The sequence below is a fragment of the Paenibacillus sp. Leaf72 genome, from assembly GCF_001422685.1.
Taxonomy (GTDB): domain Bacteria; phylum Bacillota; class Bacilli; order Paenibacillales; family Paenibacillaceae; genus Pristimantibacillus.
Map to the genome: position 1 here is coordinate 1,845,486 of NZ_LMLV01000001.1, position 115,343 is coordinate 1,960,828.

A 115,343-nucleotide genomic window follows, 5' to 3' on the forward strand; every position below is an offset into this window, starting at 1 on the left:
CCGGCTACTGCCTGTGCAGCAGCGAAACGGCGATGCTCTGTCTCAAAGTTTTCCAACGCCTGCAAGGCATGCTCTACATAATGGGATAATTCCTGATGTTCCTTCGGAAGTTGAGCTTTAAGCTCTTGAATGCGTGTTTTTAATGGCATTAGAATCACCTCAGCGTTAGTATTTACCTCTGTATAATTACTATAACCGATTTTTATGCTTCGGGCATCCCAAAATATGCTAAATCGGCAATGATGCGCCTATTCACGACGGATTGACCTGTACCATTACTTGCTTGCCGCTTACTTGAATGCCTGTCTGCGGCTTGCCTTGCTCTGTAAGATCAGCGAGCAGGCGCTCCAGCAGCGTCTTGCCAGCAGCCCCCTGCTTGCCTCCTTGAACGCGCACGACGAGCTGCACCGCATGGCCCGACTCCAGCAGCTTCACAGCCTGGCGCTGCTTAGTGTCGTAATCATGCTGCTCAATATCAATGCCGAGACGCAGCTCCTTTACCTTCGCTGGCTGGCCTTGTGCCTTCTCCTGCCGCTTGGCCTGGCTGGCCTCCTGCTTCGCTGTACCGCGCCCCATCAGCTTGCAGGGAGGCGGACTGCTCATAATGGACAGGCATACGAGATCTGCCTTGTGCTGCTTCGCCAGCGCGAGCGCCTCTGCGCGGGAAACAACACCGAGCGGCTCGCCGTTCAAGCCCGTCAGCTCCACCTCAGAAGCTTTGATTTTCTCATTCATCAGCATCGTAACAACCTTCTTTCTGCTGCTCTGTTCTATTCTCATTACCCAGCTAATCGCGCAGCTACTCTTGATGCTGCTGAATCAGGTCCATCTTCATCTGCCACGTTTTCTCGCTTAGATGAATCGGATAAAATTCCGGATTCAGCTTGCGCTTCACTTCCGGCAGGAAGCTGCTTAGCTGCTCCTGATGAAACTGCCGAACCTGCGAAAGGGACGGCAGCTCATAAACGAGACTGCCCTTGTCGAAAATACATTTCAGCAGCGGGACAGCTTCGTAGTTGTTCACGTATTTGTATATATACGGGTGCAGCGGATCAAATAGCTTAAGCCTGCTGCCGTCCGGCTTCTCTTCCTCGCCGCATAACGCAATATAATCAGCCCGCGCCAGTCCCGTATTCAGGTTGCGGATACGGAACACATCCTTGCGGCCCGGCGTCGTCACCTTCTCGGGATTCGCAGACAGCTTGATGACGGGCACGTAACGCCCGTCCTTCCAGCGTGCGGTCAGCTTGTACACGCCGCCCAGCGAAGGCTGGTCCGCAGCGGTAATCAGCTGCGTGCCCACGCCCCAGATATCAATGCGCGCCCCTTGCGCCTTGAGGTTAAAGATCAGCGTCTCATCGAGATCATTCGATGCGACGATCTTCACATGCGGCAGCCCCGCAGCATCCAGCTGCTTGCGCGCCTCCTTGGATAGAAGCGCAAGGTCGCCGCTGTCGAGGCGAATCGCGCTGAGCTGCTTGCCTTGGCTCTCCAGCCAGCGAGCCGTCTTAATTGCATTCGGCACGCCGCTTTCCAGCGTGTCGTACGTATCGACGAGCAGCGTCACTTGATCCGGCAGCGCCTCGGCATATTTCATGAAAGCCTCTTCCTCGGTATCATGTCCCTGCACCCAGGAGTGGGCATGTGTCCCTTTAGCCGGGATGCCGAACAGCATCCCCGCCCGCATATTGGACGAAGCGTGGAAGCCGGCAATATAAGCGGCACGCGCGCCCCACACGGCAGCATCCGCCTCCTGCGCCCGTCTTGTCCCAAACTCCAGCAGCGTATCGCCGTCCGCAACCTGCACAATACGCGACGCTTTCGTCGCAATCAGCGTCTGGTAATTCATGAAGTTCAGCAGCGCCGTCTCAATAAGCTGCGATTCAAATATGGTGCCCTCCACGCGAATGAGCGGCACACCCGCAAAGACGACCGTGCCTTCCTCCATCGCGTACATGCTGCCCTTGAAACGGAACTGCCGCAGCCGTTCGAGAAAAGCGGGCTCGTACTGCTCCTCCTGCTCAGCCAAATACGCAAGCTCCTCTTCCCCGAAGCATAGCTCTTCTATATATTTTACAATGCGTTCAAGTCCCGCAAATACAGCATATCCATTGCCAAAAGGCAGCTTGCGGAAATACGCCTCGAATACCGCTGGCGTATCTGCCGTTCCATTTTTCCAATGCGCATACATCATGTTGATTTGGTATTTATCCGTATGCAGCGTTAAATTTGCGCTATTCACAGACACAAGTCACTCCGTTCTAAATGATGTCTGACAGGGGCTGCGAAGAAGGAGTGTCCATGCCTGATGAACGGCGGCGCTTTCAAGGTGAAACGGCTGTCGTCATCCTTTGGCGGAGCAGCGCGTTACAGTCCGAGAAATATAGGGAAAGGAAGTGAAGATCATATCCAATCCTATATTTTAATTTAACGCGACCTTCCTTTTCTGTATAACAGCTTTACCATTGCCAGCAGAAGCAGGCACACCACAATTCCGATGCACGCTCCTGTAAAATCAACGACCACATCCATACGATTGCCCGTTCGGTTCAGGCTGGTTAATTGGTTTCGCTCATCGAGCGCTGCCAAGGTCACCGCCGCTAAAAGCGACAGCATCGCTGGCGCAAGCATACGTCCCTTCATGACGACGCGCAGCAGCATAAACCAGATTGCTCCTAGCATAGCATAAACGAACAGATGGGCGCTCTTGCGAAAAACAAATTCGACAAAATGATACGGATTCGTTTTGGCCTCAATCGTCTTGCCTAAATACGTGATCGACAAATCAGGCAACAGCCGGATCAGCTGCTCCTTCCCGATCCACGCTTGCAGCTTTGGCCTAATCGTCTGCTGGTCGAAGGACTGCGAGGAGAGATGAAAAACAAACAAAATCCAAGCTGCCAAAACAACAAGCCATATTCCTATTATATAACGATTGCTCCTAGTTTCCACCTTGATCAGCTCCTATCCCTTCATTCCGCTCTTTCGAAACAAAACGTTTCATGATTGATCCTAATTGTATCAAATTTTCTTTCCGACCTACAACTTGCGCACGCATAACCTGTTAAAAATAAACGAAAAGCCCCCGACTTTGGATCGGGGACCTTTCATCGACTGGCTATACATCGCTCGAAGCGACCTGCCCGCTTTAGAAGGAGCTTCTTATGGCATTCAGGGCATTACGCCAACGATTCAGCATAGGAAAGCACAGTCGCCAAATCCTTCTCAAATGCGGCGCGGTACTCCGCAATAACAGCTGTGCTGTGGCCGTTAGCCGTCAGCTTGGCTGCCGTATCCGCTAATATCGCTTCGAAATCGCTTTTGATCCGGGCAACCTCCGTCTGGGCCTGCAGCTTCAGCTGCTCCTTCGTTGCTTCATCTCGCGCTGCCACAAACGACATATACAAATTCGTCAGCGTCGAGGTCGCTTCGGTTTTGAGCGTATCAAGCTTGCCCTCTGCCTCGCTTGTAATAACCTCATACGCCACCTTCGGCGTATTGTCGACTGCTCCGCCGCCGCCTGTACCAGGCTGGCTGCTTCCTCCGGTGCCTGGCTGGCTGCCTTCCCCGGTACCTGGCTGCGTGCTGCCGGCTCCCGCCGAGCCTTCGCCGCTCCCTCCACTGCCGCCTGCTTCGGCCTGCTCCTGCTGATAAGCGGCCGTTTCGCCAGTTACAGCGCCTGTCTTGCTATCCCATTTAATTGCAGCGCCGGATGCTTCCGCCATAAAGCGGATCGGCACATAAATCGACCCTTTGTAATAAAAAGCGGACTGATTCGCAGGCAAAGCCTGCTCCTTTCCTTCAAACACGAAGGAAGCCTGCACCTCTGTCAGTCTAATTGATACTGGTGAAGCAGTCGCCGCAGCGGCAGCCTCATCATCCGCAATCGCGCCAGCAAGCTGCTTTTTCAATGCCGCCGCTTCTTCCGCCGTTGGTTCAGCTACCGTTACCGTCGCCGTCTCGCTATTCCATTTCACCGTCTTTTGAAGCGCATAAGAGACGAATCTAACTGGAACATAAGTCCGGCTCTTATATTCAAATACGTATTGACCGCTTGGCAACTCCAGCTTCTGTCCATCAAAGGCCAGGCTGACGGGAAGCGGCTGTGCAACAATCGCTTTATTGGAACTGGAATCGCCCTGCGCCGAGGCCGCATGAGGCAGCAGCATGCAAAGCATAAGGCCGAGAAGCATAACAGATTTAATTTTAAATGTTTTCATTGGGTAGTCGTTCACTCCATTCCTCGCCCGGCTCCCTTGCTCCCAGATGGCTTAGCCAGCAGCAAGCAAAATAGAAACCGTGCTTTTCCTAAAATCATCTCTTAAATGGGAAGCAGCAGCAAGGGACTCGGCTCTTATATTCAAAATCGGGTTTTGTCCACATTCAGTCCGCATTCAGCCCTCATTCGATTGGATTCGACATTATTCTCGCCACCTATTGCATTTGGCCCCCATTGTCCTAGCTCCTTTCAGCCCACTGCAAGGCATTGCGAAAAAAGGAAAGTCTCTTGCGGCAAATTTTGCGCATGGTACAATAACCTTATAATGTAAGAGACTGCGACGAAATAAAGTACCGCTAATTTCCTCGCAGCTCCTAATCCACATGAAAAGATAAGGCGGGATGTTGTATGTCATATTTATCGCTGAACAGCTGGAGCCTGCATAGACTGCTTGGCCCGCTTCATTGGACGTCCTGGGATGCCGAAACGCAAACCCACCAAACGACTGATCATGAGCAGCCCTTGGAGCTGACACTGCTGGAGCTGCCAGCTGTCGCAGCAGCCAAAGGCTATCAAGCCATCGAGGTATGCCATTTCCATTTCCCATCTACGGAAGCCGCTTATTTGCAGCAGCTAAGAGATTCTTTTTCGGCTGCATGTCTATCCTTTGACACACTGCTCGTCGATTATGGCGATCTCACTTCTCCCGAGGCGGCACGCCGAGAAGCTGACTATCAGCTCATGCAGCAATGGATCGACGTAGCGGCAGCTTGTGGGGCCAAGCAGGTCCGCATTATCGCCGGCGAAGCAGAGCCAACCGATCACGCGGCCATTCGCCAGTCTGCCGAAGCTTTAATTAAGCTGGTGGATTACGGCGCCGCGCGCGGGGTGAAGATCGTAACCGAAAACTTTAAATGGCTTACGAGTGTCGGCGACAGCTGTATGGAGCTGCTGGAACAGGCAGGGGATTCGCTTGATCTCATTACGGATTTCGGAAATTTCAGCGGACCAGCCAAATATGAGGATATTGGCCGCACAGCTGTGCACAGCGTATCCATTCATGTGAAAGCGATAAATAATGAGCATGGATATCCCGATCAGGACGAGCTTCGCCGCTGCCTTGATCAGGTACAAGCTTCCGGTTTTGATGGCGCATACGTGCTCGTCTATGATGGGCCGGGAGATATGTGGGAGGGGCTGGAGCGGGTGAAGGCTGTGGTTCAGCCTTATATCGCTTAGTTATTCATAAGAAAGACAGCTAGCGAATAGGCTAACGGCTACCCACTAAGTGGTCTGACGCATTAAATAAATTAGCAATGACGTATTTGTATCATACATAGCGTTGCTGCTCGCATAAGGAAGAAGCCTTTCTCTACCGTTATCCATACGGGAGGGAAAGGCTTCTTCTTGCTTGCATGCAACTTACATGTTATATCCAATACACCCATGGTGAGCCGGAGACTTCAATCGTTTATGAGCCGGAGGGCTTCATTTTGCGCCACAGCGTCGAGCGGTTAATGCCCAGACGCTTGGCAGCAGCAGATTGGTTCATATCCTCCTGCTCCAGCACTGTGCGAATAATATCATATTCAATCTCATCAAGCGTCTTGCTCAAATCAAGCCCGCCTGCTTCAGAAGAATGCTCGGAGCTTTCATGGCCCCCGGCACCTAAGCCGGAGCCCGCCTGCTTCAGCAGCTCCACTCGCTCCGCTTCCACATATTCGCCGTCGGAGCTTCTGACAAATTGATCAATGACGTTGCGCAGCTCGAACAAATTGCCGCGCCACTCATGTGTGCGCAGCGCCTCCATTACTTCCGGGCGCAGGCCGACAATTTGCTTGCCATAACGCTCGTTGTACATAATGAGGAACGTGCGGATGTATTCGTCCAGATCATCCAGCCGCTCCCGCAGCGGAGGCATGCTGACAATTCGCCCGGCAAACGTATCATAGAGCTTGACGTCTAGCGCATTGCTGCTTTTCAGCTCCAGTGGACTGCGGTCAAACGATAATATGATTTTGCCCGGCGCTGCGGCCAGCACAGGCGCCAGCTCGCGCTGATCAGCCAGCGACAGCTGGTCAACACCGCGGATATAAATAATAAGCTCCTCATTGTCCGTTGACAGCAGCTTCCTTAACGCAGCGAGCGCTGCTGCATCATAACGCTTTGTGACGGACAGTTCAATCATTTCACTGCCGCTCTGCGGCATGGAGCTCCAGCGCTTAATCGCAAACAACCGCTTGCCTGCTCCCGTCTCGCCAAACACAGCAAGCGGGTAAGCACGCTCGGAAGGCGACTGCCCGGCAAATTCATGATCGGTCATTACGAGCGGCGGGAAGGCATTATCTTGCTTGCTTGTGTACATCATCGTTATGCCAGAGCCTGGCTGCTCTACAGGGCGAACCTTCAAATAAAACATGCCGCCACCAGCATCATCATTCATTTTGCCGCCAGATACGGCGACCTGGCGCTGCCCATCCAGCTGCACGAGCAGCTCCAAAGCAACGCCCTTGTCCAAATCAGCCATATAACGGCTGAATACGGGATAATCGGCGTACAGCCCGGTTTGATTTTCAGGCAAGTGGAACCACGCATTAAAAGCTTCATTAGAAAATTGGATAATGCCCTTGTCATTCACAATGGCATAGCCAGTATCCATCGTGTCCAGCAGCCGCTCGAAAGCGAGCTTCTTCTGCTTGTAGCTTTCCGACACTTTATAAATTTGCTTCGCCTGAGCGAACGCTTCAAGCACCGACTCGCGCCCAGACGTAATGAGCACGCCCTGCATGCCATGTTCATTGGCTTTGCGCACCGTAATGTTATCGCCTACTATGACTTTGACGCCCTCAGCCTTCGCAAGCCGCAGCGCCTCGTCCACCTCGCTCTCCTGTTGAACCGAGGCATAAGGAATATCAACCTCCATTAAACCGGATACCGAAATAAAGCCCTCTATAATATTAGGAAAGCCGATCATTTTGATCTTGGCCTGATAGCCCTTCACAACCATTAAAATCCGCATAATATCAAAGCCGGACACCTGAATGTCAATGACGGGCAAATACGAATGCTTGCGCAGCAGGCGAGCCGTTCCGCCCCGGCTAATAATGACATCGTAACCGTCCAGATGGATGCGGTTCATAAGCGGCAGCACCTCGGATAAATCGCCCTGTAGCACCTTGATTTCGAATTCCTTCAGCTCTTCCCGCAAGCTTGTTGTCAGCTCCACGAGCCCCGGGTAAGGGGCAACTACTACTATTTTTATTTTCATCCTCATCATCACCGTTGCAGTTTAATACACTCATTATAGCTAAACGCGATCCGAATGAACAGTATTGTGCCCGGCAGGGTGCGGCGTGCTGCCACCCCCTCCTCCTTGCAGCAGGTGCAGCGTGCGGACGAATACATCGCCCGAGCCGAAGCCGCCCGCCTTCGTTACCCCATACACTTCTTTTGCTCCTGAAAATAACCCAATCGGCACGCCCGTCTCCACTTCGCCCTGCAGGCGGAACTTCTCCATACCGGCGAAGCGGCAAAACTGCTTCGCCGTATCGCCTCCCGTCAAGATGAGGCGATTCAAGCCATACGCCTCAACCAGCTGTGCGGCCGTACGGCCAAGCGCTTCCGCAATCCTGTCGCTGACTTCCGTCTGTCCCATGCCCAGCTTGCTTCCAGCTTCCATTGCAAGCTTGATCTCTTCTTGTTCGCCGGAGGAATAGAGCACGACTGGCCTCCCCTGCTGCAAGGCAAGTGCCGCCGCAGCGTATACGCGCTTTAGCTCGGCGTTGCAAGCCGCATCAGGTGCAACCATGACATGCGCCGCCAGCCGAATACCAGCAACCTGCGGCTCAGCAAGCAGCAAGGCGAGCTGCTGGCGCGTCTTAAAATTGACGCTCCCGATAACAGCAAGCACTGGGGCATCACTCGTCGCCAGCTCAAGCACCGCTTCATGAACGGTACCGCCAGCTGTTGTCAGGCACCCTGCCAATCCAGCCGAACCTGCCCATATGATGCGATATTCAAGCCCCTCAAACAGCGATACGATCCCGCGCAGCTCCTGCTCGCTTTGCGCATCAAATACGAGATAACGGCATCCTTCAGCAGCCAGTTCAGCAAGCCTTTGCTTCAAATGCGCGTGACCAAGCGCCATATCTGCGCTCGAAATCTGAGCCACTGCACGCTCGGATTGCCTGCGAATAAGCTCAGGAATGCCGGAGATGGTAATCGGCGTCTTCGGATCAAGCGCAAATTCCGTCTCATGCAGCAATTGTCCATTTAAATATAAGGAACCGTCCCTCACCGTACGGTTATATTCCGGATAGGCAGGCGTACAGACGATAAAATTTGGCTGAAGCACGTCCTGCAGCGCATCGAATTCTGCACCAAAGTTGCCTCTGAGCGTCGAGTCCACCTTTTTGAAAATCACATCAAATGGCTTCGTCTTCACATATTCAGCCGCCGTCCGCACGCGATCATAAGCCTCTTGAGCACCAAGCGAGCGGCTGTCCGTATCTATAATCACAACGTCGTCATCGAGGGCTGCGGCTGTGTTTTCATCAAAATTAAGCAGAACCGAAGCTTTGAGACCGCTTCTTGCGAACTGAACGCCCGAGTCGTTAGCGCCTGTAAAATCATCTGCGATTATTGCAATTTTCAAGTCATCACCCCGCGTCCAAGATCAGCCTTTGACCGAACCAAGCAGCATTCCTTTCGTGAAAAACCTTTGCGTAAACGGATAGATAAGCAAAATCGGCACAACCGCAAGAAAAATCGAGGCCGCTTGCAGGTTTTGCGGCAGCAGCTGCACGCCGTTTACCGTAATATTTTCAAGCGAAGTACCGCCCTTGCTGGAATTAATAATCATATTGTAGAGAATGACCGTAATCGGCTGCATGCTGCGGTCCTGCAAATAAATCATCGGAATGAGGAACTGATTCCAAATGTAGACGGCATTAAATACACTGATCGTTGCAATAATCGGCTTGCTGAGCGGGAAAAACACCCGCCACATGATTTGCCAATCGTTCGCGCCATCGATAACGGCCGCCTCCTCCAGCTCATAGGGCAGCTCGTCGAGGAAGGATTTTGTAATAATGAGCAGAAAGGTGTTGACCGCCATCGGCAAAATCATGACCAGCCAGGAATTGACCAGCCCCAGCCCGTTATAGACGATATAGTTCGGAATGATTCCCGCCTCGAACACCCAAGTGAATAGAAACAGGAGCATAATCGTGTAGCGCCCAACCAGCCTTTTGCGCGACAGCGGGTAGGCCGTCATGAACGTCACCAGCACCGCCACAAAGCCGCCAACGACCGTATAAAATAAAGAATTCAGCAGCCCTGCCGTTACCCCAAGCCGTTCATTGCCGAGTATATATTTGTAAGCTTCGAGATTGATGCCCTTCGGCAGCAAATATACCGAGCCTGCCACGACCGCTTTGCCGTCGCTTAAGGATGTGGCCATTATGAGCACGAACGGATAGACGCACAGCAAGGCGACAAGGACAAGCAAAGTGTTGTTGATCAGATCAAACCAGCTAAACTTCTTCATCTTGCCGCCTCCTAGAACAACCGGGACTCGGAATATTTTTTCGATACTTTATTCGCCATCATCACGAGCACGAAAGCAATGACAGACTGCATCAGGCCAACAGCCGCGCCAAAGCTGTAATTCGGGAAGCCGTCGCTTGCGAACGCTTGGCGATACACGTAGCTTTGAATGACATCCGCCGTATCGTAAATGCTCGGATTGTACATAAGCAAAATTTTATCCAGATCGACGGTCAATATTTGGCCGATAGCCAAAATGAACATGACGACAATCGTGCTGGAAATCGACGGCAGCGTCACATGAATAATTTTCTTAAATCGGTTCGCGCCATCAATGTCCGCTGCTTCATACAGATGCGGGTCGATGCTCGTCATCGCCGCCATATAAATAATGGCGCTGTAGCCGAATAGCTGCCATACGTTAAGCATGACGTACAGCGGGCGGAACCAGCCGGGATCAGCCATGAAGAATACGCTTTCAAAACCTGCGAAATTCAGCATTTGGTTCACCAGTCCACCCTGCGGCGACAGCACTTTATACAAAATCGAAACGATAACCGCTGACGAAATAAAATAGGGGAAGAAGCTGAGCGTTTGCACGAAACGCTTCACCGCCGACAGCCGCACCTCGTTAACGAACAAGGCGAAAATAATCGGAATCGGAAACACAAACAGCAAATTGAAAAAAGCGAGCAGCAATGTATTTCTGACCAGCTTCCAGAAATAAGGGTCGCTCATGAACTTGCTGAAATGCTCGAGGCCAATCCATTTGCTGCCCATTATGCCTTTGAAAATGCTGTAATCCTGAAACGCTATGACCAGCCCGAACAGCGGCAGCAGCTTGAATAGAATTAAATGAACCAGACCCGGCAGCAAAATCAAATATAAAATTTTGGCGTCCCACATCCGCTTAAGCAGTCCGCTGTTTTTGGATGTTGCCCGTTTTACGATTGAGCTCATCTCAGCCCACCTCTGGATTCAAATTGAAGGGCAGCCCCTCTCTTCCCCTACGCCGGAGCGAAAGGAGCCGCCTAAAGCTTATTTAGACATAGCGTCGTATGCGGCCTGGTCGATTTCGGTCAGCTTGTTGTAGCCTGCCTGCTCCATTTCGCCGAGGAAAGCATCCCACTCCGTCAGGCTGCGCTGGCCGCTGATGAATTTCACAAGCGCCGCATTAAGCGCCTGCTTCACATTCGCGAGAAGCACCGTTCTTTCTTTCAATTGATCCGTTGAATATTTCAGCGAGCTGAATTCCTTGGATGTATATTTATCGAAAAACGTTGTTGCAAAAGACTTCGTCAAATCATCCATCCACTGGTAATACGCTTCATTGTTGACAGGTACCGGGAACGTCAGGCGATCCTGAAGGAAGTTCCATACCGGCGTGCCAATCGGCTTATTGCCCTGCTCCTCGAATTTGACGGTAAATGTCTTCTTGCCGCCTTCCTCCTTATACGACTTGCCTTCTACACCGTAGTCCATCAGCGTTCTGCCCTCATCCGAGAACATGTAATCCATAAATTTGATAATGCCTTCCGCTTTGTCCTCCGCCTTCTCATTAATGACGAAAACCCGGTCCATTCTGTATTTCTCCTCAGTTGGGGGCAGCATCGTCTGATTGCCGTCAGCGTCTTTGAACGGTTCCATTACTTTAATGCTGTATTTCGGATCATTTTCCGGTCCGCCGTTGTTCATGAACCACGATGGACGTGTGAAGAAGTCGCTGCTGATTGCGCCTTGGCCCGTCAGCATTTTCGTCTGCCACGATTCCTCGGTCGCAGTGCCTGCTACCCATTCTGGATCAATGAGCTTATCTTGGTACATTTGCGCATACCACTCGATGAGCGATTTAAAGCCCGGTGAATAAATATCCGATCCTTTGCCATTCTCATAAATGCCTTGCACTTTGCCATCGACGATTTTGTCATTAGCCGCAAAAGCTTCCTGAAACTTCAAAAAGCCGTCTCGCCCTGTGAATGGGTAAAAATTGGCTGTGTCCTTGTACGCTTCCTTCAGCTTTTTCAGTACATCTGTAAACTCCTGAACCGTCGTCGGGTTCGCCGTAATGCCCGCCTTCTCAAACATATCCGCCCGGTAAAAGGTTACATTCGATATCGTCGGATATTCCTGCGCCAAGCCAAAAATTTCGCCATCCTTCGTCGTCATCAGCTTGGCATAATCCGGATTCGCATCCAGATAAGCTTTAATATTGGGCGCGAATTTATCAATATAAGGCTTTAGATCAATGAACAGCCCTTGTCCGCCATATACCTCAGATTGTGCCAGCGAGACGATGCCGGAATCCGGGAACTGGCCGGAGCCGATTTTGAGCTCCAAATTTTTCTTGTAAGCATCATCATCTTCACCGCCATTCACCAGTTCAACCTTCGTATTCGTCTTTTCCTCAAGCACAGGGTACCAATTCAAATCCTGTAGCCAATTCGTATATTTTCCCGCCATCATATAGGAAAAGGTTGTCGTCCCTCCGGCCGATCCCTCATTTGTACCCGTTGAAGCTGACGGAGCCGCCTTATTTCCTCCATTGGAGCAAGCGGTCAATGCAAGAAGCAGTACCATCGACATCGTTGTAACGGATTTCCAATTCCATTTGTTGTTCATTTGAGCATTCTCCCCCAATTGTCATTTGGCTTGCATAAGTAAGCACTAACAATTTGAACATCTCCGCTTCATTGAATGTTGCTTATTACAACACATTCCGGTAAATTGATTGACCTCCTGTGAAATGTAATCGCTTTCTTGTATCTAAATTATCGCAAAATAGAGCAAATTGCAATCATTTTTTCTAAACTCCCGCTTCTGGCGAAGTTTACCTTTTGGCATTTGCAACAATTAGTAGTGATTTCCTTTCCTTTAGTTGAAGCATCATCGCTTCAGATGCCTCATTTTATAATGAAATTAGAGCATTGACTTTAAAAAATAAAGGCTGTAGCATGAAATTAAAGCGCTTACATATTGAGTCTGCATAGATTCTCCATTGTTTCGTTTCATTTAGCAACAGTAATGCCAATATCTATATGCGGCATATCGAAACGGGCGATCATTATTGCGGGGAACTGAACACCCAATACAACCGGCGTTATGAATACCCGTCTCTCATTCAATCAAAGGACGGAATGATCCATGCCTGCTTTGCATACGGGAACCGAACGCATATTAAATATGTCAGCTTCTCCGAGGACTGGGTACGGGGCGCTCACAAAAATAAATGGCCATGGGACAACTTCCCGATGGAATAGAGCCCTTTTTTGCATGGTAGACATATGGAATGGTAATAGCGTAAAGAAGCCCACTCCTCAAGGTGGGCTTTTTTCGCGTGTGAACGCATTGTAGTGCTGTCACAGGATTATAGAGCTTTCATATACCAGGCATCGCAGGCAAAATGCTCGGTTCCCGCCAAAGGCTGCTCCAATTGCACAAAGCCATGCTTTTTATAAAATTTATTGGCCGCGGCCATGCTCGCAAGCGTCTCTAAATAACATTGCTCATAATGAAGCTGGGCAAAGGCCAAGCAAACGTCCAGCAGCCGAAGAGCAGCACCTGTGCCTCGCGCCTCCGGCAGAGCATACATTTTTTGCAGCTCGCAAATGGCTGGGAAACCTTTAACAGGGCCAATGCCGCAGCCGGCAATGACCTTGTTATTTTTCTCCACCACCCAATATTTCGCACCGTCCTGATGATACAAACGATAAAAATCGCCTAGCGCAGGGTCGGCCCAGGCTGTACCGGGCTTGTCTGCTCCAAACTCAATCAGGCAGGTCCGGATCAACGACTCCACCTGAGCATTGTCTCGCTCCTCTATTTCTCTTAGCTGCATGGATCGCTCTCCCTTTCTCCAATCATCGTGACCAGGCTTAATAAGGCGCTTGAACCTTTCATGTCTGAGCGAAAAATAAATTCGACAGGCAGGTCCCTATACGCTTCCGGCAGTTGATGAAAGGAGACTATACCTTCCTTTGCCGCCTTGGCGATTGCGGATTTTGGCAGCAGGGAGACACCAAAGCCCGCCGACACTCCTTTGACGATTAAATCCAATGTGCCGAACTCGCGAATTTCATAGGAAGTCCGCCCGCTTTCGTGTAAAAAATGCTCGGCCCTCGTCCGATGTGTACAGCCCACGTCAAAAAACAGCATCGGCTTAGCCAGCAGCTCGGCCATATTATCCTTGCCCGCTTCGGATACGAGTACCAGCTCCTCAGAAAATGCCTGTACACAGCTGATATTCCGTTCCTCAATCGGACCATAAACAAAGGCGCCATCAAGCTCGCCTCTAACAACCTTTTGCACGAGCGAATGGGTTCCGCCTGTAGCTAGAGATAGCTGGACAGCAGGAAACTCAGACTGATAGCGGCTAAATAGCGGAAGCAAATGCGTCAATGCGGCCGTCTCAATAGAGCCAATTCGCAGCGGCCCGACTGGCTGCTCGCCATATTTGGTTGTACGAGCCGCTTCATCCAGCAAGGCCAATATACGGTCAGCGTATTGCAGCAGATTTTCGCCCGCCTCCGTTAAAGCCATCCCTCGATTGGAGCGAACGAATAGCGGGAGCCCCAGCTCCGACTCCAAATATTGAATTCGGGTCGTTACGTTAGACTGCACATAGTTAAGCGCTTCTGCCGCCTTCGTCGCACTGCCCTCGCGGGCAACTGCACGGAATATTCGCAAATCCCCGCTTTCCATCTCGTCCACTCTTTTCTACTATGATTATTTGTGATAGCGACTATCTAATTCAATCATTTTACTTGATGATTTTCGCTGTGTACAATTCGTTTAGCTAAGGGCTACATCAACGATTAATGGCAGGAGGAATTTGGATGAAGGCAATTTCACATAGAGAAGCAAGCGGGATTGAAGGACTGCAATACGAGGAAAGTGCCGATCTCAATCCGGGGACTGGCGAGGTGAAAATACGGCTGATGGCGGCTGGAATCAACCATCGGGATTTATTTCTAATGGCGGGGCGAACGGCATCAGACGCTCCGTTCTTTCTCGGCTCGGACGGCACAGGAATCGTTGAGGCAGTCGGCAGTCTGGTCAGCAGTGCCGCTGTTGGCGATGAAGTGATTATTCATCCTTGCATAGGCTGGGAAAAAACAGATGAAGTTCCTCCAGTACCCGCTATATTAGGCGGTCCCTCAAACGGCACATTGGCCCAATATGTTATTGTTCCAGCGGCAAATGTGTTCCCCAAGCCAGCCTATTTAAGCTGGGAGGAAGCTGGTGTGCTTCCCTTATCCGCCTTGACCGCCTACCGGGCGCTGTTCACCAAAGGGCAATTGCGGCGGGGCGAGCATGTTTTGATCCCCGGCATTGGCGGCGGGGTTGCTACCTTCGCCATGCTGATGGCGCTAGCAGCAGGGGCAACGGTAAGTGTAACCTCCCGCAGCAAAACCAAGCAGCAAGCTGCTGTCGAACAAGGAGCGAGCTTCGCTTTGGACAGCCATAGCGACTGGCGCAGCAGCTTGGGGCAGCAGGCCGTCGATCTGATTCTGGACAGCATTGGGCCAGCAACCTTCGGGCAATATTTCGAGGTTATCAAGCCGAACGGACGCATCGTCACCTTCGGCGCAAGCTCCGGGGATGAAATCACGATTCCGATCCGGGCGCTATTTTTCTCTCAAATCAGTATAATCGGCACTTCCATGGGCAGCCGCGAGGAATTTGCCGCTATGCTTGCATTTGTCGAGCAGCACCAACTGCGCCCAGTCATTGACCGCATGTACAAGCTTCCTCAGATCAAAAAGGCCTTTGAACGTATGAACCGCGGCGAGCAGTATGGCAACATCGGAATTAGCATGGCTGAGGGTCCTCATGTTCCTTCTTAAGCTTCATCACATACTTCTCCAGCTGGAAGGTGAGGCTCCTAAGCTCATGCTCCTGCTGGAGCAATCCAAGCAGTGCCTGAATAATGACCGCTTTTGGATGGTCACGTGCAAATTCCTCAGCAAGCGCCTCGGTCGCATCGACGAGTTGGATCCGTCTGGAGCCTGTAATGGCCAGCTCCTTAATGACAGCGAGCAAGGCGTCCAGCAATTGGCTGCGCTTCTCTTCCATCGATATCTGTTTGCTCTTCATTTCTTGGCTTATCATATCGAACATCAACACGTCCGTTAAAATCGGTTTCTCCTGCTTGGCCAAAATATTTGCAGCCATTTCCTCCATCCGCTCTAAAACAAAGAGGGTGATATCCCGGATGCGGATCGGTCTATTTTCAAAAATCATCAGGAAGTTAAACTCTTTGATGATCCCGCCATATACCGTCACCATATCCCAAATATGAGGCTTTATTTGTTCACCAAGCAAGCGGATCAGACTGTTTTTATGAAGGTCGTACATCATCGATCTCATTTGGATGAAAAAGGGGGCCAGCTCCTTTTTCGTTTTAATTAATTCCTTAATTTCCTGCATAATAAACTTATTGATCATAAAAAACTCCAGCGTCACTTCCGTTTCCCGCACAAAAACTTCACGAGGCGTGAGCCCCTCTTCCTTAAGAATCCCTGAAAGCTGATCATCCAGCAGCTGCTGCCGACTTTTATGAACTTCCTTGAATAGTTCTTCCTTCGACGGAAAATATTTATATAAGGAGCCTTTGGCGATTCCGCAATCATCGGAAATATCCTGAATCGATGTCGCCACATAGCCCTTCTCCATAAAATGGCGAACGGCCGACTCAATAATTCTGTCTCTAATCAGGCTCAATAAAATCCCTTCTCTCAAAATCATTTGACTTTCAGCAAAAAATCGATAAAATAAAGCCTAGCGTGACCGATCAGTTTTACAAAGAAACCATGAGTCAATCTTACGAAATCTGCTCCTTCTTCGTCAAGGAGCGGCTCGCTAGCCTGTCTATTTCTTTGAGCTAAGATCGGCATACAAAACCCAAGAGAGGGCGAGGAGCCTACACATGTCTACACCAAATGCTTCACAGTTAGCCTCAGAGCCGGAATTTTCCATCAAATCGATATTGGCGCCGCTTCTTGCCGTCATTATTGGGATGATGATGGTTATTTTGGACAGTACCGTCGTCAATGTTGCCGTTCCTAATTTGCAGCATTATTTCGACAGCTCGCTCAAGACGATCCAATGGACGATCACGGGCTATACCCTTGCTTTATCCGCCGTTATTCCGCTTGCCGGATGGATGACCGATAAATTTGGCGCCAAGCGGATTTTTCTAATTACCATTGCCCTGTTTACGCTAGGCTCTGTTCTCTGCGCACTTGCGCAAACACCAGAGCAGCTGATCTTGTTCCGCGTGCTTCAAGGCATTGGCGGCGGCATGGTATCCCCGATCGGGATGGCGATGATTTTCAAAATGGCACCTGCCAACAAACGTGGAGCTGTTATGGGCATGCTCGGCATTCCTATGCTGCTCGCTCCTGCGATTGGCCCGATTTTGTCCGGCTGGCTGATCGGCTTTGCCTCATGGCACTGGATTTTTCTAATCAACCTGCCAATCGGTATTGCCGCATTATTCGTCGGTATGAAATATTTGCCGAAGCTTGAACGTCAAAAAACGCCTGCTCTCGATATTATCGGGATGATCTTGGCCCCTATCGCCTTTTCTATGCTGGCATTCGGCGTTAGCGAAGGTGGTACCGACTGGAGCTCGGCCAGAACGTTGACCGGACTCATCGTAGGCGGATCGGCACTTATTCTATTTATTATCGTTGAGCTGCTTCAGAAGCAGCCTCTGCTGGAGCTGCGTGTTTTCCGCTCGTCCGATTTTACTCGCAGTATTATTTTATCATGGATTTCACAAATTGCCTTGTTCGGTTCGATTCTGATGATTCCGCTGTATTTGCAAACCGTGAGGGATTTCACTCCGCTTGAGAGTGGTCTAACGACGCTGCCGATGGCGATCTGCTCGATGATTTTCATGCCAATCAGCGGACGGCTGTTCGATAAATGGGGAGCTCGCCCGTTAGCTATGGCCGGTTTGTCGGTGATTACGATTGCCCTGTTCTTGTTGTCCCGGATTCATGTGGATACAGCCATTGTTATGGTAATGATTCCACTTGGCATGATGGGTATGGGCATGGGCTTGTCGATGATGCCGCTTAACACCCATGTGCTGAATTCTGCGCCGCGCAGACTCGTCAGCCGCGTAACGCCTCTGACTTCAGCTAGCCAGCAGGTCGTTACTTCCTTTGCAATAGCTGGACTGACCGGCTATTTCTCCTCTCAAGCGACTGCGCATATTACGGAAGCGGGAGCAGGCGGCAACATGCTGGAAAGCACCTCTCTGGCATTTGGCGATACTTTCTTACTCGCAGCAGGCATCGCGATAGCAGGCGTATTATTGAGCACAATTTTGCGCAAGCCGAAGCTCAAGGATGATCATGAGCAAGAGGAAGATGCACCGGACCCTGCGATGATGATGGGCCATTAATTTTAAGAGACATTGTTGTTTAGTAAATGAATAAACAAATGAATAAATAAATGAAGGCTGATTCCTGCACGCTGCAGGAGTCAGCCTTCATTTATTTACATGCAAAATGCAAAAAGGCACCTGCGATCTGAGCGTTCAAATCATAGGTGCCTTTGCTGATGATGCTACTTATAATACCGCTTATTTCATACTCTCTTCTTAGTTAAGAAACCGCCGAATTCTCGAACAGCGAAACATGCAGCTTCACGACCGCCTTGCGTATCGTCATTTCCGCTTCAACGCTGCAGCATGGACGGTGGATATCATGCGGGAAAAAGACGGCAAACATGCCGGGCGTAAGCACGATGTCCGATTCATCGCTTACTTCCTTATACGACAATCGGTCGCGGCTGTCCAGCTCGTCTGCTGTAACGACTGCTTCCCCATTATCGCGGGCGACGCGAATGAGCTCCCGACCTTTCAGCAGCAGCTGAATGTCGATATATTGCTTGTGAGACTCCGCCAGCTGCTCTTCCGCCGGACGGGTCTCCACATGCTGGACGAGCACAAATAAGCGCTCGCCATCGATTTCATATTTTCCAGCCGGTGTATTCTCCGTCACTTCCTGCTCCAGCCAAGCCAGTGCCTGCCGAAATGGCGGCAGCCAGCCCGGCTCCTGCTCCCAGCTGCGCAAATCGCTAATGATCATCCTAGTCCGCTCCTTTATAAATGAATTCATCCCATGTTACGGTCTGAGTATTGTGCCGCCAATATAGCGAACGCCGCCTCTTTGTTGAATGGAATCCTTCGCATCATTGAAATAATAAGTCGCCAAAATTTCTCCGGCGGTCGTCTCGACAGCCCGCGGATAGCCAAGATCATTGCTGCCGCCATCATCACGTAAAATCAGCTCTGGCCCCCAGCTTAGCCCATTATCCTCGCTTACCCTTGCCCGAATGCCAAATGGCGGCCTTCTGAAGCCATAGACGGCAAACAGCCTGCTATCCTCCATCAGCGTCAAATGCACCGTATCGCCATGGTCGTTGATCCGCGAGACGAAGCGCCACGTCAGCCCGCCATCGTCCGAGGCGTAAAGTTCGCACCATGCCGCCACCATCGCCGGCTTGCATCTGACTGCAACCATAATGACGCCATCTTTCATGAGAACGGGGGATGGGCAAATCATCCGATACTCCTCGCTATGTGGCATTAATGACACAAGCGACCAATTGCAGCCATCATCGAACGAAGCGAAGACGACGGGGCGATCATGCGGATTATTTCGCGGCCTTGCCGTCAGAAAGAGCAGCACAACACCATCTGGCCTCACAATATACGATGGCCTGCCTTGATAGCGGGGAATGCCACAATCCGGTAGCATCACTGGCTCGCTCCAGGTCGCGCCTGCGTCACGCGACATTTTCACCCACGCCTGGGCGTGATCAACAGCGGAGTTCGGCGTACACCAGCATTCGAGCAGCGTATTGGGGTCGGAGAAATCGAAGCCCTCCTCGAACGTATGCGGCTTGCCATACGGGAGCTGATCCAGCAGCTTGTAATTGTCGGCGATTTGCGCGGCCTCCTGCCAGGTGCGGCCGCCATCAAGCGTACGGACAGCAGCAATGCGCCCGAAGGTTTCTACCCGGTCATGGTTCAGGTTTCCTGGAATCTGATAGTCACAGTCAATGTTCATAAACGCGAGCAAAATGTTCCCTTCACTTATTTTCCACAAACCACCATTAAAAGGCCAAGAGCAAAACTCATTGTCTTTGCGGTAAATTTCAATATGCTGTAGCTGCTGTGGTTTCACTGGCTTCATGTATCGACTCATCTCGTCATCCCCCTTGGGCTGGCGTAAACGCGCTATTTGCGGTGAAGCGAAGGCAAAGGCCCGTTTCGCAGTAAGCATAAGTAAAGCGGCCTGCAAGCGTGCAACCGAGCAAGGCTTATTTTTTCATAAAAGTCCCTGCTGCCGGTACTTCTCAACCATTTGCTTCAAATCGCCATACGCTGCCGGTGTCAGCGGCGCTACCGGACGTCGCGATGGACCGGCGGGCACGCCGATCTCATTCAGCACCGCCTTCAGCACAGAAGGTAGCGTGCCCAAAGAAAAGGCACTCCGCAAATCCCGCAGCACCCGCTGCGCCTCCTCTGCCTCCCTAAAGCGCTCTGCCTGAAAATACTCATAGATTGCCGCCACCTGCGCCGGGAACACATTAGCCGTTGCCGCAATCGCACCGCTGCCGCCCGCCATAAGTGTCGGCAAGATAAGCGAGTCCGTTCCCGCCATCACCGAGAAGGAATCAGGTGTCTGGTCGATATATTGCAAAATCGTATCAAAGCTGCCGCTGCTGTCCTTAATGCCGACAATATTCGGGATTTGCGCAAGCTCGGCTACCGTTTTGGGCTGCAGCGCATTCCCTGTGCGGGCGGGGATGTTGTACAGCACGACGGGAATCGCAACCGCTGCCGCTACCTGCTCAAAATGATAAATAAGCTCCTGCTGTGTAAACGCAAGGAAATAAGGAGTAATGACCGAGAGCGCATCGACGCCTGCTTCCTGCAGCCGCTTAGCAAGCCGAACCGTTTCCAGTGTGCTCGCACAGCCTGCTCCGGCATAAACCGGCACGCGGCCCTTCGCTTCCCGCACAATGATTTCCGCTATTCGCACCTTCTCCTCGAAAGAAAGCGAGAAAAACTCGCCATTCGTGCCCAGACAAAACAATCCATGGACGCCAGCAGAGATGAACCGCTCCACCATTAGACAAAGCGCCTGCTCGTTCAGCTCCTCCTGCTCATCGAACGGTGTTACCATTGCCGGAATTATACCTTTCGCCAATTCCATCGCTAGTCCTCCTTTTTAAGGTAAGCCCTTACATTTTATTTCGCGCCATATGCCGCCTGCTCGCCTGCACTACGATGCCAAACTGGACACCCCCTCAAATATAATGTATATAAGATTTAAGAAGAAACTGTTGAAAGCGTGGTGCTCCAAAATGGATTTGCCGAAAATTGATAATTCTAACCTGTGGGACAAAACCTACAATCTATTAAAGGAAAAAATCATCCGCCGTGAATTTCTCGGCAATCAGAAGCTGCTCATTCCTGAGCTGGCTGCACAGCTTGGCGTTAGCCGAACGCCGATTCGCGACGCCTTGAACCGTCTGGAAATGGACGGCCTTGTGAAGACGGTATCCAAGGTCGGCACCTTCGTCAATGCCATTGAAATACAAGACGTAATGAATGCTACCGATACGCGGATGATGCTGGAATTTTGGGTGGTGGACAAGCTAAGCTCCTGCACAAAGCAACAGCTTCATGAAGAAATTAGCAGGCTGGAACACATTGTCGAGCTGTCACTAAGCGAGCTAGAAGCACTTCCGCTCGATCAGTATTTACAGAAAGACTATAATCTGCTGTTCCATTTGGAATTCATGCAGCTTGGCGGGAACAGCCATAATGCAGCCATCTATAAAAGCCTGATGAACTATCGTTTCATCGCTGCAAGCAGCTCGCTCATCAGCAAAGAAATGGTAGCTGCCGCCATTAAGCAGCATCAAAACATCATTGCCGTCCTAAAGCTTGGCGATGCTGAACAAATGCGCGCGGTCATTCGTGAGCATCTGGAGGACTCTAAAAATCGCCTTATCGCTAAAATCACTGCAAATGGCGGCTCCATTTAGCACGAATTTGCATTCGGTCATTCTTTTTTCTTTTTTCTGATTATTGGTTTTGCCGTTTAGCGCTTGATAACCTTTACAACCTTTAATGATAAATGTTGTATACATCATTTAATGCTTATAATATAGCTTAACCCCTCAGCCTCGTCAATCCTTCTCTTTGCGCCCTGCCCAATTAAATGGCAAGATGACTTTTTGCTCGGAGAAGGGTACAATAAAGGGAAGTAAGCTAATATCTATTATTGATTAACAGACAAAAGGAGTGTTACAAATGACACAATATCGTGAAATAGATTCAACTGAGCAATGGGATGCCGCTTTGGAAGGCTCGAAAGACCGGGCCCTTGTTGTTTTCAAGCATAGTACGACTTGCCCGGTGAGTGCGAACGCGCACCGCGAGTTCACAGCCTATCTGGACGCTAACCCGCGTCAGGATACGGATTATGTCCTTGTTAAGGTTATCGAATCCCGTCCGGTTTCGAACAAAATCGCTGAAGATACGTCGGTTAAGCACGAGTCGCCGCAAATTATTTTTATCCAAAATCAAGAGAAGGTTTGGAGCGCTACGCACTGGGCGATCACGTCCGAGCATATTACAGCGGTTCTTGACTAATCGAATGGTAACTGCAAAATAGCTTTCTTTTGTAAAAGCTTAAAGACCGGGCCGCTTGTTTTCGCAAGCGGCTCGGTCTTTTTGGTATGTGCGAAGGGTCAGGCTTCCTTCTATGCCTGTCGGCAGTAAATGCCTTTCTAAGTGCCTTTCTAACCGCTTCCCGCTGAATAGGGTTCATTTGCAATAAAGCTGTCCCTTTTTTAAAGGCCGGCTTGTCCTTGGGAGGGAAAAAGAGTGTTCGAACGGATTTCTTTTGCGTTCGGATGCAAAAAGACGGTGTTCCAGTCGCTATCGACTTGGAACACCGTCTTCATTTTTGCTGCCTTGCAGGCATTGATGTTATTCGTATAATACTGAAAGCACTTTAGCAATAACGACTGCGGATTGAGCCCGAGTTGCCGTTACTTGCGGCGCGAAAGCGCCATTGCCCATGCCGGAAATCAGCCCCAGCTGCTTAATGGCAGCTACTGCTTCCTGCGCATAATCCGAGATTTGCTCAGCATCCGTGAAGGAGGCTGCTGCGCCCGTAGGTTGCGCCGCCCCTGCATCTGCTGCGAATCCGCTTTGCTTCGCAGCGCGGTACAGCATAACCGCCATCTCTTCTCTTGTAATGGAAGCGTTGATGCCGAAGGAGCCGTCCGCTCTGCCTTTAATAATGCCATTCTGCTCTGCGGCAAGGACAGACTGTTCATACCAGCTTCCAGCCTTGATGTCGCTCAGCTTCGTTGAAGCGCCGTCTTTGCTCGCAAGACCGAACGCCTGAACGAGCATATGCACAAACTGTGCACGGGTAACGCTGCCCGCTGGCTGGAATTTGCCTGCTGCCGTGCCTTGAACGATGCCTTTGGCAGCAAGGCCTTCAATTGCGATCTTTGCCCATGGATACTGTGCGATATCATCGAACGAAACGTCTGCGTAAGCCGCTGCATAACGGCTGAAATGCGCCGCCTGGAATACGATTACTTGATCCTTTTCGCGATAAACACTGCTATGGACAGCTTCCAAACCGCCATTGCTATTCAAATAATAAACGATTGCCTGATGCGGCTGCTCGCCTGCTTTCAGCGTGTACGGCAAGGCAACTTCCACTTGCCCTTCGTTCCACGTTAATTGCTTGCCATCATGGACGAGCAACAAATCGTAAACTTGATGCGCGCCAACCTTCGCGCGTTCCTCCGCTGTAAGGGCAGCCGAGTCTACCTTCTCGGCTGTGAAGGCCAGCATTGCGGCGGTGTTTTGCGCCGCTGCGCTGGCAAGGGCTTCGACGGCGACGCTAATTCGTACGCCGTCCAGCCATACATGCAGCACCGGCACATTGTGATCGGTCAGCTCTTTAATAGCAGCCGCGGGCAGCTGTACGACTGCCTGCTGCGGTGCAGCTGCTGGAACGACGCGAATCGTGACGTCGTTCCCGCTTGCCTGCGTCGCCGCCTTGCTCAGCTCGCTGGCGGCGACTGTCGCGACCAGCTTACCGGATGCATCCGGCACGCCGTTCGCGATTGTAATCACACCAGCAGCCGATGGCGCTGCTGTTGGCTGCGGGCTCGCCGTCGGAGTAGCCGGCGATGACGTGCCCGGCGCTGGCGTCACCGGAGATGCCGTTGGCGCCGGCGTCGCTGGTGATGGCGTCACCGGAGATACTGTCGGTGTCGGTACCTCTGGCGTTGGTGTTACCGGAGGTACTGTTGGTGTCGGCTCCTCTGGTGTTGGCGTTGGTGTTGGCTCCTCAGTCGCCACCTCCAGCCCTGCAAGCGCAGCTGTCACTGCTGCTGCGCTCGCAGCCACCTGCGCCTGATCAGCTTCCTGATCAGCGCTTGCCCGCTGCGCTGCAGCCAACGCTTCGGCAAGCACGGACCAGCTTGCTGCCGTGTACTGGCTTTGCGTCAAGCCAGCTGCTTCAGCAATTGCGGCATTCAGCTCGGCCTTATCAGCCAGAGCCAGCCCGAATGCCTTGAAGTCCATCATGCCGACCCAGCCTTGGCCTTCGGTAATCGTCACCTTGAGATAACGACCCGTATTATTGTCCGTCAGCTTATGGCTGTCCGAAGGCATCGCCAGCGTTTGCGTATCCGCTGCTGTACGGAACGTTACGCCATCATCGGAAATTTCCACCTTGTAATGGACGACTCCCGCCCATTTGTTGAGCACCACTTTTTTCACTAGCGAAGCTTGGCCCAGATCGACCATCCACCAGCTGCCAGCCCCTTTATCTGTTCCCCACGAAGTGCCTTCATTTTGATCGACTGCCCCTTCTGGAGCGTTGGTCTTGCCGCCGCCGCTGCCGGCGTTGCTGGAAGAAGTTGCTGCTTTAAACGCTGCAATATCCTGCAAAGGCTTAAGCGCTTGAATCGCGGAGGCAAGTGCTTCCGTCGCAGCCACAACCGCCGTTTGAACAGCCTGGCCATCATTGTTGACCGTCTTCGCATTCGCTAATGCAGCTTGCAGTACAGCCCATCCGGCCGCATAATATTCCGCACCGTCGAGCTGCTCTGCTGATACGATAGTGGTCACAAGCGTGCCTTTGTCCACGTTCGACAAACCATTCAGCGCTGCCTGCAATTCGGCAACTGCATGATTGACGACCGTTTGCGTAGCTCTTGCATCACCAGAAGCCGTCCGTGCAACAGCAAGCGCACTTTGCAGCGCCTGCCAGCTTTTGGCCGACCAGTCCGCCTCTTGCTTTGCTTCTGCATCGGCAATGAGCCCCGTCAGCGCCGCCTTGTCCGCAGGCACCACTTCAAGCCCAGCGACAACGGAAGCCAGCTGCCCCTGTGCCGCATCCACTTCAGCTTGCGTTACCCCTTGAGGCGTATATGCCTGATCGTGAACGAGCTGTGCCTGAGCGATAGCAGGTGCAAGCTGCGGCCAGCTCTGCGGCGTAAAATCTGCCCGGGCGAGCGACTTCGCTTCAGCAATTGCGGCCGCCAAATGCTGGCGATCTGCCGGAACTGCCGTCAAGCCATGCTTATAAACGTTCAAGGAATCCAGCGCATAGCCCTTATAGGCGTATCCGCCGTTTGCTGGATATTCATCATAATCAAACATCGCATGGTTTTCCCATGCATCGCCCTCAGACGCAATCCAGCCTACATTCGATGGAATCCATGCCGGCTCCCAATAGAAAAATCCGGCTCCCTTGTTATTTTCCACATTGGAGATCAAATCCATAATCGTTTGAATCGCGTCATATTGGCCTTGAACGGTCGCGTCCCATTTCGCTCCGCCCGTTTTCAGCTTTTGGTCGGAGTTAATAATATTTTCATGGGCATCGCCATTTTTATACGAAAAAGGATACGACGTCTCAGCAATGACCACTTCCTTGCCGTAACGCAGCGCCATATCATCCATATTGATTTTCACCGCTTCCAGCGTACCGTGCCAGAACGGATAATAGGATAAGCCGATAATGTCGTAATCGACTCTGCCATTGATGCCGTCGAAGAAATAACGGAAGGTCGCATTTTTGCCGCCTTCAGCAAGATGAATCATAATTTGAACATCATCGCCGCCAGGCAGGGCGCGAACAGCCGACGAACCGCTGTTCAGCAGCAGCGCTTGATCGTCAAAATTAACCGAGCCGCCTTTGCCCGTGAGCACGCCGCTGTTGATTTCATTGCCGATCTGCACCATGTCAGGCATCGCATTTTCTGCCTGCAATTCAGAAATAACCTCGTACGTGTAATCGTATACTGCTTGGCCCAGCTCAGGCATCGTCAGGTTTTTCCACGCCGCAGGTCGAACCTGCTGGCCCGGATGCGCCCAGTCATCCGAATAGTGGAAATCGACGAGCAGCTTAAGCCCCTTCGCCTTCACTCGCTTAGCAAGTCTAAGCACATCTTCCTTATCATTGTAGCCGCCCGAGTTTTGCGGATCATTCCACACCCGCAGCCGGACGTAGTTCACGCCCCGGTCCTTCAAAATGTCCAGCAAGTCGCGTTCCACGCCATTGCTGTCGTAATATTTTCCGCCGTTGTCCTCAATTGCGGTCAGCGTCGAAATATCCACCCCGCGAATAAAATCGTCGCGGTAGCCAAGCACCGTAACCGACGCTTTCGGCTGCACGCTCGCTCCCGTTACCGTTCCTGCTACTTCAAAGCTGCCCCCACCTGTATATTTCTGCGGGTCAACAGCATCCCATGCTACATTGACGAGCCCAAAGCTGCCGTCCGCATATGCGGCATTCACCTGTGCCGGAAGGCTCGGGGCCGTACCGCTGTAGGTTTCAATATTCACCGCGTCATAGCCGGTAATGTCCGCTGGACTTTTCACCATTTCCTTCTCTACTACCTTTAATTCTTTAATGCCCGGCCACCAGCCGCTTCCCGCATAAAAAGAAATCGTGACGCGCACATAACGCATGCTGTCCGCCTCGAATGCAAGGCTTGCCGTCTGCTGCTTTGCCGCATTAGCCGATTTATCGGCAGCGACCGTCCAGTTCACATCGTCTGGCGATACCTCTACGATATACTTGACGATTTCATCTTCCTTCCAAGTGATTTCCACACCAGAAAGATCATATTCGCTGCCCAGATCCACTTTAAGCCAGTGTGTCGGACTTACAGCGCTTGCTGCGCTCCATGCCGTATCCGGATTGCCATCGACCGCGTATTCCTTCGGCTGGCCCCACTGCGGATCTATATATTCTTGGCTTGCTGAAACGATTTTGCCAAGCGCCAAATTTGCTGCAGCTGCCTTTACCGCCGCTTGCGGCCAGGCCATCTGTGTCATAAATAGCGCTACGACCAGCACGAGGCTGATGTACCCTTTCCCCTTTTTCATGTAAACCTCTCCCTTGATTATATTGTTTCTCCATGCTTCATCTAATTGTAAGCGATTTTATGAAAAGCGATATACATACCAAAAGCAACATTCCAGCATTTTATGCAACCTGTTTGACGCCGCACATTCCGAATATTGGTAGCGCTATCATTCATAGGGTTTTCATAAGCAAAACCTGCGCAAACAGACGCTTTAAAAATGATCGATTAGAAAAATCCTGAAATAACGTGTTTAAGCCCCAGCCCGGGGATTAACGGGAATTTCAGATATTCTCTTGTTATTCGCAGGCAGATGTTTTATATTGACATAACAGTAGGTCAAAAATTAAAGAGGTGAACGGACGAGATGACTCCACGCACGAAGGAACAAAACGATGAGATCCGGCTGCGGCGTCTGGCGCAAATCCGGAAAGCCGCTGCCGATGTGTTTTTGAATAAAGGGCCTTTACTCGAAATCCGCGATGTGGCCGCGCAAGCAGGACTCGGCTATGGCACGGTATATCATTATTACAGCAATAAGGGCGATTTGCTTCAAGATCTGCTATGGGACGCGTTCGAGCGGGCCGGGGATTGGCTGGTAGCCCCGCTAGAGGCAACGCTAGAGGCCCCACTGGAGGTTTCCCGCGCTTCGGCCTCGGGGAAGGCTCCGGCGGGCGGGCATTTCGGCTTGGCTGCTGCGGAGGACAACGGGAACTCGACTTCCGCGGATTCCCGAAGCCGAAGCCGCGAAACGGCCGCGGCCGCAGAGCTTGGCCCCGTCGCCGCCGCCGGCTTCCGGCTGCTGCAGCTATGGGCGGAGGACCGCGCCCTTTACCTATTGTTTAAGATGGCCGGAGAGGACTTTGCCTCGCTGCCAGAAGCGCGCTCGGCCACGCTTTCGGCCGCCTTTCGTCGTGAGGTGCTGGCGCCGCTTGCCGCGCTGCTGGAAACCGGGCGTGAGCCGGACGGGGCTGCCGCTTCCGGCGAAAACGCGGCGGAGCCGCCGTATCAGCTGCAGCGCGCGGAAATGCTGCTGGCCGCCTTGGTCGGCTGCGCCTCTATTTCGCTTCGCCGCGGAAAACTGCAAGAGGAGGCCGGCGATATCGCCCGTTTTTTAAAATTATAGAATGGATAAGGAGCGAATAATGACAGATGATCATACTAAAATCACCTAGGGAAATCGAAGAGATGAAACCAGCGAGCCAAATCGTTGTGGACTGCTATCGCGAGGTGTCCAAACTGATCGAGCCTGGGATCACAACCCAGGAAATCAATGACTTTGTTGCCAAACACATCACCAAGCTGGGCGGCAAGCAGTTTACGAAAGGATACAACGGTTACCCCGCCGAAACCTGCATTTCGGTCAACGATGTGGTGGCTCACGGCATTCCGTCGAACCAGGTGGTTATGGACGGCGACTTGCTGAAGCTCGACATTGTCGTGGAATACGGCGGATGGTTCGGCGATTCGTGCTGGTGCTATGCGGTGGGCAATATCCGGCCGGAGGCGCAAAAATTAATGAAGGTGGCAAAGGAATGCTTGGACCTGGGGATAGCCCGAGCGCTCCCTGGAGGCCGGCTTGGCGACATCACGTCGGCGATTCAAGAGCATGCGGAAGCGAATGGATTTTCGGTCGTACGCGATCTGCTGGCGCACGGGATCGGGCGGAGCCTGCACGAGGAGCCAAGCTACGAGCATATCGGCGTAGCTGGCAAAGGCATTCGGTTAAAGGAAGGCATGGTGTTTACGATTGAACCGATGATCAACGAAGGTACGTTCCGTATCAAGATCGACGACGATCGGTGGACGGCGAGAACAGCCGACGGCAAGCTGTCGGCGCAATATGAGCATACGATTGCAGTCACGTCCGACGGACCGCTGATTTTAACGGCCCATTAAAAATAGAGGCAAACGGACGGGAATGCGTCATTAAAGGAACTAAGTCGCTAACCCAGCCTGCTTGCCCTGACGAAAGTTCGTAATCCAAAACGACGAATAACCGCGCTGCCGCAAAAACAAGGCTGCTCTCCGTTTCCGGAAAACAGCCTCCTGTACATCCTCTAAAACCCACACGATTACCTTTGTCACACTATTCTTTAACCGAGCCTACGACGAGGCCTTTAACGAAAAACTTTTGCAGAAACGGATAAATTATGAGGACAGGAAGAGCGCCGATAAAAATTTGCGCTGCACTAACCGTCTTCTGCGAGATCAAGGCAAGCGATACGGGATCAAGGCTCATGGAGCTCATGTCGCGTGAAATAATGACCGTTTGCAGAAAGGTTGCCAGCGGATATTGGTGAACGCCTTCTGTGTACAGCAGGCCGTCAAACCACGAATTCCAATGGAACACGATGCTGAACAGGCTGAGCGTTGCAATGGCTGGCTTGGATACCGGCAGAAAGATCGTGAACAGCACCCGGAAGTGGCCTGCTCCATCAATCATAGCTGCTTCCTCCAGCTCCTTCGGAATGCCCCGGAAGAAGTTCATCATCAGAATCGTTAAATAAATATTAACCGCTCCGGGAAGCACCAGTGCCCAGAAGGAGCCCATCAGGTTCAAATTCTGGATCATCATATAGAAGGGAACAAGCCCGCCGTTAAAGACCATCGCGAAAACGAAAATCCAGGAGTAGTAAGAACGTGCCTTGAAGCTCGTGCTTTCTCTGGAAAGCGGGTAGGCTGCCATAAACGCCAGCAGCAGCGTAAGGGCCGTGCCAATGGACGTCCGCATGATAGATATCCAGATCGAGTTTAGAAAGATCGGGTTGTCGATCGTTTTGCGATAAGCCTCCAAAGTGAAATCTACCGGCCACAAATTAACGATATTGGCATCGGCCGCCGACTTCGCGCTGAATGAAATGGCCAATACATGAACAAGCGGGATAATGCACAGGAGCGAGATAAACAGCAGCCCTGTATTATTGAGTATAGAAAATATTCGGTATGACAGTGTTTTGTGGTACATTCTAGGCTCGCTCCATTCTTAGAAAATTCGATAGTTTGCCCATTTATAGGCCATGCGGTATGAGACGAAAATCAAGATCATGCTGATAATGGATTTGAATAATCCGACCGCTGTTCCAAAGCCCATTTCCCCGCTTATAATCGCTGTACGATAAACGAACGTATCAATAATGTCGCCTTTATCGTAGACTAGCGGGTTATACAGGTTGAAAATTTGGTCAAAGCCCGCGTTCAAAATGTTGCCGAGTGCCAGCGTACCTACGACAATCGCCATCGGCACCATCGAAGGCATCGTAATGTGAAGCGTCTGCTTCCAGCGGCTTGCGCCGTCCACTTCGGCCGCCTCGTACAGCGAGGGGTTGATGTTCGAGAGAGCTGCCAGAAAGACAATCGTTCCGTAACCGAACTCCTTCCACACCTCGGAAATAATAACCGTAAAGCGGAACCAATTGCCTTCTCCAAGGAAGAAGATCGGTCCGATCCCGACCATGCCCAGAATCCGGTTTACAAAACCGCCATCGCTAGACAATATGTCGATCAAAATACCGCCCAAAATGACCCATGACAGGAAGTGGGGCAGATAGACCATCGTTTGCACATAACGCTTGAAAAGCTCCTTGCGCACCTCATTTAAGAAAAGAGCAAAGATGAATGGAGCTGCGAGGTTAAAAATAATTTTCAAAACCGCAATGACCAGCGTGTTCCAAATAACCTCCAGACTGTCCTCCCGCTCAAACATATAGCGAAAATTATCGAGACCGATCCATTCCGAGCCTGTAATGCCCAGCCGGGGCTTAAAGTCTTGGAAGGCCATAACAATGCCCGCCATTGGCAAATAGCTGAACAAAATCAGAAAAACAAGGGATGGCAAAATCATGAGATGGAACGGCCAGTGGCGCTTTAGCTGCCTCATATTGTAGTATCCTCCTGAACGCATTTGTATGAATTACCTCAATTATAGCAACGCCCCAAACCGCCTGAACACATGACGGAACCAACATTGATGGCACTATTGCAACTACTTTTCACAGGAAACTCTCATAAAAAACAAAAGCAGCCTGCCGAGGGCAGACTGCTTTGCTGACTTGCACTATTTTACAGATGCATACCATTCATTTACTTCCTTCGTAATTTGCTCGCCGCCGGATTTATTCCAGCTGGCAACGAATGTATCGAAGGCATCAATCGGCTTTGTGCCGTAAATAATTTCGTTAAACGTTTGAAGCTCGATTTTTTTCAAGTAATCCATTTTCGACTTCATCGTCGGCGTTGTAGGACCCGTAAACATGTTCATAAGCGCAACATCCTTCTGGGACATGAGCACCTTCGCCGCTTCTGGCGTTTGCTTGCCAAAGCTGTTGGCAATGTCTTTCTCCAGCTTCGTCTCCGGCTCCTTGCCATCTGCAAGCGCCAGCAGAGCTGTCATTTGCGCGTCTGGAATACGGGCGCCATCACGAACGAGGAAATAACGAACAATGTTAATATAGCCTCCAGGGATATCATCTTGATAAAGCGTGTTGCCATTGGCATCAACATCATAGTCATAACCTTTGAACATGCCAACCTCAAGCGGGCTGCCCTTCGCAGGGTTTGCGAAGTTGTCAAACATCCAGTTCTCATAAGTGAACAAAGCCTCAGGATGCTTAATATCTTTGTTGATCAAAATAACAGCGCTGGAAAATGGCGTGCCATGGCTTGTCGCTTTGCCGTCAGGACCTTTTGGCAGTGCGATCGGCGTCCATTTTGCGGTTGGCACGTTTTTCGCTGTATCGACAAGCGGCCAGCCGCTCATCCAGTACGGTCCAGGAATAATGCCCGCTGTTCCTGCAACAGCTGGCTCAGCCGTTTTGTTCTCATCCCATAGAGCTGCTTCCTTAGGAATAAAGCCTTTTTTGCTCCATTCCGAAAGCTTCAAGAGGCCCTGCTTCATGCCTGTGTTAATGGAACCATATTCCAGATTTCCGTCAGTTCCAACATTCCATTGCTCTGGCATCGCGCCATAAGCGCCAAAAATCCATGATGGGTCGCCCATCCAGCTGCTCAGCTTCGTTTTGAAGCCAATGCTAAGCGGCGTTACTTTATCAGGAGCCAATCCGTCCGGATTGTTGTTTTTGAAAGCTTCCATCACAGTTTCCAGCTCGGCAATCGTTGTCGGAGCCTTCATATTCAGCTTGTCCAGCCAATCCTGGCGGATCCACAGCAAGTAGTCGTTGTTATAAGCATAATCCAGTACGGGAATACCCATTTTTTTGCCGTCGCGAATATATGGATTCCATACGTTAGGATCAAGCTCCATCGCTTTTTTCCAAGTATCATTTGCGTATTGGTCAAACAGGTCGCCAGCTTCGCGGAAATAGCCGGAATCGACCAGATCAGCTACCAGCTGCGGATCATTATTGCCCACTACCAGCACGTCAGGCATATCCTGTCCCGAGGACATGGCCAGGCGCAGCTTTGTAGCTAAAGCATTGTTCGTATCCGTTACAGACCACAGCGATTTGATCTCGATGCCGAGCTGCTCCTTGGCCCATTTTGTCGCTACGTTGTTCTCAATCGTTTCACCATTTTTATATTTCACCTCAGGAGCTACACCCCATACGGTCGTCAATGTAACAGGCGGATCATATTTCTCTTTATATTCATTTCCTGTTGAAGCTCCTGTGTTCGTGCTCTCGCCCGTTCCTTTGTTGTCCTTGCCGCATGCTGCGAGCAGGCCGACAACGAGAATGAGGCTTAGTACGAGCAGCAGCTGCTTTTTGTAAGCGCTAATCATTTTTGTTTTTCCCCCTCCAACTGTGTGTTGCAATTGTTTATGACTTTATTATAGGAGCATTGCTGGGGAAGTCATAGGACAATAACCGAACATTTCTGCACCTTTGGCAACCTGTTCGCTTTTTGCTATTGGTCGCGGAACTCCTGCGGCGTCATGCCATAATGCTTGCGGAAGATTTTGCTGAAATATTGCGGATTCTGATAGCCCAGCTCCGAAGTAATTTCATAAATTTTCTTATTAGTCTGCTTCAGCAAATAATGCGCCCGCTCCATTCGCATCCGGGTAATATAGTCACTGATGCTCTCGCCGGTCTGGGCTTTATAAATTTTGGACAAATAGACGGGATGCAAAAACACCTTGTCCGCAATCGTCTTCACCGATGTATCATGGCCAAGGCTTGCAGACACAAGCTCCTGCACCTGCTTGACCAGACTGCTCTTGGCGTATTCCTCCGTGCTCGACAGCTCTGTGCGCAAGCGCTCCAGCATATCTGTCGACCAATTCCGCAGCTTGTCCAGCGAATGAATAACGGTGTGGTCGAGCAGCATGTCGAAGCCCGCATGATCAATTTCATAAATAAATTGTCCCTGTTTATGGGCCGTATACATAAAGGCATTCGTAATCGAGAGAAACACTTCATACAGATGCTCCCGCGAAAACTTCACCTGCTCCAAATTGCCGAACACCTCATCGATTTTGAGCAGCGCTGTGTCCCACTGCTTGGACTCCAGCAAATGAATAAGCGTAGGCGGCTTATACAAGGCCTCCATCAGATTCACTCGCGTCTCCGGCTCCGCCTGGTGACTTTCCAAATAGACGGCAATGCCCGATTCATGAATCGCGCTCGATAAATAGACGCTCATCCCCGTCCGGTACGCATTCGCCATGCCGCTCGGGAAGGAGAACCAGTCGGAAATAATGAGCGACACCTCCGAACGGAGAAAATGGGAGATTTGCCGTCTAAAGACGTTCACCGCCTGCTCCAGCATCACCCGCCGCTGTCCTTTGTAATCCGGCGAAAAATCCAGCAGCCGCTGCTGCTCCTCATTTGGCTGCGCGACGAATATGAGGCAATTATGCGGCGCTTTGCCATACCATACGTTCATATGCTCGGCGAACACTTCCTCGCCAATATTGCCGACCGCATATTCCATCAGCTCCATGCTGCTGCGGTTGCTTTCATCATAAGGATTGCTGTATTGAATCAGCAAAATGACAGAAGGAGCATCAAGCCGCAGCGGGATTTCATATTGCGCCAGCTTGGCGTCAATCGTCGTGTCCGACAGCTGGCGGCCGAGCAGCAGATCATGCAGCAGATTGCGCCGCAGCAGCCCGTATTCCGACTTCATATTGTAAACGAGCTGATGGTATTGCTCCGCCTGCTCCCACTCCACCTTCAGCTCCTCGATCGTATTCATCAGGCTGCGCACAAATTCCTTATCGTCCACCGGCTTCAAAATATAATCGGACGCCTGCAATTGCAGCGCTTTTTTCGCATATTGGAAATCGGAGTAGCCAGTCATTAAAATGCAGCGCAAATCCGGCCAGAGCTTCTTCGCCTGTTCGATCAGCTGCAAGCCGTCCATCCCCGGCATCCGAATATCCGTGACCAAAATATCAATGTCACCCGCCTCCATAATAGCAAGCGCCTCGGCAGCAGACTCGGCCCGGTATATTTTGCTGACGCCAAGCTCTTCCCATGGAATGGTCTTCTCTAAGCTCAGCGTCACATAGGCCTCATCATCTACAAGCAGCAGTTCAATCATTATGATGCCCCTCCCTAAGTCAATGTCTGTTCAGTTTGTTTCTCGCGGGTCACATTCCAGCGAATTTGCACCTTTAAGCCGCCTAGCGGCGAAGGCGACAGCACAATGCCTGAGCTTGCCCCGAAACGCAAATGCAAGCGCTGATGGACGTTCCAAAGACCGCAGCCCATCTCCTGCTCCATAGGACGCGTCAATTGGTATTGCAAGGAAAAAAGCCGCTCTGGATCGAGCCCAACGCCATCATCCTCCACCGTAATCGCTGCAAACTCGCCGTCAAATTCACCCGATATGCGAATGCGTCCTGCATCTGGTGATTGCTCAATACCATGGATGACCGCATTTTCCACCAACGGCTGAATGACGAGCGGCGGAATTTGAAAACGCAGCAGATGCTCCGGGATGTCCAGCTCATAAGACAGCCGATTCATCCGCATTTGCTGAATATCCAAGTAGTTGCGGACAAAATCAATTTCCTCCCGCGCATCGACCAAATCCCGCTCCTGCCGTGTCGTATAGCGGTAGTAGTTTGACAGGTTCTGGCTCATCGCAATGACTGACTGATAGTTTTCCAGCTTCGCCATGCTCGATATAAAGGAAAAACAATTATAGAAAAAATGCGGGTTGATTTGCGATTGCAGCTGCTTGAGCTTCGCTTCTCGCACATGGATTTTTTCCAAATAAACATTTTCAAACAGCTCTTGAATTTGCTGAACCATCCGGTTGAAACGGATAAATACGAACTTAAATTCATTGTTGCCGCGCCCTTTCGGTGTAAGCCGGACGCCGTAATCGCCGTTTTTCAGCTTCTGAAAGCTGACTACAAGCTGCTTAATGGGAACCTGCACCTGCGCATAAAGCATATAGGCGATTAAACAGCTCATCAATAGCAGCAAACCAACCGAATAATAAAATAAACGGTTCGTTTGGTTGATCGGCTGGAGCACATCCGATAACGGGATATAATCAATCAAATCCCAGCCTATCGTTTCTGAACGGACAATATTGACCAAATAGCGCTCCCCGTTCACTTGGACGGTATGGCTGCCGCTGGTCAGCAAGCCGCTCTCGTCCAATTGGGCAATGAGCCGATTTCCCAGCTGCTGGTCGGCGGTACGATTGTATATCGTGCCCCATTCCTCGTTGTAGTAGAAGGGGTCGCGCCGTCCATCTCGCTTGAACTGATCGAGCATGCCCTGAATATTCGAGCTGTCAAAGCTAACCTCAATGAGCAGTCCCGTATCCGTAGCCTGGGACAAGTTATTGTAAGGCAGCGCCGTCATCAGCGAGAAACGAAAGCCATCACCGCCAAGGGACTTCACCTGCCAGCCGCGTTTCAGGCGAGCGGCCAGCGTCTCCTTATTATAGGGAACGGCATCGTTCACCGTAATGACGCGGGCTAGCGTTGGCGAATAAATCGCCAAATTGCTTTTCCAATTGGAGGAGCTTTCCTGAATGCTCAGCTTGGTCTGAATGCGCTTGACCATCGTAATCGCGGGCAGATCAAGATTGCCCGGCTCAAAGTAATAATCGCGCAAATTCGCAATATCTGGATCTTGAATGAGCAAATTTGGCCATAGCCCCAGCAGATTAATCGAGGAATTGACCTGATTTTGAAAAAAAACGAGCTGATTCGTATTCGAGCGGTTGAGCTCGGAATCTAGAACTTCTGTACTAATATGATTGGAATAGGAGTACAGTCCTATGATCGGCAGCAGCATAATAATGAGCAACCCTACAATTTTGGAAAACAAATTTACTTTAGGCATCCGTACACCTGGCTTTCTTCTAATCAAAATGCTGCATTCAGTATAATGTCCCTCTCGAATTGGAGCAATGCCTGACCGGACGGAAGCAAAGAAAATATTCGGCTGGTCTGTCATTATATGTCGAAAATCTCGCACAAAAATGATAAACTATTTAATAGAATTTCAACGAGAAGAGGTTTAGCATGTACAGCGCAATAAAACGCAAAAAAGGCTTTACCCTGGCATCCATCATCTCCTGCATCGTGCTTTTGTCCGTCCTCATTACCATCGTCATCAATATCATTATCGCTTTCAAATCCCAGAGGGAATCCCTTTATCATAATACACTGGAATTAAACCGCATTACGGCCGGTGATCTTAGCAAAACGACGCAATCCCTGCTAGTGTCTATGAAGCGCAGCCTTGAAATCGCAGCGAATTATTTATCCGATGCCGACCTTGAAAGCAGCGCTGTGCTGGCACAGCTTGATTTTTTTATGGGAACCAACCATTACTTTAATTCGATTGCTGTCGTCGATGCTGAAGGCGTTATCGTCTCCAGCTCTCCTAACAATTTGGGCATAATCGGCCACAAGCTGTCAACTGATGAATCAAAGCTGGCGCTTAAAGTCCAGAAGCCGCACATTTCCAAGCCTTATATTTCTTCGACGAATCGGATGATCGTGCTGGTCAGCCAGCCGGTTTTCAGCCGGGAGGGCACCTATCGGGGATATGTGGCCGGAACGATTTATTTGCAGTATGAAAATATTTTCCGAGAAATTCTTGGCGTGCAAAACGAGAACAACAGCGGCTCTTATTTTTACGTCGTCGATGGGGAAGGCAATATGATCTATCACCCGCATATGGAGGATCATCCTGCTAATGTAAGCATGAATCCTGTTGTGCAGCAGCTGATGCAGGGGAAAAGCGGGCAACAGCAGGTGGTCAACAGCCAAGGTATCGAGTTTCTTGCCGGTTATTCCGTCGTACCCGAAACCAACTGGGGAATTGTTTCCCAAACGCCAGTCAGCTACGTGGAAAATAAAAGCTGGGATCTCATTACAGACATGCTGAAGGTATCAGCGCCGTTCGTGCTGCTGCTGCTTTTTCTGACCATGTGGCTGTCGCGCACGCTGTCCTCACCGCTCTACCAGCTGGCTAATTATGCGGCGCAGCTGACCAAGATGGATCAAATCCCGGACACGCTGCCTTCGCGCGTTTACTGGAATTATGAAGCGAACCAGCTAAACACCACCGTTGCGCTAGCTTTTCATGAGATGAAGCGGAAAAATGAAGAGCTGTTCCATGAGTCGCAGACGGACGCCTTGACGGGACTGCCAAACCGCCGAACGCTTAAGCTGATTACCGAGGATTTGGAGCTAAGGCAAATTCCGTTCTCCGTCATTATGCTGGATTTGGACCATTTCAAATCGGTCAATGACGAGTTTGGCCATCCGAAGGGCGATGAGGTGCTGCGCCTGCTTGCTGCCAAGATGCTGGAGCTCAAGCGCGAGGGCGATTACTGCTTCCGTTACGGAGGCGAGGAGTTTACAATCGTGCTGCCGCACACGTCAGAGGAAGAGGCGTTTGACGTAGCAGAGCAGCTGCGAATGCAGATGGAGCAGGCGATTACGCCAATCGGCCGCCAGGTCACCCTGTCGCTCGGCATCGCCTCCAATACAGCTCGATTAAAAGATACCGAAGATTTGTTCAAGCAGGCGGATGATGCGCTGTATGCCGCCAAGCATAGCGGCCGCAATCAAACGATTTTGCATAGTCAAATTTCGGAGTAGCAGTGGATAAAATAAATTAGCAAAATTTTCAGTTTGCAGCATGCAGCACCGCTGCCACTTGGCTTTATCAGCCGTGGCAGCGGTGTTTTTCTTTCCTGTCTAGAGTGTGTGCGCACACCGGAGCTCGCCTGCTGCTGCTTGCAATGCGCTTAGTTGAGGCTGCCAATCTCATCAGATGATTTAGGGCTTAAGGAGCCGCAGCGCGCGATTGCTGCTGCGACTGCTGTTACTGAAAGCCCGTTGCTGAGACTAAGCGGTTCGAGATATTCTCTCCATTTTTGGAGGACACAGATTCCGCTATTCTGGTTTTTTCTTTGATTTTAGACTATAAGCGGACTGTAAAGCCGTTATGGCTCTCATTATCCTGCCAAAATGGCCATTTACAGCGAATTAGCTGCCCCTGAGTCCGCATCCTGTGCCATAACCCGTGATCTTGTTGAAATAGCGGCTGCTGTGTCCATCAAGTCTATCTTTGTGCGACGAGAAATCCCCTATAACGAAGAGCATGATTAGGCTCGCTTCTGTTCGCATAATATGCTCTAGGTTTTGGGATGAGCGAGAATGGCGGATTACTTAATTAGCTCGGCATAGGCTTCCGCGGTCAGCAGCTTGCCGAGCGCCTCCTCCAAGCCTTCCTCGAGCTCAACCTCCACAATCCAGCCGCCATCATAAGGCTCGCTGTTAATTAGCTCAGGCTGGTCAATGAGCGTGCTGTTCACCTTCGTAATCCGGCCAGATACCGGGCTATACAGCTCCGACACCGTCTTAACCGACTCAATGGTGCCGATGCTGTCGCCAGCCGAAACCACCGCACCAACCTCTGGATACTCTACGAATACGATGTCGCCCAATTGGCCTTGCGCATGATCGGTAATGCCGACCAGCAGCTTCCTTCCCTCCGTCTGCAGCACCCATTCATGCTCATCGCTATACCGCAGCTGCTCCCTAATTTCGCTCATTGCCAGCGCCTCGCTTTCTCACTCAAGTTCAAATTCAAGTTCTATTTACCGTTTTAATTCAGCGTCAAGCGTAAACGGCTGTCGCCGTCCTCTGGCGGCAAAGCTGCCGTTTCGAGGGTGATATATAAGAATGTATAAGTGTGAAATTTATATATTCTTATCTTTAAAAAAAGACAGAGAACAGGCGTAATTGCCCATTCTCTGTCCTCGGTACCTGAGAGCTTGAGAGCAAGCCGCAGGCAAAGCCAGACGGCACTCCTTACCCCTTTGGCGGCTATTCGCACTCTCCAGAGCTGCGTCAAATGCCGGTACGTTTACCTGAGAGATTATTCGTTATCCGGCAAGGATAACGGCTTGCTCCTTCGGTGCTGCCGGGTCGGCTATCCATCTGGCCGCAGGCAGTCTCTCCCGATCATCATCATCCGCATATTCATTTGCCTTGATTCCCCACAAGCATAGCTTATTCCTCAAAAGCATGTCAACATTCCTAACAAATAAGTCAAAAAACCGCAAAAAAAGATTGACATCCATATCCAGCTGATGCGTATAATGTTGGCAAAGGCATAAAAGCAGCGACCTAATTAAATACGCGGATGATGGCAGCGGGAGAGATTACTGATGGACAGGTAACGCCGAAGGAGTAAGCCTTTCAGGTGAATCTCTCAGGCAAAAGGACCTTTGTCGGACGCACCTCTGGAGAGCATTCGCCACGAGCGAATCACCCAAGGGGAAACTTACGCATATATGACGTATTTTGTCATGTTTTTCAAGGCGTGGGACAACTCTCAGGTACAAAGGACAGAGCGAAAGGAAAGATGGATGGGCGAAGCAAGCTTCGCGGCGCCCCCCCTTTTTTCCTTTCGCCTGTCCTTTTTCTTATGCCTATTGAAAAATTCCGCGCTTCATTCGAGCCAAATTAGAATTAAATTCAAGCTTAGAACTGCATTCAAGCTGAAGGGGTGATTTTGTTGAGCAGCCTTAAACGTACGCCGCTTTTTCCGTTGTATGCCGATTTCAAGGGTGCCCGCTGCATTGATTTTGGAGGCTGGGAGCTTCCCGTCCAATTTTCAGGTATTCAGCAGGAGCATGCGGCCGTCCGCGAGCAAGCTGGATTGTTCGATGTCTCCCATATGGGGGAGTTTATCGTTAGCGGCGCGGGCTCTGAAGCCTTTCTCCAGCAAATGACGACAAATGATGTGTCGCAGCTACAGGACGGACAGGCGCAATATACGATGATGTGCTACCCGGATGGCGGCGTAGTCGACGATCTGCTCATTTATAAACTGGGAGAGCAGCAGTACATGCTCGTCGTTAACGCTTCGAATATAGATAAGGATTGGCAGTGGCTGGAGACACAGGCCGATGGTGATGTTTCGCTTCGCAATCAATCCGATGGCACAGCGCTGCTGGCGCTGCAAGGCCCGAAGGCTTTGGCTATTTTGTCGAAGGTGACGAATGCGCCTGTCGCGGCACTTCCGGCGTTTCATTTTTTAAATCAGGTTTCCGTATACGGACATGCAGCCTTAGTTTCCCGTACCGGCTATACGGGCGAGGATGGGTTTGAAATTTATTGCAGCAGCAGCATAGCCGCCTCGATCTGGCGAGGACTGCTTGCAGCTGGAGAAGCTTATGGACTTGTGCCCGCCGGGCTTGGCGCCCGCGATACACTGCGTTTCGAAGCCAAGCTGCCGCTTTACGGGCAAGAGCTGTCGGCGGATATTTCGCCGCTGGAGGCTGGACTTGGCTACTTCGTTAAACTGGATAAGGGCCCGTTTATCGGCCGCGAGGAGCTCCAGCGCCAGAAGTCGGAAGGCATTCCCCGCAAGCTCATTGGCTTGGAATTGCTGGAGAGGGGCATTCCGCGTCCCCATTATACCGTCCACAATGCCGAAGGAGAACAGATTGGGGAAGTCACGACGGGAACGCAATCGCCGACTCTGAAGCGCAATTTGGGTCTGGCCCTTGTACAAAGCGCCTATGCAGCCATCGGCACGGAGCTATGGCTCGATATCCGCGGCAAGCGGCTGAAAGCTGTCGTCGTCAAAGCTCCATTTTATAAACAGCCCAAAGTCATTCCCGCCCAATCCTGAACATGCTGCATGTACGCTAACCACTACGCCCCCATCAGGGCTTGCAAAGAAAAGGAGCGATCGCCATGTATAAGCACCGATATTTGCCGATGACCGAGCAGGATCAGGCCGAAATGCTCACCGCCGCTCACGCCAGCTCCATAGAGGAGCTATTCTCCGATATTCCTGCCGCTGTGCGCTATGACGGGGTTTTGCCCATGTCCGGGCAGCTCGATGAGCCTGCCTTGCTGCGCCATTTGCGCGAGCTATCGGACAAAAACGCCGACTTCGACCGCTATACGAGCTTTCTCGGTGCAGGGTTGTACGACCATCACATTCCTGTCGTCATCAACCATATGCTGTCCCGCTCGGAATTTTATACCGCCTATACCCCGTATCAGCCGGAAATCAGCCAAGGGGAGCTGCAGGCGATTTTTGAATTCCAATCGTATATTTGCGAGTTGACCGGCATGAAGGTCGCCAATGCCAGCATGTATGACGGGGCTACGGCGCTCGCCGAAGCTGCGGCGCTGGCCAGCGGAGCGACGAAGCGCAAGCAAGTTATTGTGTCCCGCACCGTCCATCCGGAGGCTCGGGAAATTTTGCTGACTTCCGCACACGGACTAAATTTGGAAGTAGTAGAAATCGGCTATCAAAATGGCGTCACCGATGTGGATGCGCTGCAAGCAGCCCTTACCGAAAATACAGCTGCCGTTCTCATTCAATCTCCTAATTTCTTCGGCTGCATCGAAAACATTCGCATGATCGAGCCGCTCGTTCATGCCAGTAAAGCGCTGCTCGTCGTCAGCGCCAATCCCATCTCGCTCGGCTTGCTGGAATCGCCGGGCGCGCTTGGCGCCGACATCGTCGTCGGCGATGCGCAGCCGCTGGGCATTCCCGCATCGCTTGGCGGTCCGACCTGCGGCTTCTTCGCGGTGTCGGAGCCGCTTATGCGCCGCATTCCCGGGCGCATCGTCGGGCAAACCGTCGACAAGGACGGCAAACGCGGCTTCGTCCTGACGCTCCAAGCCCGTGAGCAGCATATTCGCCGCGAGAAGGCGACGTCGAATATTTGCTCCAATCAGGCGCTGCTCGCATTATGCGCCTCCATCTATATGTCAGTGCTCGGCAAAGCAGGCATGCAGGAGGTAGGGCTGCTCAATGTGCGTAAAGCCCACTATGCTGCTAGCGTGGCGGCGAATGGGCCGCTGGAGCTAGCTTTCTCGTCTCCCTATTTCAATGAGTTTGTCGTCAAGCTGCCGGATTCAGCCGACCTCGCTGGCGTAAGCGCCAAGCTGCTGCAAGCGGGCTATATAGGCGGCTACGATCTAGGAACCGCCTACCCAGAGCTGAAAAATCATATGCTCATCGCCGTAACTGAACGCCGCACAAAGGAAGAAATCCATGCATTCATTCATGAATTGGAGGCCTGTGTATGAAAGCCGAGAAAGCGTTGATTTTTGAGCTCAGCAAGCCGGGGCGTATCGCCTATTCGCTGCCTGAGTGCGACGTTCCTGCACTTGCAGCCAGTGAACTGCTGCCTGCGGAGCTGCTGCGCCAGCAGCCTGCTGAGCTGCCTGAGGTGTTTGAGGTTGATGTCATTCGCCATTACACCGAGCTGTCACGCCGCAACTTTGGCGTCGACAACGGTTTTTATCCGCTCGGCTCCTGCACGATGAAATATAATCCAAAAATCAATGAGGATACCGCCCGCTTCCCCGGCTTCGCCAAAATCCACCCTTACCAGCCGGAGCAAAGCATTCAAGGCGCTCTTGAGCTGCTTTACACGCTGCAAAACGACCTCGCCGTTTTAACCGGCATGGATCAAGTAACGCTTCAACCGGCAGCGGGGGCGCATGGCGAATGGACCGGCCTTATGCTCATCCGCGCCTATCATGAGAGCCGCGGCGAAGCCCGCACCAAGGTGATCGTGCCGGATTCCTCGCACGGCACGAACCCGGCGAGCGCGACCGTTGCCGGATTCAATACGGTGACGATCAAATCGGATGTGCGCGGCATGGTTGATTTGGACGCGCTTCGAGCTGCCGTCGGCGCAGATACAGCCGCGCTTATGCTGACGAACCCGAGCACGCTTGGCTTGTTCGAGGCGCAAATTGTCGAAATTGCCGCCATCGTCCATGCGGCAGGAGGACTGCTCTATTATGATGGCGCCAATTCGAACGCCATTATGGGCATTGCCCGTCCGGGCGACATGGGCTTCGATGTCGTCCACTTGAATTTGCACAAGACGATGAGCACTCCGCATGGGGGCGGCGGTCCTGGTGCTGGCCCAGTCGGCGTCAAAAGCCTGCTTGTGCCGTTTCTGCCAAAGCCCGTCGTCAGCAAGCGGACCGACGGCACCTATTATTGGGATACCGATCGGCCGGAATCGATTGGCCGCATCAAAGCCTTTTACGGCAACTTCGGCATTCTGGTGAGAGCCTATACGTATATTCGCACTTACGGGCCAGAGGGGCTGCGCCGTGTATCGGAGCTTGCGGTATTGAATGCCAACTACATGATGCACCGCCTCGCACCGTATTACGAGGTCGCTTATCCCGGGCTGTGCAAGCACGAATTCGTGCTGTCTGGCAAAAGGCTTAAAGCGTACGGCGTGCGCACGCTGGACGTCGCCAAGCGGCTGCTGGACTTCGGCTATCACCCGCCAACGATTTATTTTCCGCTAAATGTAGAGGAATGCATCATGATCGAGCCAACCGAAACGGAAAGCAAGGAAACGCTGGATGGCTTTATCGACACGATGATTCAAATTGCGCAAGAGGCAGAGCAGACGCCTGAGCTTGTCCTCAATGCCCCTTATACGACAGTTGTCAATCGTCTGGATGAGACGACAGCGGCCCGCAAGCCCATTCTAAATTGCACCTGCGGGTAGCCGCTTCGCTATTTTAGGAAATAACTGGAATAGAGTAGTGTTCCATCGAAAATAGGTTTACAATGGAAATAACGATGGAACCTACAGGATGTGATTGCACATGGATTTTTCTTGGAAAAGAAACTTATATGTATTGTGGATTGGCGTGTTTTTTACGAGTACGGCTTTCACCACCTCCATTCCATTTATTCCGCTGTTTCTCTCAACCGAGCTTGGTGTTGAGAAGCATCTGGAGGCTTGGTCCGGCATTTCTTTCGGCATTACCTTTCTGGCAAGCGCGCTTATTGCCCCTTATTGGGGGTCGCTCGCCGACAAATATGGCCGCAGGCCGATGCTCATTCGCTCGGGGTTTAGCCTAGCCGTTCTTTACATGATGACCTACTTTATTTATGATCCTTATTTGTTCGTTGTGCTTCGAATTTTCCAAGGCCTGCTTGCCGGCTTTGTTCCAGCCTCGATCGCACTAGTCGCCACCAACACGCCGGAGCACAAAACAGGCTATGCTCTTGGCATAATGGCGACAGCAGGCGCGACAGGCGGTATTCTCGGCCCCGTCATTGGCGGGGTCGTCAGTCATTACATCGGCAATCGCGAAGCTTTCCTGTTCTCAGGAGGCATCGTCCTGATTGCCGCGCTTATTGCCGTCTTTTTCGTGAAGGAAAAAAACTTCAACCGTTCAGGCGCCCGTTCCTCGATCAAAGAGGATTTGAAGCTTGCACTATCCAACCGTTCCTTCACCACACTGCTGATTTTGGCGGCTCTGGCAACGTTCTCCGTAATGATTCTGGAGCCGCTGCTCACCGTCTATGTCATGCAGCTTGGCGTTAGCGGCAGCGAAGCTGCCCTGCAGTCAGGCATCGTCTTCTCGGCCGTCGGGATCGCCACGCTCATTGCAGCACCGCAGTGGGGCAAAATCGGTTCAAGGATCGGTTTTTCCAAGGTGTTGTTCATAGGACTTGTCGGCGGCGGGATCGGCAATTGCTTGCAATTTTTCGTCAGCGATTACGTAGAATTCGGCGCGCTGCGATTTATCTATGGGCTGTTTTTCGCCAGCGTCTACCCGGCTATTAATGCCTTGATCGTCAAGGTGACGGACAGCAGCTTTAGAGGACGAGCCTTCAGCCTCAATCAGTCGGGGACCATGTTCGCAACGATGCTGGCTCCCGTCATTGGCGGCGTGCTTGGAGGCATCATCCCGATTCGCTGGGTATTCATCATCAACGGGCTGATGCTGATCGCAGCTGCCCTGTTCCTGAAAACCCACGCGCTCGGCGGCTTAGCACAGAATGCAGCAGACACAGGCAAGCAGCCTGCCCGTCCATAGCCAAAAAGCCCCGCTCCCTCTGATAAGGCTAAGCCTTTAATCAGTAGGGGCGGGGCTTTTGTCGTTAAATATCTATATGACCCGGCGTGCGGTTACATACGTTTTGTCCCATGTGCTTCCGGAAAAAGTAGAAATCGTTACGCCGATTCCCTTCCGATACGTATGCAGCAGCTTGCCGTTCCCCATATAAATGGAGACATGGTTAATGACGCCGTCTCTATTCGTATCGGAGAAAATCAGATCGCCAGCCTTCAAATTGCTTCTGGATACATATTTGCCGGCCTTCGATTGGCTCAGCGATGAGCGCGGGAGCGTAATGCCGTTCTTTTTGTAAACATACTGTGTGAAGGATGAGCAGTCAAACGAGCTGGTGCTGCCCGTCGTTGCCCCAAATTTATAATCAACGCCCAGAAATTTCTGTCCCGTTGCAATGACGCCGCTGGCAGTGGATGACGATGCAGCCTCTACCTTTGCTGCTGGTACAGCCAAAGCGCCGGTCAAAGCAACGGATAGGCTTAACGTGACACTAAGTAACGTTTTGCCTAGCAGGGTTTTGCCCATAAGGGTTTTCTTTGTGCTATTCATGATGTATCCTCCTTTGGTAAAAACAGATGCGGTATAATGCCTGCTAATACCATACCACAGCTATTTACCCCACCAATTACCAATGAGAGGACAACCCCTACATACGCCTTGAACCGATCATTTTCATTAAAAATCCATATTAATTATGAAAGCACTTTTACTTGACTTTTATTTTCGAGGCGCAATTTGCCAAAAAGCTCATGCTCAGCCTGCTAAACCTTCATCTCAGAATGCTGAATCAGCGACGTTTCTATTTGAATCGTCGTATGCGAAATGCCAAACTGCTGCTCGATTTTCGCAAGCGCCTGCTGCAAAATATGCTGGCTGTCATGACTATCCTCCACTAGCAAATGGCAGCTCAGCGAATCAAGACCCGATGTAATCGTCCATATATGCAAATCATGCACATCTATAACGCCTTCGATTTCCGCAAGCACCCGCTTTACCTTCTCCTGATCAATCGACGGCGGCGTGCCTTCCATGAGAATATGGAGAGTTTGCTTAATAATGTTCCAGGCACTCCGCAAAATAAGCACCGACACGAGCACCGATATAATCGGATCGGCAATATTCCAATCAAACAAGTAGATGAGCAGCCCAGCGAGTACAGCCCCGACCGAGCCAAGCGCATCGCTCAAAACATGCAGATAAGCGCTTCGGACATTCAAGTTGTTATGCACATCGCCTTTACGCATTAAAGCCCAAGCACTGGCCAAATTCGCCAGCAGGCCAACAAGCGCAATGAGCATCATGGAACCACTGGCGACAGCAGGAGGATCGAACAAGCGATGGTAAGCCTCCCATACAATAAACCCGGCTATGACGAACAAGGCAATGCCGTTGAACAGCGCGGCCAATATTTCGAAGCGGTAAAAGCCGTAGGTTTTCGTCTTGGAAGCGGGCTTGCTGGCAAACCAGACGGCAACCAGGCTAAGAATAAGCGCGCTCACATCGCTCAGCATATGGCCGGAATCGGCAAGCAGCGCGAGACTGCTCGTCAGCAAGCCGCCGAAAAATTCAAGAAACATAATGCCGACTGTAATCGACAACGCAATAATCAAGCCGACCTTATTGCCATTGACATCAAAATGATGGTGGCCGCCCGGTCCATGGGAGTGGTCATGCCCATGATGATGACCGTGGCTGTTGTCATGATTATGGTCGTTATGATGATCGTGATTGTGGTCGTGATCGTGGTCGTGATTGTGGTGACCACCTTCGCTATGGCTGTGCCCATGACTGTGTTGATGCTTATTCTTCGTGTCCATATTCTCTACCTCCTGCTGCTATTAAAAGCGATACAATTCGCTTTTTCAAAAAAAATATAACATATGAGCATGTATTCATATATTATATAATGAACCAGCTGGACACATTTGTCAACCAGTGTGCTTCCTTATTTTTCTCCACTCGTCCAAAAAGCATTCCTTCCTTCGCCTTCTCCTCCCTACTTCCAAATAAAAAAGCCCGAGTGTGCACAGCCCAGCTTTTTCAAGCTTAGACGCGCACACCCGGGCTTCCTATTTATTGCAAGGAGACGACGTCGCCTTCCTTCAAGCCTTCAAGCACTTCTACCTTATCTCCCGCTGACATCCCGACCTTGATGTCCTGACGCTCATATTGGCCTGCGCCTTTTTCCAACATGACATAAGACGAAGCCTGATCGCTCATAATAGCAATGGAAGGCAAGGCAAGTGCACTCTCCTTACGGCTTATCTCAATGTCGCCAGTGAGCGACAATCCTGCAATCAAATATTCGCTTGGCTCAAGGGAAATAACAACCTCGAATTGCGCAGCTTGATTGAGGCTATTTTGATCCGTGCCGGTTTTCGCGAACTTGGATACGCGCAGCACCTTGCCTTCAAGCAAAACATCCTTCATCGCAGTCATCTTGACCTTGACCAACATATCCTGCTTAATGCGGAATACATCCTGCTCCCCGACAAGAGCGATGAATTGCAGCTTGTTCAGATCAACAATTTTGCCGATCAGCTGGTTGTCGCCAACTGCTTGCAGTTGCTTAGCCGTTTGATCAAACAGAAAAATACCATCGCCTGGTGAGCGATATTGGGATTCATTCAGCTTCAGCCGCTTTTGCGTCAGCGCTTTGCGCCCAATCGATTCCTTCACATCGTTCAGCTCCTGGTTCAAACGGGCAATTTCCTTGGCGGCCAGCGCCTTCTTGCGCTCAACCTCCGTCGCCTCAAGCATGCCCAGCTCATCTTCCGTATTCGTAACAAAAGCTTGCAGCTTTGCCTCCAGATCAGCCTTGTGCAGCTCCGCTTCCTCCTGCGTAATTTGATTTTGCAGCTCGGTCTGGTCAAGCGTGAACAATACCTCGCCCTTCTTCACCTGCTGACCGTCCTTCACTTTCCACTGCGTCACTTTGGAGCTGAAAGGCGCATAGACCGACGTTTCCTGCTCATATAGCGACTTGCCCTTAACCTGAATCGTATTGACGAGCGTCTCCTTGGTCACCTGAAATGTAATGGCCTGTGAATCGCCCGACATATCGACCATCTCCGGCGGCTTCGACATGGAGTACAGCACCACGCTTATTCCGATTAATACAATCCCGATGATGATCCATTTAATCTTTTTCTTCATCTCTTCTTCTCCCCCTGGTTCCTCGCTGGCTCAGACATGCCCTGACCATAGTGCAGGACCCCTCTAGTCTCTCTTGATTGCGGTCAATGCATCGGTACGCGAAGCGCTGACTGCCGGATAAATCCCCGATATAATGCCCGTCATCACGGCAAACGCCAGTCCGACCGGAATAGCAGACAACGGAATGAAGATGGACATATTTTCCTCGCCGGTAGACATCGATAAAATAAGGGCATTAATTCCCCATACGATCCAGTATGAAAATAAAACGCCCAGCAGTCCCCCCAGCAGTCCAAGCAGGGCTGCTTCTACAATGAACATATTTCGAATTTGCGCTAGATTGGCACCAAGCACCTTCATAATGCCGATTTGGCGGCGCCGTTGGTATGTGGACATCGTCATCGCCACAATAATGGAAATCGAGGCGATAATAAGAATGAATACGCCTGCGCCTACCGCAATGCTTTTGAACACAGCGAACTGCTCTTCAAGGGCCTCTTTTTGCAAAAGATTGGATTGGGTGTTCAAGGTGAGCTTCTTGATTTGCTCCTCCACCTGCTTCACATTTTCCTCCGCATCCACCTTGACCGTTACTTGATTGTAGGTGCCGTTAGCCGTCTCTTCACCGCTGCTTTGCATGAGCTGCTCACGCAGACTGTTCGCCGTTTCAATCGATACATAAATTTTGCGGTCATTGGAAAGCTGCATGTCGGAAACACCTTTAGGCTTCTTCAATACCCCTACGACTCGAAGGGCCTCACTGATCCTTTTCTTGTTGTCCTGATCGTAGTTCACCAGCTGAATCTGCTTCTGGTACAAGGCGGAAGGTGTAGTCATCATCGTCATATATTGGTCTTGCAGTGTTGAATCGCCTGGATTTAAATTCATGGCCTCAAACAGCTTATTCTGCTCTTCCTGATTCATTAGTCCAAGCGTCGTACCGTAACTTATTACTACAGAGTTTGGAGCATCCGACGCCGAGCCCTGCCAATACGTATTGCCGAAGGCTTCCAGACTGCTCAAATCCGTTCCAATAATTTCGGCATAGGCCTGCTTATCATCAGTAGTCGTCATTTGCATGTAGCTCAGCTGCTGCATGGCTGCTACAGCCTTTACGTGCTTAATGTTGCGCATGATTTCGACCTTTTGATCAGACAGCTTGCCCCGATTTTTCACTTCATCGCTTGCCGTGCTTTGGCTTCCGGGGCCTGCGGACGCGCCATTATCCGGCATAACCGTAATTTCATCCATTTTCAAATAGCTCGTGAGCTGGGTTTCGACAATTTTCTGCGTAGATTCTCCAATGCTCATCGCCAAAATAATAGCGGCACAACCAATTGACAAGCCAGCTGCACACAGCATGGTGACTACTTTGCGCCGTCTGACCTGATCCCATGACAGCCTCGTAAGATCGCTAACTCTCAATGGACAGCCTCCTCTACCGGATGCTTGTCCAGCTCAACAGCAGGTGACGATTTTTCAAGCAGCCCGTCGCGAAGCGTAATAATATGCTGGGTCTGCTGCGCAACCTCGCGCTCATGGGTGACGATAATAAAGGTCGTGTTCATCGTCTTGTTCAAATGCTTGAGAATGGCCAAAATCTCCTCTTCCGTCTTCGTATCCAAATTTCCCGTAGGCTCATCGGCGAAAATAACCGATGGCTCTGTAATAAGCGAGCGCGCAATACTGACACGCTGCTGCTGTCCGCCCGACAGCTGGGAAGGGAACATTTCCCCTTTATCCGGTATGCCGACCTGCTCCAGCAGCTTCAGCGCCTTCTGCTTGCGAATTGAAGGACGCGTCGATTGAAACACGAGCGGCAGCTCGATATTTTCACGAACCGTCAAGTTCGGAATGAGCTCATAGGCCTGAAAAATAAACCCGATATGCTCACGGCGGAACTCCGCCAGCTTGTTTTCATTCATATTTACGATGTTGTGGCCCGCAATATAAATGCTGCCCTCCGTCGGCTTCATCAGTCCCGCCATCAGATTAAGCAGCGTCGACTTTCCTGAGCCTGAGCTGCCCAGCAAAGCGACCATATCCCCTTTGTTTACGCGAAAATCGATCTGTTGAAGAACCAGCGTCGTCTCATTGCCGTTCTTAAATGCATGGGACAAGCCCTCTACACGAAGCAAATCCTTCACTCCCCTTGTCTCTCTAAATCTTCCCAAGCACAACGGCTGTCGCCGTCCTCTGGCGGCAACTCTATCTACACAAAATACAGCCAAAGCGCTTGTAGCTTTAACTGTTTTATATTCCATAATTATCCTCGATATTTCAATCGTACTATAACCTCTGTAAAAGAACAATACTGCTGCCATTGCTTCCTAATCTTTAAAAAAGCTACATGAATTTTATTCCTTTCTTCATAAAAAGTAGTTACAAATTAGTTACTTAGACTCGCTAAATGAAGCTTTACACCTTAAAATTTCTATTTTTGACATGCATGCGTACTCTTTTCTGCAAAATAAAAGAAAAGCATCCCCAATTTCCAGCGAAATGGGGATGCTTTGTTGTAGCTGCGCCTGCGTATGATGCCGCCTCGCTGCTCACTGCTCCGATTTCTACAAATCTATACGCAGTAACACGCGGACGGGTTCAAAAAACATCATTATTGCTATTTAATCGCTAATCTGCTGTTTTGCACCGTAGACAGCCACTCGCGGGCGAGCAGCTCATGCCCCGCCGCTGTCGGATGAACGCCATCCCATAGCCAGTAGGCTGCACCAGTCACTTCGCTCGCTTTGTCGAACACATGCTGCACACGTACAAGAACCGCATTATACTCTGCTGCTAGAGCAGCTGTTTTTTCTTGGTATCCCTTAATGATTTGCTGCCATTCATCCCAACGCTCCAACGTCACGCCAGTTTTCAGGATGAAAGGCTCGACAAGGACGAACCTCGTCTGCGGCAGCACTTCGGCTGTCTCCTCCAGCAAATGCCGGTAAGCGCGCTCGAAACGGTCTGTTGCGCCGCTCGCTTCGCCAGACATCGTGCGCCCCGCATCATTGACGCCAATCAAAATACTGAGCACATCCGGCTTCAAGCTGAGCGCATCCTCGTTCCATCTGGCGTACAAATCAGAGACACGATTGCCGCTAATGCCCTTATTAATGAAATGGGGCGCTTTCTCCGCCAATTCATAGCCAAGGCGTGAGGCAATTAAATACGGATAGCTGTGGCCTAAAATATGATTTAAATCATCATTGCGCCCGCGCGCACCATCTGTAATGGAATCCCCTTGAAATAAAACGGTCAATTGCTGCTCGCTCATCTCATCCCAGCTCCTTAATAATGGATAAAATAATGATGCATGTTCGATTGAAAGGCTCTGCTTTATTACCTATTCAAGCCCCGGCTCCTCACGCTGCAGCTCTGCAAAGCAAGCCGCCGTCTCAAGTGCGGCATGGAAATCGCCAACCCCATCTTCGACGCACCATGCTGCGGATAGCACCATATGGCTGAAGCCATAGGCGAGAACACGCTCCTGCTTGAGGCATAGGGCCTCGCTAAGAATATGGACGCGATTACGCAGCAACTCGATTCGCTCCGCCCGTGTCTCAGGCAGCTGATTCATCAGCAGCGGAATGACGCCATAAGCCGCTTCGCCGATGACGCCCTTAGGATCAATCGCCAGCCAGCCGGCAGATGCTTCACCCTCTCGCATGGCGGACAAAATATTGCCCTGATGCAGATCGCCATGCAGCAGCAGCTGCGGCTCGCTCTTGCCCGTGGCGAATAGCTGGCCGAACGTCAGCTGAGCCTGCCGGACGAGCGGCTCCGGCAGCGGCCCGGTGCCGCCATCATGGCGCTGGCGCAGCCGCTCCAGCCCGCGCGCCCACTGCAGAGCCGTAGGGAAGCTTACGCCTCCGGCCGCTTCCCCCACAGCCGCTGCGTCCGCTGCTGGCACAGCCAGCTTACGCATCACTTCCGCAGCGATGCGGACGGCCGCCGCATCGTCTGCCACTTCCGAGAGCAGCTGTCCCGGCCTCAGCCGCTCCAGCAGCATAACGCCGCGCTCTGCATCCGATGCCAGCAGGCGAACCGCTCCGCGCCCTTCATACAGCTGAAGCGCTGCAAGCTCGCTTCGGCTTTCTCTGCACGGCACGCCCAGCTTCAGCACAGCCTCGCTCCCGTCCTTCCGCAGCGCCGGAAGCACCAGATTATAGGTCAGCTCGTACGGCGATCGATCCGCCAGCTGCAGCTCCCACTGCTCCGCGCAGCTTGCCAGCAGCGCATCCAGCTCCGCAAGCCACTGCTCGCCTCGTTCTCCATGTACGCTAATGACAGTCTGCATCCATGCTGATGGCCATCTCATCTCTGCTGACCTCTCTCTCTTCTCGCTTCTCGCCGCATTCAAGGCACACTCGCCTCAGCTATTTCCTGCTGCTACACTAATACAGGCTGCACATACACGGGCCCAGATACCGTAACGGAATGTCCGGTATACACAGGCAGCCCTGTTGCCGCATCTACGCGGAATACAGCCAAATTATTCGTGTCGCGGTTAGCCGCGATAATATACTGGCCTCCCGGCACAAAAGCAAAATGGCGCGGGTGCTCACCCTCAATCGGCACATGACCAGCAAGAGTAAGCTTGCCGTCTGCTTCATTAATTGCGTACACTACGAAGCTGTCGTGCCCGCGATTCGAGCCGTATACATATTTGCCATCCTCGGAAACGGCAATTTCGGCGCATGTATTTTCACCGTCAAAATCTGCAGGAAGAGTTGGAACAGTTGCCAGCGTCGCTAGCGTACCTGCCTCAGCATCGTAACGGAACCCGGTAACCGTCGAATCTACTTCATTAATGACATACGCGAATTGACCATTCGGGTGAAAAGCCATATGCCTCGGGCCAGCACCTGCATGAAGCACGGTCTCGCCGTGGAAAACCAGCTTTTGCGCTTGGTCATCAATGCGATAAGCCATAATGCGGTCAATGCCCAGATCCGGCGAGAACAGGTAGCGGCCGTCCGGGCTGAATTGTATGCTGTGGGGATGCGGCTGATTTTGCCGCTCCGGGTGCTGGCCTACTCCCGTATGCTGGGCGATATCCAGCAGTTCTCCCACCTCGCCATTGTCCGTCAGCGACACTAGGCTGATTCTGCCGCCATGGTAGCTCGACAGCAGCAAATAGCGATTGGATGGATCGCGTTGAATATGGCAAGCCGGAGCTGTAATCGCTTCGCTGCGGTTAAGCTCCGTCAAGGCTGCTTTATCCGTGTCGATGGCAAAAGCTACAGCGTCGCCGATTTTGGCGCCTGCTGCGGATACCCCTTCTGCAATGGCATACAACCGTTTGTTTGGAATATCCACATTCAAAAACGTAGGATTTTTGAGTCCGGATACTTCATCCAGCAGCGACAGCTTGCCTTCCTTTTCATCAAAAGCATACGCATATACGCCGCTCGCCGCAGCCTCTGCATAGGACCCGACAAATACGACAACTCGTTCATTATGTACAGACACGATTTTATTCCTCCTTCAAATTAGCGGGACCTGTCCCGCTGCGTGTAAGGGCTGACGTTATGGCAGCGGAGCTTGCCGCTTGCCTTGCCAGCTTTCCCGCATTAAAGCTTTCCCTCCTATTGTACTAGCAGTCTGCGCACAAACCAAGTGCTGTTGCATCGGTTTTTATCTCTCCTGAACAAACGGCTGTTATGCTGCACAATGTTGCAACGGGCTGCTGGCTGGTCTATCATAGCGCTAGGGCATACCGCCTTTATAAGGTTTAATTTTAATGGGCAAAGGAGTCTGAGGATGGCGATAAACCGTAAATTGATAACGGATGCGGATTTCGAGGAGGCACTCCAGCGGGAGCTTCGGCTGCGCGTCTTTGAAAATGATTATATTGTGTGCTCCGGCGGAAACATCGTCCGTTTCGACGATACGCAGGTCGTCATTCAGACGAGCGTCAGCGATATCACTTATTTTTCCCGGGAGCAATGCGAGTTTTATGAAATGAAACGCAAATAAGCCGCTTCTCAGCGGCTCCTTCATGACCTGCAGCAGCGAAAGCGCTCGCCTTTCCTTACGTCTGCAACCGTACTATAATTAAGTAATAAGCTTGGAAAAAGCAACAACCCTAGCTTTTCGCAGCATTATGCGGCCGTAGATGCAATCTACTCCCGCATGATGGTGCGAAATTTTGCCGTTAAAGGAGATTGCGCCTGATGGACGCTGGCCCAAACATTTTAATTATGACCCCCGTCACAGCTGAGAAGGATGCGGTTTGTCGAGGCTTGCAAAACAACCCGCGCTTTCATGTGACAGAAGCCGGAGTTGGCCCAGCGGAAGCCGCTGTCCGCACGACACTCGCTCTCACACGGGGCAGCTATGATCTCGTCATTTGCATGGGAATCGCCGGAGGCTTTCCCGGCCGCGCAGCCGTTGGCTCGCTCGTCATAGCCGATGCCATCATTGCCGCCGATCTCGGGGCAGAGACACCGGATGGCTTCAGCAGCCTGGACACCCTTGGCTTCGGTTCTTCTACAATCGAGGCTGGCGCACAAGCCTCCGCTTTAGCCGCAGCACTCGCTCAGGCTGGTCGTGCTGCAGCGCTGGCTCCCATTTTAACGTTGTCGACCGTCACCGGAACTGCCGCCACCGCCCAAGTGCTGAGCGAGCGCTTTCCTCGCGCCGCCGCTGAAGCGATGGAAGGCTTTGGCGTTGCAACAGCTGCACAAAGCTTTGGCATTCCCGTTCTTGAAATTCGCGCCATTTCGAATGCGATCGGACCAAGGGACCGCAGCGCATGGCGAATTGGCGAAGCTTTGCAGGCTTTGGAAGCTGCGGGCTCCACACTATTGGAGGTGCTTGTATGAAAATCGCTTTTTCTCCATGTCCGAACGATACTTTCGTCTTCCACGCTTGGGCGCACGGGCTTATCCCGGATGCACCAGAGCTGGAAATTACGTACGCCGATATCGACATTACCAATCGTCTGGCAGCCAGCGGCGACAGCCCGCTTGATGTGCTGAAAGTTTCCTACGCCGCCCTCCCTTGGGTGCTGGAAGATTATGCGCTGCTTCCATGCGGCGGTGCGCTGGGCAGAGGCTGCGGCCCGCTCGTCCTGACAGCTGGAACCCGCACGGATGCGGCAGCATTATCAGGCAAACGCGTAGCAGTGCCAAGCGACCGTTCCACCGCTTACTTGCTGTTCAGGCTTTGGGCGGCGAAGCACGTTCCCGGCGGGGTCGGCGATATCGTCATCATGCCATTCCATGAAATTATGCCTGCCGTTCGCGACGGACATATCGATGCTGGCCTTGTCATTCATGAAGCGCGCTTCACGTATCCAAGCTTTGGCCTATCCATGATGACGGATCTTGGCAGCTGGTGGGAATCGGATACGGGACTGCCTATACCGCTCGGCGCCATTATCGCCCGCCGCTCGCTCGATTTGCCAGCCATCACGAAGTGGATTCAGGCCTCAGTCGCTTATGCATGGGCGAATCCAGAAGCGCCTCGCGATTACGTCATGCAGCATGCCCAAGAGATGGACGCTGCCGTAGCGAAGGCGCACATTGATCTATACGTGAATGACTTTACCGCCAATCTCGGCGATAGCGGATATGAGGCGATAACGACGCTGCTGAATCGCGCTGCGCAGGAAGGGCTCGTGCCAGCCATCGATCCTGAGCTGCTGAAATTTCAGCCTTAGCTTAGGACGGGCTATTGTTACGTGTGATGCTTACTCGTTGTGAAAATATAGGCTCGTCGAATTACGTCCCGATATCCTGATCGGAATCGTCCCATTTTTTCGAATACGCTTTTTTCGTCACCCAAAGTGTCATCCATGTCAGCAATATAACGATTAAGCCTGAAAAAATCCAAACGCCTATAGGCACATTCATTCGCTGCTTCCTCCCATTCGTCTCTTTTCCTACTATCATACAGGAGAATCGGCGGGGGGAACAGTCCTTACGAAAGAGCTTGACGAATGGCCTTCCTTTTAGTATATTTGGAAATAATTATTTGAATAGCAGCGGCTTACGATGGAAGCACCCGTAAGAGAAGACGCCTCAGGCGTCCTTCTTGCGGGTGTTTTTTTGCGTGCATTCGGGACTATGCCCTTTATCGCTGCCCTTCAACGTCTTTCTTTTCTACTTCATTTCCACCATTTTAAAGGAGGGCTCCACTATGTTTATTTTCAAGCCGCTGCATCTGTTCACTGCTCTAATCGCATTATCCTTATTTCTGACGCTGCCATCACTCTCCACCGCTGCCACGTCGCTCTTGCCTTTTTCGCCCACCGTTCAGACGGCCTTTGACAAACTGACCACGAGTGCTGACTCCGCATCAGCCTACCAGCTTAAGAAGCAATATGACAGCCTGCTGTCCGCCCAGCAGCAGGAAGACGCTTGGGAAGGTAAAATTACCGACAGCCATTATCGCAATGAAGAAGCGCTTGTTGCCGTTCGGCAGCGCATCAAGCAATTGAATGCGGAGAAGCTTGCCCAGCTGGCAGCTGACGTTAAGCAGACGAAGGAGCGTTATCAGCCGCTATTTGAGCTGTACGCTTCGCTGCGCAAGCAGCAGGAAGCCGCCAAGCTGCTGCAAAGCAAGGAGCTGAATGCCGTGATGAAGGCGCAGCTGGAGCAAACGAAGCAAGCCGTCCAGCTCGCCAAGCTGGATATTAAAAATAAGAGCGAGGCCTACAGCAAGCTTAAAGCCGCCACTGTGTTGAAAGCGAAGCAGACGCGCGCCGTATTGGAGACTGCTTCCTCGCAGCGCATCAAAATCCGCTCCGCCAAAAGCAGCATATCCAGCAGCCGCAAGCTTATTACGGCCGAAGGCAAGCTATTGACCCAAGCTGTGAAGAAAGGCGATGCCGCAGCCGCTTCGCGCTCCTTCGCTAAGTTGCTGACGCTGCAGCAAAGCATTTTGGATAAAAAGCAGGCGATCTACAGCAGCGAGGAACAGATTGCCGCTATTATTACGAAGGCGAATGCACTGCTCGCTTCATAAGACACCGTCCATCTATTTTTATCCATAGCAAACACCCCTTAGAATATCATCGAACTAACCAGCTGGTTATCCCATGTTTATTCTAGGGGGTGAATGGGGTGAATTTCATCCTATTTATTGTTTAATGAGACGCTTAAATAAATGGTCTGCGGTCCAATACCAATTGCAGGGGCCGATCCGTAAGGACAAGCTCTGGAACCAGCTGTTGAATGACTGCAAGGCCGCTTACAGCGCCGCAGAGCGAATGCAAATCTTCAAACGGCTCTGCTGGCGATTGTTCGCCCAGCTTCTCGATATAGGCAAGGAAAGGTGCTGCCGATTCCCGAACAACAGCCAGCACTTCCTCGCGGCGATAGGACGTTTGCTTCAGGCAGCAGCCCAGCACGTAAACCCAATCGATTTCGAAAAAGGAAAGCTGCTCCTTCGGCTGCTCCCACCGCTCGCTGCGGAACAAGGAGATGCAAGTATCGACCAATGCCTCCACATAAGGAATAGGCTGCTCGCGATAAGCCATATTAAACAGGTAATGAAAGCTGCCAGCCAAGTGATGGAAGAGCGGCGCACCGCGCAGCTCGCCATCTCCATCAACCATGCAGCCTTTGCGCCATAAGCCCGTTGCCGGATCTGCCTGCTCCTTCAACCAGTCGAAGTACCAGGCTTCCCACGCAGCGTCTACTTCCTGCGCGAGCACCAGACTTGCGAAGACGCCGGAGCCCTTCTGCGATTCTCCCCAAGGCTGCTGTACCCAATCCAGCTGCTCTAGCAATTCGTAAAGCCCTTCTTTGCTTCTATAGGCTGCAAATTGCTGAAGCGGATATAGTGGCTTTCCATCAAAAAGCTCCAAAGCCGATATTGCGAACGCCGCGCTATGCAGCTCGTTATGGTAAAGCCCGCGGAACATGCCGCTGCATTGCTCCTGAAAGCTTTGCAGCGCCTGCTTCCATGCGGATTTTTCCGCTTCTGCCTCCGGCAGCCCGTTCACCGTGTATAGCAGATTGGCGGCATCCGCCGTCCCATACACATCGCTCCGGCCTGCCTGCTTGTCCGCATGAAGGAAGCGTTCGTAGAACATCCCCTTCGCATCCTTGGCGAGGTGAGCATCAAGCGTCAGCAGCACCCGATTGATGAATGGTTGCGCCTTTATAGCCATTGCCTCATCCCCCTCCTTTGCCTATAGCAAGATCTGATCGATCAGCGTCAGCTCTTCATCGGTGAAATGAGCAACAGCAAGCGCCTGTACGGCATCTTCAATCTGGCTGACTTTGCTGGCGCCAATAAGCGCGGAAGTCACTCGTCCGCCACGCAGCACCCATGCCAGCGCCATTTGCGACAGCTTCTGGCCGCGGCCGGCTGCCATTTCGTTCAACTTGCGCAGCTTAACGATAAGCTCATCGGTAATTTCCTCTGGACGCAGAAACACGCTTGGGCCAGCCGCACGCGAATCTGGAGCAATGCCATTCAAATAGCGATCGCTCAACATCCCTTTCGCAAGCGGGGAAAATACGATGGAGCCAATCCCCTCTTCCTCCAGCACGTCCAGCAAGCCATCCTCAACGTGGCGATTAATCATCGAGTAGCTCGGCTGGTGAATCAGACAAGGCGTACCCAGCTGCTTCAAAATGCGCGATGCCTCACGCGTCTGCTCCGGCTTATAGTTGGACAAGCCAACATACAGCGCTTTGCCTTGGCGCACAATCAGATCAAGCGCAGCCATCGTTTCTTCCAGCGGCGTATTTGGATCTGGACGGTGATGATAGAAAATATCGACATAATCGAGTCCCATGCGCTTCAAGCTTTGGTCAAGGCTCGACACCAAATATTTTTTGGAGCCAAAATCGCCGTAAGGCCCTTCCCACATGCCGTAACCGGCTTTTGTCGAAATGATCAATTCGTCGCGGTAAGCCCCAAAGTCGGCTTTCAAAATGCTGCCGAACGTTTGCTCAGCAGAGCCCGGAGGCGGTCCGTAGTTATTCGCCAGGTCGAAATGCGTTATACCAAGGTCGAATGCCCGTTTAACCATTTCTCTGCCTTTCTCTACGGAATCAATACCGCCAAAATTATGCCACAGCCCTAACGAAATAGCAGGCAGCTTCAATCCGCTTCTTCCACTGCGATTATATGTCATAGTGTCATATCGATTATGACTTGCCAAATAGCTCATTCATTTGTTCCTCCTCAGGTTTAATATAAACCTATTGTACCGGGAAACGACTATGAATCCTATGTCAGCAAGGATGATGTTTATGGAATAATGTCCTTTTTTAAAACATAGGAAGTATATGATTTTTCCATCCATTCTCTATATTTCTACACAAAACAGCAGCTTTGCCACCAGAGGGCGGCTTCAGCCGTTTACGCTTGTAAAATAACTATTCAAAATTGCGCGGAGGTGTTCCCTTTACCTTTTTGAACATTTTAGAAAAAAGCAGCGCATCTTGATACCCTACGGAACGCGCCACCTCACTGATGCTGTAGATGCCCTTCCCTAACAGCTCACAAGCTTTATTCATCCGATAGTTAAGCAAATACTGCTGCGGCGGCATGCCCACAGCCTCTTTAAACAGAAAAGACAAATATTTGCGATCCAGGCCGAGTACGTCAGCGAGCTGCTCCATCGTAATTCGTTCACTGTAATGAGCGTGCAGAAATTCCATGCTTCGGTGAATGTAGGCTTCCTGCTTGCGTGCGGCATTGCTGCTATTGCTTTCCGTTAAAGGAACCAACTCGACAAGCAGCGATAAAAACTCATACAAAATGGCTTGAAGGCGCAAATCACTGCTGGCTTGGTGGGATACAGCTTCCGTCAACTGGTCATACAACGTCGGCATCAGCTTCATATCCATGGGGAACACGGGGTTTTCTGGCGTAATCGATGTCCGGGCGATGATTTGCGCAGCCTGCTCTCCAAAAAAACCGATCCAGGAGTACGTCCACGGGTCCATCTCGTCCGATTCATAAGAAATAAGCACCTGCGGATAAATGAGGAAGGCTTGTCCGGCTGTAAGCGTGTAGGTTTTGCCCGCCACCTTCACAGTCCCTTTTCCTTTATGAATGAAATGCAGTTTAAAGTTTTCCCTTACGATTGGCCCTATGAGATGACAAGGCTTGCATGCCTCTTTGCCCCAATAAAGCAAATACATATCCGGGCCATCACGAAAGGGACGCTCCGGATTATATTGAAACACTGCCATGATGACCTTCATCCCTCTCTACGCTATCTTGCATCGTGATGTGGCGAACGACTGCTGCAACAAGGCAATACCACTCATGATTTCTCTATATAAAAACAGCCCCTATACTGGGGGCGCTGCTTTTTGGATGCTTTCCGATAATAATAGCACAGTTTTCAAACATCTGACACAATTAAACGGATGCAATTTTTTAATAATAAATGCCCTTTTCAGCCTTAGCTTTTCACATGATTGAATGAATTTACACCGTATTAAACAATGTTTGATTATAAAAATATCATTTTTATTCGATTTCAATTGAATTCACTAAAAAAAGCAGGGTGAGGTTTTCCTCTCCCTGCTTTTTTTATTTTCTTACTGTGCAATTTTACTCAGCTTTGCTGACCCAGAGCATTCCTTATTCGTGACCTTCGAATAAAGCGGCTAATTTCTCAATCGCCTGATCCTCGTCCGGACCTTCAGCCGTGAGCTTGATCGGCGTACCCTTCATAATATCGAGCGCCATTAAGCCCAAAATGCTTTTGCCATCGGAAATAATGTTTTTCGCTTGCCAAATGACGCGGATCTCGGATTCGAAGGAAGAAGCAAGCGTCGTAAATTCTTTTGCAAACAACACATTAAAGCCGTTTTGCTTCGTTAACGTATCATGCGATTTCATCTTTGTCAGCACCTTTCATTCAGAGTATGTGTTTGCAGCTTTGTATTAAGCTTTTTTAACAGCTTTCAATTCAGCTACAATTTGCGGATACAATTTATCCAGCTTGTGGAAATACAAAATGACCATCTGCAAAATCCCTAAAATAATCGGCAAGTAAATAAACATGAAGTGAATCGCGCTGCTTGCGGAAGAGCTGATTGTCTCTTGTCCTCCGATATAACCGCCAATCGCCAGACCCCAGCCAATAATAGCTGCGCCCAGACCGCTGCCCGCTTTCGTACCAAAGCTTCCTGCGCTGTATACGAGTCCTTCTGTACGCACACCTGTTTTCCATTCGCCGTATTCTACGGTATCGGCCAGCATGGCGAAAATCGTACCCATAATTGGCGTCATGCCAAGCGCCTTAACCACCAAGCCAACAATAACAAATGTAACATTCGTTGGATCAATCAATATAACCAGCGAGCCTAAAATCATAATAAAGCTGCCGACAAGCGCTACATTCCGTTTGCCGTACTTCTTGATAAGTGGAGCAATCAAGAACAAACCGACCGCAATAGGAATCAATCCGGCAAAGCTGAGAAGGCCCAGCAGTTCGGCATCATTCAACATGTACTGTGCGTAATAAATATTCAAACCATTCATGCCGTAGTTTGTGTAAACAGTGACAGCGAATAGCAGCATAATCGCCCAATATTTATTGCGGAATAGCGCTCCCAAGCCTTGCTTGAACGGAATTTCTTTTTGCGACACGGAAGGCTTTACGCGCTCACGCGTCGATTTAAAGGTAATGAAGAACATAATGAGAGATAGAACGCCATAAATCGTGAAGGTCAATATCCAGCCTTTTTCGCCGCCGCCAAATACTTTAACAAGCGGTTGCGTCGCGAAGCTGACGCCGATTGCCCCTGCAAGCGCACCAAGCATACGAACGATGTTGAGCACCGAACGCTGATAGCCGTCCTGAGTAACAAGCGAGTTCAACACCCCATATGGAATGTTAATGAACGAATAAATAAAATTCATGAGCAAATAAGTAACATAGGCATACACGAGCGCTCCGCCCGGTCCGACATCAGGGAACGTAAAGAGCAATACGCCTGAAGCGGCGAATGGAATCATCATCCACAGCAGCCATGGACGAGCTTTGCCATGCTTATTTTTCGTTTTGTCTACCAATGCCCCTACTCCGACGTCAAGGAAGGCATCCAATATGCGGGCAATCAGCATCATCGTTCCGATTGCGCCTGCGGCAAGTCCCATTACGTCCGTATAATAATACGTTAGAAACGTAGCCGCCCCTGTAAAGATAAGGTTGCTGGCTGCATCACCAAAACCATAACCAATTCGTTCCGACCATCTTACTTTATGGTACGCGTCGTCTTGAACGCCACTTGCTGTCTGATTCGCACTCATCGCACATTCTCCTCTTGTACCTAGCTTTAAACGCTAATTTATAAGCTGTTCAGCTCTTTAATTAATTGGTCAAGCATGTCTTTGGTGAAGCCATCGCCGCCGAATGCCATCAGGTTGCGAAGCGGCATGTATTGCATCATTTTGACCATCATTTCCGCATGGGCATCGTCTTCATCAACGCCGCCGAGCGGGCTGTTCTCTTGGAATTTCTTCATATATGGCTGCAAAATGACAGTCGCTTCTTCATTGTTATACAAGTCGCCCAGTGTCGTATTTTGCGTATAATGCTTTTTCAATTTAACGGTAGATTCAACTGCAAGCGTCGCTTCAAGAACGATTTCCTGCGAGGAATGCCCAATCAAAATAGCGAATTCGCCGCTTTCCACATGCCAATCCTTAATATCCACATTGTAGTAGGCGAAAGAACGTTTATTGAGCACGAAGCTCACCGTTTTTGTCTCGCCCGGCGCGAGCGCAACCTTTTTAAAGCCCTTCAGCTCTTTCTCTGGGCGAATTACGGTGCTTGCTACATCCTTCACATAAAGCTGCACCACTTCTTTGCCTGCTACAATGCCTGTATTGGTCACATTGACCGTTACTTCTACCTCGTCTGTATCCTTGATGCTCGCTGCGCTTAGCTTTAAGTCGCTGTAAGCAAATGTCGTGTAGCTCAGGCCATAGCCAAACGGGAACAGAACATCTAGTTCCTTTTTGTCATAATAACGGTAGCCTACGAAGATGCCCTCTTTGTATTCAACGCGGTCGCCTTCGCCTGGGAAGTTCAGGAATGAAGGGTTATCGCTAAGCTTCAGCGGGAACGTCTCTGCCAGCTTGCCGGAAGGATTCACTTCTCCAAACAACAAATCTGCAACGGCTCCGCCAACGGCCTGTCCACCCAAATAACCTTCAAGCACAGCATCGACTTGATCCAGCCACGGCAGCAGCACCGCTGATCCATTGAGCAGCACAACAACGACGCGGCCTTGAACGCTGGCAACAGCCTCGATCAGCTTGTTTTGATTTTCAGGCAGGTTAAGATGCTCACGGTCATACCCTTCTGATTCATAACGGTCAGGCAAGCCTGCAAAAATGACAGCAACCTCCGCCTCGCTTGCAGCGCGCTTCGCTTCTTCGATCAACGCTTCATCAATGGCATCATCACCTGCGTGATAGCCTTGCGCATAAACAACTGCCGATGCATCGCTAACGAGCGCCTTAATTTCTTCAACTGGGTTATCCAGCTTTGTCGGTACAATATGCGAGCTGCCGCCGCCTTGGAATCTTGGCTTCTCGGCAAAAGCGCCGATAACTGCAACGCGGCTGTTTTTTGCAAGTGGAAGCAAACCGCCTTTATTCTTAAGCAATACCATGCTCTCGCTTGCAACAGTTCTTGCCAATTGGTGATGCGCGTTTTTGTCATACGTAGCATCCTTAACTTTCTCATCCACCGATTTGAAAATAATGCGAAGCAGGCGCGTTACCGCGCGATCCAAAGCTTCCTGCGTCAATGTGCCATTGCTGATCGCATCAAGAACCTTCTTCTCGCCTACGCCATTGCTTGCCGGCATTTCCAACTCCATGCCTGCCGCAAGCGACAGATCGCGCTCATTAACTGCGCCCCAGTCAGAGACGACAAAGCCTTCATGGCCCCACTCATCCTTCAAAATATCGGTAAGCAGCTTTACATTCTCGGAAGCAAATACGCCATTCACTTGATTGTACGAGCACATAACCGTCCAAGGCTGCGCTTTTTTCACCGCGCCCTCGAAGCTTGCCAAATAAATTTCGCGAAGCGTACGCTCGTCAACAACTGCATCCGTCGACATGCGGCGATGCTCCTGATTGTTTACGGCGAAATGCTTCAGCGACGTTCCGACGCCTTGGCTTTGCACACCGTTGATATGGCCTGCTGCCATCTCGGAGGACAAATAAGGATCTTCGGAAAAATATTCGAAGTTGCGTCCGCAAAGCGGGGAGCGTTTAATGTTCACGCCTGGCCCAAGCAAGACGGCAACATCTTCTGCCTGGCATTCTTCACCAAGCGCAACGCCGACTTTGCCAATCAGCTCTTCATCCCATGAGCAGGCAAGTCCAGCTGCAGAAGGGAAGCAGGTTGCCGGCACACTGTCGAAAATGCCCAGATGATCCGCACCCGTTTGCTGTTTGCGCAAGCCGTGTGGTCCATCCGTTACCATAATGGAAGGCACGCCTAGACGTTCGACACCTTTCAAATGCCAAAAATCAAGCCCCGAGCATAGTCCGGCTTTTTCCTCCAGCGTCATTTGAGCTACGATATCCTGAATGTTTCTCGTCAATGTAAAAACCTCCAATTCGATATAGGTGATGATGAGTTCCTGTTCTACCCTACAGAAAAAAATGGATGACTACGAAGTATAACTTGCTCCTATCCCCATTTCTTTATCAACTAATTTAAGTATAGTGCGTTTGTTTAGCGCTTTCCTTCCCTCGTTTCACTGAAAACAATGTCACTTTTTATGATTATCCTTTTTCCTCTTTCTTACTCTTTCAAAAAGAAAATAAAAAAGGCCATATGGCCGCCGCCTTCTGCAAAAAAAAAGACCTCCGCCGATTGTATAATCGGACGAAGGTCTTTCTGCCTTTTATATGGGATTGTGCTGCCATTCCCGTTTAATCTCCAGCAGCTGAACCTCATGCGGCGCAAGCAGGCCCTTCAGCGTCAATACATCCCCTGCTGTCTCGGTGCTCATATGCTGCTTCGGCACGCTGCACTGGTTCAAATAGTCAATATCCGGCGGCATCAGCTCAGCGGGCGCGCCCATCCGCAGCCATTCATCATAGGAGCTGCCCGATTCCCGGTTAATCGCATGCCGGTGTATGCGGTAAGCGCCTGGCTCCAGCCCTTCTAGCTGAATAGTCAGCTCCAGCTGGTCGTTATGATTAAAGACGGCATACCGATGATGCGGCTGAATGCCTGAAATATCATTTTTGAGATACATCTGGTCAAAATGGGCGTAATGGAACAGCAGCAGCTGATACGCGCCATCCTTCGACATCGTCAGGCAGTAGCCATCGCCGCGGTCAAGCAGCTTGCAGCCCAGCTTGGCAAGCAGTTCGTAGGCATAGAAGGCCGCTTTTTTGAGCCCATTATTCGTAATCATGCCAAGTCCGCCGTGGAATGTCTCCTGCGGCAGTGGCAGCTCCTCCAGTAAATCCGTTACTGTCCAGTAACCCAGACTGCTTGCTTCATCGAGCGTTTCCACGATGTTTTTGGCAATGTATGCGGCTTTGAAGCAAGTATCATTCGTCAGCTCTCGATGATGGGGCGTTGCATTCCATTCCGTCACATGCAGCTCAGTGCCCGTCCATCCAAGCTCCAGCAGCTTACGCTTCACTCTGCCCAGCATTTTGGGAACATAGTCCTCGCCCGCGTAGTGGAAATCGCTGATTTGGGGAACTTGATCATGCGCGGACTCCGTTACCGCATATTCAATCGGGTACATATGAATGGTGATAAAATCAGGCAAGCATTCATGCTCGGTGCAGTAAGCCAAATATTTTTCCATCCAATAGCTTCGATCCACTATGGTGTCTCCCTGCATGCATGGGCCGCCAATCTGCGCCTGCGGGTACACGCGCTTAATCGCCTTAAAGCTCGCTTCATATAGTTCCAGGTATCGTTCAAACGGATCTGGCCAGAACAGCCCGCCATCCGGCTCGTTCCAAAATTCAAAGCGCCAGCTGCTTACCTCGGCACTGCCATAACGATGGAGAAGATGCTGAATGAACGCTTCCATCAGCGCGGTCCAATGCTCCATCTCATTAGGCATGCTCATGTAGCTTTTTTTATGGAAGAAAAACTTCGACTGATCTGCAAAATCGCCCGGCATAAAGCCCAGCTCGAAGAAGGGACGCAGCCCGATGCTTCGGAAAAAATCGACCACCTGATCGACATAGCCGAAGCTGAACAGGGGCTTGCCGTCCGGCCCCAACCGCGCCACCATCATTTCATCATCGAAGATGCCGTGGAAGCGAATATATTGAAAGCCAATGGAGTGCTGCACCATCCGTAAATGCTGCTGGACGGGAGCAAACAACGCTTCCTTCGCCTTGCCGATCGTACATAAGCTGCGCCAAGTATGCTTCAGTGTCCGCCCGCTGCCAGAGGCACGGATTTGTATGGAGCGGCAGATGGAGCCCTGATCAGCAGCGGCAATCGTTCCAGCGTTCGCTTCCGTTGGCAAATATTTAAACAAGCTGATGTAAGCATTTTCCCGGTCAAAAGCCAAGTAATTATCGCTGGAGGGCTCGGACAATTCCGCCTCAGGCAAATGCTGCCCGCGATGGCCGCGATATTCCGTCGGCGTCATTTGGTAGACCGCTTTGAAAGCCTTATGGAAAGCTTTCAAATTAGGAAAGCCGCTGTCCAAAGCGATTTTAATAATTGGCTCCTGTGTCGTCAGCATCGCTTTGACCGCATGCTCCAGCCGAATGCGCGTAATATAAGTACGGAACGTCACACCCATGCTTTTCTGAAAGAAGCTCGATAAATAGGAGACGGAGAAATTTTCACGCTCAGCCAGCTCATTCAGCGTCAGCGGACGATTGAAGTGCTCCTGAATGTACTCATTCAAATGAAGGAGCCGCGCCATCGTACGACGGTTAATCGGATACTCCCGCTTCTCCTGCGTGCTTCTGAATTTGCGCAGCAGCAAATAAATCAGCTCCAGCAGCAGGGAGCGGACTTTAATTTCATAGCCATATCCGGCTTTATTATAATTCCACATAATGGTGGACAGCAGCGTACGCACTTCAATAAACTTCTGCTGATCGCCTTGAGCATGCCAGCAGGAATTGCACTCAAAGGCGGTCTGCTCCGTGTCCACCCCCTGCTCGCGCAGAAAAGAATCCGGAATTTGCAGCGCCAGCAGCAGATTTTCCTGATCCGATTGTATCGTATGAATATCATTGCTATTAATAAGGATAATATCCTCTTCATTAAGCACGAAAGGCTTGCCTTGTACAGCAATGATTGCCTTGCCCTTAAGCACGAACAGCAGCTCCATGCTGTCATGCCAATGATTCGGGACGTATCTGACGTTATGAAAAAAAATATGCAGCGGAAGCTCATGATCCGTCTGAATGATTTCATAAGTATGGTCCATCTATGTCCTAACCGCCTCGTTCATTTGACCTTTTGTTATGTGTACTCAACGTATCACCTGCTCACAGGACTGTCAAATCCAGTCATGCGAAGATAGCGTAAAAGCATAATCTGCGCTTGATTGTAGAAGCGGTTAGGAGTAAGATGGGTAGGGATCATTTTTTTCCAATATTTGAGTTTATTTCAGGAGGGTATCCTTATGTTAGCTGCTATATTCGTTGCCCTGGTGGCTGCCGAGCATTTGTATATATTGGCTATGGAAATGTTTTTGTGGACGAAACCTCGGACGCGCAAAACATTCAATTTGACACCTGAGTTTGCTGAGCAAACCAAGTCGCTTGCCGCCAATCAAGGATTATATAATGGATTTCTGGCCGCTGGCCTGATTTGGGGCCTTGTGCATCCGAATGCCGATTTCGGCTATCAAATCCAGCTGTTTTTCCTCATTTGCGTACTCGTTGCTGCTTTGTACGGCGGTCTTACTACTAAACGCTCCATCTTGGTTATGCAGGGGCTGCCTGCGCTAATTGCGCTGCTGCTTGTGCTGTTTACCTAGATCGAGCGGGCTGTAGAGCAACAACTTCCAGCTTTTGCTCAAGCAATCCAACGCATGCAACTGAAAAAAATCTCCAGCTTCGCTATAACAGCGACAGGCTGGAGATTTTTTTATGTTCATAAGCCGCATGATTAACTAATAATCGTTTCGCCGTCCTCTGGCACGAGGATTACGCCGCTTAGCCCTTTGCCTGCTGCATATTCGCGCAGTTCCGGTCTGGACAGCATGCAATGATTGACCGCCCCCATATGGGAGGAGATGATAACCGCCTGCGGCGCCGCGAGATGCGCAGCATATATATCTTCCTTCGTCATCAGGATGGGATCACCTTGCAAAAAGCGGGCCTCGCCTCCATTCACGACGATGACTGACGGTTCGTATTTCTCGATTGCCGCTTGCGTCTCCTCGCACCAAATCGTATCGCCCGCCACATAAAGCGTCTGCTCCTGCGCATGCTGAAACACGATTCCCGACACCTCGCCCATACGCTCGCCGATTTCCCCTGTGCCGTGCCTTCCATAGGTTCGGCTGAGGCTGACTTCCCCGAGCTGTGCCGATGGTGTGAAAATCTGCACCTGCTCAAAGCCTTTCTCGCGAATCGCTGCCGCATCATGCTCGTTTTGGGCAAAAATCACCATGTCCTTCGGCAGAAGCTCCGCCGCAGCCTGATCAAAATGATCCACATGCAAATGCGTGACAATAACGGCATCAACAGGGAGCAGCTGCTCCGCTGGGAAGGGCAGCTCGACTGTCGGATTAAACTGCTCTTGGTTAGCTGTATTGGGGAAAGGCGGATAGGTGCCCTTCGGCGCCAAGAAAGGGTCGATCAAAAAGGTAAGGCCGCCGTAATTTATTTTCAAAGTTGCATTGCGAATTTGGGTCATTTGCATATGCTGTTCCTCCTTTAATCTTGCTCTTTAATAGGTTACTATCTAAAGAATGGCATGAACATAGAAGCAATCACTTAAATCGCACCAAATACTTGATTTTTGAAAGAGGTTGTCGCTTATGCTGGATCATACGGATAAACGCATCATTGAAGAGCTGGCGAAAAATGGCCGCATCTCGATGAAGGAGCTTGGCCAACTCGTTCATTTGACCGGACAGGCTGCTGCGAATCGTGTCAGCCGGCTGGAGGAAGAGGGGTTTATTGAGGGTTATACGATACGCTTGAATCAGGAGAAGGCGGGACTCCCTGTCCATGCCTTTATCCAAATTTTTATGCACGGATTGTATCACGCCCCCTATATAGCATTTGTACAGCAGCAAACGGCTATCATTCATCATTATAAAACGGGCGGAGACAGCTGTTATATGATGGAATGCCGTTTTCCTTCCAATGCCGCGCTCGACCAGTTTCTCACGGAGCTAAATGAGCATGCTAATTACAGGCTGACAATCGTCATTAATCAGACGCTTTAAGCTAAAATAACCCTGCAATTGAAACAGCGGTAGACTGTTCCTTGTAAAATAGCAAAAAGCCCTTATTTTGAACAAGCTTTGTTCAAAACGAGGGCTTTTTATTAGTTGCAAGCTACAAAGTAGAGATATCTATAACGAATCGATAACGCACATCACTTTTGAGAACACGTTCATACGCTTCGTCCACTTGGTCTGCACGGATTACTTCAATCATTGGAGCAACGCCATGCTCAGCTGCGAAATCGAGCATTTCCTGCGTTTCACGAATTCCGCCAACGAGTGAACCGGCAATGCTGCGGCGGCCCATAATTAATGAAAACACTTGATACTTATCTGGTTCAGCCGGCGCACCAACATTTACAAGTGTTCCATCAATGCGAAGCAGAGATAAATACGCATCAACATCCAGATTTGCCGAGACGGTGTTTAAGATCAGATCAAAGCGGCCTGCTAATTGGGCAAATGTAGCAGGGTCACTTGTCGCAAAGTAATGATCGGCGCCAAATGCCAATGCTTCCTCTTTCTTATGATTAGAGCGGCTCAATACGGTAACTTCAGCACCCATAGCATGTGCAAATTGGATCGCTACGTGACCAAGACCTCCCATTCCCACAATGGCAACCTTCTTGCCTGGGCCAGCTTTCCAGTGCTTCAAGGGAGAAAATGTAGTAATGCCTGCACATAATAGCGGGCTTGCCACATTCATATCCAGACTGTCTGGTATACGGACAACGAACCCTTCCGTTACAACGATTTTTTGGCTATATCCACCGTATGTTGGATTGCCATCGTAGTCTAGCCCATTATAGGTATTGACAACACCTTTCGTACAATATTGCTCCTCGCCACTGAGGCAGTATTCGCATTGTCCGCAGGAGTCAACAAAGCAGCCAACGCCTACGCGGTCACCAACGACATATTTGGTCACTTCTGTTCCTACTGCTTCTACGACTCCGGCAATTTCGTGACCAGGAACCATCGGGAAGATTCCACCGCCCCATTCTCCGAATGCACTATGAATATCAGAGTGGCAAATGCCGCTAAACTTAATATCTATCAGGATATCATGGGGCCGTAATTCTCTACGCTCAATAGTAGTCTTTTCAAACGGTGCCCTTGCATTTGAGACACTTAGAACATGTGTCGTAGTCCTATTATTATCAATATTGCACATAAGAGATCACACAATCCTTTCCTACACATCCACTTATTTTTCATGCCTTTAAAATTCATAAGACCAGCTTAACCCTTAAAGTTGACTTTAAAGCAAGGGTTTTTCCCGAAAATTATTTTTCGTTAACTAAACGGGTTGCATTAAAGTGCACTTTAAGGTCTATAATAAAATGAATGAAATCGATCACCACTATTCGTAAAAATGATGGAGGATACAATGGCATTTTATATAAAAGAAGCAGCTGAAAAGGTAAACTTGCCTACGCATACACTCCGCTATTATGAACAAGAGGGTCTTTTGCCTTTTATAAAAAGAGACGAGCATGGAAATCGCATTTTTGACGACAACGATTTATTATGGTTGGATCTGATTGTATGTTTACGAAAAACGGATATTCCTCTTTCAGAATTGCGTGCGATTGTGGAATTAACAAAAGCAGGAGACAGCACAGCCTCAGAGCGCAAACAAATATTAGAAAAACATAAAGAGAAAATGATGGAGAAACAACGAGACTTGGATAACGCTTTTATAAAAATAAAAGAGAAGCTAGGATTTTACGATGAAATAGAAAAGAAATACAACGAAGAAAACATGCCATTCGAAGCTTAATGAAGAACTGCCTTAATACGATTTTGGTTGTAAAAAAGCCGTTTGCCCAATTATGTTGGGCAAACGGCTTTTTTCAGTATAAAGTTGGGATTTGCTTCGCAATCTAGTCTGGTATCGCAGCTGTCAGTTAAAAATGTTGCTTGACTTAAAGTCAACTTTAAACGTTATTATGACCTTGTTTAGCAAATAAAGAACAAAGGCAGGAGAAAAATTTTTGATGGATAAAAGAAATCGTTTCTTTATATTTATATTGACCCTAGGTGTTTTTGGCATCTTAAATACGGAAATGGGTATCGTCGGGATATTGCCTCTAATTGCTGATCACTTTCATGTCAGTGTATCCAAAGCAGGGCTGCTAGTCAGTCTGTTCGCCCTTGCTGTTGCCATATCGGGACCCACTATGCCGTTATTATTTTCGGGCATCAATCGCAAGAAGGCCATGCTGCTTGTACTAGGTGTCTTCGTTTTGGGTAACCTGGTCTCCATATTCGCTTCAAACTTTGCCATTCTAATCATTGCGCGTGTCATTCCAGCCTTTTTACATCCCGTCTATGTCACAATAGCTTTGACAGCAGCAGCTGCCTCCGTTAGCAAGGAGGAAGCTCCAAAAGCTACTGCCAAAATATTTATGGGAGTAACGGGAGGGCTAATACTCGGTGCGCCTATCTCTAGTCTTATTGCTAGTACAACAACACTTGAGATGGCAATGTTATTTTTTACGATCGTAAATGCGATAGCGTTTATTGCTATATTTCTATTTGTACCCTCTATGCCCGTTAAGGAAAAACTCTCTTATGGATCTCAAATACGTGTATTAAAAAGAGCAATTATTTGGCTATCCATCGTTGGGGTTATTTTTATGAATGCAGCGATGTATGGTGTTAGCAGTTACCTTGCGGTGTACCTGGAGAACATCACGAATGTACCTGCGAAAACGATCAGTTTCATGTTATTCATATTCGGTGGTGCAAGTATAATAGGAAATATCGTCGCAGGGAAGCTGCTTACTAAAAACGCCTTAAAATCTGTAGCCTCTTTTCCATTCGTATTAGCAGCCGTTTACATCCTATTGCTGTTACTGGGACAATTCACTGGACCTATGGCTTTCGTTCTTTTTGTTTTTGGAATAGTCGTGGCTTTAGGCAATAATATTAGCCAATATTGGATCACGTCTGCCGCTCCAGAAGCTCCTGAATTCTCAAATGGATTGTTTTTAACCGCTGGCAACTTAGGGGTAACAGCCGGGACGTCTATAGGAGGATTATTTATTTCGGGAATGGGTACACAATACGTTGTATTAGGTGGATTCTTATTTTTGATATTGAGTGTTGTATTTATTTTAATGAGAACCTACATGCATAGTCCAACAACAAAACAACTTTCCTCATAAACAATGAATATAAAAACAGCCCGCAAGCAGAAGACTTTTCACAAAAGTCCTTCTCCTTGCGGGCTGTTTTTTTCCTGGCAAGCGATAGTTAGTTCAATCGGTTAACCAACTTGAGCACCGCATCGCGCGTCAGCTTGTTGCCACCAGCAGCAATAAGGTTCACGGTTGCATGAGCCAGCGTGAGCGGAATCTTGCAGAAGCTTAGGGCTGGACCCTTCTTCAGTTCTGCGATATACGCATCCGCAACCTTCAGATTGCGGCGTGTATACGCCAGCATTTCCTTCGGCCCCCAGCCATCTGGATAAAAGTCCACGCCCCGCTCCAAATCCTCGTCGCGGTTGCGAAGAATATTGACGGCTTGCAGCCCACGGCCAAAAGCAACTGCCTTCACCGTATCCGATTTCGTTCCATCAAACCATAACCAGATTTCCGACAGCATCTCGCCTACCATCCCAGCTACGCTGTATGTATAACGGTCGAGATCCTCCTCCGTATGGATATGCCAGCCTTTCTCTACCCATTCCGCCATTTGCTTCGACATCATCGCAATATAACGATAGATGGTGCGGGCAACAGTCGACGGACATAGCTCCGCCCATTCATTTACCCGCATAGATACAGCCGGCAATACATCCTCATAGGGAGACAATAGCTTCTGTGTGGCTTCTGTTACATCAGGAGACTGGAAAGCTTCTTCCATTCCGATGAGCAGCTTGACTTTCAATTGGTCTGAGATGTCGTTATGATCCTCTATTTCATCAATAGCCCGCATACACAGATATGCAGCTGCTACAGCTTCCTTCAAACCAGACTCCAGACGGCTGATAGGAATATAGAAAGTCCGGCTTGTTTGCTGCAGCATGGTCATAGCATCATTAAGGACGACGTTAGTAATGAGTGTTCCCTCCAAAAGTAGCTTCACATTTCTTATAATCATATCATACGACGCTTAACTTCCCAAATAAAAACCGTCCTATTATTGCCCGCTATCTATGACAGCAGCACGATATTCGGTATCATAGACGGCAAGGAATGGCGTTAAGCTCTCCAAGTGGCTGGCCTCGATATAAAGCACGCCTTTCGTTATAACCACTTTGCCCTCGGAATCTGGCTTAAGGCTCAGCGACCAATCGCCTTTATACAGCTCAGCGGTTTTCGATGCAGCATGCCAGTCCAGCCCAGCACCCCATGCTGAAAAGACGCTTCGCACCGGAATATACACTTTTTTCCCGCTCGTGTAAGGCGCAGGACCGCTGGTCAGCTGCTTGCCATCCAGCCAAAGCTGTACCGCTGCTCCCGCAGGCTTCAAATCAACGCCAGAGAGTAGATCCTCCGCATTACGAACAGGCTGCAATTGAGCCGGATTAACCGCCAGCGCCTTCACATTGCCATTGGGGGGATCGGAAATATACAGCTTTCCTGAGCGATAAAAAAGCCCCGTGGGCTGATTGAATTGGGCCTGATCCGCTGGACCGATCAGATCACCAGCATCACTTTTCCCAGCCAGCGTTGCAACTCGGCCATTCTCCATCACGGCACGAATCCGGTGATTGAGGCTGTCCGCTACGAACAGAACGCCACCCTCATATGCAAGCCCTCGCGGCCGATTGAAGCGCGCATCAGCAGCAGCCCCATTTTGATAGCCTCCCGTGCGATAGCCGGTTAAAGGATCGACTGCCGTCTTTTCGCCTGCAAGCGTCGCAACCTCTCCTTTATCTATTACCCTAATTACATGATTTCCACTATCCGCGATAAAAAGACGTCCGGCTTCGTCAAAAGCAAGTCCAGCAGGCTCGTTAAAACGCGCCTTCGCTGCTGCCCCGTCTACGTAATCACCCGTCTCTCCTGACGGTACTTGTCCAGCAAATGTCGATACAGTGCCCTCCGGCGTAATCCGCCGAATAACATGATTAAGCGTATCGGACACATAAACGTTGCCCGCGGCATCAACCACAATACCCGTAGGCGAGTTAAAACGCGCCGTGCCCTGCTCGCCATCTGCATAGCCAGCTTCGCCGTTGCCCGCCAGCGTCGTCAGCTTGCCACCCGCAAATTTGCGAATAACATGATTGTCTGTATCGCTAATGTACACATTTCCTTTTGCATCCGTGGCAGCAAAAGAAGGCGTGCGGAACGCAGCGTTTGCCGCGTCCCCATCTACATACCCCGCTGCTCCGCCGCCGGCGGCAGCACTGAGCTTGCCCGCAGCGCCGTTCCAGCGGCTGATGTTATTGCTGCCCGCACTCACTACGAGCAGCTCGCCCCCGCTCGCTGCCGCCGTCACGCCCCATGGCTGCTTCAAGCCTTGCAGCTCATAGGTTACAGCCGCAGCGGCTGCCGTTGCGGTTGCCGTGTCCGCAGCAGCCGCTGCGGAAATGCTGACTTCGGCAGCGGCTCCTGTTTGCCTACCCGCTGCTGCCTCAGCGGCCGCAGCTGCTCCTCCTTGCGGCAGCAGCGATGTGACCAGCAGCGCGCTGAAGGCTAGCAGCATTCCTTTTTTGTTCATTGGATTTTCTCTCCCTATAAGTCCATTATAATGGTTTCGGCAAAATCAAAATTTCAATGAGGGCTGAGCTGACTTCTTGCCCATTTTGCATAATTAAGACTTCAACGAAATAACTTCCTGCATCCAAACGGTTATAGAAAGCTTCTGTTAGCGTAATCGTAGGGCCTCTGCCCGGCTCCTGCGCTATCGTATAATCCGCTGCATCCACGATTTTCGATCCAATCTCCGAGCCACTATATAAGCGGACCTCCCCTAAGTCATCACCCAACGTATTAATTCGAATAACTGGGGGCTGAGGCATACTGCTGCCTCTGACATGCTTCACGTATCCCGGGCTGTAAGATACGCCAAATAAAGTGCCCTCAGGCGTTTGAAGCCTATCCGGCTGAGCTTTATCCTTTTCTGGATTTTTCAAGCTGTTTCCGGCAATCGTTATTAAAATCCCTGTGCCTCGCGGGACACCTTCAGCCAAATGGATCGACAGCTCCCAGCCCGATATTTCGACATATTCAAGCGGCAGCTTCCTGCTTAATTCGCCTTGCTCGTCATAAATCCAGAACTCTACTTGCTCTGCGAGTCCCTGATCAGGAAAAGCCTGCTCATTGTAAATAATCGCAGTCGTGAAGGGCAAAACAAACGTATGGTCATCTTTAATATAAAGGTCTCGATCGCTATTGAAGGCCTCCTCGTCAAAATAAGGCAGGTCGCGCGAGTCCTCCACCGTTATATTCATGGTCAGATCAGCAACCTCTGTGCCGTCCAAATCCAGCTTAACCGACAACGTATAAGGCGCTGCTGCTGCATCCAAAGTTTCTAGCCACCCAGGTTCAAACGTGAAGGTGAAATGATTTTCCCCTCCCATTTGCGTGTAATACGCCACCTCGGAATCAAAAGCTACCGGGCCTTCTTCGTTCTCCAAAGTCATCGTCAAATTGGCATTGCTATAGCCAAGATGATAGACGAGAATATCGTCCATTACAGGCGTTACCATCAAGTTTTGTACATATCGAAGGTCCGTTTGGCTAAGTGCTGGTTTAAAATCAATATCATTGCCATCCCGGCCAAGCTCGGTAAAGTCCGCCTGTACTTCGTCCGTTTGAGCGTTTTTCAAATAATCGCCGCGTACAGATATATACAGTCTGGAATTGAGCGGAAGCTCATTAGCTAATTTTATAACCAAATTTTTGCCGTCTAGTGTGGCGCTCTCTACTTCCCAGAAAAATTCCGGATTATTAATCGCAAAAATAACGCCGTCCAAAAGCGTCCGATCCGGATCTTCCTCCTGCTCATTGAAGGCAAGCAGCGTCGTGAACGGAACGACGATAGTCGTGCTATTTATGAAATAAGAATATGGATTGCCGTAAAAAGCGGCCGTATCCGCCGCAGGCGCCCCTTCATACACGACTGGCGTCGGCGTTGCATCCGGTGTTGCGGTAGCAGTAGGTGTTGGTGTGGCTTCTGGTGTTGGCGTCACGGCAGGTGTCGGCGTTGGCGTGCTTCCGCCCGAACCAGAACCGCTGCTTCCTCCACTGCTCGCTGGTACGCTAGAAGCGGGCTGAACATATACGATAGTCGGCTTGTTGAAAGGCTTCCCTTCCGCCTCTGCCGCCTTATCCTGCTCCGCTTGCTTTTGCTTCACCAGCTCGCTTATTTGCTGCTTAAGCGCCGCATTCGCTTCGGTGCCGGCCGCTTGCTCCAGCTCCTCCAGCAGCTTCTCCAGCGCGACGAGCGGCAGATCGCCCAGCACCAGCGTTCCTTTCGAGCCTTCACCTGCTTGATTCAGCTTGATTTGCTCATTTGCCAAAAGGGCAGCGATTCGCTCGCCAGCCTCTCCGGTGACGCTTACGACACCTTCGAGCACGCCGACATAGCTGTTATCCTGTTCATATGAAACAGCGAATTTAGTACCCATAACGCCCATTGTCGCTGTTGGCGTCTCGATTTCGAAGCGGGAATCGCCCGTGAGCTTCTTTTTCACCTGAATAACGACTGAACCGTTCTGGAGCGTCAGCTTCGTCTTGCCGCCAAGCGCGCTGGCGCTTTTGACCAGTTGGCTGATCAGCAGCGTCGTGTTCGCTCCAATCGTCACTTCCTTGTCGCTGTCGAGGTCCATGCTGACTTTGCCGTTGCTTCCTGTCTTAATCGTATCTCCCTGCGTAATCGCCATGCCCTTGAACGCACTGAAGCTTTTTGTGCCGCCGCCCTTCTTCACCTCGGCTTTACCCGAAACAGACGTCAGCTTGCCGACTTTATCGGTATCCTTCGCCCATGCAGCTGTAGGCAGCGCCGCATAGCACACGACTAATAACACAAGCAGCCATTTGAAGCTTCTCATTTTAATCCCTCCAATTCATAAATGTGAATGCCCTGCTCCTTGCCCTTGACCTTTATTTCTCCAAGCGATTCCGCCAAAATGCGATCCTTGACCGCCTCATACGTCGACTCGCTAAGCACAATTTGTCCTGGCTTTGCATGGCTCTCCAGCCTGGCAGCCGTATTGACCGTATCGCCAATTGCCGTGTAGTCCATCCGCGTTTTGGAGCCGATGTTGCCAAAAACCGCAGGCCCCGTATGGATGCCGATTCCGAATTTCACGCCAAAGCCGAAGCGCTCGGTAAGCTTCTTCTCAAGCTCCACTGAGCCCTGCTTCATCGCCCATGCGGCGCGGACCGCTTTCATCGGATGATCGTCCAGCAGCAGCGGCGCGTTGAAGATCGCCATCGTTGCATCGCCAATAAACTTGTCCAACGTCCCCTCTTGCTCAAAGATGCAGCTGGCGGTCAAATCCAAATACTCATTCAAAATTTCGACGATCTCCTCCGGCTCCGCCTTCTCCGACAGCGGCGTAAAGCCGCGAATATCGACGAACAGCACCGTCAGGACGCGCCTGCTTCCGCCGAGCTTCAAGCCGTCTTCGCCATTTTTCAAAATCTGGCTGACGACCTGCGGCGCCACATACCGGCCAAAAATATCCGTCACCCGCCGCCGCTCCACCAGCTCGCTTACATAGTTGAAAATAACGACCGCTAGACAGCTGGCTGCCAGCAGCGGCACCACATAACCAAGCGACAGCAAAATGCCTTGCCCATATAAATAACGTCCGCCTGCGATAAATACGGCGATAAGCACCGCAACCGACAGGAAAGACAGCAGCATATTGAGCTTCCGGAACAAATAATAGGCCAGCACTACGGCAGCGAGCAGCACGAGCGCATTCCATTTCCAATCCAGCTCCCGCTTAAAATTCTGCTCCATGAGCTGCTCGAGGATATTGGCATGAATTTCAACGCCGTTCATCGCCTGCTTATCGTTCATTGGCGTCAAATAATCATCGTTAAACCCTACAGCGTATGGGCCGATTAAGACGATTTTATCCGTAAAATAGTCCGCCGGAACGTCGCCGCTCAGCACGGCCGAATAAGAAATCGTCTCATACTGATCGGGACCGCCCGTATAGGCGATAGGGAAACGCTGAAAGCCGTCGAGCGGCAGCTTGGACGCATCTGCCTCCTTGCCTAAACGCTGCATGTACAGCTTGTAAATTTCCCATGAAAAACTGTCTATTTGCTGGCCGTCTTTATTAAAAGAATACAGCGCCTTGCGAACGACCCGATCAGAATCGGTAATCGTGTTAATATGACCAGTCGCTGCGGCAGCCTCCTTCAAGCCTTCGAACGGCTCGGAAAGCGCCTCCGCTTCAATCGCGCCTAAGCGCGCAGAGTCGGAGAAGGTACCGTAGACAGGCAGAACGACATTGCCTGCTCTCGCAACCGCATCGACAAACTCGCTGTCCGACTCCTCATCCGAGCTCGTCGCAAAGGTTATATCAAATGCAATGACTGCCGGCTTGCCCTCGCTTAGCGTATCCACCAGCTGCGCATGCGCACTGCGGCTCCACGGCCAGGTGCCCAAATCCTCCAAGCTTTGATCGTCGACAGCAACGATGACGATTTGTGTATCAATCGGGCTTTCCCGCTGCATCACATGGTCCTGGAAATAAAATTCCGCCTGTGAAAACGTCCCCCGATATAGACACAGCAAAGCTAGCGCCGTCAGGACAGCCATAACATGCTTAAGCTTGATTTTCAATTGTGTTTCCCCTCTCAAAGCTGGCCGGATGACTGACTATGCGAGCAAGGGCAGCCGCTTCTATCTCTGTCTCATTTATCGTTTTAAATCTCTTGCTTTTATGTAAAATTATCCTGTCTTTCATTATAATTCAGAATTCGCCGCTTGGGCATGATCTGGCGCAAACTTTAGGAAAAAATATTAGCATTTCCCACTCAAAACACAAGAATAAACGGCTGACGCCGTCCTCTGGCGGAAAAAGCTCGTTTCGCTGTGAAATACAAATCAATTTATAAGCTCAAACTTATAAATTCTTATATATCAAAAAAGACCCCTGTCTACACAGGGGCCCTGCAAAGCTGCCGATAAGTCGCTCATTCAGGCTGTTTTTTTCATAAAAAGCCTGCTTCTATTTCTCTTTCGCGCGCTCGGGAAATATCCCATCCAAAATAGCATCGACGCTAAGAGGAAGATCCTCTCCCTTTAAGTACACTCCATTCTTGATCGAATAAGCCAGCATTTCCTTTATATTCTCCACGTACTCTTCCTCATTCGTTGCAAGAACTGGCAGCACGCCATAAAATGACAGCTCGGCAATGATCGCATCTCTCTCCTCTGCCAGCGGCTCAACATATTGGCGTGCCTCTGTGGTTTTCGGCGCGCTGCCTGTTGCTAATAGCAATTGCGCTTCCGGCAGCAAAGCAAGCAGCTCGGCAGACAGCTTTTTGGAGGACAAGTCTTCCTTACGCTTAACCTCCGCGGCTATTTGCCGAAATTGGACCCGCAATGCGGCAAGCCGCTCTATGTGAGCACGAATGGCTGCAATCTCAAACTGGGCCTTGTTTCTTTCCATCGCGTCGTCCTCATTATAAGGATGCATGTCTTCTGCCTCCGAAAAAAGCCGCTGCGCCTCGGAAAGGTCGCCCTCCTTAAGCACCTTGTCCCCCTGCCTGATCAAATCATTAGCCTGGTCTATAATGCTTGCAATCTCTTTTACTTTTCGCTTGGTCTCCTCATGCTCCGGGTCAAGCTTCAGAATTCTCCCATAGACCAATTCAGCAGATTCAAAATCCTTTCGCTCATACGCCGCATCGGCCGTTAGCATAAATTCTCCAATTTGCTGCTGTTTATACCTGTCCTCACAAGCTGTCAGCATCAACAGGCTTAGGACGGCAACGAGCACAGCCATCATACGGCCTCTTTTCCAATTCCCCACTATCTTTTCATCCTTTCTCCATATTCCTATGAAGTATATCGGATGAAGCTCGAAAATCTTGAATCAAGCGTTGTACTGCTGTAACGCAAACAGGCATCTTTCGCCATCGGTATGGCAGGAAAGATACCTGTTTGTGTTCTAGCAAGCTTCGCCTAGGTTAACCGCCTATTACAAATAGGCCAACGACTTGACGATGCTGCTTATGAAGGCTAGTTGGTCGAGCTTGGGACAGCGCTAGAGCTAGGACTGCCATTAGCGCCTGTGTCCGCAGCTTCATCCGCTAAAGGCTCAGTCAACGTATATTCAGCAGCACCAACCTTTACCTTGCTCGCTGCAAGCAGCTCCACATCCTCGCCTAAATCAATAACGACGCGGTTCGGATAATCGCTCGGGTTTGGCTGCGCTACGCTGCCAGCAGATCCTGGCTCGCTAGTTGCTGCTCCATCGGGGCTTGCACTGCTTCCGCCGCTGGCGGCTGCATTGTCGCTGGCGCCAGCACTTGCATCCGGCGATGGCGATGCGTCGCCAGGACTTGCAGATGCCGCATCCGCATCCACCGTCCCAGCGGCTGCATTTTCTACATTGCCCGTATTGCCTGACGCTGCATCGCTGGTTGCTGTAGGAGTGGGCGATGGGCTATCGCCTGGGCTCGCGGAAGCATCGCTTTCATCCGTACCTGCTTCCGGAGTTGCCGCAGGAGCCGCCGTGCAGCTAGGAATGAACGTGAGGCCGCTGTATTCCTTGGTTTCTCTATCTGCTGCCACAACAGCCACCGTCTCTGGTGAAAAAGCGCTGCATATCGCAGCATCCGTGAAGCGGAATACGAGTGTCGTCGTTTGCTTGCCGTCAACACCTTCCTGCTTTGCCGCATACACGAGTGTATCCGGAATCGCCACTCCTGGAGTGGTCAAGCCTGGCCCATCCGTCGCACCTGGAAGATTGGCCCCTTCCTCAGGCTTATCCCCGCCACCAAGCGCAAGCAAGCCGCCAATGCCTACCATTAGAATGGCGAAGGCAATAATTATGGAGAAGAGGAACGGTTTGCGATTTTGCCGAAACAGCTTCGCCAGAGGCGAAGACAGATCCCCTCTCACCTGCTTGTAGACAGCTTGCAGCCTTGGGCCCGCCTTGGAAAAATACTGATTCCGATTCGCCCGGCTCTTGAAAGCATCGCGATCATGCTGCCTGAAATAATTCGTAATGGCGGTTGCATACGCAGGCACGAAGCCTCGCGGCCGCATAAAATCCTCATGGCGCTCCGACCAAGCGAAAAATTGATAAACGAGCTCTTTTTCCCCCGCGCTCTTGCGCAGCGTATCCAGCAGCCCTGCATAATCAATCGTCTCCATGTCCGAGCTGCGATAGAAGGCCAACACGAGCTGCTCAAACCGCTCGGCTTTCATTTCCGAATCGACCGTCAGCATCCAGCGCCGTCCAAGCTGCTGGACGCGGTCGATTTCGACCGGGGACAGCTTTGCGAACAGGCTTGCCTTCGGCAGCGGTTTGAAGAACCAATCGTAAGCCGCTTTAATAATAAGCGCTGTCGACTTCTGCCTAGGATCAGTCAATTGAGCGTTCCACTGCTCTAGCCGATCCGCCTTCTCCAGAAAGCTGCCTTTGAGCAGCTCACGCTGCGACAGCCGGTCCAAATCAAGCTCCGTCAGCAGCGTCCGGTATGCAACAAGCTCCAGCTCAAACAGCCGGACGCCGATTCCCGCCGTCAAATGGTTCGTCTTCACACGGCCCTCGTCGCTGTCGAAAGCGGAAGAGCTCAGCTTGTCGAGCTGCTCATGCACTTGCTGGAACACCTGTACAGGCTGCGCCTCATCTATCAGCTTATCCTTAAGCTGCTGCCTGAAGAGCTTGTGAACGACATCATTATCGAGAATAGCCGGGAATTCTTTGCCCCATTTGCCCATGAAAATAATAATATCCTTCGCCGATCTTGTATCCCGCAGCTTGCCGTCCAGAAACGGGAGCAGCAGCCGTTCGAGCAGTGCTCCGTTCGCCAGCATTTTGCTGACAAAGTCCTTCAGCAGCAGCGGCTCGGCCTCCAAGGCTCCATAGTAGGCAGCCATCGCTTCCGCTTGGCCCTGCTGCTGTGCAGCGAGCAAGGAGCGGATGAAGAAATCGACGATTTTGCCGCCATTATATTTGCTGTCGATGTGGTAATAATCCTTGAAGCTTTCTGCAATGAACGGCTCAGGCACACGGCCGTCACGCACCGCATCAAACTCATAATCGAAGCGGGACAAAAATAAATCATTCATCCGCATGCGCTGCGTAAGCGCTCCTGTCGGCTGTAAATACTCCAGCATCCCGCGCAGCACGGCGCTTTTGTGCATTTCATACAGCTCGTCGCTGCCTTCCTCGACTTGGAACATGACGCTTAGCTCATGGTAAGAGCCGAGCGCCAGTAGCCGCTCCTGCCCCATGCCGTGTAGCATTTCCTCAGCAAACTGATAGAAACGCTCGGCACGGTCCGGCTCGTCCATAACGCTCCAAGCAAAATCCAAATAAGGATGCTCTCCCTTATCCAAATCGACATTCAGGAAACGATCATTAACAAAATCAAAGGTGTAGTCCTTATCCGTATTGCGGTCGCCCGCCCGCAGGCTCCCCTTCTCAACGAAGGTGAGCTGAATCCCTTTGCGGCTTTGCGGTTCTTTGGAAAACGTCATGAAGCCCAACTGCTTGCGGAATGCATAAGGCAAGCTCGCATACAGCACCGCCAGCAGCGTCTTCGCTTGCTCCGGCAGCTGCTGGACAGGCACATTCAGCGCCACATATACCTTCTTGCGTCCGCCAACGGCTGCCATAACGGCAAACAGCAGCTGCTTGAAGCGCTGCTCGCTAATGTTCAGCGCAGCGAGCGCCGCCCGCTGATTGGCAACGCCCGCAAGTCCAGCACCGCCGGCAGCAGAGCTAGCGGCTCCAGCCTCGCGAGGCGCCCAAGCGCCGCCCGCTGCTTGCGGCAGTTCCGCCAAATCGGGCAGCTCCATGCCCTGCTCAATATCGTAGCTGTCCACGAAGGCAGCGCCGAGGAAAGCTTTATAGCTATCTGGATCAGCATCCGCAATCGCGGCAGGAATGACATAATTGTGCGTGAAGAAGGCGCTGCGCAGCCCCGTAAAGTCAACGGCTTGATAGATGCTGCGGCCGACAACCGCCTCGCCGCTCTCCAGCCTCAGCACATACGCTGTTTCTGGATAAGCGGCGCCATCCTTCTCGCCGCTTGCAGCCAGCTCAGCTGGAGCGTCATAGACGCAAAGCGGATGCAGCTGCTTTTTCACAAACTGCTGATCCAGCCCTTCGGACTTGGCTACCGTGTCATAACCTTCCGTCGCCCGAAAAATGCCGCGGCGCTCCCGCGTATACAACTGCTGACCAATAGTAGAGGTAGAATGCTTCACTATTCTCTTCTCCCCTCTATATAACCCAGCTTATACAGCAGCCATATAAATGGCTCATCAACGCGGATCGGGCTGACGACCGTCTCCATCTTCTGATTGACCGGATTGCTGCCGAGCGCTGATACCGCATAATAGGCCGTATCCTTAAAGTAAACGTCCATCGTCCCTTTAAACGGACGGTCAACCTTCTCGATAAAGCGCCGCATTTCGCCATCAATGTTCTCAAACTCGGTTAAATTGAAATAATTGCGGTGCACCATATTGTGAAAAATGTTGCTGTTCGACTTAATATATTCGCCTTCCTCATCCTTGAGCGCGTGCAGCATGTCGCTCTTCGTCAAGACGACGGCGGTTGGAATATCCGTCTTGCTGTTGTCCTGATACGCGATAAAATCCTTGAACATCGTCAGCACGACGTCCCTTGGCTCATCATATTGCGGAGCCCACTCGCCCGGCTTGTCGCCGTGGTTAATGCGCAGCTTCTCGCGGATAGAGCGGATTTGCAGCGGATCGACCATGAATAAAATGCCGGAGGAGTTTTTAATGTGCTGCCCATGCAGCCCCAAATAATCCTCCTCGACCATTCCCTCGCCCGCCACATCGAAAAACACCAGCGTCAGCGGCGGCTTGGACTCGTCACGGAAGACGAATTGAAAAATAAACGGCTCCTGCATTTTTTCCTTCTGCGTGGAAGCCAGCAGATCGCCGCGACCAAACAGCGGCTCCTCATAGTTCGTGCGGAACTTGCGGCTGATCTCCGCCGTAAGCGGCATGCACGCCGCGTTAAAATGATCGGCGGTCGTATTTTGCAGCGTATGTATGAGTGCTGTCATATACACCGATTTGCCGACCTGGGAAGCGCCAATAATCGAAATAATATTGCTCGGCACCTTGCCCGACGTCACCGGCAGCTCGTTATGGCATTTCGGACACAGCCTTCTGCGCGTCAGCTCGCCGTAACGGTCATTCAAGCCGATTAGAACTTCGCCTGCGTAGAGATGCTTCTCCTCCGGTACATCCTCGGGATGAATAACCGCCTCAATATCGTGTACGGAATCAAGGCCAAAGCGCTCTCTGTAACGATTCAGCTGCTCGTCCTCGCCCAGCGCATAATCCTCATCATCCTCGCGGCTGTGCGTGGCGCGAAATACGACATCTTCCGGCGCAAACTTGCTGAAGCAAAATGGGCATACAATATCATAGGAGCCTTGAAGCTGCTCTGCTTGCGGTTTTCTTTTTAAAAAGTCAAAAAAGCCCATGCCTTATCTCCCCTTCCTGCTGTCATTCCGGCACCAGTTCGTACAGCTGTGCGAAACGCGGGCCATCGGTGAAAAATACACGGACGAAGTCCTGCTTGCCGACCTCGATTGGCGGAAGCACATTCCTCCCGGAGGCGAAAGCGGCGGCAAATGGATACATCATGCCATCTTCCTTGCTCGCTGGATAGCCCCCCGCCTTTTTCACATAACACAATACATCCTTGGCAATCGGCACCTCCGCCGTCACCTGAATAGAAACCGTCTTATAGCGCTGAAGAAATCCGGTCTTCTGCTTGACGGAATAGCGGATTTTCGCTCTGCCGGCGCTCACATCCAGCTCGTTGCGGCCATCGCCTTGCAGCCAGATGACTTTGCCAGCCTCCGCTCCCTCTTCATAAATGTAGACGGTGAAGCGGTAGCGTCCGATGCCTTCCAGCCTCATATGATAGCCGTTGTTCGCCTTGTATTCGGCCCTAGTATATAGCTTTAATGATGCAAGCTCCGGCGTTCCTCTGAATGCCGCCTGCTCGGCCTCCGCCTTGCCGATGTAAACCGCCTCGACGCCGCTCGGCCACAGCCATTGCAGCGTGCAGCGGTCGCCATTCAGCGTATGGGATAAGCCGTTGATGCGCGGCGAATCGCCCTCTGCCTCCACAAATCGCATCTGTCAATCGCCCCCTAGCTGACTTCTAAAATCCATGGTTGCGGCTATCCTTCGAGGTTCCGTCGCCGCTCGATGCTCCGCGCTCTCTCGGGACTGGAGCCCCGCGGCGCCTGTCGTTCACCGGCCGGCTGTTTTCTCTAATCGGCACGATCAAGGTGAATAAGGAGATCATAATTGCAAGCAGCGCAATCGCCATGAAGCGGGTGAACGAATCACTGAGTAAATGGCCAGACAGCCACGCTTCCAGCACGAGGCCCGCCAGCAAGCCGCCAACTGCACCGCCAATGCCAAAGCTGCGCGCCAAATAGCGATTGTCGAAGAACAGCCCGATCGCCACGCCCAGCACACCGCCGATCAGTAGCATCGAGATGACGCGAACGATTTTGTAAAACGTTGCATCGGCCATCGGTCCCGTGCGCTTGGTGACGAGCGTGCGATCATCGATCGTATCGTAGATCGTCTGGAAAGCTGTAGATACCTCGGTCGCCTTCTGCACGTCGTAATAAGCGCCGCCTGTCGACTCGGCAATGTTGCGCAGCAGGTCCGCCCCTCTCGAATCCACGAGGCTGAGGCCGACGGAATTAATCGCAATCTGCTGCTCCTTGTAGAGCGCCAGCTGCGGAGCCACATCGGATTCACTGAAGCCATCCGACAGCAAAATCACCATCGTTCCGCGCTTGCTGTCCGCCTTCGCCTCAATCGTCTTCAACGATTCCTCCAGCGCGACGCTGAAATTCGTTCCGCCATCCGTCGGCACAAACGAGTCAATCGCCGCGTTGATTGCTGCCTTATTGGCAGCCGAGTCTACGCTCGTAAACGGCAGCACCTGCTCCGCCAAATCGCTGAAGCCCACAATCGCGACGCGTTTGTCATTGTCCATCTGGTCAATAAGCTGCTTCGCCGCCACATAACGCTGATTGTCCGGGTCCGTCTCCGCCATGCTGCCGGAGTTGTCGATGACAAGGACAATATCCTTCACCTGCTTTAAGCCACCAATATTGAGTCCGTAAAAAAACTGCAGTCCCCAGCCCGCTGCAAAAAGCAGCACAAGCGTCGCTGGAACGAACAGCTTCCACGAAAGCCCTGTGTAGCGCTGGCGCCAGGATGAGCCGTTCAAATGTGGATTGACGAGCTCTGCAACAAAGCAGCCGAGCCCGATAAATAATGCGAGTACGCCGAAATACAAGCCCATGAGAACCGAACGCGGCATATCGCCCGTCCACTGCGCCAGCATCAGTTCTCCGATGGCGTAGCCGATGAATCCCCCTATTAAGCTAAACAACAATAGTAGCAGGTTTATTTTTCGCTGCATGTGTATAGCATCCTCTCTTACATTCATTCGGCTTATTCCCTGCGCCCCGGTCTAACGCAGCTCCGGCAAGCCCGCCGGGTCCACGCCGTGGAACGCATAGCCGTTCTCTCTATATGTCTCGTAATACACCTTGCCGTTGCGATAATACAGCAGGTCTTCAAGATGGAAGCCGCCCATCAGGTTCAGCTTCTCCACACCGCTGCTGCGCTTCTCGTGAATGCAGCCAAGCTTGTAGATCCGCGACGTTTCGTCGACGCCAAGCGCATACTGCACAAACTCGCTGTCCGCGTCGCCGAACATATATTTTTCCTCGTAGCGATGCTCATGCGTGTAGTCCAGCAGCCGAACGTTGATCGACGCGTTCTCCTCCAGCGTCCGGTAGAGGCGCTTGAACAAATCCTCTTTCGCCAGCGCCTGGCGGTTCGTGTAGTCGATCGTCACATTCGCCCTGCGAAGCAGCTCCTCCTCGAACGTCTGGGCGAATGGCTCCGCCGTCAGCACATGCTTCAAGCATAACTGGGCCAGCTTATTTACGTAGGCCTCATTGCCCTGCTCCAGCAGCTCCGCCGCCGAACCGAGATAACGCTCATCAAACCAGATGCCCGCTCCCCGCTTATCCTGCACATCCAGCACAATATCTGCCGTTACCCGAGCGTAATATTCAAAAATATTTTGCCCGATGTAATCGTCAGCGGTCTTGATGCTTTGCAGCGCCGTCAGCTTCATGACATCCGCCATATCCGCCATTTGCTTGACGCGCAGGCGATACAGTTCATGAAGCTGCTCCAGCTCATCCGCCAAGCGGCGATACAGGGAAAGCTCCAGCTCCAGCCGGAGCAGCTCCCATTTCTGGCCATACACCAGCCCAAAAAAAGCACGGATAAACGAACGCAAATTTTGCTTATCCATAAAAGGCAGCCGCTGAATGCGGACATCTTCCGCGCGTCCCGACTGCGTGCGCTCCAACTCCTCGCGCGCCTGCTCCACCGCAATCGCCAGCTCTTTAATGCGGCTGCGGACGCCTGCGAGCACACTGCCATCGTCGCCGCTTGGCTCCGTCCAAGCACATAGCTGGTAGAAGCTAATGTCCGCGCGCTCCCGCTCGAACTTGGCAACCGCACGCCGCATTTCCGGCGCCGCTCCAAATTCGGACAGCCGCTGCTGCGCCGTGCGGGCAAAATGATTATGGAAAAAGACAGCTGCCCCATCCCCGAACAGCGCCTCCTCAGCGTCTCTCAGCGATAATGGCTTCAACTGCTCATATCGGACGCCAGAGGTTAGCAGTCCCGTCATGTCGGCAAGCTGCTCCTCGCTTGGCAGCAGCTGCGTCAGCATCGCATCGACCGAGGCCGGATCGAGGCCAAAGCAGGCAAGCTTCTCCCGCATGCTGAGCTCAGGCTCCTTCGCCAGCAGCTCGGATAGCTGCATGTGCAGATGATACAGCACCGTCAGCGCAATCGAATAATTCGGGCGCTTCACCTTGGATAGTCCCGCTGAGACGAAGCCCTGCCTGCCTGACTCCGTACGCAGGCTGTTCTTAAACGTCGAGTTATTGTAGCCGCCGTAGGCTTCATCTGCCTGCGCATCCTTGCGCTTGCGGTTTTTGAGCAGCTGAATGTGGCAAATGATATCATAGTTGTCACGAATGCCGTTAACGGCGGTCATGCCCTTCTCATTGCGATCCGACAGCACGTAGACGAGATCGAACAGCGGCGACGGCGGGTGAACGACCGGAATCGCCAGCCCGTCGCCCGTCACCTCAAGCAGCGCCGAGAACGTATAGTCCGGCCGCTGCATCCCTTCCAGCTCGCGCAGAAAGCTCACGCCAATAGCGCTGGCGTGAGCGAAGGTATCCATTTGCTCACGCTCGCTGATTAGCGTATAAAGATCCATCTGCACGGATTTGAACGATTGCTGAAAAATCGCCTGTGCCAGCAGGGAAATATCCGGCACCAGCGCATTCATCGGGTCATCGGCACGCGTGATAACCGCCAAATGCAGCCGATCGAAGGAAGCATACAGCCTGCCATAATCGGCAATTGTATCGCTGACGCCGCGAAGCGCGCGGTTCAGGTCAGCCAAATAGCCGGCATTGCCGCGGAAGGCTTCCCATAGCTCCTTGCGCCCCGCCTTATGGTCGCTGCCAAACGACGACAAGCCGTCCAGCACGACCTCAGTCACCTTGGCGGCATTGGCGGCGCTCGCCGCCTGCCGTCCGTTTCCGCCGGCATATGCTGCTTTGCCGCCTGCGTAGCTTCCAGCAGAAGCGCCTGCTGCTCCGGCGGCTGGCGCCTGCCCGCCACTTCCGCTGGCTGAGCCGCCGCTCCTTGAAGTGGACGCGGCGTGAAAATAAATCACGCCAGCGCTATTTTCCCATTTCGCCGCATTCATCTGAATCATCGGCTCAATGGCTTGCCCCGCCTCGTCGCCAATATACAAAAATACGGTCGGATAATGAATGATGCTCTGGTCGTCTCCATGACCGCTGAGCATTTGCTCGGCAGCCGCATAATCAGCTGCATACCGCTCCAGAAGCTCTCTCATAGGCCTACTTCAACTTTCTGCGTATGTCGTTTAGTTTGCTCGTCATTTGCTTGTAGAACTGGTACAAATCTTCTCCGTTCGCCAGCTCAATCCGCTCGTACTCCAGGCGGTCACGGGCGTCGAGGAATGCGCTGAACAGCTCATCCAGCTTATGAACGAGCAGCTTCGTATCCTCCGTTGCCGTTAAATCCGTCACCCGGCGCGATGCTTTGCGCAGCAGGGCGGCACGGTTTTTCTCATCCAGCCCCCGGAAGCTCTCGAACACTTCATGCTCCACAAAGCTGCTGCTCTTCATCAGATTGGCGAATGGCGCCCACGCCTCTTCTTCTGGGTCGCGGTCATAGACATAAAGCGCGCCTTTCTTCACAATCGTTTCCGTATAAAGCGCCTCAATAAACTGATCCAGCCACTTCTCCTCATCCTGATGCAGGCTCAGCAGCTTCTCAAGCTCAGCAACCTTGTCGCTAATCGCATCGTATTTCGCCAGCTCCTCGCGCACACGCGCCAGCAGCTCCGGGGAACGGATGAGATTTTCCTGCGCCAAATCTTCATTCAGGCTGCCGAAAATATCCTTCACTCCATCCGGTGCCAAGCCTTCAGCCAGCAGGCGGCGAAGCTCAATGACAGCGCGCTTCACTTCGCCAAGATTCGGCTTCGCAGCGCTAGCCTCCATATTGTACGAGCTGAGCAGCGCTTGCAGCTGGAATGGCTGGGTGAACTGCACCGCATAACGGCTGCTCATGCTGTTGTCGACACCCTTCTCGCTAATAATCCGGTAGCCAAGCGCACGCTGGAATTCGGCACGCACGCGGGCATTATAGCCTTTCACCCTCGCATTGCTGTACGTATCGCCCCATGATTTCTCTGGAATTGGCGAAGGCAGATTCGTCCAGTTGACCTTCTCCGTCATGACGAGATGGCGGCCGACGCCTTCTTTATCGAGAATCGTCCGTTCATAGCTTTCCTCATACACCTTGAGCGGCGTATAGACGAACAGCGGCACGCCATTTTTCGTATTCAGCCAGAAAATCCGGTTTTTCACTTCACTCTCTTTAATGGTGAAATGCGATTTTCCTACCGCATTGCTCTGGTAATTGCGAATGCCCTTGAGTATGCTCGGCGCATGCTGCGGCACCGATACGAAGCCCCATGAAGGGAAATGCAAATTGCCTGAGCTATTGCTCAGATTGAACACGGCAACTGCCTCTTCATCCAGCTTCGTCGCAATAAAGCGCTCGACGAACTTCTCAATCGATTCGTCATTGCCATATTTCATCACGAGGAAATCTTCCATCGATCTCGTAATCAAATCGCCGAATTTATCGGTCAGGAAGTCGGAAATGGAATTGACGATGTCAATGTCCTTCTCCTTCACCCACTGGTCGGAATGGTCAAGCAGCCCCTGCGAGAAGTCGCGAATGAGATCATCGACATCCTTCTTCTCCATAATGCGGGCGATCACATCGGAAATGTCCGGCACGCCTACTAAATTCCAATAGTAGGTTTTGTTGCCCTTGTGATCGGCTTGCTCGTCGCCATTGATCAGAATATCGCCATTTTTCGCAAAAATGCCATTCAGCACGTTCAGCACTTCAGTAAATACACTGTAGAAGCGATTGTTCTCGTTGTTCAGCAGCTGATACAGATCCTCGTAGAACTCGATCATTTGCTCGGTACGCTCTACATCGGCGCGCAGCCAATATTCATTGATTTTAGCTTCAATGTAGCTGTTTTTCTTCTTGTCCTTGGACACGAAGGCGCTCTTCGCATCGCCCATCCGCTCTTCCGCTTGAATGCTTGCCGACTCAATGTCGCGCGGCAGGCGCAGCAGCGTTTCGCGCAGCACTTCAATGTAGGAAAGCAGCATTTTCAGCAGGCAGAAGCCCTTCTCGGTGTGCAGCAGGCGGGATACGTAAAACGGTCCCTGCTCTGGATGCAGGAAGGTACGGCGGATTTGGTCGGTGAACTGGCCGACGATTTCCCCTGGCAGCTGCTTCTTCGCTTTCACATATTCCTCGCGGGCACGCGTCAGGAACGTCTGCTCCAGCTCGGTATCCATGTTGACCACCTGCATTTTCACTACATTGCTGTAGTTCAGGCGCTCACTGTTCTCAAAGCCCGGAAGCGGCTCAGGCACGCGCGACTCAAACGTCTTGATCATCGTATCGAGATCAATGCCGAGCTTGCGGGCGAATTTCTCCACATCGTCCTGAGTCGGCGCTTTGTGGAACATTTTATCCATTTTGCTAAACAGGCGATACGCCAAAAAGGTCGTCATTTCCTCAATCGGCAGTACCGCCGACGAAGCGCCAATAATGTTGTAATCATAGTTCGCCGGATACTGCTTGTTCATTTGTGCAATATTCGTGCGGATGTTGCTGATATAGTCGTGAATAGCAAACTCTTCGCCGGATTGCTTATCCTCGCTCGCCATAAAGTTCGTAATATTTTCCGCTGTCACGTTCATGCAGTAGTCATAAGCGTTCTCCAGCAGCTTGCCCTCCGTGTTCGTCGCCGAAATCAGATGGCAAAGGTTAAACGGCGGAAGCGGCGAATTGACGCTGAGAATGCTGCCGTACTGCTGCTTGAAGCGCTCGCCGCGGGCATCAACATTCATCCAGTAGTCGAGCTCTTTGAGCGCGGCGTAGCCATTTTTCTTAATATATTCTCTAGTATGCTCGCTTAAGCTTTTGTTTGCGAGATTAATATCCGGCGTAAAAAGGTACCCCAGCGTGTTGACGCGGTCAACGCCCGCCGAGCCATGATCGCGCTCAATAATACCGCGCACGATATACGAAATATCAAGGAAGCAGCCGCTGCCCGTACCGCCGGATAGACCGGTAAGCAGGAATACCATCAGCTTTTTGCTTGTGCCGACGGAAAGCGTCTTAATTTTTTTATCGATGCTTTGCACAACCTGATTGATTTTCGTAAAAAGCAGCAGACGCCCAGCTTGGCGTACGCCTGCCGCGCCGTTCATGCCATCGGTAATGCTCAGCTCTGGCGACAGCCAATCGGTGATGTACGGCTCCAAAATGCTGCGGTTTTGCAGCAGCCCGCCGACTTCGGCATTGGAAAGCAGCACAAACTCATTGATTGGGTCGAGGCCGATGCCTTTATATTTTTTGTTGCGGTCCTGTTCATTGGTCTCAAAAGCTAGAAATTCGACGTTATTAGGCTTTTCCAGCTTGCGTTTGGACAAGGGATCTTCCGGCAGCTTAAAGCGTCGGTTAATTTGATATTTCAGGCGCAGCAGCGCATCGATGCCGGTGCCGCCGAGTCCAATAATGAGAATAGGATTATCGATTGTATCGACGCGAATTTTCTCACTGACGATACCTCCGCCTAATGAAACGTCTAGCTGCTGGATATGTTCTCTAACAATCGGCTTCATTCGTTCTACCTCCAAATGGTATGAATCATTGCTCTATACTTGTTAGAAGGAAGGCGAGAAAGAAGCTGCATTGCATGAAAAGATTGGCAACTGATCGCCATTACCCTTGAAATTCTATTAATAATCCCGTATACGGGGAATTTCAAGGGTAAAAGCATATGCTTACGAAGCTGCTTTCCTACGGAAAGCTTTAAACGAACGCTAACGCTTCTCCAGTCCAATCTTTTCATTCCATTCCGCTTTTCTCACCATACCTCTAACCCTATATTCCCACAAAAGTCTATCTACAATAGACGACCGCAAGGCCCTTTCCCCCTCGCAAATCCCCTAATATTTTTGCTCCATGCTCCTTATGACAGAGGCCTGCTCCTTGCACAAAGAAAGACTTGGCGGACACAGCAGACGCTATTTCAACTGAATTATGGTTTTGCCATAAGCAGCGGACTCAGGAGCCGCTAATGCGCTGCAAATGGCTGTTTTGACGGGATAATGGGTAGGATAACGGCTTTCCAGTCCGCTTGCCCCCTAAAATCGCATTAAAAACCAAAATAGCGGAATCTCAGTCCTTCAAAAAAGGAGTACGCATCCTGAGCGACTCGATCTCGGCCATAATCTCAGCAGGCCGACTCCAGATTGCTTACACTCCCTAGTTCTTGCACTTCATCTTTCATCTTTCATCTTTCATCTTTCATCTTTCATCTTTAGGTTCACGGGGTGTTCTTCCCCGCTAGAACCCCCATGGTTTTAATGTTCTTTAAAACCCTTGCGGTGAAAGGGGAGCGGAGCGTTCGCTTAAAGCTTTCCATAGGAAAGCAGCTTCGGAAGCATAATCCCCTGCCCTTGGAATTGTACCGCTGAGCGGTTTATTCAACAATTCCAAGGGCAATGGCGATCGTAAGCCAAACCTTTCACGCCGCGCAGCTCCACCCTTCACCCATCCGTTTTACAAAAACCAAAACCATCTAAACAATATATTCGATAAAAATCGTCTTATCGATCTGCTGCAAAGGAATCGTCAACCGCTCCCCGCTCTTGACCTCCAGACCGCCGCTGGCATCAACCGCACGTCCGGATTTCTCCACCGTACACGGCGAGCCGTTGCGAAGGACTAGGCGGTCGCTGTTGCCCGGCACGAATATGAGCTTCTCCGTCTCCTTCAGCTCCGGTGCCAGCTGCAGCAGCTGATGCAGCGAGAATTTGCCCCGGAAGGCATTCAGCTTCTTATACTGCGGGAACGTTTTGTCGCCCGTATTTTCATCGCGAATCTCGATGACCATCTGGCCGACAAAGCCGCGCCGCGCCTGCTTCAGGTAACGCATGATGAAAAAGGCAGCGGCCAGCAGCGCAATCAGCACAAGCGCTCCAATAATGACCGGAATGAGCGGGAATGGCTTATCGCTTTCCGCCGCAGTCCCAGTGCCTGTGCCCGCCGAAGCGCTGCCTTTAGCACTAATTTTTACGACAGCTGTTTCACGATAGAAGCTAGCTTCTTCCGCGCGAACCATGAGCTCATAATCATGTTTGTCTGCCACCTTATAAGTGCCTTCAAAATGATCGCCCGCATTGTTCAGCTGAACTTCATCTGTATTACCCGTATCCAAATCATTGACGTACAGAACCGCCTTCATGTTGCGGTATTGCTCCTGATCGCTCAGCTTATTCCCGCCGCTTACCAGATAAGCGTTAATCGGGATGCTGTCCCCTTTGCTGTATGACGAGCTTGGCAGCTTATCCATCTCCAGCGCCAGATCATAGTTGAAAATAAGATTGATATCAATTTTGTCGCGATCCGCGCCCTTCACTTGAAGCGTCCAATCACCCTCCTCCGGCTTCAACAGCTTCATGAGGGAGTACGTTTTGGACGTCGAGAGCAGCACCTGATCGCTCGGAATAGCTATTTTGTTGCCGGATGGATCAATCAGCCTCGCCTCTACCTGCTTGGAGGACATAATGGATATATTCGCTTCGAGCACGTTGCTGTTCGGCACTGTGATTTTGACATCCTGATAGTTGCCGTCAGCTGTAAAAGAATCGACAGGCACAACATTAAGCTGCAAATGGCTGGCGAAAATTTCACTCAGAATCTGCGGCAGGTCAGCCGCTGTATTCGTGGAAAACGACTTGCCGCCCGTTTGCTGCGACACGCTCTCAAGCGCCGCTTTATTCAGCTTGCCATCGGCATTCAGCCCAATCGTATAGACCGGATATCCTTTGCTGGTCGCTTCCTTGAGCGCAGCATCCATATCTGCATCCGAATCGGCCTGCGTACGGCCCGACTTCGAATTAAAATCATTGTTTCCATCCGCCAGCACGATGATCAGCGGCTCATGATCGGGGTCGGCCCCGTCATTCAAAATTTGGACCGCCTCTTTCACGCCGACAGCGATGTCGGTATAGGCCCCTCTTTTGAGCTGGTCAATGAATTGCTTGAGGTTCGTTTTATCGGCATCCGAGCTAATTTCGAGCAGTGCCTTCTCCCGCTGAATTTGATCGGTATAAGATACGATGCCCACCTGATCGCCCTTCTCGGACAGCATGTCGATGAACATCTTCATCGCCTCGTTGCCGATGCTGCCCGGATCGCTCGTGCTCATCGACTGGCTGACATCCAGTACTAGAACGGCGTCGATTTGCGAGCTCTGCGCGGCTGCATGTGCAGGAGCGGGAGCAAACCCGGCTAATGGAAGCAGCGTTATAAGAAATAACATGGTGAGGTAACGATATATTTGAATCATCTTTTGGCTCCTTCTCCACAAATTAAGCATATTGGTCCTTGTTGTCTTAATAATGATATACTGTCAGTATACCTGATAGAATCGCTTAAATCACTTCAAGCATAAGAGAGGACTCGCGCTTATGGTTACATACGTATGTCTAGGAATATTGTTTCTTTTCGTCTTGCTCCGGGGTATCCACTACTACAACCAGCGTAAAAAAGCACCTACGCCAGAGCAGCTTGATCAGCTTGCCTTAGCTATCTTTAAGAACAGCGATCGGGGGAACTCTTGATGAAAAAGATACCCGTGCAGCTGAATCCCTACATTAAAACACGACAAGCTTATGAAAAGCTTAAAATTTGCCGCAGCTGCGGCCGCTTCACGATACTGGGCGATAAAATATGCCCCTCCTGCGGAAAATCTTCCCTCATTAAACTGGAGAAAAAGGCGTCGTCGCTGCAACGAAGAGGTTTCGTAAAGGAAACTATTCTCATCCTTGCCCTTGTTGCCGCTGGAATATTCTTTTCAGAGTCGACTTTGCAGACGAGTCTTTGCGCTGCTGGCGGCGTAACGGCGCTCATCCTTCTATGGATGCTTCGCCGCAACACCAGCGCGGAACGGCGCAGCTACCAGTTAGGCAAGCTGCTGCAGCGCGAATCGTTTAAGCTTGTAGATGGGCTGCGGCTCGACCGCGAAGCGGCGATCGAGGTGTTCCATAACGACGAGAAGCAGCAAGCGTATGAAATGCTGCGCGAGATCGGCACGCTCGTCCGTACGGACCAAATTAAGGTAGAGCAAATTTTACTGCTGCAATCGTTCGTACTGCGCAAAGATATGGATCTGATGTTGGAGCCGCTGCTGCTCGACCATTTCAATCCGGACCTTGTCTTGTATATGGGCGAGCTAACCAAGCTGAAACGGGATTTGCTGAAGGAGAAGGCGTTCCGCTACGCCCTTATTCATGAAGCGCAAATTTTGCGCATGAAGGACGGCGAGCAAATTCTCGTCGGCATTGCCGGAGCAGCCGTGCGCTTGAAGCGCTACGTCATTTTATACCCGCATCTGGTTATGCGCTATGCGCGCAAGCTGCCGAAGGACCGCTTTCTGCGGCTCTACAATGTCATTCGCAATAACCCGCAGCATAACTGGGGAGCGCTTGGCACAGAAGTTTTCGAAATTTATAATGAAAAGTACAAATGGGACACTCAGTTTCAATAGAACGGCTCGTTGCAGCTGGACTGAAGCTGGAAAAACTTCCTTTTCTCTATACTACCTATTTTTAGGTGAAAAGAATAGCGCAAACCCAGCTTTTGCTGTCGAAAAACAGCTCTCTTCGTACGTTTGGACGCCCTAATGGCATAGGACTTGCCCAATTACGGGAGAAAGCGCGCTGGCTCGCGCGAGAGGGGCATTTTTCGGCAGTTTCACACTAGTTTTAGCGATTCGACACTACCTTTGTCACCCTAGCAGGGAGTACCTTATCCACAACGAATACTTTACAGCAAAGACGAATGAAACGAGGTGCTCGCTAATGAATCTGTTAAAAACGAAAGATGCTGCCAGACAGCTAGCTGTGAGCGAAACGACGATCAGACGCTGGGTTGCCCTTTTCCCTGCCTCCTTTAGCAAGGATATGTTCGGTCACTATATTTTCGATGAACCCGCTTTAGAGAAGCTGCAAAGCGTAAAGACGAAGCTGGAGGCGGGCGAGCTGCTTCATGAGATGACCTTGCCTGAGCTAGCTCAAACGGTTGGTGTCACGGGGCTGCAGCAAATGGCTGCCGGGGCTGCTGGTGCCGCCATTCCCTTCCCCGCTTTCAGCCCGGAAGAGACGAAGATCAAAATCGAATCCGCTTGGGATTTCAAAAATCCGCAGGAAGAGCTGGCAGAGCGCCTGGAGCGCATAGAAGGAACGCTGGCGCGCAAAGCGGACGAGGTCATTGGCGTGCAGCTGCTTCATCACCGCGAGGAGCTGGAGGAAATCCGCCAGACGCTCAATCAATTGGCGGCTTCCCTGTCGAGCATGCAGGAGCGTAATAAGCAGCTATCGTCGCTCGTATCCGTGCAGCCTGCCGCAGGAGGCATGGAGCGCAAGCCGCATAAAAAAAGAGCACTCTTCCGCCTGCCCTTCTCCTTCTTCTGAAAGGGGCGCCCGTCCGCCAACTCCTAAATTTCAAAAAAGCCAAGCCACCCTCTCCCATTGTGCAGGAAGAGAATAGCTTGGCTTTCATTTTTGTATAGTCCAGCTTTGTGCGTGGTCTGGCTCAGGAACTACAGCGTATTGACGAATCGCTCCAGCTCATTGGCTACTGCAAACAGGCTGGCCCGATTTTCAAATTCATCCCTCGTCTGCGGCAAAGGCAGCAGCTTATGATATTCGCGAACACCGCGCAGCATTTCATAAAAGTAATCGTAACGGTCTTCTCTCGAAGACTCAGCCTCGCCAACGTAGGCGCTGAGCAGCTCCATACATTCGCCAATCCGTTCGCCTTGCTCCAGCTGCGACGTAATTTGCGAAACAAGCGGCAGCAGACGCTCGAGCAAATCATATTGCTTGCGCTTCTGCTCAAAATATTGACGATAGCTCGGCCCCTTCTTGAGCGGCCTGTAATTTTCCGCATCGAGCTGGGCAATCTGGCTCGCCTTCCGCAGCACCGTTTCCAGCTGCAGCAGCTCATTGCCGTCCCACAGCGTATATCCCTTCTTCAAATACAAGGCATATTCCTTGAGAATGACGGCAATATAACGCTCTGTCTCCTGCTTGTAGCGGGTCATTTCCTTATCAATACTCGGCATGTAGCTGTTTACCAGCAGCGCAACGCCAAGGCCGATCACGACGACGAACAGCTCATTGAGCAAAAAAGAAACCTCGACCTTGCCATGGACAAATACATGCATCATAATAACCGCACTGCTGGCGATGCCTTCATGAATGCGCAGCTTCACGCAAAACGGAATAAACAGCAGCAGAACGACCAAGAAAGCATACGCATGGTAGCCGAGCAATTGAAACATGAGCATGGAGAAAAGCATGCCCGTCATGCAGGCAAGAAAGCGGCTGATGGCCGCCTGATTCGACTGGCGGCGGGACCGCTGAATGCACAGCAGCGTCAAAATACCCGCTGCCGTAAAGTTTTCCAGCTGCAAATAATGGGCGATTAAGATTGACAGGCTGACGCCAACTGCCGTCTTAATCGTCCGAAAACCGATTTTAATGACTTTCACCTGATTTCATTCCAGTTGTAGTGTATGCTCGAATCATAGCATACATCCGCAAATGTAGTAAAATCGCCCTTTGCTATCGGTTTATTGCTGATACGAGATGACTTTTTTAATAAATCCATGCATTTCCAAACCCGTTGCGTTCATCTGCTCAATAATCTCCATGAGATTGCTGACCAGCTTCGCTTGCTCTTGGGAAGATGAAGTAATTTCGGCAATTTCCGTCTCCATCAGCTTGATTGACTCCTGCACCAGCTTGAGCGACTGCTCAATTTGAGTAGTCGCTCCTTTCGTATCCACGGACAGCTTGCGAATTTCCGATGCCACTACGCCAAAGCCTGCTCCCGCTTCGCCTACACGCGCTGCTTCAATCGCCGCATTGAGCCCAAGCAAGTTGGTTTGCTCTGAGATTTCGCGGATAAAGCCTGCGACTTTATTGACATCGCGCGACTTTTCGACCGCTTCCTTCGTATTAATTAAAATTTCCTCGGATGTCGAGTTCAGCTGCTCCGAATGGGCAGCCAGATGCTGAACACCATCGAGCAATTTGCCATTAAAATGCTCCGTCTTATCCATAAGCTGTGCAAGCAGCTCTTGATTATCCATTTTGTAGGTGACGCACAAGCAAGCCTGCATTTCGCCCTGTTCATTTTTTATAGGCAAAAATAAGCAATCCAGCGGTACACCCGTTATCTCCTTCGGAATATGGGCTACCGTCTTCTCGTTGCCATTGTTCAAATCCTTATAGTTCTGATTAATCTCCAGCAAAGGGTCACCGGATTTATATCCAAGCTTGAATGGGTCCTCTGAATCAAAATAAACAAAGGTTTTCTCATCAATGATGGATAATGAAACATTTTCACGAATCATTTGTCGAATGTAAGGCATGGCTTCAATCAGAGCTTGAACGGTAGTCATAGTTTCCCATTTCCCCTTTATTAAAAACGTTATACTATAATATCGACAGCAAGGTTAATTTTATGGAGTGTTAATTCACAATAATTCTAGCGTACTATTTTATGAAGGACTTCTGATTTGATATAAGGGAAGGTCGAATAAAAAAAAGACATAGCGCTTCACTGAAGAAGCCTATGTCTCTATATTCATTACACTTCCAAAACCTCAACCTTAACCCACTTCTCTGTCGCATGGCTTTTCAAAATAGCATCCGTCGTGCTCATCGAAATATGCCCATCCAAAAACGTTGCGAAAGGCGGCTCTTCGCCGCTTAGATGCTTGCCGTCGCGAATATACGCATAGAAATGCTGCATCATGTTCTTGATGGCATCCGGCCAGCCTTCATTATGGCCCCCCGGATGATGAATCGAGGAACGGGCGTCTGCCGCAAAAAGCGCCGGATCAGCCATCAGTACCTCATTCGCCTTGTCCCGGTAGCCAATCCACAGCTTTTCTGCCTCCTCCTGATTCCAGAAGGTCGATTTCTCCGTGCCATTCAGCTCAAAGCTGAGGCGGTTTTTGCGTCCCGCGCTCACTTGCGAAACCGAGAAGGCCCCCTTCGTGCCGTCGGTAAAACGGAGCAGCACGGTCGCATAGTCTTCCGTATCAATCGCTACATCTTCATATTCCGCGTTATCTCCCTGCTTCTGGTACGTTTCGGAGGCTTGCTTCGCCTTCTTCCGTACCGGATGCACGGTCGAGAAATCGGCGAATACCGCGTCTATCTTTTTCCCTGTGACATATTTAATTAAATCGCACCAATGCGAGCCTATATCCGCTATCGCTCTGGATCTGCCGCCGATCTCCGAGGACATCCGCCAGTTATAATCCGTTTCGTACAGCAGCCAGTCCTGCAAGTAGCTGCCGTGAACCAAATTGACTTTGCCTAAATCGCCGTCCCTTACCATCGATGCAAGCTGTTGAATGATTGGAAACTGGCGATAATTGAAATTAATGCCGTGGACGATGCCTTTTTCCTTCGCGAGCCGCAGCAGCTCTACCGATTCCTCGCTTGAAATGGCCAGCGGTTTTTCCGACAGCACATGCTTGCCCGCTTCAATCGCTTCCTTCGTAATCTGATAATGCAAATGGTTCGGCGTACAGTTATGAATCGCCTGAATATCGGGATTTCTCAGCATGTCCCGGTAATCGCCATAAGCGAGCGGCACACCCAGCTCCCGTGCCTTTTTCTCTGATGAGCTCTGGTCCGAGCCGGAAACCGCTACTACCTCTACAAAGCCAAGCCTTCGGCAGGCCTCAATATGCGCGGGGCCAATAAAACCGGCTCCAATTACGCCTACTTTTATTTTTTCCACTTTCTTCACCAACCCGTTAGTCTAATGGAAGAAGCTTAATTTCTGGTAAGCGCTTTCGCTATCCTAATCCTGATTCCCTTTCAGTGTAGCGCTCGCCTCGCCTTTCGTCAACGTGCACCCAGCAGGGCAACTGTACCGATTCATTCCAACAACATAAAAAAACAGCTGCCGGGAAAAATCCCGAACAGCTGTCTTTAATCCCTTGCGGGCATTTAGTCCGTTTTAAAGCCTACAGCTTTACAACGTTCTCGGCTTGCGGTCCACGGTTACCTTGAACCACGTTGAATTCAACTTGTTGACCTTCGTCCAAAGTTTTGAATCCGTCGCCAGTGATTGCACTGAAATGTACGAATACATCGTTTCCGCCTTCAACTTCGATGAAACCAAAGCCTTTTTCAGCGTTAAACCATTTAACTGTTCCTGTTTGCATAAGAGCACCTCCTTCTTTATAAAACATGACCCCTTTATTTCGTTAAAAATAAAAAAATCACATATGGTAGCAGGCTATAACCTCAAAAACCATAACCTTCTATCATATGTGAATTCAGGTCTAATTTTTATTACCCTTATCATACCACAACTGTTTGGAAAACACCAGCGCAAATGTAAGCGATTAAAATAAAGCGCGGAAACCGCCGCTTTATTCGGCTTTTTCCCGGCTCTCCTGGTCATGAATATGCCGCTTCATCAATAAGATAGTTCCATGCTGTACCAGTCAAACGAGGACTGATTGCTTCCATAATAAAAATAAAGGAGATTAGTAAAAATGAAGCGACTGCTCTTATCCTACCCGCTAAGTGTGCATACTCCTGTGTATAAGGATAATCCCCCTGTTGAGATCGTTCAGCAGTTCAGCATCCAAAAAGGCGATCTGTTTAATCAATTTATGATAAAAACGATTAATCATAGCGGCACCCACATCGACGGCCCCTGGCACTTCAATCCACAAGGCAAAAAGCTGAGCGAGCTTCCTATAGACAATTTTGTGTTTCATCATGTGACTGTCCTCGATATTCCAAAAACCGATGACGAGCTGATTACTAAAGCAGATCTTGAGCCCTTTGCCCATCAGATCGCTGGCACAGATTTGCTGCTCATACGTACAGGGTTCGGGAAAATCCGCACTTCCGACCCTGTTCGCTACGGCAATCATAATCCGGGTTTTTCAGCTTCTGCTGCTAATTACTTAATGGTATTTGATTCCTTGCGAGCCGTAGGCATGGATTTCATTTCCTCTGCCTCACCGCTGCATATGGATGAAGGCATCGCTTTCCACCAAACCATGCTTGGAAAAGACCGGGTGGACGGAAGGTTCATCCTGCTGATCGAGGATATGAACTTAAATCATAATTTGTCCAATGTGGGCGTCGTTTACGCGGTGCCTTTGTTTATTGAAGGAGTCGACAGCAGCCTTGCTACAGTTTTCGCAGAGAAACGCTATTAAACGTAGTTTAACTCATAAAAAGAAAACCATAGCCGAGCACCTATTGGCCCCTTATGGGCAAATGGTTCGTTTTCTCTAATTTTACAAATACATTTAACGATCATATACGGCTTGGGCTTTAATGACCAGGCCGTGTTTATATATGCAGACTCGCTCTTGTTATGTCTAAAAATACGACAAAAAAAGACCGCTGGGCATTGCCCAGCAGTCTTCAGGAACCATATTCCACTTGCCTGCATATCTTTTGATGCATACACGTTTGTTTTCAATAAGCTTAGCTTTTCATCGAATTGAGCTGCGATTCGCCTTGATACAGCTCCTTGAGCATGCTTTGATAAAAGTTGTGCTCTTGGCCGCTCAAGCCTTCCCGGTTATTTTTAAGGATGAATGAGTTCAGGTGTCGTTTCAGAATTTCGTTTCGGCGTCCCAACATCTTCTTGTAAGTCAAGTGAGTAACCTCCATTTTGTTCTCCCAGGCGATTGGGTTTCTTTAAGTATAGCGGACTTTGCCCCCTGTATAAAATCCGGTCAGACCGCCTCAGTCCGGATAATTGGGGCTCAGCCACTCTCTCACAGGCTCATGGAAGGCATCCAGAAACATCCTGCCATATTCTCCCGATAACGTACCAACCCAGCTCAAGCGGCCTAAATGGCCTGCCTACTAAAGCTCGATTGAGTTTCAGGAGAAATCAGGGAAATCGCATACAATTTGAAATAAGACGCTGGATTGTCTATAGTTAAGGCAGAGAAATTAGCGTGAACGACTTTCGCCGTCCTCTGGCGGCAAAGCTAACGTTTCGCGGTGAAATATGAGCCCCTTATAAGTGTGATACTTATAAAAGCTTATATTTTTAAAAATTGTAAGTACGTTGCTTAAGGAGGCCGTGATGAAGTCGTTTTTGTTACGATGGTGGCATGTATTGGGCGTTTCAACCATTTATATACAAGGATTGATTTACTTATGGATTGGGAGAAATGCAGGTGCCATTGAAACCGTCCATTACAATTATTATTGGATTGACGTGAAAATTCCTTTCCTCTCCTGGTTTGTCTTTCCTTATATGAGCTGGATGCCTGTCATGTATTTGGCGTTTATCTACTTTGCAATTGTTGACCGCAAAATCTATTGGCGTGTTCTAGCTGCCTACAATATTGCCGTTATGGGCTGCAATGTGATTTTTCTCATGTTCGCTACGTATGTACCGCGTCCCGACATTGAACCAAGCAATTTGGCGTTGACGCTGGTTCAATTTATATATAACAATGATGCTCCGCTGAATTGCTTCCCAAGCGTGCATTGCCTCACCAGTTATTTGCTGTTCATTACGATCAACCGCGATCTTAAGCTAAGCAACGTTTCCCGGATCTCTTGGAGCGTGCTCATGTGGCTGATTATAGCCTCTACCGTATTCATTAAGCAGCATTCCCTGCTCGATGTCGTTGGCGGCATTCTCGTCGCCGAGGTTACGTATCAGCTCGTTCGCCTGGCAGTTAACCGCTTCTACGTGCGCAAGAAGCAATATGTCAGCAGCAAGGCGATGTGATAGGGCAGAAGTAAACAAAGAAGACTCCAAAACCACTGTATAAGTGGAGCTGGAGTCTTCTTTTCTTACGATTAAGCCTCTGCACGGCTATCCAATGACGATCGGAAGCGATATCGGGGATGCTCGGGGAGCATGGCAGCAAGCAGTTGTTTCACGGCCCTGTGAGTGGATGCGAAAACTTGATCCTTATCATCGCACATCTCGATCACCCGCCCATGCTCCATCACCGCCAGCTTATCCGATATCGAATAGGCCGCTTTAATATCATGCGTAATAAACACGTACGAAAGCCCAAAATCCGCCCTCAGCTCGCTTAGCAAACTCAAAATATGCGTTTGATTCACCATATCGAGGCTGCTGACCGATTCATCTAGTACAATCAGCTTTGGCTTCAAGGCAATCGCTCTCGCGATATTAATGCGCTGCAGCTGTCCTCCGCTAAATTGATTCGGGTATTTCTGCATATCATCTGGCTTCAGGCCGACCCGTTCGAGCAGCCCGCCAATCGTTCGTTTTTGCTCCTGTACGGACAGCCGCTCATAGTTCTCCAATGGCTCGCCAATGATCTGCTGCGCTGTCGCACGCGGGTTGACCGATGAATAACAGTCCTGAAACACCACTTGCAAATCCCGACGCAATGATCTGCGGGTAGCTGCATCCGACCGGTAAAGATCATGCCCTTGAAAAAGAATCTGACCGGCTTGCGGCTTTTCCAATCCGAGAATCACTTTGCCTAATGTGCTTTTTCCCGCACCGCTCGTCCCAAGCAGACCGAGGCATTCGCCTTCCTCCAGAGCAAGAGAGACGCCTGAGAGCACGGGGGCACGCTTAGCAGAACGCCATAGCAGCCTCGTCTCACCATAGGTGTGGGTGACTTCCTTTACCTGCAGCAGCATACGCTACCCCCTGTTTTCAAAATATCCGCTCAGATGGTCAGGCAGCTTCGGTCTGGCATTCAGCAGCTTTTTCGTATACGGATGCTGCGGATGATCAAACAATTGAAACACATCTGCCTTTTCTACGATTCGTCCCTGCTGCATCACAGCAACCTCATCGGCCAATTCAGAGATGACCCCTAAGTCATGGGAAATGAGCAAAATTGACGTGCCATGCTCCACTCGAAGGCGATCCAGCTCTCTCAGCACCTGCAATTGGTTCACAACATCCAGCGCTGTAGTCGGTTCATCGGCAATGACGACAGCGGGACGCAGACACATGCATATCGCAATCATGACCCTTTGCAGCATGCCACCGCTGAGCTGGAAAGGATACAATTTCAACAGCTTGGCGGGATCGGGCAAGTTCATCGCCTCCATCGCGGTGACGGCCAACTCGACAGCTTGTTTTTTCGTAAGGGCGGTATGTGTACGAATCGTTTCAATGAAAGGAACGCCAATCGAATATACCGGCGTAAAAGCATTCATTGGATTTTGCATAATGAAAGAAATTTCTTTGCCCCGTATTTGCCGCATGTCCTCCGCCTTCAGACCATTCAGCTCGCGGCCATTCAATTGAATGCTGCCTTCGACAGTCGTATGCTTCGGGTCCAGAAGCTGCAGCAGGGAATTGCAGGTAACCGACTTGCCGCTGCCGCTCTCGCCCACAAGGCCAAGCACACGGCCGTGCTCAATATCAAAATGAATATCCTCGATCAGGGAAAGCATCCCTTGCTCCGACTTTACTTTCACATGCAGGCCGCTTACTTGCAGCACCTTGCGAGATTTTTCCAACATGGGCCTCATTCCTATTCACATCCGTCGTTTTACCCCAAATCGCTCCGACAACGCTTCACCTAATATGTTGAACGTAATGACCACGAACAAAATCATCAAGCCCGGATATAACATCAATTCCGGATGGCTGCGAATAAAGGCTTTGCCTTCATGAATCATCGCCCCCCACTCCGGAGTCGGCGGCTGAATGCCGAGGCCTAGAAACGATAGCGCCGAAATATCCATAATCGCCCAGCCCATTTCAAGCGTTCCCATGACCAAAATAGGCGGCAGCACATTCGGAATAATATGCCGTCTAATAATTTTCCACTCGGAGGAGCCGCTGATTCGAGCGGCGGTAATAAACTGGCGTTCTTTCAGGCTGATAACCATGCCGCGGAACATGCGGGCGTAATACACCCATTGTACCAGCATCAACGCGAGCACAACCTGCATCAGCCCCGGTCCAAAAATGCCGACCATGCCCAAAACGAGCACGAGATTCGGAATCGTCATGACCGCTTCGCAAAAACGCATCAGGCAGGCATCCAGCCAGCCCCCTCTATACCCTGCAATGGTTCCAATAACTAAGCCGATCCCCAGAGAGGCAATAAAAATCAAGAAAGCCAGACCAAGTGAAATACGGGCGCCATAGAGCAAGCGCGATAAAGTGTCGCGCCCTAAATGGTCGGTACCGAGCCAATGCTCCGCCGAAGGCGTCTGCAGCTTAAGCGCCAAATTGACTTTGATAGGGTCATGTGGCGAAATCCATGGAGCTAAAAGGGTCACAATAGCAAAAACGAGTAAAATGGCCGTGCATATGGCAATCGCTTTCTGGCCCCTCAGGACGGTGCGTAGTCTCGCAATCACTGGTCGGTTCTTCCTTTCAGGGAAATTCGGGGATCCATATAAAGCTGTACCAAATCAACGATTAAGTTGCAGATAATGAACAAGCAAGCCGCGAGGAACACATAACACTGAATGACCGGAATATCCCGATTGAATATCGCATCGACAAAATATCGGCCGAACCCCGGCCACGAAAATACCTGCTCCACGATAATCGTCCCGGTCAGCAATTTGCCAAAGTTCATGCCCAGGCCTGTAATGACGGGTGAAATCGCGATTTTCAGCACATGCTTGACCATAATAATCCGCTGCTTAATTCCTCGCGTCTTCGCATACAGCACATACGACTCCTGCAGCTGCTCCAGCACACTCGCACGCAGCAGCCGGGTATAGATAGCGATAAGAGCGAGTGACAGGGTCAGCGTCGGAAGCACGAGATTTTCCCACGAGCCCTTGCCTTCTACAGGAAGCAAATCCAGCTTGACGGCGAAAAAGAACATCAATAAATAACCGAGCCAAAACTGCGGAATGGACGCCCCGAAATACGAGAGCCCTCTGCTGAAATGATCAATCGGGCTGTTCTTATAAATGGCCGACAAAAAGCCGAGCGGGATGCTGACGAGCATCGCAAACAATATGCTGCTGACGGCGAGCTGCACCGTCGCGGGCATTTTCGATACGACGTCCTCCCATACCGGTTCATTCGTCATATACGATTTTCCAAAATCAAGCTGCGCCATCTTGACGACCGTGCGCCCATATTGGACGAGCAGCGGCTGATCCAAGCCAAATTCATGTCTCTTCTCAGCGAGCAGCTCCTCCGTCGGATGAATGTGGGCAGCCGTTAAATAAGCTTCTGCCGGGTCGACAGGCGATACCTGAATGAGTACGAACGTAATAAGAATGGCAAAAAGAATGATAGGGACGATTGCGAGCAATCGCCTCCCGATATAGCTAATCATGGATTGCCTCCCTGCTGGCTGCTTGCTACTGGCTGCTTATTACTGGCTAATGTTTATTCCTTCAAATGGATTTTCGTCCCGATTCGCAGGGAACGCAAAGTCCGTCACCTTGTTTTGAAGCACTACCGTTTTCTTAATATAGGAGATTGGCACAATCGCCGATTGCTCCTGCAGCGTCAGCAAGATAGAGCTATACAGCTGCTGGCGCTTCGTTTCATCCGTCGAGGCAAGCGCTTCATGGATTTGCTGATCCAGCTCCTGCTTCATTGGCAAGCCGGAGTTGGCTTCGGCTACGCCCCAGCCTTTCTCAGCTACAACGTTAATGAAGGAATGCGGATCATACGGCGCGCCATAGTTGTACCAGAAATCAAGGTCAAATTCGCCCGCTTTCCGGCGCTGAATTTGCGTCGTGAGCTCAAGCCCCGTTATGTTCAGCTTCACGCCGATCGCACTCCATTCGGCTTGCATCGTTTCAGCCATCGCTTTTTGAATCGGATCTGTCTTATCGAAAATCAATTCCAGCTCTAATGCCTGTCCATCCTTCTCGCGAACGGCTTTGCCGGAAGGCAGCTTCCAGCCTGCTTCATCCAAGTAAGCAGCCGCTTTATCCGTATTGTATTCGACAGGTTGTACGTCGATATTCGTATACGGGAAGTTTTTGGACAAAATCGTATCCGCCTTTTCCTCAAGGCCGAGCGTAATGCCTTCAACCATCGCCTGCTTGTTAAAGCCAGCCTGAAGAGCCAGACGCACCCGCAAATCGGAAAGCTTGTCATTCGTTGTATTCAGCAGAAGACTTCTTGTTCCGACCGGCTCGGACAATTGGGTTGCATACTTGCCGGATTCTTTCAAATTATTAAAGGCATCCATGCTGATGACACCTTCTCCATAAATCAAATCGAGCTCGCCTTTTTCAAAAGCCAATACGCGGGTTTCCGCGTCAGGAATGATTTTGACGGTGATTTTATCGATTTTTGGACTTTCGCCCCAATAATTCGGATTGCGCGTAAATACGGCATATTCGTCCTTCTTGTATTCAGCCAGCATCCACGGGCCTGTTCCAACCGGCTCTTTAATTCCTTTAGAAGTGTCTCCATCATCCGGGAAACCGGCTTCACCCAAGAAACGAACCGGGCGAACGAGCGAAAGATCCTGAATAGCCGGATAATAGGCCTGCTTCAGCGTCATTTTAAAGGTGTATTCGTCAACGACCTCCGTCTTGTCGAGAACGTTGATAACGCCAAGCCAGCTGTGCAAGCTCGGGTTTTTCATAACCGCATCAAAATTTTTCTTCACGATCGCGGCATTAAAAGCCGTTCCGTCGGAAAACTTCACATTTTGACGAAGCTTGAAGGTATATTCCTTGCCATCCTCCGAAATCGTCCATGATTCAGCCAGCATCGGCTCAAGCTTGCCCCCTGCTTTATAGCTGACCAACGGCTCATAAATCATCGATTGGGCAAATAGCTGCGAAGGATTATATGTGTGTGGGTTCATCGTTCCAATATCACGCGGCCAAGATAACGTAATGGCCTTTTCCGATACGACTGCTGCGTTTTCAGTAGTTCCACTGCTAGCGCTTGGCGCCGCTTCCTGCTTCGTACATGCCATAAGCACGGTTGATACGAGGAAAATCGTAGCTGCGATAGATAGGAGCGTTTTCTTGGTCGTTCTAATCATGTTGTCGTTGTCTCCGTTTCGGTTCAGTAATAATGATTCTCATTAATAATAGTGAAAAGCTTATAGGCTGTCAATGAGCTTCGTCCTTAAATCATGTGAAAAAAGGCAATCGGGCCTCATACAAGGTCCAATTGCCTAACTTGTTATTTACTGCTTGTTTTTGTGCGTGCATGGAAAAGCTACGCCGCGAGCCGTTCTCTAGCAAGCTTTCTGAACTTCAGATAAGACATGACGCGCCAAGGAATGATATAGGAAAAGGCGATCACCATGAACAAGGCGGCGAACGTTTCCGGATCGAGCATCGACACATAATTTCGCAGCAGCAGGCGAATGCCCAAAATCGCTAGAAAAGCGACGATGAAGCCTCGATTCTTTTTCGCATAAATTTGCTGATCCTCGCGCACCTCATAATTAGTCGTCCAGATGAGCGGTATCGACAGCGCTAAGCCGATCACAATAGCGAGGAGCCATTCAAGCAGCGGCGCATGGATGTGAGGATTGAGGAAAATCATGAAGCCCGGCAGCATGAAAAGAAGGGGAAGCAGCAAACGTATGCCGCTGCCGCGAATCGGACGATAAAAGCTGCGCGTCCTCCTCCATAAAATCAATCCCGCGATTAAAATAATGAATACGTACACAGAGCCGTTCATGCTCACACCGCTTTCTTTGAAGGAATAGATAGTTTTAATTATAATCGTTCATCAGCTGGACTTCTATACGCTCCTAAACGCTCATGTTATACTTCATGAATATTAAAATTTCACATGGGAAGCAGTAGAGTCGGTTAACGAAAGCACTGTTCAACATCAGATTGGAGATTGTCATGTTTGGATACGGCAAGGCCATCAAGCAGCTTGCGCCCGCTGCAAAATGGCTGATTTTTAGCGAAATATGCTTCGGAATGACCATGGGGCTGTCGAGCCTTGTGCTTAATTTATATTTTCTATCAAAAGGTGTGAATGAAGAGGCGATTGGCCACCTGACATCGGTCAGCACCTTAATTGGAGGAGCCGTCGGCATTCCCGCCAGCATGCTGGCAGGACGTCTGGGACGAAAGCGAATTATGGTGAGCGGCATCTGCATGATGTCCGGCAGCTTTGCGCTGTTTGCAGTGAGCGACCACTTGCTTCTATATTATGGCGCTCAGGCCATGCTGTCCTGCGGCATCGTATTTATTGTTGCGACGGAAACCCAGCTGTTGTTTCAATATAATCGTTCCCGGGAAGCCGAGACGCAGGCTTACAGCCTGTTTCTCGCTGTGTTTATGTTTTTCAACATCGGAGGCACGCTGCTTGGCGGGTATTTGCCCCGCTGGCTCGGCACGCCAGCAGACCATTATGAGCCGCAGCTGTGGCTGGCGTCTATGTTCATGCTGCTGCTCGCGATCATTCGCGGATGGAAGCTGCCTTCTGATCGCCAAGCTGCTGTGAAGAAGACAACGCAGGAAGCACAGCAGCGGGGGATTGGGCCACAGGATACAGCGAAGGATCGGAAAGCTGGAGCTGGCAGCGAGCATCGGGCAGCAGTTGGGAAAGCATCCGCTTCGCGCAAATTTGCCCATTCGCTTACTCGTCTACTGCCAACGAAGCAGGTCTGGCTGCTAGCAGGATTTATTTTCATATCCGGCATTGCTGGCGCTTTGACCATGCCCTTCCTGAACGTCATCGTTAAGTACCAGCTCAATTGGGAAAATGAAGCCGTATCATCACTGCTCGCAGCTAATTATTTCGTCTTGTTCATCGGCACTTTGCTGGTGCCTTCCGTGTTATCCCGGCTCGGCGAGGTCAAAACGTATATGCTGTTGTTCGCACTGACGATCGTATGCGCAGCCGTACTGTCTGTCACCAGCTCGGTAGGCTTATTCGCTAGCGCGCTGCTGCTGCGGGGCGGGCTGTTCGCCTTCCTCAATACGCTCATCGACAGCAACACGATGTCGTCGCTGCCGGACGAGGACCGCAACAGCTTTGCGGGGCTGCGCTCTCTGTTTCGCAGCATAGGCGGCGCGGCGGCAGCCTATGCTGCAGGGCTGATGCTGGAGCAGAAAAATGTCCAGCTCCCTTTTCTCATCACGGCCATCGTTATGCTCATCAGCGCCATTTATTTCTGGTATGTAGTCAGGCCACTGTTGAACAAGCAGAACATACAGAACAAGCAGAAAACGCAGCAGCAGCTCGAACCGTAAGGCTGAGCTGCATGGGCTGTTTCCTGTTATTATATTTCTTTAGCTCGGAAATAGACTAGGCCGCCGATAATAAATAGAAGCAAGCTGCCTATAATCGTCATAAACAAGTTCATCACAGGCATAGTGAAGGCACCGTAATTTTCGGAGCCCAGCGCCAGCATCGCAATCGTCGGCTGCGCCCAAGGATAAAAGGGGCCATATTCTGCTGAGTTGATGACTAATATATTCGGCAGCGTCAGCATGACGTTAATCGTCAGCGGCGCTGCAAAGCTGCTCCAGCTGGTGGATGCCCAGAGCTGAAGCGCTGCTAAAGGCAAGCAAGCGAGCCAGCCTCCCAGCAAGCCCAGCAGCATAAAATTCCAAGGAATTTCATGGAGTCCGCGGGCAGCACCTGTAATGAGCACCGCTGCCAAGAAAAGCAGCTGCACACCGATGAGCAGCTCGGAAACGAGCCAGAATTTGGCGAAATAAAGCGATTTACGCGATATTGGCATCGCCAGCAGCTGCTTCCAGCCTCCCCCAGCATGCTCATAGCGGCAAACGAAAGCCGCAAAGACGCCAGTCAAAATCGGCAAAAGCAGCACCGCATGAAACAACGCCATGGATGAATACAAGCCTTCATATTGCTCGGCAGGCGTGCCTTCTATTGGATTAGAGACAATGCCTAATAAAAACGAGAGCAGCGGACTAATAGGGACTAGCAGCCAAATGAAGGAGCGGGACAGCTTAAGCCGCTCGGATGCCAGCAGCCTCATGAATGCAGCCATTCTAGACCACATCCCTTCGGCCAAAATGCACAGAACCCAGCAAAAAAATAACTAGCCCGGTCAATATTCCCGCGCCGATATAAAGCTCTCCCTGTTCGCCTCTGAAGGCAAGCAGCGGCCAATTCAGCGGCAGCCACGTATATTTAGCCGGAAGATACATGGAAGCCATCGCGGTAACGATCCCGGCGCTAATGGAGAAGCCCTGATTGCGAAAGGTCATGCAGAGCCATAGCATGCAGGCAAGCATGGGCAGCGCACCTGCATAAGGATAGAAACTTAGCCGCAGCACCTCCGTCAGCGGAAAGTGCCAGCCAAAGCCAAGCAGCACACCTAAAGCGACAGAGAATACGGCAAGCAGCAGGCAGGAGCAGGCCAGCAAAATCGCGCTCAGCGCAAATTTTGCAGAAAACACCGTCAGCCTTGATATAGGCAGCGCCAGCAGCTGCTTCCATGAGCCTGTGCCATGCTCCACATTTGCCAGCAGCGAGCTGACAAGCACGCAGCCGAGAAACAGCGAGATCGGCACAAACATGAAGATGTTATGCAGCAGCCCGCCCCATAAATCTTCGGCATACTGCTTCACTAAATAGTCATAACGGAGCCCAAAATTGACGGCTTGCAGCAATACAACGCCAAAAGGAGCAAATATAACGAGCGCCCACAGCCCTTTGCGGCGTATTTTCAAAAAATCGGCAGATAGTGCCTTGAAAAGCATGCCCATCACTTCTGTCCCCCTTCCCCAACAATTTGCAGGAAAAGATCCTCTAGCGATTTTCTTTTTTCTTCGATACGATATACGTCATGCTTGCGCGCTACTAATTGGTTCACCATCTGTGCCGCAGCGGCATCGCTTATTCCTTCCAGTCTAATAAGCGAGCCTTCTCTGACAGCGTCCAAACCCTGCTCATACAAGGTGAGCAGCGCCGCTTGCGGATCGGATACCCGCAGCTCGATTGTGCTCTGCGCCTTCTGCTGCAAATTTTGAATCGTATCTTGAAAAACAAGCTCCCCTTGCCTAACGATGCCTACCGTTCCCGCCATCTGTTCGACCTCGCTCAGCAAATGGCTGGAGATGAGCACCGTAATGCCATGCTGCCGCGGCATGCGCTTAATCAGCTCGCGAATTTCCAAAATGCCGGAAGGATCGAGGCCATTCGTGGGCTCATCCAAAATCAGCAGCTCTGGATTGCCCAGCAATGCGCTGGCGATGCCAAGCCGCTGCTTCATGCCCAGCGAATACCCCTTTACGGACCGCCGTGCCTCCTTCGCAAGGCCAACGATGTCCAGCACCTCGGCAATTCTCGCCCGTGGGACGTCGATAATTCGGCGAATGGCCTCCAAATTGTCGACTGCGGTAAGATGTCCGTAATAGGACGGGTATTCCACCAGCGAGCCGACTTTGCGAAGGATGTTCAGCCGTTCCTTTTGCAACTCCTTGCCGAAAATATGCACACTGCCGCCCGATGGCTTAATCAGCCCGAGCAGCATGCGGATGGTCGTCGTTTTCCCTGCCCCATTCGGCCCAAGAAAGCCGTAAATATCCCCTTTTTCAATGCGCAAATTCAGTCCGGCTACAGCATAACGCCCTTTATATTTTTTGCTGAGCCCTTTCGTTTCTATGACCCATTCGTTCATGTCTATCACCTCGAAAGCTAGAATAACGCATCAAGGTTAAAACCAAGGAGCCTCTTTGTTTAAATTTTGTTTAAAAAATAACCCGCCGCCGCTTCCGGATAGATTAGAATGCGTGTGCCTTTAGCTGTGCTGTCAATATGCCAGGCCAGCCCCATCTCGCGGACCAAATAATGAACGATCGCAAGGCCGATGCCTGCCCCTTTCTCCTTCGAGGCCGACTGGGTGCCGGGTCCCCGATCCGAAATGACGAGAGCCGAATGCTCGCTATGCTGCACGATGGCAACGCCAATGTAGCCGCCGTCAGCGGCATGACGCATAACATTTTGGAACAGATTGTCCAAAATGCGACGGAAGCCGTCCTTGTCCACACGCCAGACAAGCGCCTGCTCGGGCAGTTCAATATCCGCCGCCAGCCCTTCGCGCTCCCAAAGCGGATACCAAGAGGCTGCGCTTTCCCTGACAAGCCGCAGCACATCCTGCGGTGCCAGCTCAAGCGGATACCGTCCGCTGGTCATCAGCGTATACGAAAGCAGATTTTCGATCAGGCTGCTGACCGTATCGATTTTATTCTCCAACTGCTTTACGGTTTCGCGTCCCGCCTGACTAAGCGGCTCCTTATGCAGCGTATACAGCTGACCGCCCATCACCGTCATCGGCGTACGCAGATCATGCGATAAATTCGCAATCAGCTCCTTGCGCAGCTCCTCCTCTTCGCGTTCCCTCTGCCTGCCCGCTCTAAGCTGCAAAATCATTTCG

92 protein-coding genes and 3 riboswitches (2 of these 95 cut by a window edge) are annotated in these 115,343 nt (G+C 50.9%); of the genes, 25 read left to right on the forward strand and 67 right to left on the reverse strand.

The window, feature by feature from the left end:
• The 5 genes from ASF12_RS07905 to ASF12_RS07925 form a co-directional block, all read right to left on the reverse strand.
• A protein-coding gene (locus ASF12_RS07905) for a hypothetical protein (RefSeq protein WP_056031876.1) crosses the window boundary here: on the reverse strand, positions 1–149 show its beginning. It extends 154 nt beyond the left edge of the window; 149 of the gene's 303 nt are visible here — the first part of the coding sequence; its start codon is at positions 147–149; its stop codon lies off the left edge, out of view.
• Positions 150–252: 103 nt separating this feature from the next.
• Positions 253–741 carry a translation initiation factor IF-3 gene (infC, locus tag ASF12_RS07910; protein WP_056031879.1) on the reverse strand — a complete coding sequence of 163 codons (489 nt, stop codon included), beginning with the start codon at positions 739–741 and terminating at the stop codon, positions 253–255.
• 58 nt (positions 742–799) lie between these two features.
• Positions 800–2,242 carry a nicotinate phosphoribosyltransferase gene (locus ASF12_RS07915; protein WP_081418668.1) on the reverse strand — a complete coding sequence of 481 codons (1,443 nt, stop codon included), beginning with the start codon at positions 2,240–2,242 and terminating at the stop codon, positions 800–802.
• 185 nt (positions 2,243–2,427) lie between these two features.
• A complete protein-coding gene (locus ASF12_RS07920) occupies positions 2,428–2,952 on the reverse strand; it encodes a VanZ family protein (RefSeq protein ID WP_056031882.1) in 525 nt (174 codons plus the stop codon).
• Positions 2,953–3,179: 227 nt separating this feature from the next.
• Positions 3,180–4,220: a copper amine oxidase N-terminal domain-containing protein gene (locus ASF12_RS07925; protein ID WP_056031885.1), complete on the reverse strand. Its 1,041-nt coding sequence runs from the start codon at positions 4,218–4,220 to the stop codon at positions 3,180–3,182.
• A 407-nt stretch (positions 4,221–4,627) separates the two neighbouring features.
• On the opposite strand from ASF12_RS07925, the gene ASF12_RS07930 reads away from it, so the two are divergent.
• Positions 4,628–5,458, forward strand: coding sequence for a sugar phosphate isomerase/epimerase family protein (locus tag ASF12_RS07930; RefSeq protein ID WP_056031888.1), 831 nt, complete (start codon positions 4,628–4,630; stop codon positions 5,456–5,458).
• Positions 5,459–5,690: 232 nt separating this feature from the next.
• Here ASF12_RS07930 and ASF12_RS07935 read toward each other — a convergent pair whose 3' ends face one another.
• The 7 genes from ASF12_RS07935 to ASF12_RS07965 form a co-directional block, all read right to left on the reverse strand.
• Positions 5,691–7,487, reverse strand: a complete 1,797-nt coding sequence (locus tag ASF12_RS07935) for a sigma-54-dependent transcriptional regulator (RefSeq protein ID WP_056031891.1) — start codon at positions 7,485–7,487, stop codon at positions 5,691–5,693.
• A 39-nt stretch (positions 7,488–7,526) separates the two neighbouring features.
• On the reverse strand, positions 7,527–8,873 hold the full coding sequence (locus ASF12_RS07940) for a four-carbon acid sugar kinase family protein (protein WP_056031894.1): 1,347 nt from the start codon (positions 8,871–8,873) through the stop codon (positions 7,527–7,529).
• 21 nt (positions 8,874–8,894) lie between these two features.
• Positions 8,895–9,767 (reverse strand): carbohydrate ABC transporter permease, encoded by an 873-nt coding sequence (locus ASF12_RS07945; RefSeq protein ID WP_056031898.1) that lies wholly within the window; start codon positions 9,765–9,767, stop codon positions 8,895–8,897.
• Between the two features lie 11 nt (positions 9,768–9,778).
• On the reverse strand, positions 9,779–10,726 hold the full coding sequence (locus ASF12_RS07950) for an ABC transporter permease (RefSeq protein WP_056031900.1): 948 nt from the start codon (positions 10,724–10,726) through the stop codon (positions 9,779–9,781).
• Between the two features lie 78 nt (positions 10,727–10,804).
• The gene (locus tag ASF12_RS07955; protein ID WP_056031903.1) at positions 10,805–12,385 is read right to left on the reverse strand and encodes an extracellular solute-binding protein; all 1,581 of its coding nucleotides are present in this window, start codon (positions 12,383–12,385) and stop codon (positions 10,805–10,807) included.
• 745 nt (positions 12,386–13,130) lie between these two features.
• Positions 13,131–13,601 (reverse strand): GNAT family N-acetyltransferase, encoded by a 471-nt coding sequence (locus ASF12_RS07960; protein ID WP_056031906.1) that lies wholly within the window; start codon positions 13,599–13,601, stop codon positions 13,131–13,133.
• Positions 13,592–14,464, reverse strand: coding sequence for a LysR family transcriptional regulator (locus tag ASF12_RS07965; protein ID WP_056031908.1), 873 nt, complete (start codon positions 14,462–14,464; stop codon positions 13,592–13,594). The genes ASF12_RS07960 and ASF12_RS07965 overlap by 10 nt, the downstream gene beginning before the upstream one ends.
• Before the next feature lie 134 nt (positions 14,465–14,598).
• Between ASF12_RS07965 and ASF12_RS07970 the strand changes: the two genes are divergently transcribed.
• A complete protein-coding gene (locus ASF12_RS07970) occupies positions 14,599–15,609 on the forward strand; it encodes a zinc-binding dehydrogenase (RefSeq protein ID WP_056031911.1) in 1,011 nt (336 codons plus the stop codon).
• Here the strand turns inward: ASF12_RS07970 and ASF12_RS07975 are convergent.
• Positions 15,575–16,486, reverse strand: a complete 912-nt coding sequence (locus ASF12_RS07975) for a TetR/AcrR family transcriptional regulator (protein WP_056031914.1) — start codon at positions 16,484–16,486, stop codon at positions 15,575–15,577. The two genes, ASF12_RS07970 and ASF12_RS07975, sit on opposite strands and share 35 nt — an antisense overlap.
• A gap of 205 nt (positions 16,487–16,691) precedes the next feature.
• On the opposite strand from ASF12_RS07975, the gene ASF12_RS07980 reads away from it, so the two are divergent.
• Positions 16,692–18,179, forward strand: a complete 1,488-nt coding sequence (locus tag ASF12_RS07980) for an MDR family MFS transporter (RefSeq protein WP_056031917.1) — start codon at positions 16,692–16,694, stop codon at positions 18,177–18,179.
• 202 nt (positions 18,180–18,381) lie between these two features.
• Here ASF12_RS07980 and ASF12_RS07985 read toward each other — a convergent pair whose 3' ends face one another.
• The 3 genes from ASF12_RS07985 to dapA all read right to left on the reverse strand — a co-directional run bounded on the left by ASF12_RS07985 (position 18,382) and on the right by dapA (position 21,003).
• Positions 18,382–18,867, reverse strand: coding sequence for a YhcH/YjgK/YiaL family protein (locus ASF12_RS07985; RefSeq protein ID WP_056031920.1), 486 nt, complete (start codon positions 18,865–18,867; stop codon positions 18,382–18,384).
• A gap of 36 nt (positions 18,868–18,903) precedes the next feature.
• Positions 18,904–19,989, reverse strand: coding sequence for a sialidase family protein (locus ASF12_RS07990; protein WP_056031923.1), 1,086 nt, complete (start codon positions 19,987–19,989; stop codon positions 18,904–18,906).
• Between the two features lie 123 nt (positions 19,990–20,112).
• Complete coding sequence (gene dapA, locus ASF12_RS07995; protein ID WP_056031926.1) at positions 20,113–21,003, reverse strand: 4-hydroxy-tetrahydrodipicolinate synthase; 891 nt, start codon at positions 21,001–21,003, stop codon at positions 20,113–20,115.
• A gap of 151 nt (positions 21,004–21,154) precedes the next feature.
• Here dapA and ASF12_RS08000 point away from each other — a divergent pair, with 151 nt between their 5' ends.
• Positions 21,155–21,841: a GntR family transcriptional regulator gene (locus tag ASF12_RS08000; RefSeq protein WP_056031930.1), complete on the forward strand. Its 687-nt coding sequence runs from the start codon at positions 21,155–21,157 to the stop codon at positions 21,839–21,841.
• Positions 21,842–22,109: 268 nt separating this feature from the next.
• Positions 22,110–22,451, forward strand: coding sequence for a bacillithiol system redox-active protein YtxJ (gene ytxJ / locus ASF12_RS08005; RefSeq protein WP_056031932.1), 342 nt, complete (start codon positions 22,110–22,112; stop codon positions 22,449–22,451).
• Between the two features lie 339 nt (positions 22,452–22,790).
• Here ytxJ and ASF12_RS08010 read toward each other — a convergent pair whose 3' ends face one another.
• Positions 22,791–27,230 carry a glycosyl hydrolase 53 family protein gene (locus ASF12_RS08010; RefSeq protein ID WP_056031936.1) on the reverse strand — a complete coding sequence of 1,480 codons (4,440 nt, stop codon included), beginning with the start codon at positions 27,228–27,230 and terminating at the stop codon, positions 22,791–22,793.
• A gap of 345 nt (positions 27,231–27,575) precedes the next feature.
• On the opposite strand from ASF12_RS08010, the gene ASF12_RS08015 reads away from it, so the two are divergent.
• Together ASF12_RS08015 and map are read left to right on the forward strand one after the other, a co-directional pair.
• Positions 27,576–28,334: a TetR/AcrR family transcriptional regulator gene (locus tag ASF12_RS08015; RefSeq protein ID WP_056031941.1), complete on the forward strand. Its 759-nt coding sequence runs from the start codon at positions 27,576–27,578 to the stop codon at positions 28,332–28,334.
• 26 nt (positions 28,335–28,360) lie between these two features.
• Positions 28,361–29,107 carry a type I methionyl aminopeptidase gene (gene map, locus ASF12_RS08020; protein WP_056031944.1) on the forward strand — a complete coding sequence of 249 codons (747 nt, stop codon included), beginning with the start codon at positions 28,361–28,363 and terminating at the stop codon, positions 29,105–29,107.
• A 190-nt stretch (positions 29,108–29,297) separates the two neighbouring features.
• On the opposite strand, the gene ASF12_RS08025 is transcribed toward map, so the two are convergent.
• The 5 genes from ASF12_RS08025 to ASF12_RS08045 all read right to left on the reverse strand — a co-directional run bounded on the left by ASF12_RS08025 (position 29,298) and on the right by ASF12_RS08045 (position 36,480).
• Positions 29,298–30,176 (reverse strand): carbohydrate ABC transporter permease, encoded by an 879-nt coding sequence (locus ASF12_RS08025; RefSeq protein WP_046231688.1) that lies wholly within the window; start codon positions 30,174–30,176, stop codon positions 29,298–29,300.
• Positions 30,177–30,194: 18 nt separating this feature from the next.
• Complete coding sequence (locus ASF12_RS08030; RefSeq protein ID WP_056031947.1) at positions 30,195–31,088, reverse strand: ABC transporter permease; 894 nt, start codon at positions 31,086–31,088, stop codon at positions 30,195–30,197.
• A 177-nt stretch (positions 31,089–31,265) separates the two neighbouring features.
• Positions 31,266–32,948 carry an extracellular solute-binding protein gene (locus ASF12_RS08035; RefSeq protein ID WP_056031949.1) on the reverse strand — a complete coding sequence of 561 codons (1,683 nt, stop codon included), beginning with the start codon at positions 32,946–32,948 and terminating at the stop codon, positions 31,266–31,268.
• Between the two features lie 125 nt (positions 32,949–33,073).
• Positions 33,074–34,714 carry a response regulator gene (locus ASF12_RS08040; protein ID WP_056031952.1) on the reverse strand — a complete coding sequence of 547 codons (1,641 nt, stop codon included), beginning with the start codon at positions 34,712–34,714 and terminating at the stop codon, positions 33,074–33,076.
• 14 nt (positions 34,715–34,728) lie between these two features.
• Positions 34,729–36,480 (reverse strand): sensor histidine kinase, encoded by a 1,752-nt coding sequence (locus ASF12_RS08045; protein WP_056033010.1) that lies wholly within the window; start codon positions 36,478–36,480, stop codon positions 34,729–34,731.
• A 182-nt stretch (positions 36,481–36,662) separates the two neighbouring features.
• On the opposite strand from ASF12_RS08045, the gene ASF12_RS08050 reads away from it, so the two are divergent.
• Positions 36,663–38,252, forward strand: coding sequence for a sensor domain-containing diguanylate cyclase (locus ASF12_RS08050; RefSeq protein WP_056031955.1), 1,590 nt, complete (start codon positions 36,663–36,665; stop codon positions 38,250–38,252).
• A 569-nt stretch (positions 38,253–38,821) separates the two neighbouring features.
• On the opposite strand, the gene gcvH is transcribed toward ASF12_RS08050, so the two are convergent.
• Positions 38,822–39,211, reverse strand: a complete 390-nt coding sequence (gcvH, locus tag ASF12_RS08055; protein WP_056031958.1) for a glycine cleavage system protein GcvH — start codon at positions 39,209–39,211, stop codon at positions 38,822–38,824.
• Between the two features lie 296 nt (positions 39,212–39,507).
• A riboswitch (glycine riboswitch) is annotated at positions 39,508–39,632 on the reverse strand.
• 172 nt (positions 39,633–39,804) lie between these two features.
• Positions 39,805–39,899: riboswitch (glycine riboswitch) on the forward strand.
• A gap of 3 nt (positions 39,900–39,902) precedes the next feature.
• A riboswitch (glycine riboswitch) is annotated at positions 39,903–40,015 on the forward strand.
• 164 nt (positions 40,016–40,179) lie between these two features.
• On the opposite strand from gcvH, the gene gcvT reads away from it, so the two are divergent.
• From gcvT to ASF12_RS08085, 4 genes are all read left to right on the forward strand, one after another.
• Positions 40,180–41,301: a glycine cleavage system aminomethyltransferase GcvT gene (gene gcvT, locus ASF12_RS08070; RefSeq protein ID WP_056033013.1), complete on the forward strand. Its 1,122-nt coding sequence runs from the start codon at positions 40,180–40,182 to the stop codon at positions 41,299–41,301.
• 65 nt (positions 41,302–41,366) lie between these two features.
• Entirely contained in the window at positions 41,367–42,719 is a 1,353-nt protein-coding gene (gene gcvPA, locus ASF12_RS08075) for an aminomethyl-transferring glycine dehydrogenase subunit GcvPA (protein WP_056031967.1), read from the forward strand.
• Positions 42,716–44,173 (forward strand): aminomethyl-transferring glycine dehydrogenase subunit GcvPB, encoded by a 1,458-nt coding sequence (gene gcvPB, locus ASF12_RS08080; RefSeq protein WP_056031970.1) that lies wholly within the window; start codon positions 42,716–42,718, stop codon positions 44,171–44,173. Before gcvPA ends, gcvPB begins: the two co-directional genes overlap by 4 nt.
• A 100-nt stretch (positions 44,174–44,273) precedes the next feature.
• Positions 44,274–45,497 carry an MFS transporter gene (locus tag ASF12_RS08085; protein ID WP_056031973.1) on the forward strand — a complete coding sequence of 408 codons (1,224 nt, stop codon included), beginning with the start codon at positions 44,274–44,276 and terminating at the stop codon, positions 45,495–45,497.
• 72 nt (positions 45,498–45,569) lie between these two features.
• Here the strand turns inward: ASF12_RS08085 and ASF12_RS08090 are convergent, their stop codons facing one another.
• From ASF12_RS08090 to ASF12_RS08125, 8 genes are all read right to left on the reverse strand, one after another.
• On the reverse strand, positions 45,570–46,082 hold the full coding sequence (locus ASF12_RS08090; RefSeq protein WP_081418674.1) for a C40 family peptidase: 513 nt from the start codon (positions 46,080–46,082) through the stop codon (positions 45,570–45,572).
• A 212-nt stretch (positions 46,083–46,294) separates the two neighbouring features.
• Positions 46,295–47,350, reverse strand: coding sequence for a cation diffusion facilitator family transporter (locus ASF12_RS08095; protein ID WP_056031976.1), 1,056 nt, complete (start codon positions 47,348–47,350; stop codon positions 46,295–46,297).
• Between the two features lie 256 nt (positions 47,351–47,606).
• Positions 47,607–48,689: an efflux RND transporter periplasmic adaptor subunit gene (locus ASF12_RS08100; RefSeq protein WP_056031978.1), complete on the reverse strand. Its 1,083-nt coding sequence runs from the start codon at positions 48,687–48,689 to the stop codon at positions 47,607–47,609.
• Between the two features lie 63 nt (positions 48,690–48,752).
• Positions 48,753–50,114 (reverse strand): ABC transporter permease, encoded by a 1,362-nt coding sequence (locus ASF12_RS08105; RefSeq protein WP_056031981.1) that lies wholly within the window; start codon positions 50,112–50,114, stop codon positions 48,753–48,755.
• Positions 50,111–50,827 carry an ABC transporter ATP-binding protein gene (locus ASF12_RS08110; protein WP_056033019.1) on the reverse strand — a complete coding sequence of 239 codons (717 nt, stop codon included), beginning with the start codon at positions 50,825–50,827 and terminating at the stop codon, positions 50,111–50,113. The genes ASF12_RS08105 and ASF12_RS08110 overlap by 4 nt, the downstream gene beginning before the upstream one ends.
• Before the next feature lie 482 nt (positions 50,828–51,309).
• Positions 51,310–51,966, reverse strand: a complete 657-nt coding sequence (locus tag ASF12_RS08115; RefSeq protein WP_056031984.1) for an SGNH/GDSL hydrolase family protein — start codon at positions 51,964–51,966, stop codon at positions 51,310–51,312.
• 69 nt (positions 51,967–52,035) lie between these two features.
• A complete protein-coding gene (locus tag ASF12_RS08120) occupies positions 52,036–53,010 on the reverse strand; it encodes an aminoglycoside phosphotransferase family protein (RefSeq protein ID WP_056031987.1) in 975 nt (324 codons plus the stop codon).
• Between the two features lie 71 nt (positions 53,011–53,081).
• Positions 53,082–54,164 (reverse strand): lactonase family protein, encoded by a 1,083-nt coding sequence (locus ASF12_RS08125; RefSeq protein ID WP_056031989.1) that lies wholly within the window; start codon positions 54,162–54,164, stop codon positions 53,082–53,084.
• 291 nt (positions 54,165–54,455) lie between these two features.
• Here ASF12_RS08125 and ASF12_RS08130 point away from each other — a divergent pair, with 291 nt between their 5' ends.
• The 3 genes from ASF12_RS08130 (at position 54,456) to ASF12_RS08140 (ending at position 56,358) form a co-directional block, all read left to right on the forward strand.
• Positions 54,456–54,671: a hypothetical protein gene (locus ASF12_RS08130; RefSeq protein ID WP_056031992.1), complete on the forward strand. Its 216-nt coding sequence runs from the start codon at positions 54,456–54,458 to the stop codon at positions 54,669–54,671.
• A 197-nt stretch (positions 54,672–54,868) separates the two neighbouring features.
• Entirely contained in the window at positions 54,869–55,519 is a 651-nt protein-coding gene (locus ASF12_RS08135) for a futalosine hydrolase (protein WP_056031995.1), read from the forward strand.
• Positions 55,516–56,358, forward strand: coding sequence for a 1,4-dihydroxy-6-naphthoate synthase (locus tag ASF12_RS08140; RefSeq protein WP_056031998.1), 843 nt, complete (start codon positions 55,516–55,518; stop codon positions 56,356–56,358). Before ASF12_RS08135 ends, ASF12_RS08140 begins: the two co-directional genes overlap by 4 nt.
• Before the next feature lie 61 nt (positions 56,359–56,419).
• Here ASF12_RS08140 and ASF12_RS36140 read toward each other — a convergent pair whose 3' ends face one another.
• Positions 56,420–56,551 carry a hypothetical protein gene (locus ASF12_RS36140; protein WP_257790767.1) on the reverse strand — a complete coding sequence of 44 codons (132 nt, stop codon included), beginning with the start codon at positions 56,549–56,551 and terminating at the stop codon, positions 56,420–56,422.
• 286 nt (positions 56,552–56,837) lie between these two features.
• On the opposite strand from ASF12_RS36140, the gene ASF12_RS08145 reads away from it, so the two are divergent.
• Complete coding sequence (locus ASF12_RS08145) at positions 56,838–57,665, forward strand: hypothetical protein (RefSeq protein WP_056032001.1); 828 nt, start codon at positions 56,838–56,840, stop codon at positions 57,663–57,665.
• A gap of 133 nt (positions 57,666–57,798) precedes the next feature.
• Here the strand turns inward: ASF12_RS08145 and ASF12_RS08150 are convergent, their stop codons facing one another.
• The 7 genes from ASF12_RS08150 to ASF12_RS08180 all read right to left on the reverse strand — a co-directional run bounded on the left by ASF12_RS08150 (position 57,799) and on the right by ASF12_RS08180 (position 68,074).
• Positions 57,799–58,815, reverse strand: coding sequence for a hypothetical protein (locus ASF12_RS08150; protein WP_056032004.1), 1,017 nt, complete (start codon positions 58,813–58,815; stop codon positions 57,799–57,801).
• 21 nt (positions 58,816–58,836) lie between these two features.
• The gene (locus ASF12_RS08155) at positions 58,837–59,826 is read right to left on the reverse strand and encodes an aldo/keto reductase (RefSeq protein WP_056032007.1); all 990 of its coding nucleotides are present in this window, start codon (positions 59,824–59,826) and stop codon (positions 58,837–58,839) included.
• A 208-nt stretch (positions 59,827–60,034) separates the two neighbouring features.
• Positions 60,035–60,856, reverse strand: a complete 822-nt coding sequence (locus ASF12_RS08160) for an AraC family transcriptional regulator (RefSeq protein WP_056032010.1) — start codon at positions 60,854–60,856, stop codon at positions 60,035–60,037.
• A gap of 397 nt (positions 60,857–61,253) precedes the next feature.
• A complete protein-coding gene (locus ASF12_RS08165) occupies positions 61,254–61,514 on the reverse strand; it encodes an HPr family phosphocarrier protein (protein ID WP_056032013.1) in 261 nt (86 codons plus the stop codon).
• 45 nt (positions 61,515–61,559) lie between these two features.
• Positions 61,560–62,930: an MFS transporter gene (locus ASF12_RS08170; RefSeq protein ID WP_056032015.1), complete on the reverse strand. Its 1,371-nt coding sequence runs from the start codon at positions 62,928–62,930 to the stop codon at positions 61,560–61,562.
• A 38-nt stretch (positions 62,931–62,968) separates the two neighbouring features.
• Positions 62,969–65,245 (reverse strand): glycoside hydrolase family 3 C-terminal domain-containing protein, encoded by a 2,277-nt coding sequence (locus ASF12_RS08175; protein WP_056032018.1) that lies wholly within the window; start codon positions 65,243–65,245, stop codon positions 62,969–62,971.
• A gap of 306 nt (positions 65,246–65,551) precedes the next feature.
• A complete protein-coding gene (locus tag ASF12_RS08180; protein WP_056032021.1) occupies positions 65,552–68,074 on the reverse strand; it encodes a GH39 family glycosyl hydrolase in 2,523 nt (840 codons plus the stop codon).
• 198 nt (positions 68,075–68,272) lie between these two features.
• On the opposite strand from ASF12_RS08180, the gene ASF12_RS08185 reads away from it, so the two are divergent.
• Positions 68,273–68,629: a DUF1304 domain-containing protein gene (locus ASF12_RS08185; RefSeq protein ID WP_056032024.1), complete on the forward strand. Its 357-nt coding sequence runs from the start codon at positions 68,273–68,275 to the stop codon at positions 68,627–68,629.
• Positions 68,630–68,760: 131 nt separating this feature from the next.
• Here ASF12_RS08185 and ASF12_RS08190 read toward each other — a convergent pair whose 3' ends face one another.
• Complete coding sequence (locus ASF12_RS08190; protein ID WP_056032027.1) at positions 68,761–69,519, reverse strand: MBL fold metallo-hydrolase; 759 nt, start codon at positions 69,517–69,519, stop codon at positions 68,761–68,763.
• 118 nt (positions 69,520–69,637) lie between these two features.
• Between ASF12_RS08190 and ASF12_RS08195 the strand changes: the two genes are divergently transcribed.
• Positions 69,638–70,051, forward strand: a complete 414-nt coding sequence (locus ASF12_RS08195; RefSeq protein WP_056032030.1) for an Lrp/AsnC family transcriptional regulator — start codon at positions 69,638–69,640, stop codon at positions 70,049–70,051.
• A gap of 112 nt (positions 70,052–70,163) precedes the next feature.
• Here the strand turns inward: ASF12_RS08195 and ASF12_RS08200 are convergent, their stop codons facing one another.
• Positions 70,164–71,225: an NAD(P)-dependent alcohol dehydrogenase gene (locus ASF12_RS08200; RefSeq protein WP_056032033.1), complete on the reverse strand. Its 1,062-nt coding sequence runs from the start codon at positions 71,223–71,225 to the stop codon at positions 70,164–70,166.
• Positions 71,226–71,441: 216 nt separating this feature from the next.
• Between ASF12_RS08200 and ASF12_RS08205 the strand changes: the two genes are divergently transcribed.
• Positions 71,442–71,834 (forward strand): MerR family transcriptional regulator, encoded by a 393-nt coding sequence (locus ASF12_RS08205; protein ID WP_056032036.1) that lies wholly within the window; start codon positions 71,442–71,444, stop codon positions 71,832–71,834.
• A gap of 217 nt (positions 71,835–72,051) precedes the next feature.
• Positions 72,052–73,224 carry an MFS transporter gene (locus ASF12_RS08210; protein ID WP_056032038.1) on the forward strand — a complete coding sequence of 391 codons (1,173 nt, stop codon included), beginning with the start codon at positions 72,052–72,054 and terminating at the stop codon, positions 73,222–73,224.
• An 88-nt stretch (positions 73,225–73,312) separates the two neighbouring features.
• Here the strand turns inward: ASF12_RS08210 and ASF12_RS08215 are convergent, their stop codons facing one another.
• From ASF12_RS08215 to ASF12_RS08270, 12 genes are all read right to left on the reverse strand, one after another.
• Positions 73,313–74,092 (reverse strand): squalene/phytoene synthase family protein, encoded by a 780-nt coding sequence (locus tag ASF12_RS08215; protein WP_056033021.1) that lies wholly within the window; start codon positions 74,090–74,092, stop codon positions 73,313–73,315.
• A 108-nt stretch (positions 74,093–74,200) separates the two neighbouring features.
• The gene (locus ASF12_RS08220) at positions 74,201–75,730 is read right to left on the reverse strand and encodes a stalk domain-containing protein (RefSeq protein WP_056032041.1); all 1,530 of its coding nucleotides are present in this window, start codon (positions 75,728–75,730) and stop codon (positions 74,201–74,203) included.
• 25 nt (positions 75,731–75,755) lie between these two features.
• The gene (locus tag ASF12_RS08225) at positions 75,756–78,065 is read right to left on the reverse strand and encodes a FecR family protein (RefSeq protein ID WP_056032044.1); all 2,310 of its coding nucleotides are present in this window, start codon (positions 78,063–78,065) and stop codon (positions 75,756–75,758) included.
• On the reverse strand, positions 78,062–79,819 hold the full coding sequence (locus tag ASF12_RS08230) for a CHASE2 domain-containing protein (protein WP_056032047.1): 1,758 nt from the start codon (positions 79,817–79,819) through the stop codon (positions 78,062–78,064). Before ASF12_RS08230 ends, ASF12_RS08225 begins: the two co-directional genes overlap by 4 nt.
• A 388-nt stretch (positions 79,820–80,207) precedes the next feature.
• Positions 80,208–81,014, reverse strand: coding sequence for a hypothetical protein (locus tag ASF12_RS08235; RefSeq protein ID WP_155972875.1), 807 nt, complete (start codon positions 81,012–81,014; stop codon positions 80,208–80,210).
• Positions 81,015–81,223: 209 nt separating this feature from the next.
• Positions 81,224–84,427 carry a GAP1-N2 domain-containing protein gene (locus tag ASF12_RS08240; protein ID WP_056032052.1) on the reverse strand — a complete coding sequence of 1,068 codons (3,204 nt, stop codon included), beginning with the start codon at positions 84,425–84,427 and terminating at the stop codon, positions 81,224–81,226.
• Positions 84,427–85,686: a TRAFAC clade GTPase domain-containing protein gene (locus ASF12_RS08245; RefSeq protein WP_056032056.1), complete on the reverse strand. Its 1,260-nt coding sequence runs from the start codon at positions 85,684–85,686 to the stop codon at positions 84,427–84,429. The genes ASF12_RS08240 and ASF12_RS08245 overlap by 1 nt, the downstream gene beginning before the upstream one ends.
• A 22-nt stretch (positions 85,687–85,708) precedes the next feature.
• Positions 85,709–86,350 (reverse strand): hypothetical protein, encoded by a 642-nt coding sequence (locus tag ASF12_RS08250; protein ID WP_056032060.1) that lies wholly within the window; start codon positions 86,348–86,350, stop codon positions 85,709–85,711.
• Positions 86,351–86,375: 25 nt separating this feature from the next.
• Positions 86,376–87,662: a vWA domain-containing protein gene (locus tag ASF12_RS08255; protein WP_056032062.1), complete on the reverse strand. Its 1,287-nt coding sequence runs from the start codon at positions 87,660–87,662 to the stop codon at positions 86,376–86,378.
• Positions 87,663–87,713: 51 nt separating this feature from the next.
• Positions 87,714–90,206, reverse strand: a complete 2,493-nt coding sequence (locus ASF12_RS08260) for a hypothetical protein (protein ID WP_056032065.1) — start codon at positions 90,204–90,206, stop codon at positions 87,714–87,716.
• Positions 90,207–90,210: 4 nt separating this feature from the next.
• A complete protein-coding gene (locus ASF12_RS08265; protein ID WP_056032068.1) occupies positions 90,211–93,600 on the reverse strand; it encodes a tubulin-like doman-containing protein in 3,390 nt (1,129 codons plus the stop codon).
• A 962-nt stretch (positions 93,601–94,562) separates the two neighbouring features.
• Positions 94,563–96,335 carry a vWA domain-containing protein gene (locus tag ASF12_RS08270; RefSeq protein ID WP_155972878.1) on the reverse strand — a complete coding sequence of 591 codons (1,773 nt, stop codon included), beginning with the start codon at positions 96,333–96,335 and terminating at the stop codon, positions 94,563–94,565.
• Between the two features lie 273 nt (positions 96,336–96,608).
• Between ASF12_RS08270 and ASF12_RS08275 the strand changes: the two genes are divergently transcribed.
• A complete protein-coding gene (locus tag ASF12_RS08275; RefSeq protein WP_081418675.1) occupies positions 96,609–97,535 on the forward strand; it encodes a hypothetical protein in 927 nt (308 codons plus the stop codon).
• 313 nt (positions 97,536–97,848) lie between these two features.
• Entirely contained in the window at positions 97,849–98,460 is a 612-nt protein-coding gene (locus ASF12_RS08280) for a hypothetical protein (protein ID WP_056032071.1), read from the forward strand.
• A 128-nt stretch (positions 98,461–98,588) separates the two neighbouring features.
• Here ASF12_RS08280 and ASF12_RS08285 read toward each other — a convergent pair whose 3' ends face one another.
• The 4 genes from ASF12_RS08285 to ASF12_RS08300 form a co-directional block, all read right to left on the reverse strand.
• A complete protein-coding gene (locus ASF12_RS08285; protein WP_081418676.1) occupies positions 98,589–99,542 on the reverse strand; it encodes an aromatic acid exporter family protein in 954 nt (317 codons plus the stop codon).
• 81 nt (positions 99,543–99,623) lie between these two features.
• Complete coding sequence (locus ASF12_RS08290) at positions 99,624–100,457, reverse strand: methyl-accepting chemotaxis protein (protein WP_056032074.1); 834 nt, start codon at positions 100,455–100,457, stop codon at positions 99,624–99,626.
• Positions 100,458–100,645: 188 nt separating this feature from the next.
• Positions 100,646–101,812, reverse strand: a complete 1,167-nt coding sequence (locus tag ASF12_RS08295; protein ID WP_056032077.1) for a Gfo/Idh/MocA family protein — start codon at positions 101,810–101,812, stop codon at positions 100,646–100,648.
• A gap of 229 nt (positions 101,813–102,041) precedes the next feature.
• Positions 102,042–102,242, reverse strand: coding sequence for a cold-shock protein (locus ASF12_RS08300; protein WP_046231731.1), 201 nt, complete (start codon positions 102,240–102,242; stop codon positions 102,042–102,044).
• 336 nt (positions 102,243–102,578) lie between these two features.
• On the opposite strand from ASF12_RS08300, the gene ASF12_RS08305 reads away from it, so the two are divergent.
• Together ASF12_RS08305 and ASF12_RS08310 are read left to right on the forward strand one after the other, a co-directional pair.
• Positions 102,579–103,256: a cyclase family protein gene (locus tag ASF12_RS08305; protein WP_056032080.1), complete on the forward strand. Its 678-nt coding sequence runs from the start codon at positions 102,579–102,581 to the stop codon at positions 103,254–103,256.
• Between the two features lie 887 nt (positions 103,257–104,143).
• A complete protein-coding gene (locus ASF12_RS08310) occupies positions 104,144–104,800 on the forward strand; it encodes a phosphatase PAP2 family protein (RefSeq protein ID WP_056032083.1) in 657 nt (218 codons plus the stop codon).
• Between the two features lie 71 nt (positions 104,801–104,871).
• Here ASF12_RS08310 and nikE read toward each other — a convergent pair whose 3' ends face one another.
• The 6 genes from nikE to ASF12_RS08340 form a co-directional block, all read right to left on the reverse strand.
• A complete protein-coding gene (gene nikE / locus ASF12_RS08315) occupies positions 104,872–105,696 on the reverse strand; it encodes a nickel import ATP-binding protein NikE (RefSeq protein ID WP_056032086.1) in 825 nt (274 codons plus the stop codon).
• 3 nt (positions 105,697–105,699) lie between these two features.
• On the reverse strand, positions 105,700–106,533 hold the full coding sequence (gene nikD / locus ASF12_RS08320; protein ID WP_056032089.1) for a nickel import ATP-binding protein NikD: 834 nt from the start codon (positions 106,531–106,533) through the stop codon (positions 105,700–105,702).
• 15 nt (positions 106,534–106,548) lie between these two features.
• The gene (gene nikC, locus ASF12_RS08325; RefSeq protein WP_442952520.1) at positions 106,549–107,379 is read right to left on the reverse strand and encodes a nickel ABC transporter permease subunit NikC; all 831 of its coding nucleotides are present in this window, start codon (positions 107,377–107,379) and stop codon (positions 106,549–106,551) included.
• Positions 107,379–108,323: a nickel ABC transporter permease subunit NikB gene (gene nikB, locus ASF12_RS08330; RefSeq protein ID WP_056032094.1), complete on the reverse strand. Its 945-nt coding sequence runs from the start codon at positions 108,321–108,323 to the stop codon at positions 107,379–107,381. The genes nikC and nikB overlap by 1 nt, the downstream gene beginning before the upstream one ends.
• Before the next feature lie 39 nt (positions 108,324–108,362).
• Positions 108,363–110,003: a nickel ABC transporter substrate-binding protein gene (gene nikA / locus ASF12_RS08335; protein ID WP_056032097.1), complete on the reverse strand. Its 1,641-nt coding sequence runs from the start codon at positions 110,001–110,003 to the stop codon at positions 108,363–108,365.
• A 179-nt stretch (positions 110,004–110,182) separates the two neighbouring features.
• Positions 110,183–110,653, reverse strand: coding sequence for a CcdC family protein (locus ASF12_RS08340; protein WP_056032105.1), 471 nt, complete (start codon positions 110,651–110,653; stop codon positions 110,183–110,185).
• 173 nt (positions 110,654–110,826) lie between these two features.
• Here ASF12_RS08340 and ASF12_RS08345 point away from each other — a divergent pair, with 173 nt between their 5' ends.
• Entirely contained in the window at positions 110,827–112,185 is a 1,359-nt protein-coding gene (locus ASF12_RS08345; protein WP_056032107.1) for an MFS transporter, read from the forward strand.
• A gap of 29 nt (positions 112,186–112,214) precedes the next feature.
• Here the strand turns inward: ASF12_RS08345 and ASF12_RS08350 are convergent, their stop codons facing one another.
• The 4 genes in view from ASF12_RS08350 to ASF12_RS08365 are tightly spaced (at most 59 nt apart) and all read right to left on the reverse strand, a layout consistent with a single transcriptional unit that may run on beyond the window.
• Positions 112,215–112,952, reverse strand: a complete 738-nt coding sequence (locus tag ASF12_RS08350) for an ABC transporter permease (RefSeq protein WP_056032112.1) — start codon at positions 112,950–112,952, stop codon at positions 112,215–112,217.
• A gap of 1 nt (position 112,953) precedes the next feature.
• Positions 112,954–113,673 (reverse strand): ABC transporter permease, encoded by a 720-nt coding sequence (locus ASF12_RS08355; protein ID WP_327204910.1) that lies wholly within the window; start codon positions 113,671–113,673, stop codon positions 112,954–112,956.
• Positions 113,673–114,587 carry an ABC transporter ATP-binding protein gene (locus tag ASF12_RS08360; protein WP_056032115.1) on the reverse strand — a complete coding sequence of 305 codons (915 nt, stop codon included), beginning with the start codon at positions 114,585–114,587 and terminating at the stop codon, positions 113,673–113,675. Before ASF12_RS08360 ends, ASF12_RS08355 begins: the two co-directional genes overlap by 1 nt.
• A 59-nt stretch (positions 114,588–114,646) precedes the next feature.
• Positions 114,647–115,343: the final stretch of a HAMP domain-containing sensor histidine kinase gene (locus tag ASF12_RS08365; protein WP_063892477.1), read on the reverse strand. The gene runs 731 nt beyond the window's last position; the window shows 697 of its 1,428 coding nt (coding positions 732–1,428); its start codon lies beyond the right edge, outside the window — the gene reads right to left on this strand; its stop codon occupies positions 114,647–114,649.

Excerpts from the sequence above, each read along its gene's own strand:
- infC (WP_056031879.1), bottom strand. The coding sequence starts at position 741 with ATGCTGATGAATGAGAAAATCAAAGCTTCTGAGGTGGAGCTGACGGGC.
- ASF12_RS07925 (WP_056031885.1), bottom strand. The coding sequence starts at position 4,220 with ATGAAAACATTTAAAATTAAATCTGTTATGCTTCTCGGCCTTATGCTT.
- ASF12_RS07930 (WP_056031888.1), top strand. The coding sequence starts at position 4,628 with ATGTCATATTTATCGCTGAACAGCTGGAGCCTGCATAGACTGCTTGGC.
- ASF12_RS07935 (WP_056031891.1), bottom strand. The coding sequence starts at position 7,487 with ATGAAAATAAAAATAGTAGTAGTTGCCCCTTACCCGGGGCTCGTGGAG.
- ASF12_RS07945 (WP_056031898.1), bottom strand. The coding sequence starts at position 9,767 with ATGAAGAAGTTTAGCTGGTTTGATCTGATCAACAACACTTTGCTTGTC.
- ASF12_RS07950 (WP_056031900.1), bottom strand. The coding sequence starts at position 10,726 with ATGAGCTCAATCGTAAAACGGGCAACATCCAAAAACAGCGGACTGCTT.
- ASF12_RS07955 (WP_056031903.1), bottom strand. The coding sequence starts at position 12,385 with ATGAACAACAAATGGAATTGGAAATCCGTTACAACGATGTCGATGGTA.
- ASF12_RS07960 (WP_056031906.1), bottom strand. The coding sequence starts at position 13,601 with ATGCAGCTAAGAGAAATAGAGGAGCGAGACAATGCTCAGGTGGAGTCG.
- ASF12_RS07965 (WP_056031908.1), bottom strand. The coding sequence starts at position 14,464 with ATGGAAAGCGGGGATTTGCGAATATTCCGTGCAGTTGCCCGCGAGGGC.
- ASF12_RS07970 (WP_056031911.1), top strand. The coding sequence starts at position 14,599 with ATGAAGGCAATTTCACATAGAGAAGCAAGCGGGATTGAAGGACTGCAA.
- ASF12_RS07980 (WP_056031917.1), top strand. The coding sequence starts at position 16,692 with ATGTCTACACCAAATGCTTCACAGTTAGCCTCAGAGCCGGAATTTTCC.
- ASF12_RS07985 (WP_056031920.1), bottom strand. The coding sequence starts at position 18,867 with ATGATCATTAGCGATTTGCGCAGCTGGGAGCAGGAGCCGGGCTGGCTG.
- ASF12_RS07990 (WP_056031923.1), bottom strand. The coding sequence starts at position 19,989 with ATGAGTCGATACATGAAGCCAGTGAAACCACAGCAGCTACAGCATATT.
- dapA (WP_056031926.1), bottom strand. The coding sequence starts at position 21,003 with ATGGAATTGGCGAAAGGTATAATTCCGGCAATGGTAACACCGTTCGAT.
- ASF12_RS08000 (WP_056031930.1), top strand. The coding sequence starts at position 21,155 with ATGGATTTGCCGAAAATTGATAATTCTAACCTGTGGGACAAAACCTAC.
- ytxJ (WP_056031932.1), top strand. The coding sequence starts at position 22,110 with ATGACACAATATCGTGAAATAGATTCAACTGAGCAATGGGATGCCGCT.
- ASF12_RS08010 (WP_056031936.1), bottom strand. The coding sequence starts at position 27,230 with ATGAAAAAGGGGAAAGGGTACATCAGCCTCGTGCTGGTCGTAGCGCTA.
- ASF12_RS08015 (WP_056031941.1), top strand. The coding sequence starts at position 27,576 with ATGACTCCACGCACGAAGGAACAAAACGATGAGATCCGGCTGCGGCGT.
- map (WP_056031944.1), top strand. The coding sequence starts at position 28,361 with ATGATCATACTAAAATCACCTAGGGAAATCGAAGAGATGAAACCAGCG.
- ASF12_RS08025 (WP_046231688.1), bottom strand. The coding sequence starts at position 30,176 with ATGTACCACAAAACACTGTCATACCGAATATTTTCTATACTCAATAAT.
- ASF12_RS08030 (WP_056031947.1), bottom strand. The coding sequence starts at position 31,088 with ATGAGGCAGCTAAAGCGCCACTGGCCGTTCCATCTCATGATTTTGCCA.
- ASF12_RS08035 (WP_056031949.1), bottom strand. The coding sequence starts at position 32,948 with ATGATTAGCGCTTACAAAAAGCAGCTGCTGCTCGTACTAAGCCTCATT.
- ASF12_RS08040 (WP_056031952.1), bottom strand. The coding sequence starts at position 34,714 with ATGATTGAACTGCTGCTTGTAGATGATGAGGCCTATGTGACGCTGAGC.
- ASF12_RS08045 (WP_056033010.1), bottom strand. The coding sequence starts at position 36,480 with ATGCCTAAAGTAAATTTGTTTTCCAAAATTGTAGGGTTGCTCATTATT.
- ASF12_RS08050 (WP_056031955.1), top strand. The coding sequence starts at position 36,663 with ATGTACAGCGCAATAAAACGCAAAAAAGGCTTTACCCTGGCATCCATC.
- gcvH (WP_056031958.1), bottom strand. The coding sequence starts at position 39,211 with ATGAGCGAAATTAGGGAGCAGCTGCGGTATAGCGATGAGCATGAATGG.
- gcvPA (WP_056031967.1), top strand. The coding sequence starts at position 41,367 with ATGTATAAGCACCGATATTTGCCGATGACCGAGCAGGATCAGGCCGAA.
- gcvPB (WP_056031970.1), top strand. The coding sequence starts at position 42,716 with ATGAAAGCCGAGAAAGCGTTGATTTTTGAGCTCAGCAAGCCGGGGCGT.
- ASF12_RS08085 (WP_056031973.1), top strand. The coding sequence starts at position 44,274 with ATGGATTTTTCTTGGAAAAGAAACTTATATGTATTGTGGATTGGCGTG.
- ASF12_RS08090 (WP_081418674.1), bottom strand. The coding sequence starts at position 46,082 with ATGAATAGCACAAAGAAAACCCTTATGGGCAAAACCCTGCTAGGCAAA.
- ASF12_RS08095 (WP_056031976.1), bottom strand. The coding sequence starts at position 47,350 with ATGGACACGAAGAATAAGCATCAACACAGTCATGGGCACAGCCATAGC.
- ASF12_RS08100 (WP_056031978.1), bottom strand. The coding sequence starts at position 48,689 with ATGAAGAAAAAGATTAAATGGATCATCATCGGGATTGTATTAATCGGA.
- ASF12_RS08115 (WP_056031984.1), bottom strand. The coding sequence starts at position 51,966 with ATGAGCGAGCAGCAATTGACCGTTTTATTTCAAGGGGATTCCATTACA.
- ASF12_RS08120 (WP_056031987.1), bottom strand. The coding sequence starts at position 53,010 with ATGAGATGGCCATCAGCATGGATGCAGACTGTCATTAGCGTACATGGA.
- ASF12_RS08130 (WP_056031992.1), top strand. The coding sequence starts at position 54,456 with ATGGCGATAAACCGTAAATTGATAACGGATGCGGATTTCGAGGAGGCA.
- ASF12_RS08135 (WP_056031995.1), top strand. The coding sequence starts at position 54,869 with ATGGACGCTGGCCCAAACATTTTAATTATGACCCCCGTCACAGCTGAG.
- ASF12_RS08140 (WP_056031998.1), top strand. The coding sequence starts at position 55,516 with ATGAAAATCGCTTTTTCTCCATGTCCGAACGATACTTTCGTCTTCCAC.
- ASF12_RS36140 (WP_257790767.1), bottom strand. The coding sequence starts at position 56,551 with ATGAATGTGCCTATAGGCGTTTGGATTTTTTCAGGCTTAATCGTTATA.
- ASF12_RS08145 (WP_056032001.1), top strand. The coding sequence starts at position 56,838 with ATGTTTATTTTCAAGCCGCTGCATCTGTTCACTGCTCTAATCGCATTA.
- ASF12_RS08150 (WP_056032004.1), bottom strand. The coding sequence starts at position 58,815 with ATGGCTATAAAGGCGCAACCATTCATCAATCGGGTGCTGCTGACGCTT.
- ASF12_RS08155 (WP_056032007.1), bottom strand. The coding sequence starts at position 59,826 with ATGAGCTATTTGGCAAGTCATAATCGATATGACACTATGACATATAAT.
- ASF12_RS08160 (WP_056032010.1), bottom strand. The coding sequence starts at position 60,856 with ATGGCAGTGTTTCAATATAATCCGGAGCGTCCCTTTCGTGATGGCCCG.
- ASF12_RS08165 (WP_056032013.1), bottom strand. The coding sequence starts at position 61,514 with ATGAAATCGCATGATACGTTAACGAAGCAAAACGGCTTTAATGTGTTG.
- ASF12_RS08170 (WP_056032015.1), bottom strand. The coding sequence starts at position 62,930 with ATGAGTGCGAATCAGACAGCAAGTGGCGTTCAAGACGACGCGTACCAT.
- ASF12_RS08180 (WP_056032021.1), bottom strand. The coding sequence starts at position 68,074 with ATGGACCATACTTATGAAATCATTCAGACGGATCATGAGCTTCCGCTG.
- ASF12_RS08185 (WP_056032024.1), top strand. The coding sequence starts at position 68,273 with ATGTTAGCTGCTATATTCGTTGCCCTGGTGGCTGCCGAGCATTTGTAT.
- ASF12_RS08190 (WP_056032027.1), bottom strand. The coding sequence starts at position 69,519 with ATGCAAATGACCCAAATTCGCAATGCAACTTTGAAAATAAATTACGGC.
- ASF12_RS08195 (WP_056032030.1), top strand. The coding sequence starts at position 69,638 with ATGCTGGATCATACGGATAAACGCATCATTGAAGAGCTGGCGAAAAAT.
- ASF12_RS08200 (WP_056032033.1), bottom strand. The coding sequence starts at position 71,225 with ATGTGCAATATTGATAATAATAGGACTACGACACATGTTCTAAGTGTC.
- ASF12_RS08205 (WP_056032036.1), top strand. The coding sequence starts at position 71,442 with ATGGCATTTTATATAAAAGAAGCAGCTGAAAAGGTAAACTTGCCTACG.
- ASF12_RS08210 (WP_056032038.1), top strand. The coding sequence starts at position 72,052 with ATGGATAAAAGAAATCGTTTCTTTATATTTATATTGACCCTAGGTGTT.
- ASF12_RS08215 (WP_056033021.1), bottom strand. The coding sequence starts at position 74,092 with ATGACCATGCTGCAGCAAACAAGCCGGACTTTCTATATTCCTATCAGC.
- ASF12_RS08220 (WP_056032041.1), bottom strand. The coding sequence starts at position 75,730 with ATGAACAAAAAAGGAATGCTGCTAGCCTTCAGCGCGCTGCTGGTCACA.
- ASF12_RS08225 (WP_056032044.1), bottom strand. The coding sequence starts at position 78,065 with ATGAGAAGCTTCAAATGGCTGCTTGTGTTATTAGTCGTGTGCTATGCG.
- ASF12_RS08245 (WP_056032056.1), bottom strand. The coding sequence starts at position 85,686 with ATGGGCTTTTTTGACTTTTTAAAAAGAAAACCGCAAGCAGAGCAGCTT.
- ASF12_RS08250 (WP_056032060.1), bottom strand. The coding sequence starts at position 86,350 with ATGCGATTTGTGGAGGCAGAGGGCGATTCGCCGCGCATCAACGGCTTA.
- ASF12_RS08255 (WP_056032062.1), bottom strand. The coding sequence starts at position 87,662 with ATGCAGCGAAAAATAAACCTGCTACTATTGTTGTTTAGCTTAATAGGG.
- ASF12_RS08260 (WP_056032065.1), bottom strand. The coding sequence starts at position 90,206 with ATGAGAGAGCTTCTGGAGCGGTATGCAGCTGATTATGCGGCTGCCGAG.
- ASF12_RS08265 (WP_056032068.1), bottom strand. The coding sequence starts at position 93,600 with ATGAAGCCGATTGTTAGAGAACATATCCAGCAGCTAGACGTTTCATTA.
- ASF12_RS08270 (WP_155972878.1), bottom strand. The coding sequence starts at position 96,335 with ATGATTCAAATATATCGTTACCTCACCATGTTATTTCTTATAACGCTG.
- ASF12_RS08275 (WP_081418675.1), top strand. The coding sequence starts at position 96,609 with ATGAAAAAGATACCCGTGCAGCTGAATCCCTACATTAAAACACGACAA.
- ASF12_RS08280 (WP_056032071.1), top strand. The coding sequence starts at position 97,849 with ATGAATCTGTTAAAAACGAAAGATGCTGCCAGACAGCTAGCTGTGAGC.
- ASF12_RS08290 (WP_056032074.1), bottom strand. The coding sequence starts at position 100,457 with ATGACTACCGTTCAAGCTCTGATTGAAGCCATGCCTTACATTCGACAA.
- ASF12_RS08300 (WP_046231731.1), bottom strand. The coding sequence starts at position 102,242 with ATGCAAACAGGAACAGTTAAATGGTTTAACGCTGAAAAAGGCTTTGGT.
- ASF12_RS08305 (WP_056032080.1), top strand. The coding sequence starts at position 102,579 with ATGAAGCGACTGCTCTTATCCTACCCGCTAAGTGTGCATACTCCTGTG.
- ASF12_RS08310 (WP_056032083.1), top strand. The coding sequence starts at position 104,144 with ATGAAGTCGTTTTTGTTACGATGGTGGCATGTATTGGGCGTTTCAACC.
- nikE (WP_056032086.1), bottom strand. The coding sequence starts at position 105,696 with ATGCTGCTGCAGGTAAAGGAAGTCACCCACACCTATGGTGAGACGAGG.
- nikD (WP_056032089.1), bottom strand. The coding sequence starts at position 106,533 with ATGTTGGAAAAATCTCGCAAGGTGCTGCAAGTAAGCGGCCTGCATGTG.
- nikB (WP_056032094.1), bottom strand. The coding sequence starts at position 108,323 with ATGATTAGCTATATCGGGAGGCGATTGCTCGCAATCGTCCCTATCATT.
- nikA (WP_056032097.1), bottom strand. The coding sequence starts at position 110,003 with ATGATTAGAACGACCAAGAAAACGCTCCTATCTATCGCAGCTACGATT.
- ASF12_RS08340 (WP_056032105.1), bottom strand. The coding sequence starts at position 110,653 with ATGAACGGCTCTGTGTACGTATTCATTATTTTAATCGCGGGATTGATT.
- ASF12_RS08345 (WP_056032107.1), top strand. The coding sequence starts at position 110,827 with ATGTTTGGATACGGCAAGGCCATCAAGCAGCTTGCGCCCGCTGCAAAA.
- ASF12_RS08350 (WP_056032112.1), bottom strand. The coding sequence starts at position 112,952 with ATGGCTGCATTCATGAGGCTGCTGGCATCCGAGCGGCTTAAGCTGTCC.
- ASF12_RS08355 (WP_327204910.1), bottom strand. The coding sequence starts at position 113,673 with ATGGGCATGCTTTTCAAGGCACTATCTGCCGATTTTTTGAAAATACGC.
- ASF12_RS08360 (WP_056032115.1), bottom strand. The coding sequence starts at position 114,587 with ATGAACGAATGGGTCATAGAAACGAAAGGGCTCAGCAAAAAATATAAA.